General features: G+C 70.5%; 102 protein-coding genes (2 of these 102 only partly in view). 50 read left to right on the top strand and 52 right to left on the bottom strand.

Translation table 11 applies throughout. From position 1 onward, the window contains the following. On the top strand, positions 1-415 hold the end of the coding sequence (locus tag ACE3QP_RS01820) for a sterol desaturase family protein (protein WP_374433097.1). The gene continues 722 nt to the left of window position 1, outside the view; only the last 415 of its 1,137 coding nucleotides appear in the window; the start codon falls outside the window, past its left edge; it ends in the stop codon at positions 413-415. 2 nt (positions 416-417) lie between these two features. Here ACE3QP_RS01820 and arfB read toward each other — a convergent pair whose 3' ends face one another. Together arfB and alr are read right to left on the bottom strand one after the other, a co-directional pair. After that, entirely contained in the window at positions 418-822 is a 405-nt protein-coding gene (gene arfB, locus ACE3QP_RS01815; RefSeq protein WP_374433096.1) for an alternative ribosome rescue aminoacyl-tRNA hydrolase ArfB, read from the bottom strand. Next, the gene (gene alr / locus ACE3QP_RS01810; RefSeq protein ID WP_374433095.1) at positions 822-1,967 is read right to left on the bottom strand and encodes an alanine racemase; all 1,146 of its coding nucleotides are present in this window, start codon (positions 1,965-1,967) and stop codon (positions 822-824) included. The genes arfB and alr overlap by 1 nt, the downstream gene beginning before the upstream one ends. A gap of 112 nt (positions 1,968-2,079) precedes the next feature. On the opposite strand from alr, the gene lplT reads away from it, so the two are divergent. Both lplT and ACE3QP_RS01800 read left to right on the top strand, forming a co-directional pair. After that, positions 2,080-3,345 (top strand): lysophospholipid transporter LplT, encoded by a 1,266-nt coding sequence (gene lplT, locus ACE3QP_RS01805; protein WP_374433094.1) that lies wholly within the window; start codon positions 2,080-2,082, stop codon positions 3,343-3,345. A 204-nt stretch (positions 3,346-3,549) separates the two neighbouring features. Then, a complete protein-coding gene (locus ACE3QP_RS01800) occupies positions 3,550-5,259 on the top strand; it encodes a methyl-accepting chemotaxis protein (protein WP_374433093.1) in 1,710 nt (569 codons plus the stop codon). A 38-nt stretch (positions 5,260-5,297) separates the two neighbouring features. On the opposite strand, the gene ACE3QP_RS01795 is transcribed toward ACE3QP_RS01800, so the two are convergent. Then, positions 5,298-6,044, bottom strand: coding sequence for an NUDIX domain-containing protein (locus ACE3QP_RS01795; protein ID WP_374433092.1), 747 nt, complete (start codon positions 6,042-6,044; stop codon positions 5,298-5,300). A 107-nt stretch (positions 6,045-6,151) separates the two neighbouring features. On the opposite strand from ACE3QP_RS01795, the gene ACE3QP_RS01790 reads away from it, so the two are divergent. Next, positions 6,152-6,802, top strand: a complete 651-nt coding sequence (locus ACE3QP_RS01790) for a hypothetical protein (RefSeq protein WP_374433091.1) — start codon at positions 6,152-6,154, stop codon at positions 6,800-6,802. 64 nt (positions 6,803-6,866) lie between these two features. Here ACE3QP_RS01790 and ACE3QP_RS01785 read toward each other — a convergent pair whose 3' ends face one another. Next, positions 6,867-7,808, bottom strand: coding sequence for a hypothetical protein (locus ACE3QP_RS01785; protein WP_374433090.1), 942 nt, complete (start codon positions 7,806-7,808; stop codon positions 6,867-6,869). A gap of 195 nt (positions 7,809-8,003) precedes the next feature. Here ACE3QP_RS01785 and ACE3QP_RS01780 point away from each other — a divergent pair, with 195 nt between their 5' ends. The 3 genes from ACE3QP_RS01780 to ACE3QP_RS01770 are packed head-to-tail and all read left to right on the top strand — an operon-like array spanning position 8,004 to position 10,109. After that, complete coding sequence (locus ACE3QP_RS01780) at positions 8,004-8,681, top strand: substrate-binding periplasmic protein (protein WP_374433089.1); 678 nt, start codon at positions 8,004-8,006, stop codon at positions 8,679-8,681. Positions 8,682-8,709: 28 nt separating this feature from the next. After that, positions 8,710-9,195, top strand: coding sequence for a glutathione peroxidase (locus ACE3QP_RS01775; protein ID WP_374433088.1), 486 nt, complete (start codon positions 8,710-8,712; stop codon positions 9,193-9,195). Then, positions 9,195-10,109 (top strand): 2-hydroxyacid dehydrogenase, encoded by a 915-nt coding sequence (locus ACE3QP_RS01770; RefSeq protein ID WP_374433087.1) that lies wholly within the window; start codon positions 9,195-9,197, stop codon positions 10,107-10,109. Before ACE3QP_RS01775 ends, ACE3QP_RS01770 begins: the two co-directional genes overlap by 1 nt. Here the strand turns inward: ACE3QP_RS01770 and ACE3QP_RS01765 are convergent. Continuing rightward, the gene (locus tag ACE3QP_RS01765; RefSeq protein ID WP_374433086.1) at positions 10,103-10,753 is read right to left on the bottom strand and encodes a Crp/Fnr family transcriptional regulator; all 651 of its coding nucleotides are present in this window, start codon (positions 10,751-10,753) and stop codon (positions 10,103-10,105) included. The genes ACE3QP_RS01770 and ACE3QP_RS01765 overlap by 7 nt on opposite strands. A gap of 41 nt (positions 10,754-10,794) precedes the next feature. Between ACE3QP_RS01765 and ACE3QP_RS01760 the strand changes: the two genes are divergently transcribed. The 6 genes from ACE3QP_RS01760 to ACE3QP_RS01735 all read left to right on the top strand — a co-directional run bounded on the left by ACE3QP_RS01760 (position 10,795) and on the right by ACE3QP_RS01735 (position 15,888). Next, positions 10,795-11,853: a DUF2332 domain-containing protein gene (locus ACE3QP_RS01760; protein WP_374433085.1), complete on the top strand. Its 1,059-nt coding sequence runs from the start codon at positions 10,795-10,797 to the stop codon at positions 11,851-11,853. Between the two features lie 125 nt (positions 11,854-11,978). Next, the gene (locus ACE3QP_RS01755; RefSeq protein ID WP_374433084.1) at positions 11,979-13,163 is read left to right on the top strand and encodes an aromatic amino acid transaminase; all 1,185 of its coding nucleotides are present in this window, start codon (positions 11,979-11,981) and stop codon (positions 13,161-13,163) included. Between the two features lie 298 nt (positions 13,164-13,461). Continuing rightward, the gene (locus ACE3QP_RS01750; RefSeq protein ID WP_374433083.1) at positions 13,462-13,722 is read left to right on the top strand and encodes a hypothetical protein; all 261 of its coding nucleotides are present in this window, start codon (positions 13,462-13,464) and stop codon (positions 13,720-13,722) included. 115 nt (positions 13,723-13,837) lie between these two features. Next, positions 13,838-14,674, top strand: a complete 837-nt coding sequence (locus ACE3QP_RS01745) for a DUF692 domain-containing protein (protein WP_374433082.1) — start codon at positions 13,838-13,840, stop codon at positions 14,672-14,674. Then, positions 14,671-15,411, top strand: a complete 741-nt coding sequence (locus ACE3QP_RS01740; protein ID WP_374433081.1) for a putative DNA-binding domain-containing protein — start codon at positions 14,671-14,673, stop codon at positions 15,409-15,411. Before ACE3QP_RS01745 ends, ACE3QP_RS01740 begins: the two co-directional genes overlap by 4 nt. A gap of 96 nt (positions 15,412-15,507) precedes the next feature. Beyond that, on the top strand, positions 15,508-15,888 hold the full coding sequence (locus ACE3QP_RS01735; protein ID WP_374433079.1) for a hypothetical protein: 381 nt from the start codon (positions 15,508-15,510) through the stop codon (positions 15,886-15,888). Positions 15,889-15,900: 12 nt separating this feature from the next. Here the strand turns inward: ACE3QP_RS01735 and ACE3QP_RS01730 are convergent, their stop codons facing one another. Continuing rightward, positions 15,901-16,857: a glycosyltransferase family 9 protein gene (locus ACE3QP_RS01730; RefSeq protein ID WP_374433078.1), complete on the bottom strand. Its 957-nt coding sequence runs from the start codon at positions 16,855-16,857 to the stop codon at positions 15,901-15,903. A 61-nt stretch (positions 16,858-16,918) separates the two neighbouring features. On the opposite strand from ACE3QP_RS01730, the gene ACE3QP_RS01725 reads away from it, so the two are divergent. Beyond that, on the top strand, positions 16,919-17,560 hold the full coding sequence (locus ACE3QP_RS01725; RefSeq protein WP_374433076.1) for a DUF4254 domain-containing protein: 642 nt from the start codon (positions 16,919-16,921) through the stop codon (positions 17,558-17,560). Here the strand turns inward: ACE3QP_RS01725 and ACE3QP_RS01720 are convergent. From ACE3QP_RS01720 to gshA, 3 genes are all read right to left on the bottom strand, one after another. Then, entirely contained in the window at positions 17,548-18,930 is a 1,383-nt protein-coding gene (locus ACE3QP_RS01720; RefSeq protein WP_374433075.1) for a DUF1501 domain-containing protein, read from the bottom strand. The genes ACE3QP_RS01725 and ACE3QP_RS01720 overlap by 13 nt on opposite strands. Positions 18,931-18,940: 10 nt before the next feature. Continuing rightward, complete coding sequence (locus tag ACE3QP_RS01715) at positions 18,941-20,932, bottom strand: DUF1800 family protein (RefSeq protein WP_374433073.1); 1,992 nt, start codon at positions 20,930-20,932, stop codon at positions 18,941-18,943. 109 nt (positions 20,933-21,041) lie between these two features. Beyond that, the gene (gshA, locus tag ACE3QP_RS01710) at positions 21,042-22,550 is read right to left on the bottom strand and encodes a glutamate--cysteine ligase (RefSeq protein ID WP_374433071.1); all 1,509 of its coding nucleotides are present in this window, start codon (positions 22,548-22,550) and stop codon (positions 21,042-21,044) included. A gap of 105 nt (positions 22,551-22,655) precedes the next feature. Here gshA and ACE3QP_RS01705 point away from each other — a divergent pair, with 105 nt between their 5' ends. Further along, positions 22,656-23,582, top strand: coding sequence for an MBL fold metallo-hydrolase (locus tag ACE3QP_RS01705; RefSeq protein WP_374433069.1), 927 nt, complete (start codon positions 22,656-22,658; stop codon positions 23,580-23,582). Here the strand turns inward: ACE3QP_RS01705 and ACE3QP_RS01700 are convergent, their stop codons facing one another. Next, positions 23,583-27,092, bottom strand: coding sequence for an L-glutamate gamma-semialdehyde dehydrogenase (locus tag ACE3QP_RS01700; RefSeq protein WP_374433068.1), 3,510 nt, complete (start codon positions 27,090-27,092; stop codon positions 23,583-23,585). It abuts the gene before it with no gap. Between the two features lie 59 nt (positions 27,093-27,151). Here ACE3QP_RS01700 and ACE3QP_RS01695 point away from each other — a divergent pair, with 59 nt between their 5' ends. The 5 genes from ACE3QP_RS01695 to ACE3QP_RS01675 are packed head-to-tail and all read left to right on the top strand — an operon-like array spanning position 27,152 to position 29,967. Next, positions 27,152-27,664: an Lrp/AsnC ligand binding domain-containing protein gene (locus tag ACE3QP_RS01695; protein ID WP_374433067.1), complete on the top strand. Its 513-nt coding sequence runs from the start codon at positions 27,152-27,154 to the stop codon at positions 27,662-27,664. Continuing rightward, entirely contained in the window at positions 27,661-28,119 is a 459-nt protein-coding gene (locus ACE3QP_RS01690) for an NUDIX hydrolase (RefSeq protein ID WP_374433065.1), read from the top strand. The genes ACE3QP_RS01695 and ACE3QP_RS01690 overlap by 4 nt, the downstream gene beginning before the upstream one ends. After that, positions 28,106-28,726 carry an N-methyl-D-aspartate receptor NMDAR2C subunit gene (locus ACE3QP_RS01685; protein ID WP_374433063.1) on the top strand — a complete coding sequence of 207 codons (621 nt, stop codon included), beginning with the start codon at positions 28,106-28,108 and terminating at the stop codon, positions 28,724-28,726. Before ACE3QP_RS01690 ends, ACE3QP_RS01685 begins: the two co-directional genes overlap by 14 nt. Beyond that, positions 28,723-29,304 (top strand): nucleotidyltransferase family protein, encoded by a 582-nt coding sequence (locus tag ACE3QP_RS01680; RefSeq protein ID WP_374433062.1) that lies wholly within the window; start codon positions 28,723-28,725, stop codon positions 29,302-29,304. Before ACE3QP_RS01685 ends, ACE3QP_RS01680 begins: the two co-directional genes overlap by 4 nt. Positions 29,305-29,334: 30 nt before the next feature. Then, the gene (locus ACE3QP_RS01675; RefSeq protein WP_374433060.1) at positions 29,335-29,967 is read left to right on the top strand and encodes a class I SAM-dependent methyltransferase; all 633 of its coding nucleotides are present in this window, start codon (positions 29,335-29,337) and stop codon (positions 29,965-29,967) included. Positions 29,968-30,053: 86 nt separating this feature from the next. On the opposite strand, the gene ACE3QP_RS01670 is transcribed toward ACE3QP_RS01675, so the two are convergent. The 3 genes from ACE3QP_RS01670 to lepB all read right to left on the bottom strand — a co-directional run bounded on the left by ACE3QP_RS01670 (position 30,054) and on the right by lepB (position 32,026). After that, on the bottom strand, positions 30,054-30,617 hold the full coding sequence (locus ACE3QP_RS01670) for a PEP-CTERM sorting domain-containing protein (protein WP_374433058.1): 564 nt from the start codon (positions 30,615-30,617) through the stop codon (positions 30,054-30,056). 148 nt (positions 30,618-30,765) lie between these two features. Continuing rightward, entirely contained in the window at positions 30,766-31,362 is a 597-nt protein-coding gene (locus tag ACE3QP_RS01665) for a DUF938 domain-containing protein (protein WP_374433055.1), read from the bottom strand. Positions 31,363-31,372: 10 nt separating this feature from the next. Beyond that, a complete protein-coding gene (gene lepB / locus ACE3QP_RS01660; RefSeq protein WP_374433054.1) occupies positions 31,373-32,026 on the bottom strand; it encodes a signal peptidase I in 654 nt (217 codons plus the stop codon). 151 nt (positions 32,027-32,177) lie between these two features. Between lepB and ACE3QP_RS01655 the strand changes: the two genes are divergently transcribed. Together ACE3QP_RS01655 and ACE3QP_RS01650 are read left to right on the top strand one after the other, a co-directional pair. After that, on the top strand, positions 32,178-34,406 hold the full coding sequence (locus ACE3QP_RS01655) for a two-component regulator propeller domain-containing protein (RefSeq protein ID WP_374433052.1): 2,229 nt from the start codon (positions 32,178-32,180) through the stop codon (positions 34,404-34,406). Beyond that, on the top strand, positions 34,288-35,232 hold the full coding sequence (locus tag ACE3QP_RS01650; protein ID WP_374433175.1) for a diguanylate cyclase: 945 nt from the start codon (positions 34,288-34,290) through the stop codon (positions 35,230-35,232). The genes ACE3QP_RS01655 and ACE3QP_RS01650 overlap by 119 nt, the downstream gene beginning before the upstream one ends. On the opposite strand, the gene ACE3QP_RS01645 is transcribed toward ACE3QP_RS01650, so the two are convergent. Then, a complete protein-coding gene (locus ACE3QP_RS01645) occupies positions 35,229-37,280 on the bottom strand; it encodes an FAD-dependent oxidoreductase (protein ID WP_374433050.1) in 2,052 nt (683 codons plus the stop codon). The genes ACE3QP_RS01650 and ACE3QP_RS01645 overlap by 4 nt on opposite strands. Positions 37,281-37,395: 115 nt before the next feature. Between ACE3QP_RS01645 and ACE3QP_RS01640 the strand changes: the two genes are divergently transcribed. Then, complete coding sequence (locus ACE3QP_RS01640; RefSeq protein WP_374433048.1) at positions 37,396-37,956, top strand: DinB family protein; 561 nt, start codon at positions 37,396-37,398, stop codon at positions 37,954-37,956. A gap of 4 nt (positions 37,957-37,960) precedes the next feature. Continuing rightward, positions 37,961-40,735, top strand: a complete 2,775-nt coding sequence (locus ACE3QP_RS01635) for a site-2 protease family protein (RefSeq protein ID WP_374433047.1) — start codon at positions 37,961-37,963, stop codon at positions 40,733-40,735. 13 nt (positions 40,736-40,748) lie between these two features. Here the strand turns inward: ACE3QP_RS01635 and ACE3QP_RS01630 are convergent, their stop codons facing one another. Both ACE3QP_RS01630 and ACE3QP_RS01625 read right to left on the bottom strand, forming a co-directional pair. After that, positions 40,749-41,711 (bottom strand): GNAT family N-acetyltransferase, encoded by a 963-nt coding sequence (locus ACE3QP_RS01630; protein WP_374433045.1) that lies wholly within the window; start codon positions 41,709-41,711, stop codon positions 40,749-40,751. After that, positions 41,708-42,301, bottom strand: coding sequence for a helix-turn-helix domain-containing protein (locus tag ACE3QP_RS01625; protein WP_374433043.1), 594 nt, complete (start codon positions 42,299-42,301; stop codon positions 41,708-41,710). Before ACE3QP_RS01625 ends, ACE3QP_RS01630 begins: the two co-directional genes overlap by 4 nt. A gap of 55 nt (positions 42,302-42,356) precedes the next feature. On the opposite strand from ACE3QP_RS01625, the gene ACE3QP_RS01620 reads away from it, so the two are divergent. The 6 genes from ACE3QP_RS01620 to ACE3QP_RS01595 are packed head-to-tail and all read left to right on the top strand — an operon-like array spanning position 42,357 to position 50,506. Continuing rightward, a complete protein-coding gene (locus ACE3QP_RS01620; protein WP_374433042.1) occupies positions 42,357-43,274 on the top strand; it encodes a DMT family transporter in 918 nt (305 codons plus the stop codon). Continuing rightward, positions 43,271-44,047, top strand: a complete 777-nt coding sequence (locus ACE3QP_RS01615; RefSeq protein ID WP_374433040.1) for a hypothetical protein — start codon at positions 43,271-43,273, stop codon at positions 44,045-44,047. The genes ACE3QP_RS01620 and ACE3QP_RS01615 overlap by 4 nt, the downstream gene beginning before the upstream one ends. Continuing rightward, positions 44,044-44,424 carry a DUF6394 family protein gene (locus ACE3QP_RS01610; protein WP_374433039.1) on the top strand — a complete coding sequence of 127 codons (381 nt, stop codon included), beginning with the start codon at positions 44,044-44,046 and terminating at the stop codon, positions 44,422-44,424. Before ACE3QP_RS01615 ends, ACE3QP_RS01610 begins: the two co-directional genes overlap by 4 nt. Positions 44,425-44,438: 14 nt before the next feature. Continuing rightward, a complete protein-coding gene (locus tag ACE3QP_RS01605; RefSeq protein WP_374433037.1) occupies positions 44,439-46,064 on the top strand; it encodes a TrkA family potassium uptake protein in 1,626 nt (541 codons plus the stop codon). 16 nt (positions 46,065-46,080) lie between these two features. Continuing rightward, on the top strand, positions 46,081-48,234 hold the full coding sequence (locus ACE3QP_RS01600) for a hypothetical protein (RefSeq protein ID WP_374433034.1): 2,154 nt from the start codon (positions 46,081-46,083) through the stop codon (positions 48,232-48,234). 25 nt (positions 48,235-48,259) lie between these two features. Beyond that, a complete protein-coding gene (locus tag ACE3QP_RS01595) occupies positions 48,260-50,506 on the top strand; it encodes a hypothetical protein (RefSeq protein ID WP_374433033.1) in 2,247 nt (748 codons plus the stop codon). A 7-nt stretch (positions 50,507-50,513) separates the two neighbouring features. On the opposite strand, the gene ACE3QP_RS01590 is transcribed toward ACE3QP_RS01595, so the two are convergent. Next, a complete protein-coding gene (locus tag ACE3QP_RS01590; protein WP_374433031.1) occupies positions 50,514-51,659 on the bottom strand; it encodes a glycoside hydrolase family 18 protein in 1,146 nt (381 codons plus the stop codon). 288 nt (positions 51,660-51,947) lie between these two features. Here ACE3QP_RS01590 and ACE3QP_RS01585 point away from each other — a divergent pair, with 288 nt between their 5' ends. Together ACE3QP_RS01585 and ACE3QP_RS01580 are read left to right on the top strand one after the other, a co-directional pair. Continuing rightward, entirely contained in the window at positions 51,948-54,575 is a 2,628-nt protein-coding gene (locus ACE3QP_RS01585; protein WP_374433030.1) for a TonB-dependent receptor, read from the top strand. 154 nt (positions 54,576-54,729) lie between these two features. Beyond that, a complete protein-coding gene (locus ACE3QP_RS01580) occupies positions 54,730-55,266 on the top strand; it encodes a GNAT family N-acetyltransferase (RefSeq protein ID WP_374433028.1) in 537 nt (178 codons plus the stop codon). On the opposite strand, the gene ACE3QP_RS01575 is transcribed toward ACE3QP_RS01580, so the two are convergent. Together ACE3QP_RS01575 and ACE3QP_RS01570 are read right to left on the bottom strand one after the other, a co-directional pair. After that, positions 55,254-55,958, bottom strand: coding sequence for a DUF6445 family protein (locus tag ACE3QP_RS01575; protein WP_374433026.1), 705 nt, complete (start codon positions 55,956-55,958; stop codon positions 55,254-55,256). The two genes, ACE3QP_RS01580 and ACE3QP_RS01575, sit on opposite strands and share 13 nt — an antisense overlap. 4 nt (positions 55,959-55,962) lie before the next feature. After that, a complete protein-coding gene (locus ACE3QP_RS01570; RefSeq protein ID WP_374433024.1) occupies positions 55,963-57,033 on the bottom strand; it encodes an acyltransferase family protein in 1,071 nt (356 codons plus the stop codon). Positions 57,034-57,134: 101 nt separating this feature from the next. On the opposite strand from ACE3QP_RS01570, the gene ACE3QP_RS01565 reads away from it, so the two are divergent. Beyond that, the gene (locus ACE3QP_RS01565; RefSeq protein ID WP_374433023.1) at positions 57,135-58,013 is read left to right on the top strand and encodes a septal ring lytic transglycosylase RlpA family protein; all 879 of its coding nucleotides are present in this window, start codon (positions 57,135-57,137) and stop codon (positions 58,011-58,013) included. Beyond that, entirely contained in the window at positions 58,010-58,930 is a 921-nt protein-coding gene (locus ACE3QP_RS01560; RefSeq protein WP_374433021.1) for a hypothetical protein, read from the top strand. The genes ACE3QP_RS01565 and ACE3QP_RS01560 overlap by 4 nt, the downstream gene beginning before the upstream one ends. Here the strand turns inward: ACE3QP_RS01560 and ACE3QP_RS01555 are convergent. From ACE3QP_RS01555 to ACE3QP_RS01530, 6 genes are all read right to left on the bottom strand, one after another. Beyond that, on the bottom strand, positions 58,927-59,787 hold the full coding sequence (locus ACE3QP_RS01555; protein ID WP_374433019.1) for a hypothetical protein: 861 nt from the start codon (positions 59,785-59,787) through the stop codon (positions 58,927-58,929). The two genes, ACE3QP_RS01560 and ACE3QP_RS01555, sit on opposite strands and share 4 nt — an antisense overlap. Continuing rightward, positions 59,784-60,542: a substrate-binding periplasmic protein gene (locus ACE3QP_RS01550; protein WP_374433017.1), complete on the bottom strand. Its 759-nt coding sequence runs from the start codon at positions 60,540-60,542 to the stop codon at positions 59,784-59,786. Before ACE3QP_RS01550 ends, ACE3QP_RS01555 begins: the two co-directional genes overlap by 4 nt. 60 nt (positions 60,543-60,602) lie before the next feature. Continuing rightward, positions 60,603-60,767 (bottom strand): hypothetical protein, encoded by a 165-nt coding sequence (locus tag ACE3QP_RS01545; RefSeq protein WP_374433015.1) that lies wholly within the window; start codon positions 60,765-60,767, stop codon positions 60,603-60,605. A gap of 108 nt (positions 60,768-60,875) precedes the next feature. After that, the gene (locus tag ACE3QP_RS01540; RefSeq protein WP_374433014.1) at positions 60,876-61,481 is read right to left on the bottom strand and encodes an outer membrane beta-barrel protein; all 606 of its coding nucleotides are present in this window, start codon (positions 61,479-61,481) and stop codon (positions 60,876-60,878) included. A 72-nt stretch (positions 61,482-61,553) separates the two neighbouring features. Beyond that, positions 61,554-62,291, bottom strand: coding sequence for a substrate-binding periplasmic protein (locus ACE3QP_RS01535; protein ID WP_374433012.1), 738 nt, complete (start codon positions 62,289-62,291; stop codon positions 61,554-61,556). Positions 62,292-62,340: 49 nt separating this feature from the next. Next, positions 62,341-65,688 carry a S41 family peptidase gene (locus ACE3QP_RS01530; RefSeq protein WP_374433010.1) on the bottom strand — a complete coding sequence of 1,116 codons (3,348 nt, stop codon included), beginning with the start codon at positions 65,686-65,688 and terminating at the stop codon, positions 62,341-62,343. A gap of 333 nt (positions 65,689-66,021) precedes the next feature. Between ACE3QP_RS01530 and ACE3QP_RS01525 the strand changes: the two genes are divergently transcribed. Both ACE3QP_RS01525 and ACE3QP_RS01520 read left to right on the top strand, forming a co-directional pair. Further along, a complete protein-coding gene (locus ACE3QP_RS01525) occupies positions 66,022-66,798 on the top strand; it encodes a hypothetical protein (RefSeq protein WP_374433008.1) in 777 nt (258 codons plus the stop codon). Further along, positions 66,782-67,495 carry a YecA family protein gene (locus ACE3QP_RS01520; protein ID WP_374433007.1) on the top strand — a complete coding sequence of 238 codons (714 nt, stop codon included), beginning with the start codon at positions 66,782-66,784 and terminating at the stop codon, positions 67,493-67,495. Before ACE3QP_RS01525 ends, ACE3QP_RS01520 begins: the two co-directional genes overlap by 17 nt. 7 nt (positions 67,496-67,502) lie before the next feature. On the opposite strand, the gene ACE3QP_RS01515 is transcribed toward ACE3QP_RS01520, so the two are convergent. The 11 genes from ACE3QP_RS01515 to ACE3QP_RS01465 all read right to left on the bottom strand — a co-directional run bounded on the left by ACE3QP_RS01515 (position 67,503) and on the right by ACE3QP_RS01465 (position 75,368). Next, positions 67,503-68,003, bottom strand: coding sequence for a hypothetical protein (locus tag ACE3QP_RS01515; protein ID WP_374433004.1), 501 nt, complete (start codon positions 68,001-68,003; stop codon positions 67,503-67,505). A gap of 158 nt (positions 68,004-68,161) precedes the next feature. Then, positions 68,162-69,475, bottom strand: a complete 1,314-nt coding sequence (locus ACE3QP_RS01510; RefSeq protein ID WP_374433002.1) for an Hsp70 family protein — start codon at positions 69,473-69,475, stop codon at positions 68,162-68,164. Positions 69,476-69,532: 57 nt separating this feature from the next. Then, a complete protein-coding gene (locus tag ACE3QP_RS01505; RefSeq protein WP_374433000.1) occupies positions 69,533-70,681 on the bottom strand; it encodes a methionine aminotransferase in 1,149 nt (382 codons plus the stop codon). An 80-nt stretch (positions 70,682-70,761) separates the two neighbouring features. Next, positions 70,762-71,304 carry a DUF4256 domain-containing protein gene (locus ACE3QP_RS01500; protein WP_374432999.1) on the bottom strand — a complete coding sequence of 181 codons (543 nt, stop codon included), beginning with the start codon at positions 71,302-71,304 and terminating at the stop codon, positions 70,762-70,764. A 35-nt stretch (positions 71,305-71,339) separates the two neighbouring features. After that, entirely contained in the window at positions 71,340-71,690 is a 351-nt protein-coding gene (locus tag ACE3QP_RS01495; protein ID WP_374432997.1) for a DUF2200 domain-containing protein, read from the bottom strand. A 56-nt stretch (positions 71,691-71,746) separates the two neighbouring features. Beyond that, positions 71,747-72,427, bottom strand: coding sequence for an ArsR/SmtB family transcription factor (locus ACE3QP_RS01490; RefSeq protein WP_374432995.1), 681 nt, complete (start codon positions 72,425-72,427; stop codon positions 71,747-71,749). Next, a complete protein-coding gene (locus tag ACE3QP_RS01485; protein ID WP_374432993.1) occupies positions 72,400-72,756 on the bottom strand; it encodes an antibiotic biosynthesis monooxygenase in 357 nt (118 codons plus the stop codon). Before ACE3QP_RS01485 ends, ACE3QP_RS01490 begins: the two co-directional genes overlap by 28 nt. Further along, positions 72,753-73,061 (bottom strand): NIPSNAP family protein, encoded by a 309-nt coding sequence (locus ACE3QP_RS01480; protein WP_374432991.1) that lies wholly within the window; start codon positions 73,059-73,061, stop codon positions 72,753-72,755. Before ACE3QP_RS01480 ends, ACE3QP_RS01485 begins: the two co-directional genes overlap by 4 nt. 81 nt (positions 73,062-73,142) lie before the next feature. After that, complete coding sequence (locus tag ACE3QP_RS01475; RefSeq protein WP_374432990.1) at positions 73,143-73,655, bottom strand: GNAT family N-acetyltransferase; 513 nt, start codon at positions 73,653-73,655, stop codon at positions 73,143-73,145. Next, a complete protein-coding gene (locus ACE3QP_RS01470) occupies positions 73,652-74,092 on the bottom strand; it encodes a hypothetical protein (RefSeq protein WP_374432988.1) in 441 nt (146 codons plus the stop codon). The genes ACE3QP_RS01475 and ACE3QP_RS01470 overlap by 4 nt, the downstream gene beginning before the upstream one ends. Before the next feature lie 4 nt (positions 74,093-74,096). Continuing rightward, a complete protein-coding gene (locus ACE3QP_RS01465) occupies positions 74,097-75,368 on the bottom strand; it encodes a D-amino acid dehydrogenase (protein ID WP_374432986.1) in 1,272 nt (423 codons plus the stop codon). A 327-nt stretch (positions 75,369-75,695) separates the two neighbouring features. Between ACE3QP_RS01465 and ACE3QP_RS01460 the strand changes: the two genes are divergently transcribed. Further along, positions 75,696-75,926, top strand: coding sequence for a hypothetical protein (locus ACE3QP_RS01460; RefSeq protein ID WP_374432984.1), 231 nt, complete (start codon positions 75,696-75,698; stop codon positions 75,924-75,926). On the opposite strand, the gene ACE3QP_RS01455 is transcribed toward ACE3QP_RS01460, so the two are convergent. The 4 genes from ACE3QP_RS01455 to ACE3QP_RS01440 all read right to left on the bottom strand — a co-directional run bounded on the left by ACE3QP_RS01455 (position 75,916) and on the right by ACE3QP_RS01440 (position 79,901). After that, positions 75,916-76,338 (bottom strand): universal stress protein, encoded by a 423-nt coding sequence (locus tag ACE3QP_RS01455; protein WP_198110484.1) that lies wholly within the window; start codon positions 76,336-76,338, stop codon positions 75,916-75,918. The genes ACE3QP_RS01460 and ACE3QP_RS01455 overlap by 11 nt on opposite strands. Before the next feature lie 90 nt (positions 76,339-76,428). Beyond that, positions 76,429-77,241 carry a metallophosphoesterase gene (locus tag ACE3QP_RS01450; protein ID WP_374432982.1) on the bottom strand — a complete coding sequence of 271 codons (813 nt, stop codon included), beginning with the start codon at positions 77,239-77,241 and terminating at the stop codon, positions 76,429-76,431. Next, complete coding sequence (locus ACE3QP_RS01445) at positions 77,238-77,969, bottom strand: UPF0149 family protein (protein WP_374432980.1); 732 nt, start codon at positions 77,967-77,969, stop codon at positions 77,238-77,240. The genes ACE3QP_RS01450 and ACE3QP_RS01445 overlap by 4 nt, the downstream gene beginning before the upstream one ends. 72 nt (positions 77,970-78,041) lie before the next feature. Next, entirely contained in the window at positions 78,042-79,901 is a 1,860-nt protein-coding gene (locus tag ACE3QP_RS01440; RefSeq protein WP_374432979.1) for a phosphoenolpyruvate carboxykinase (GTP), read from the bottom strand. Positions 79,902-80,104: 203 nt separating this feature from the next. Between ACE3QP_RS01440 and ACE3QP_RS01435 the strand changes: the two genes are divergently transcribed. After that, a complete protein-coding gene (locus tag ACE3QP_RS01435; RefSeq protein ID WP_374432976.1) occupies positions 80,105-80,662 on the top strand; it encodes an MOSC domain-containing protein in 558 nt (185 codons plus the stop codon). Here the strand turns inward: ACE3QP_RS01435 and ACE3QP_RS01430 are convergent. Next, a complete protein-coding gene (locus ACE3QP_RS01430; RefSeq protein WP_374432974.1) occupies positions 80,571-81,101 on the bottom strand; it encodes an Lrp/AsnC family transcriptional regulator in 531 nt (176 codons plus the stop codon). The two genes, ACE3QP_RS01435 and ACE3QP_RS01430, sit on opposite strands and share 92 nt — an antisense overlap. A 105-nt stretch (positions 81,102-81,206) precedes the next feature. On the opposite strand from ACE3QP_RS01430, the gene ACE3QP_RS01425 reads away from it, so the two are divergent. Beyond that, a complete protein-coding gene (locus ACE3QP_RS01425; RefSeq protein WP_374432973.1) occupies positions 81,207-82,100 on the top strand; it encodes an EamA family transporter in 894 nt (297 codons plus the stop codon). Here the strand turns inward: ACE3QP_RS01425 and ACE3QP_RS01420 are convergent, their stop codons facing one another. After that, positions 82,101-83,819: a methyl-accepting chemotaxis protein gene (locus tag ACE3QP_RS01420; protein ID WP_374432972.1), complete on the bottom strand. Its 1,719-nt coding sequence runs from the start codon at positions 83,817-83,819 to the stop codon at positions 82,101-82,103. Positions 83,820-84,051: 232 nt separating this feature from the next. On the opposite strand from ACE3QP_RS01420, the gene ACE3QP_RS01415 reads away from it, so the two are divergent. Continuing rightward, positions 84,052-84,225 carry a hypothetical protein gene (locus ACE3QP_RS01415; protein ID WP_374432970.1) on the top strand — a complete coding sequence of 58 codons (174 nt, stop codon included), beginning with the start codon at positions 84,052-84,054 and terminating at the stop codon, positions 84,223-84,225. A gap of 154 nt (positions 84,226-84,379) precedes the next feature. Here the strand turns inward: ACE3QP_RS01415 and ACE3QP_RS01410 are convergent, their stop codons facing one another. The 6 genes from ACE3QP_RS01410 to ACE3QP_RS01385 are packed head-to-tail and all read right to left on the bottom strand — an operon-like array spanning position 84,380 to position 91,838. After that, positions 84,380-86,071, bottom strand: a complete 1,692-nt coding sequence (locus ACE3QP_RS01410) for a SulP family inorganic anion transporter (protein ID WP_374432968.1) — start codon at positions 86,069-86,071, stop codon at positions 84,380-84,382. Beyond that, entirely contained in the window at positions 86,068-86,943 is an 876-nt protein-coding gene (locus ACE3QP_RS01405; protein WP_374432966.1) for an MBL fold metallo-hydrolase, read from the bottom strand. The genes ACE3QP_RS01410 and ACE3QP_RS01405 overlap by 4 nt, the downstream gene beginning before the upstream one ends. 8 nt (positions 86,944-86,951) lie before the next feature. Beyond that, entirely contained in the window at positions 86,952-87,380 is a 429-nt protein-coding gene (trxC, locus tag ACE3QP_RS01400) for a thioredoxin TrxC (protein ID WP_374432965.1), read from the bottom strand. Next, entirely contained in the window at positions 87,380-87,589 is a 210-nt protein-coding gene (locus ACE3QP_RS01395; RefSeq protein WP_374432963.1) for a DUF2892 domain-containing protein, read from the bottom strand. The genes trxC and ACE3QP_RS01395 overlap by 1 nt, the downstream gene beginning before the upstream one ends. Before the next feature lie 2 nt (positions 87,590-87,591). Beyond that, complete coding sequence (locus ACE3QP_RS01390; protein WP_374432961.1) at positions 87,592-90,801, bottom strand: efflux RND transporter permease subunit; 3,210 nt, start codon at positions 90,799-90,801, stop codon at positions 87,592-87,594. Continuing rightward, positions 90,801-91,838, bottom strand: coding sequence for an efflux RND transporter periplasmic adaptor subunit (locus tag ACE3QP_RS01385; RefSeq protein ID WP_374432960.1), 1,038 nt, complete (start codon positions 91,836-91,838; stop codon positions 90,801-90,803). Before ACE3QP_RS01385 ends, ACE3QP_RS01390 begins: the two co-directional genes overlap by 1 nt. A gap of 106 nt (positions 91,839-91,944) precedes the next feature. On the opposite strand from ACE3QP_RS01385, the gene ACE3QP_RS01380 reads away from it, so the two are divergent. Further along, entirely contained in the window at positions 91,945-92,301 is a 357-nt protein-coding gene (locus ACE3QP_RS01380; RefSeq protein WP_374432958.1) for an ArsR/SmtB family transcription factor, read from the top strand. Positions 92,302-92,418: 117 nt separating this feature from the next. Further along, a complete protein-coding gene (locus ACE3QP_RS01375) occupies positions 92,419-93,264 on the top strand; it encodes a hypothetical protein (protein WP_374432957.1) in 846 nt (281 codons plus the stop codon). 21 nt (positions 93,265-93,285) lie between these two features. Here the strand turns inward: ACE3QP_RS01375 and ACE3QP_RS01370 are convergent, their stop codons facing one another. Next, the gene (locus ACE3QP_RS01370; RefSeq protein WP_374432955.1) at positions 93,286-95,811 is read right to left on the bottom strand and encodes a bacteriohemerythrin; all 2,526 of its coding nucleotides are present in this window, start codon (positions 95,809-95,811) and stop codon (positions 93,286-93,288) included. A 178-nt stretch (positions 95,812-95,989) separates the two neighbouring features. Between ACE3QP_RS01370 and ACE3QP_RS01365 the strand changes: the two genes are divergently transcribed. Genes ACE3QP_RS01365 through ACE3QP_RS01355 form a run of 3 tightly spaced genes read left to right on the top strand, consistent with a single transcriptional unit; the run spans position 95,990 to position 99,031 of the window. Beyond that, entirely contained in the window at positions 95,990-97,519 is a 1,530-nt protein-coding gene (locus ACE3QP_RS01365) for a thioredoxin family protein (protein ID WP_374432953.1), read from the top strand. A 56-nt stretch (positions 97,520-97,575) separates the two neighbouring features. Continuing rightward, positions 97,576-97,965 carry a SirB2 family protein gene (locus ACE3QP_RS01360; RefSeq protein WP_374432952.1) on the top strand — a complete coding sequence of 130 codons (390 nt, stop codon included), beginning with the start codon at positions 97,576-97,578 and terminating at the stop codon, positions 97,963-97,965. Between the two features lie 22 nt (positions 97,966-97,987). Continuing rightward, on the top strand, positions 97,988-99,031 hold the full coding sequence (locus ACE3QP_RS01355; RefSeq protein WP_374432950.1) for a homocysteine S-methyltransferase family protein: 1,044 nt from the start codon (positions 97,988-97,990) through the stop codon (positions 99,029-99,031). A gap of 87 nt (positions 99,032-99,118) precedes the next feature. Here the strand turns inward: ACE3QP_RS01355 and ACE3QP_RS01350 are convergent, their stop codons facing one another. Genes ACE3QP_RS01350 through ACE3QP_RS01340 form a run of 3 tightly spaced genes read right to left on the bottom strand, consistent with a single transcriptional unit; the run spans position 99,119 to position 101,901 of the window. Continuing rightward, positions 99,119-99,919: a substrate-binding periplasmic protein gene (locus ACE3QP_RS01350; RefSeq protein WP_374432949.1), complete on the bottom strand. Its 801-nt coding sequence runs from the start codon at positions 99,917-99,919 to the stop codon at positions 99,119-99,121. 15 nt (positions 99,920-99,934) lie between these two features. Beyond that, the gene (locus ACE3QP_RS01345) at positions 99,935-100,705 is read right to left on the bottom strand and encodes a substrate-binding periplasmic protein (RefSeq protein ID WP_374432947.1); all 771 of its coding nucleotides are present in this window, start codon (positions 100,703-100,705) and stop codon (positions 99,935-99,937) included. Beyond that, positions 100,702-101,901, bottom strand: coding sequence for an HD-GYP domain-containing protein (locus ACE3QP_RS01340; protein ID WP_374432945.1), 1,200 nt, complete (start codon positions 101,899-101,901; stop codon positions 100,702-100,704). Before ACE3QP_RS01340 ends, ACE3QP_RS01345 begins: the two co-directional genes overlap by 4 nt. Before the next feature lie 120 nt (positions 101,902-102,021). On the opposite strand from ACE3QP_RS01340, the gene metH reads away from it, so the two are divergent. From metH to ACE3QP_RS01315, 5 genes are all read left to right on the top strand, one after another. Then, on the top strand, positions 102,022-104,727 hold the full coding sequence (gene metH, locus ACE3QP_RS01335) for a methionine synthase (RefSeq protein ID WP_374432944.1): 2,706 nt from the start codon (positions 102,022-102,024) through the stop codon (positions 104,725-104,727). Then, a complete protein-coding gene (locus ACE3QP_RS01330) occupies positions 104,728-105,891 on the top strand; it encodes a diguanylate cyclase (RefSeq protein WP_374432942.1) in 1,164 nt (387 codons plus the stop codon). Continuing rightward, complete coding sequence (locus tag ACE3QP_RS01325) at positions 105,891-106,505, top strand: FMN-binding negative transcriptional regulator (RefSeq protein WP_374432940.1); 615 nt, start codon at positions 105,891-105,893, stop codon at positions 106,503-106,505. The genes ACE3QP_RS01330 and ACE3QP_RS01325 overlap by 1 nt, the downstream gene beginning before the upstream one ends. A gap of 62 nt (positions 106,506-106,567) precedes the next feature. Continuing rightward, positions 106,568-109,480 carry a two-component regulator propeller domain-containing protein gene (locus ACE3QP_RS01320; RefSeq protein ID WP_374432938.1) on the top strand — a complete coding sequence of 971 codons (2,913 nt, stop codon included), beginning with the start codon at positions 106,568-106,570 and terminating at the stop codon, positions 109,478-109,480. A gap of 516 nt (positions 109,481-109,996) precedes the next feature. Beyond that, a protein-coding gene (locus ACE3QP_RS01315; RefSeq protein WP_374432936.1) for an NAD-glutamate dehydrogenase crosses the window boundary here: on the top strand, positions 109,997-111,135 show its beginning. Its footprint extends 3,664 nt past the window's final position; only the first 1,139 of its 4,803 coding nucleotides appear in the window; the start codon lies at positions 109,997-109,999; its stop codon lies beyond the right edge, outside the window.

The following is a 111,135-nucleotide window of genomic DNA, read 5'->3' as shown; positions in this document are numbered from 1 at the left end:
CAGCGTCAAGAGCATGGACTGGATGGCCGGCTCGCGTCAGCACATTCTTGAGCTCTTGATCACCCGGACGCTCGTGCTGGCGCCGATCTTCGTACTGGGCTTCAGCAAGGAGGTGATCGACGCCTACATCGTCGTCGTCGGCTTCCAGGCGGTGTTCAACCACGCCAATGTCGACGTGCGTCTGGGGCCGCTGCGCTATGTGATCGTCACGCCCAACTTCCACCACTGGCACCACAGCCAGGACGACGAGGCGATCGACAAGAACTACGCCGCCCATTTCGCCTTCCTCGACCATCTGTTCGGCACCGCGGTGCAGGCCGACCGCAAGTGGCCGAACGAGTACGGCGTGGTCGGAGATTACGTGCCGAACGGCTTCTGGCAGCAGTTCAAGTTCCCGTTCGTCTGGAAGGGTTGACGCTACTCGCTGACCTTCCCGCGCCCGGCCTTGATGCCCGCGCGCTGGGCCTTGCCCTGCAGGCGCCGCTGCTGCGAACCCCAGGTGGGCTTGGTGGCGCGGCGGGGCTTGGGCACGTGGGCCACGCTCTGCACCAGCGCCACCAGGCGGGCAATCGCCTCGGTGCGGTTCTGCTCCTGGCTGCGGTGCTCCTGGGCCTTGATGACGATCACGCCCTCGTTCGTCAGGCGTTGATCGTTCAGCGCCAGCAGGCGTTCCTTGATGGCCGCGGGAAGGCTGGAAGCGTGCACGTCAAAGCGCAAGTGCACGGCGCTGGAGACCTTGTTGACGGCCTGACCGCCAGCCCCCTGCGCACGCACGAAGCTGAGTTCGATCTCATCCTCGCGCGGTTGCCAGTGCAGGTGCATCAGCTGGGCTCGACGCGCACCGGCACCCGTGGCGCCAACGCGCACATCAGCTCGTAGCCGATGGTGCCGGCATGGCGCGCCACTTCGTCGATGTCCAGCAGCGCGTCGTTGGCGCCACTGCGGCCCCAGAGCGTGACTTCGCTGCCGAAGCCGGCCTGCGGCAGTTCCGTCAGGTCCACCGCCAGCATGTCCATCGAGACTCGGCCGAGCGTGCGGCTGCGCTGTCCATCCACCAGCACCGGCGTGCCGGTGGGGGCGTGGCGCGGGTAGCCATCGGCATAGCCGCAAGCCACATTGCCCACGCGCATCGGGCGCTCGGCCACGAAGACGCTGCCGTAACCCACGCTCTCGCCAGGCTGCACCTCCTGCACGCTCAGCACCTTGGCGCGCAGGCTCATGGCGGGTTGCAGGCCCCAGTGGGCGGCATCGTGCTCGGGGTAGTCGGGTACGCCGCCATAGCCCATCACGCCGGGGCGCACCCAGTCGGCGGCCACCGTCATGCCTTCGCCCTGGCCCTCGCTCAATGGCCGCTGCGCGTGGCGCAGCGTGGCGGCGCTGTTGGCCAGGCTGCGCTCGCCGGGCAAGTCGGCGGTGGCGGCTTCGAAGGCGGCCAGCTGAGCGGCAATGCCGTCCTGCCCCAAGCGCAGCGCATCGGCGTCGGAGAAATGCGTCATCAGCACCACGTCCTCCACCTGCGGCAGGCTGGCCAGGCGCTGCCAGGCGGCGCGGAAGGCCAGGGGCTTGAAGCCCAGCCGGTTCATGCCGCTGTTGAGCTTGAGGAAGACGCGCTGCGGCCACAGCACCTTGTGCGCGGCCAGCCATTCCAGCTGCTCTTCGCAGTGGATAGCGTGCCAGAGGTGCAGGCGCGAGCACAGCTCCAGGTCGCGCGGCTCGAACACGCCTTCGAGCAGCAGCACCGGGCCGCGCCAGCCCAGGGCGCGCACGCGCTCGGCCTCGTTCAGGTCAATGCAGGCGAAGCCGTCGGCCACCAGGCGCTGCGCCTCGAAGCAACGCTCGATGCCGTGGCCGTAGGCATTGGCCTTGACCACCGCCCAAACGCGCGCCCCACCGGCCAGTTCGCGCGCCCGACCCAGGTTGTGAGAGAGCGCAGCGGTGTGGATGAGGGCTTCGATCGGGCGGGGCATGCCGGCGATTCTGGCGTAAGGCTCTGTCAAGCGCGTCGGTTACGCTTCGCGCGTTTTTTGGCCGCCAAGGGGCGGCCGTTCTTGTTGTACAGGCGGCATCCAACCCGGCGCGATGAAAAAAGGCTTCTACACCATCATGTCGGCGCAGTTCTTCAGCTCGCTGGCTGACAACGCGCTGTTCATCGCCGCCGTCGAACTGCTCAAACCCCTGGACCCAAGCGGCGCGCAGCGCGCCGCGCTGGTGCCGATGTTTGCGCTCTTTTACGTGCTCTTGGCTCCCTTTGTGGGCGCTTTTGCCGATGCGCTGCCCAAGGGCCGCGTGATGTTCATCGCCAACGGCATCAAGGTGGTGGGCTGCTTGATGATGCTCGTGGGCGTGCACCCGCTGCTGGCCTTCGCGGTGGTGGGCCTGGGCGCGGCGGCCTACTCGCCGGCCAAGTACGGCATCCTGACCGAGCTGCTGCCGCCCTCGCAGCTGGTCAAGGCCAATGGCTGGATCGAGGGCCTGACGATCGCCTCCATCATCCTGGGCGTGGTGCTGGGCGGGCAGCTGATCGGCCCCACCCTCGCGCCGCTGCTGATGGGTCTGGGCCTGCCCGGCATCGCCAGCGCCGCCGAGGCCGCCATCACCGCCATGGTGGGCCTGTACGTGCTGGCCGCGCTGTTCAACCTGAAGATCCCACGCACCGAGGCCCCGCTGCGGCCGATGTGCGGCCCGCTGGACTTGGTGACGGACTTCATGCAGTGCAACCGCCGCCTGTGGCAGGACAAGCTGGGCCAGATCTCACTGGCCACCACCACGCTGTTCTGGGGCGTGAGCGGCAATCTGCGTTACATCGTGCTGGCCTGGGCCGGCGCGGCGTTGGGCTACACCACCACCCAGGCCTCCAGCCTGGTGGGCGTGGTGGCCATCGGCACGGCGCTCGGAGCGCTGGTGGCCTCCTGGACGATGAAGCTGGACCGCGCGGTCAAGGTCATTCCACTGGGCATCGCGCTCGGCCTGACCGTGATCCTGCTCGTCGGCATTCGCGACGTGAAGCTCGCCGCGCCCTTCTTGACCCTGCTGGGCGCGCTGGGCGGCTTCTTGGTGGTGCCGATGAATGCGCTGCTGCAGCACCGCGGCCACAACCTGATGGGCGCCGGCCGCTCCATCGCCGTGCAAAACTTCAACGAGCAGGCCTGCATCCTGGTGCTGGGTTTCCTCTACGTGGGGCTCACCGGCGTCGGTCTGCATGCCTTTGCCGCCATCACCGCCTTCGGCCTGCTGGTGGCCGGGGTGATGGAGCTGATCCGCCGCTGGCATCTGCGCAATCTGCGCAGGCATCCGCACGAACTCGAGCGGCTGCTGGAGATTGCGCGCTGCGACGACTGCCACTGAGCCCCCGAGCCACTGGGCGCGACACCGTTGCCGAGTGCTGACAGCGCCCCATCGATACCCACGCAGGGCCGCCCCCAGGGAACATACTGAGTCCCGTCACCCAACCGCACTCCGCGCCGGTTAAGGCGCTCCGGGGCCGTGATCCATTGCGTCTGCGCGGGAGGCATCGGGCCGCCTGCGGCAACCAACCACAGGGAGCTTCGTATGGCATGGATTGATGATCTGAAGATCGGACTGCGCCTGGGCCTGGCCTTCGGCGTACTCATCGTGGCGTTGCTTGTGGTGGCACTGACCGGTCGGTCCGCCATGAAGGGCATCGAGGATCGGCTGATCGAAGCCACCGAAGACCGCGTGCCCAAGGTGCTGATGGTCAACGAGGTGATCGACAACGTGAACCAGATCGCGCGCTCGATCCGCAATATTGCCCTGATGGATGTGCCCGAGCAGCGCGAGGCCGAGGCCAAGGTGATCCAGGAGACCTATGCGGCCAACACGAAGGTGCTGGACAAGCTCAATCAGATGATCGAGAGCCCGCGCGGCAAAGAGTTCCTGGAGAACATCGGGCGCCTGCGGGCCGAGTTCAACTCGCAGGTGCAAAAGGTGACCAAGACCGCCATGCTGGGCGAGCGCGAAACCACCCGCGACCTGCTGCTGGGCGACATGCGCAAGTCGCAAATGGAGTACATGAAGGCCCTATCCGCCTTCGAGGACTTTCAGGTCGAGCTGATGACGGCGTCCAAGATCGAGGCCAAGAACCAGGCGCAGCGCGCCGAGTGGCTGCTGATGGCGGTGGGCCTGGTAGCCGCCCTGGTCAGCGGCGGGCTGGCGGTGCTGATCACCCGCTCGGTGACAGCCCCCATCAACCAGGCGGTGGAGATCGCCGGCACCGTGGCCGACGGTGACCTGCGCACGCGCATCCGCGTGGACCGCAAGGACGAAGCCGGTCAGTTGCTGGCCGCGTTGCAGCGCATGAACGACAGCCTGGTCGGCATCGTCAGCAGCGTGCGCGGCAATGCCGACAGCGTGGCCACCGCCAGTGGCCAGATCGCCCAGGGCAATGCCGACCTGAGCCAGCGCACCGAAGAGCAAGCCAGCAATCTGCAGCAAACGGCAGCCTCGATGGAACAGCTCACGGCCACCGTGAACCAGAACACCGACACCGCCCGCCAGGCCGCCCAGATGGCCAACACCGCCTCTACCGTGGCCGTGCAGGGCGGCGAGGTGGTGAGCCGCGTGGTCAACACCATGGATGAGATCAGCGCCAGCTCGCGCAAGATCAGCGACATCATTGGCGTCATCGACGGCATCGCCTTCCAGACCAACATCCTGGCGCTGAACGCGGCGGTTGAGGCCGCCCGCGCCGGCGAGCAGGGCCGCGGCTTTGCCGTGGTGGCCGGCGAGGTGCGCGCCCTAGCCAGCCGCAGTGCCGAAGCAGCACGCGAGATCAAGAGCCTGATCCACGCCAGCGTGGAGCGGGTGGATGCCGGCAGCCAGCAGGTCAACGACGCCGGCCGCACCATGCAGGAAGTGGTGAACCAGGTGCGGCGCGTGTCGGACATGCTGTCCGAGATCAGCGCCGCCAGCAACGAGCAGAGCAAGGGTATCGGCCAGATCGGCGATGCCGTCTCGCAGCTTGATCAGGTGACGCAGCAGAACGCCGCGCTGGTGGAAGAAAGCGCCGCTGCTGCCGACAGCCTGCAGCAGCAGGCCAGCGAGCTCGCCAACACCGTGGCGGTGTTCAAGCTGGAGGACGACCGCGCGAGCAAGCCCGGCCTGGCCGCCAAGCCGCCCGCGCGCAAGCCGATGGCGTCCGCCGCCGCACCGGCCAGGCCGGCGCCCGCACGCACGGCCGCCGCCGCCCGCCCTGCGGCGGCCACGGCCGCAGCAGACGACGGCGACTGGACCAGCTTCTAGGGCCGGCTGGCTGTCACCGGACCCGCCTGCACCGCGGCTCAGGCCGCGGGCAGCACCCGCAGCAGCAACCGCGCCGCATCCAGCGTGAACTCGCCGCGCGCAATGCCGGCGCGCACCTCGTCGGGCGTCCACAGCGCGAAGGCCTGGACCTCGCCGTCCTGGTTCTGCGGCGCCAGGCCCGCCGGCACGGTGACCTGGGCCGTCAGCAGGCGCTCCTGCAGATAGCCCAGGCCCTGCGCGTCAGACACCGGGCGGCGGCTGAAGAGCTCGGGGCCGGGGCGCTGCGGGCCCAGCTCAGCCAGGTTCAGGCCGGCCTCCTCCCAGGTCTCGCGCACCAGGGCCTGGCGGGGCCGCTCGGCGGCGCTGACCATTCCGCCCACCAGGGTGTCCCACAGGTTCGGGTCCTCGGCCTTGCTGGCGGCGCGCTGCTGCAGCCACAGCCGGCCGTCGGGGCTCCAGCCGATCAGGTGCACGGCCAGCGTGGGAACGCCCAGCACGCGCGCGCAGCCGCGCTCGATGACCGTGGGGCCGGCCGGGTGGGCCACACGCACGGCCTCGTCGCGCCAGCGCCCGCACAGGCCCAGGGCGCGCAGGCGTGCGGCCAGCTCGGTCAGATGGGCGGCAGGGTCGAGCGCGGCGGGCTGCAGCGCCAGGCCGCTGGCGGCCAGCTGCTCCAGCACCTCGGGCGGAGCGCTGCCCCAGGGGGTTTCGGCGCCAGCCCAGTGCAGCGGGCTGCGCGCCTGGGCGGGCGCCTGGTCGGCGCGGGCATCCAATTCCTTCAGCATGGCGTGCATCTTCGCTGCCGCGGCGCGGCCTCTGCGGGTTGCCACCAGCAGCCATGACGAAAGCCATGGTTCATGCTGGGCGCGTCATCACCCTGGGAGGACCCACCATGCAATTCGCATCCACACCGCAAGCCAGCAGCTCGCGCCTGAGCGGCCTGGGTTTCGTCATCGTGCTGCACCTGCTGATGATCTGGGCCTTGGCCAACGGCCTGGTGCAGAGGATCGTCAAGCCGGTTCCGCACGAAACCGAGGTCACCGTGGTGCCGCAGAAGGAGCTCCCCAAGGAGCTGCCCAAGCCGGTGGTGCGCGAGTTCGAACCACCCAAGGCGCCCCTGCCCTGGATGCCGCCGACCGAGTCCTTCGAAATCACCGCCCCACAGGACAAGGCGATCAGCACCAACCCCGCCGCCGAGCCTCCCGCCCCCAGCGGGCCGACAACGGGCGGCACGCAGGCGGCGGCCGAGCCCACTCTGCTGGCCACTGCGCCGGCCGTCCAGTCCGCCGGCATGCTCTGCCCGCAGATGGGCCGCCCCGAATTGCCCGCGCTGGGCGTCGAGGGCCTGGCCAGCTTCCGCGTGCTGGGCACGGTGCGCAATGGCCGCGTGGTGGCGGTGGAGCTGACCGCTCTGCGCGCCCTGGGCGACCGCCGCGCCATGCGCCAGCTGGCCCAGGTGCTGGAGCGCACGGTGCGCGAGACCTACCAGTGCGGCAGCAGCAACGGCCAGTTCACGCAGGACTTCGATTTCCGCATCGACTGAGGGCTTGAGCCCCAAGCAAAAGGGCCACCTCGCGGTGGCCCTTTTCTTTTCATGCCCTGGCGGCTCAGGAACCGCGCCTGCCGCGTCCACCCGTCGGCGCCGCCGCGACGAGCGGCTTGCCGCTCAGCACCGCCTCGATGTGCAGGCTCCAGGCCCGGGCGATCTTGAAGCAGCCGCTGTGGTTCAGATGGATCTCGTTGTGCCAGTCGCCGCTGATGCCGCTGCTTCCCAAGGCCGCCGGGGCGATCGGCACCTGGGTCGAATCGAACACATGCAGCTGCGGGTAGGTTTCCTTGTCGGCCGCGCAGGCCTTCAGCAGGGTGGCCAGCTTGGAGAGCATCAGCCGGCTCATGGCGGCCCAATCGGCCTGCGGGATGGCATAGGCCTTGAGCGCCGGGTAGAGCCAGGGGCCGGAGGCGTCCTCGGCACCGGCCGGGCGGGGTGTCGGCACGGCATAGCAGTGCATGAAGACCGGCTTGCCCTTGTTGGGGCCGTCGTCGCGCAGGCTCAGCACATGCTTGAGGTTGGCGCGCAGGTACTCGCAGTAGGTGGCCCAGCCCTCTTCCGAGAAGTAGCGGCTCACGCCGGCGCTGGGGGGGCCCCATTCGGTCTGCTTGCGCAGCAGGCGCAGCGTGAGCGGGGTGATCTCGCCGCTGGGCAGACTGGCCGGCACCTGGGCCGCGGCCACCAGGTCGTTGCCGCCCACGCTGAGCAGGATGCCGTCCCAGACTGCCTCGCCGTCGAGCAGGCGCACGAAGTCGGGTGCGCCTTCCAGATCCACCATGCGGCGCAGCGCGTTGTGGTGGCCCGCGCAGCTCACGGCAAAGGTGGGCTGGCTGAACACCAGCTCTTCGAGCAGGTTGGCATGGGCATCGACGCGTTGGGCCGCGAAGGAGAACCAGGAGTCCCCATGCGCCAGCAGCTTCCAGCGGAAGTTGGACAACTCGCTGCGACGCTTGAACTCGTCGGGCGTCAGGCAGACCAGGTGTTCGAACCGAGACTCCATCGGGCGCTCCCCCATTGACCCCAGGCAGGGCGGCGCGATTGTGGGGCCAAAAGAAGGGGGGTTCGGATCACCCGGGTGCGGGGCTTCCCGTAGTGGCTACCATCACCCGTCCACAAGGGAGGACAGATCACGATGCCAACAACGCGTCGGTACTGGCTGGGTGGTGCTGCGCTCTGTCTAGCGATGGGCCGTGTCATGGGCACGACCTCCGCGCCCCCGGTGCAACTGCATGTGGTGGGCAGCGAGGACCCACCCTTTCGCATCTTCGAAGGCGGCCGCGCCCGCGGCTTGTACTTCGACCTGCTGCGCGCCGCCGCCGAACGCGCCGGCTGGGTGGTGAAGATCGAGGCCGTGCCGCCGGCGCGCGCCCTGCAGATGCTGGAGCGCGGCGCTGCCGACGCCATGGTGGGCCCGCTGCGCACGCCCGAGCGCGAACGCTTCCTGCACTACAGCCGCATCACCCTGCCGCCCGAAGACAAGGCCTTCTACACGCGCCGCAATGCGGCGCCGCTGGACAGCCTGGACGATCTGCAGGGCCTCCTGATCGGCGTGCAGCGCGGCAAGCGCTACGGCCGCAGCTTCGACGAGGAGCGCCAGCTGCGCCGCGTCGAGGTCTCCGAGTACCGCAGCGCACTCACGATGGTCGAGCTGAACCGTCTGGACGTGGCCGTGGTGCCCGAGCGCCAAGGGGATCGCATCGTCGGCAGCCTGGGTCTCAAGCTCGTCAAGCAGCCGCTGCGCCTGCCCGGCGAGACGCCCTACCTGGTGCTGTCGCGCCAGTCGCCCTGGCTGAGCCGCCTGCCCGAACTGGAGCGCGCCTTCGACCAGCTGCACCGCGACGGCAGCTGGGATGAGATCCTGCAGCGGTACTAGCATCAACGCCCCCCAACCGGAGCCCCCCATGAGCAGCATCTACGAATTCCAGGCTACCTCCATCCAGGGCAAGCCGGTGGCGCTGAAGGACTACAAGGGCCGCGTGCTGCTGATCGTCAACACCGCCAGCGCCTGCGGCTTCACGCCCCAGTTCGGCGGGCTGGAACAGCTCTGGAAGGACTACGAGGCGCGTGGCCTGGTGGTGCTGGGCTTCCCCAGCAACGAGTTCGGCGGCCAGGACCCGGGCTCGAACGACGAGATCGCCAGCTTCTGTCAGATGAACTACGGCGTCAGCTTCCCGATGATGGCCAAGGTGGAGGTGAACGGTGGCAACGCCCACCCGCTCTGGCAGTGGCTGAAGAAGGAAAAGAAGGGCCTGCTGGGCACCGAGGGCATCAAGTGGAACTTCACGAAATTCCTGATCGGCCGTGACGGCACGGTGCTGGAGCGCTACGCCCCCACCGACACGCCCGAGAAGCTGCGCGCCGACATCGAAAAAGCGCTCGAAGCCTGATGCGCGTCACCGTCTGCCTGCCCGAGGGCGCGGCGCGCTGGGCTGCCGATCTGCAGCGGGCCCTGGGGCCACAGGCCACGGTGGAGCCCTGGCAGGCCGGCCAGGCCCCGGCGGATTACGCCGTGCTGTGGAAGCCCCCGGCCGAATTTCTGACGGCACAGCCCAAGCTCAAGGCCCTGTTCGCCGCCGGTGCCGGCGTGGACGCGCTGCGCGCCCTGCCCCTGCCGCCCGGCGTGCCCCTGGTGCGCCTGGAAGACGCCGGCATGGGCGTGCAGATGGCCGAGTACGTACTGCACGCGCTCTTGCGCTGGTACCGCGGCTTCGACCGCTACGCCAACCAGGCCGCCGCGGCGGCCTGGTGGCCCCAGCCACCGCAGCGCAAAGCCGACTGGACGGTGGGCTTGCTGGGCTACGGCCAGCTGGCCCAGCCGGTGGCGCAGGCGCTGCGCGGCCTGGGCTTTCCGGTGCAGGCCTGGGCGCGCACTCAGCGCGAAGCCGATCTGCCCCTGTTCGCCGGCCCCGCGGGCCTGGCGCCCTTCCTGCGCAGCAGCCGCGTGCTGGTGGCCCTGCTGCCGCTGACCGAAGCCACGCGCGGCTTGATCAACGCCGAGCGGCTGGGCCAATTGCCCGATCAGGCCTATCTGATCAATGTGGCGCGCGGCGGCCTGGTAGTGGAAGCCGATCTGCTGGCCGCCCTCGACAGCGGCCGCCTGGCCGGCGCGGCACTGGACGTGTGCACGCCCGAGCCCGCCCCGCCCAACCACCCCTTCTGGCGCCACCCGCGTATCCAGCTCACGCCGCACATCGCGGCGGCCACCTTGCTTGAGGAAGCGGTGGTGCAGATCGCCGCCAAGATCCGCGCACTCGAAGCCGGCCAGCCCATCAGCGGCGTGGTGGGCGCGGACGGCTACTGAACCAGCAAGCAGCCATATCGGCTGCGCAGGCCCTGCGCGCGCAGCCACTCGTTGGCCGTCTGCCGCGTCACCCCCGCCAGCGCCGCCAATTCGGCCTGGGTGGCGCGCACCCGCAGGCCCTCGGCACAGGGCTCGCCGCGTTCGCGCTGCAACTGCTCCAGCGCCAGCCTCAGGCGCTCGGGCGCGCGGCGGTGGCGTGCGGCTTCGAGCTGGTGCAGGGTGCCGTCGAAGCGGCGCGCGAACTCGGCCAGCAGCGCACGGGCAAAGCCGGGGTGCTCGTCCATCAGGAGCCGGTAGGCGGCAGAGCCGATCACCAGCACCCGGCTGGGGCGTGCGGCCACCGCCTCGTATCGGCTGGGCAGCCCGGCCACGAAGGCGCCCAGGCCGAACAGCAGCGGCGGCTGCACATGCTCCAGCACCGAAACCTGGCCATCGGGCGCGGTGAAGCGGCTCTCGATCTCGCCGCTGAGCAGCGCATAGAAGGCCTGCACCGGCGCGCCCTGCGCGAACAGGGTGCGGCCAGCGCGCAGGCTGCGGATCGTCAGCAGCGGCGCCAGTTCGGCGCGCAGTTGCAGCGGCAGGTCGGGGAAGTTGCCCACCAGCACCTGCTGCAGGGCCTCCAGCACGTCGATCTGTGTCGGCATGCCGACATTCTCGAGCACCGCCCGCCGCGCACACTGCCGCCATGCACCTGCTGACCCCCGAAGCCTGGGCTGCGCACTACCGCCAGTTCGCCGCCGTCGATTGCCCCAACCAGCCCACCTATGTGGCGATCTGTCACGCGGTGGCGGCCGACCCCGAACTGCTGGCCCTGCACGCGCCCATCCCGCCTGAGCAGGCGCGCGCCAACCTCTTTCTGGCCGCCGTGCATGAGCGCCTGCTGGCCGGTGTGGCGCACCCGCTGGCGGCCTATTTCCCCAGCCTGGGCGGCCCACGCGCCCCCGACGCCGAACTGCCCGCGCGGCTGCGCGACTTCGTACTCGGCCCCGAGCGCGAGCGCATCGAAGCCCATCTGCGCCAGCGCGCCACGCAGACCAACGAGGCCGGCCGCAGCGCCATGCTGCGCCTGGCCCTGGATGCCCTCGGAGCCGATCACCGCCGCCTGGCCCTGTTCGAGATCGGCGCCAGCGCCGGCCTGAACCTGGGCGTGGACGAAGACCAGATCGATTACGGCGCCTTCCAGCGCGGCCCCGGCACACGCCTGCAGCTGCGCTGCGACTGGCTGGATGGCACCCCACCGCCTGCCAGCGCCTGGCAGCTGGTGGCCCGCGCCGGAATGGACCTGGCCCCGGTGGACGTGCACGACCCCGCGGCCCGCCGCTGGCTGGAAGCCTGCGTGTGGGCCGACGATGTGGAACGCCTGCAGCGCCTGCGCCAGGCCCTGGCCTGGGCGCAGGCGCGCGGGCCGCGCATCCAGGCCCATGCGGATGGCCTGCAGGCCCTGGACGACTGGCGGGCCACGCTGCCGGCCGAAGTGCAGCCGGTGCTGCTGACGAGCTGGGTGCTGGGCTATTTCCAGCCCGACGCGCGCCAGCGCTTCCATGCCGAGGCCTTGCGTCGCGTGCGGGAGCAGGGCCTGACCTGGATCTGCGCCGAAGCCCCGGCCCATCACCCCATGCCGGCCCCGAGCGCCCCACCCAGCCCCGATGGCCAGGCGCCGATGCTGATGAGCCTGCACACGCCAGCTGCCAGCCGGGCCCTGCTGTGGAGCCACCCGCACGGCAACTGGGCGCGCGCAGCCTGAACCCGGCGCAATGCCGCCAGCAGCCGACCCGCTGCCAAACCGGCATAGCGCGCTTGGGCAGGCGCGAAGCGCGGGGCGGCCGGACATCGGGATAATCCCGGACTCCTTCCAGCCCTGCTACCGCCATGTTTGCGCACATCCCTCCCTACGCCGGCGACCCCATCCTCAGCCTGAACGAGGCCTTCCAGAAGGACCCCCGTCAAGGCAAGGTCAACCTCTCGATCGGCATCTACTTCGACGAGAACGGCAAGATCCCGGCGCTGGAATCGGTGCGCAAGGCCGAGCATCTGGTGGTGAATGCCGCCGGCGCCCGCCCCTACCTGCCGATGGAAGGCGCGGCCAATTTCCGCAGCGCCGTGCAGAACCTGCTGTTCGGTGAGCACCCCACGCTGAAGGCCGGCCGCATCGCCACCATCCAGGGCGTGGGCAGCTCGGGCGGCCTGAAGGTCGCGGCCGATTTCATCAAGGCCCATTTCCCGGCCTCCAAGATCTACCTGAGCAGCCCGACCTGGGACAACCACCGCGCGGTGTTCGAGGGCTCGGGCGTCGAAACCACCACCTACCCCTACTACCAGGACGGCCAGGTCGACTTCGCCGGCATGCTGGACACCCTGCGCCAGGCCCCGGCCCGCTCGGTGGTGCTGCTGCACGCCTGCTGCCACAACCCCACCGGTGTGGACCTGAGCGCCGCGCAGTGGACGGAACTCGTCAAGCTGCTCAATGAGCGCGAGCTGCTGCCCTTCCTGGACCTGGCCTACCAAGGCTATGGCGACGGCCTGGAAGAAGACCTGTTCGCCGTGCGCGAACTGCTCAACGCCGGCGGCCCCTTCCTGCTGGCCAACAGCTTCAGCAAGAACATGAGCGTGTACGGCGAGCGCTGCGGCGCCCTCAGCGTGGTCTGCCCCACGGCCGAGCAGGCCGAAAAGGTGCTGGGCCAGCTGAAGTTCATGATCCGCCGCAACTACAGCAACCCGCCCACCTTTGGCGGCCAGGTGGTGGCCACGGTGCTGAACACGCCCGAGCTGAACCAGATGTGGCGCAACGAAGTGGACGCCATGCGCACCCGCATCAAGGCCATGCGCAAGGCCCTGCACGAGGTGCTGAGCGCCAAGGTGCCGGGCCGCAACTTCGACTACTTCCTGACCCAGCGCGGCATGTTCAGCTACACCGGCCTGAGCGGTGAGCAGGTAGACACGCTGAAGGACGTGCACGGCGTCTACCTGGTGCGCAGCGGCCGCATGTGCGTGGCCGGACTGAACAGCAAGAACGTCGAAGTGGTGGCCAACGCCATGGCCGCGGTGCTGGCTTGACCCACCCCCGAAGCGCCTCCGGCGCCTCCCCCTCAAGGGGGCGCCGCCAGCAGCCCGGCAACGCCGGTTCTGCGGCGGCACTTGATCGCTAAGTCGCGCACCGCAGATTTCGGCGCATCTGGTGGCAAGACGATGACGGGCCCGCTTCGGCGGGCCCTTTTTCTTGGTGTTTTCCCTCGAATCCGCGCCCCCCGCCGCCAACGGAGTAAGTTCGCCGCCGCCTCATCGACCACTGGTGGCGCCGCCTGGTGGGAGCCTCCCGCTACGGCGTTTCTTCTACCCATTAGGAGTGAGCGAAATGCAATCCAAGATGAAGTCGGGCCTCGCCCTGGCCGCCACTGCAGCCGCCCTGTTCGCCGCCGGCACCTTCAGCACCGCCGCCAGCGCGGCCGAAGACGCCAAGGTCAAGTGTTCGGGAGCGAATGGCTGCAAAGGCTCGAGCGAGTGCAAGACGGCCAAGAGCGGCTGCAAGGGCCAGAACAGCTGCAAGGGCCAGGGCTGGGTGCACAAGAAGAGCGCCGAGGAGTGCACCAAGGCCGGTGGAAAAGTGGAGAAGTGATCCCCCGAAGCGGCCCAATGGGCCGCCTCCCCCCAAGGGGGCGCCGCGAGTGGCCCGGCAAAGCCGGTTCCACCGCGGCCGCTTGAGGGCGCTGTGCCACCTTCAGATTCGCTTCATGAGCACTGTTTTGAACGGCTTTGGCCTCGGCGCCCGCGTCGAGCATTACGAGGACCTGAAGTGCGCGGCCGATGAGGGCTGGGCGAACCGGCCGGAGTGGCTGGAGTTCATCAGCGAGAACTTCATGGTCGGCGGTGGGGCGCCGCTGGTGCATCTGGACGCGCTGCGCGCGCGCTACCCGGCGGTGCTGCATGGCGTCAGCCTGAACCTGGGTTCGACCGACCCGCTGCGGCCCGATTACCTGGACGCGCTCGCCGCCCTGGTCGAGCGCGTGCAGCCGGCCTGGGTCAGCGACCATCTGTGCTGGACCGGCACGGCCCACGGGCAACTGCACGACCTGCTGCCCCTGCCCTACGCGCAGGCCACGCTGGACCATTTGTGCGGCCGCATCCAGCAGGTGCAGGATCGCCTGCGCCGGCCGCTGGTGATCGAGAACGTCAGCAGCTATGTCCAGTTCGCGGCCGACGAGATGGGCGAGGCCGAGTTCATCGCCGCGCTGGTGCGGCGCAGCGGCTGCCAGCTGCTGCTGGACGTGAACAACATCTATGTGAGCCACCGCAACCATGGTTTCGATGCGCGCTCCTTCATCGATGCGATTCCGGCCGAGGCGGTGGTGCAAATCCATCTGGCCGGGCATGAAGACGAGGGCGGCCTGGTGATCGACACGCACGACCACCCGATCCGCTCCGAGGTCTGGGAGCTGTACGCCTACGCGCTGCAGCGCCTGGGCGCGCGGCCCACCATGATCGAGCGCGACGACCACATCCCCCCGCTGCCGGAGCTGCTGGCCGAACTGGACCAGGCACGCGCGGTGGCACGGGCGGTGCTTGCATGACGCTGGACCAGATCCAGGCCGCGCTGCAGCAGGCCGTGCGCGCTGGCGAGCCGGCTCCGCACGGCCTGCTGCGCGGCAGCGCGCAGGGGCTGGCGATCTACCAGCACGCCTACCGCGCCCGGCTGAGCGAGGCCCTGGCCGACAACCACCCGGCCTTGGCCCAGGCCTTGGGGGACGAAGGCTTTGCCGCACTGGCCGCCGCCTACCTGGCAGCGCACCCACCCACCGAGCCCTCGATCCGCTGGTACGGCCATCGGCTGGCCGCCTTCATGGATGAATGGGCCGAGCTGCCGCACCCGGCCCTGGCCGATCTGGCGCGCCTGGACTGGGCCTTGCGCCACGCCTTCGACGCCGCGGCCTGCCCCGCGCTGGAGTTGGCGGCGCTGCAGCCCGAGGACTGGGCCACGCTGCGCCCGCAACTTCAACCCAGCGTGCAGTTGCTGGCCCTGCACTGGGCCGTGGGGCCGGCCTGGCATGCACTGAACGCCGCGCGCGCGGCCGGCCAGGAGGCCGAGCTGCCCGAGCCTGCTCCGCTGGTGCACACCCTGCTGGTGTGGCGCAGCGGCCTGCAGCCGCATTGGCGCAGCGTGGGCGACGCCGAGGCCACGGCCCTGCAGGCGCTGGCCGCGGCGGCCAGCCTGGCGCCGTGGCTGGAGGAGCAGGGCGAGGCCGCGCTGCCGCAGGCCGTGGGCTGGCTACAGGCCTGGAGCGCGGAGGGCTTGCTCGCGGCGGCTTGAGCAGGGTCAAACCGGCGCTGCGTCGCGCTTGATGGCGCGCAAACCCGTCGCCTGTGCGTGGGCCGAGCATGGAGGCATTCCAACCCGGAGGTCTTCATGTCCCTGTTCCACGCCGTTCTCTGGCTCGACCACCACGAAGCCAAGCTGCTGCAGTTCGATGCCGACCATGTCGAGGCCGAGCGCCTGCGCGCGCACAGCCACCACACCAAACAGCATGGCAGCGCGGTGCGCAGCGAGCACGAGTTCTTTGCCGAGGTCTGCGCCGCCCTGCAGGGCATCACCGAGGTGCTGGTGACCGGCTCGCGCACCGCGCAGGCCGACTTCCGCCACTACCTGGAAAAGCACCGCCCGCAGCAGGTCGGCCAAGTGGTGGGCTATGAGTCGGTGGACCAGCTCAGCGACAAGCAGCTGGTGGCGCTGGCGCGCCAGTACTTCGTCAAGCACGACCGCATGAACGGCGTGCCGACCCCGACCTGACCCGCGACCTGATCAGCGGCTCAACAGCTCCGCGGCCTTGGCGCGCACCGCCGCGCGCGCCGGCCACACCTGGCCGGGCCCCTGCACGATGTGCACCGTGGGCCCCCAGGCGCGCCACAGCGCAGGGTCGGTGGGGCCCAGCACCGACAGCAGCGGTGCTTCCACCGCCGCGGCCAGATGGCCGGGGCCGGTGTCGTTGCTGACCAGCAGCGCCGCGCGCTGCAGCAGCGCCGCCAGCACACCCAGGTTCACGCGCTCCAGGCACAGGGCCTGGGGGTAGTGGGTGCGCGCTTCCTCTTCCTCGCCCGGGCCGGGGCAGATCACCACCGGCAGGCCCAGGCCGCGCAACTCGTCGGCCGCAAAGGCCGGGAAGTCCGGCCAGACCTTGTTCTGGCCCGCAAAGGTGCCGCCGGCAAAGGGGCAGATGACGATGAAACCGCCGTGTGCCAGCCCATGCTGCGCGCACAGGGCCTCGGCGGCTTCCTGGTGGCGCGGCGTCACTCGCAGGCCCAGGCGCTCGGGCAGCGGGGCGTCCTGTTCGAGCAGGGCGCTGGCCAGATGCCAGTAGACCTCCAGCTCGTGCTTGTCCGGCCGCGGCACCGAGCGACCGAGCAGCCAGCCGCGCGCCTCGCGGTTGTGGCCGATGGCACGCAGGCCGGCCAGGCGCATGTCCAGCGCGCTGCCAAAGGAATAGGGGAAGGCGACGGCGTTGATGCGGCGGTCAAAGCCCGGGTCGCGCTGGCGCAACTCGGATCGCAGGCGGCGCAGCAGGGCCACGCGCTCGCGCAGGCTCTTGGGCTGCTTGTGCACCGGCCAGCCATGGCCGGCCAGCAGCTCGGCGGCCCAGGGCTTGCCCACCAGATGGAGTTCGTAGCCGGCCGCCTGCAGGCGCTCCAGCGCGGGCAGGCCCAACAGCACATCGCCCACCCAGTTGCGCAGGCGCACGATCAAGGGGCGAGGGGAGGACATCCGGGGCCGTTCGACAATGCAAGGCGCGCGATTCTGGCACCCCGCCCCCGAAAGACTTCCGATGACGCTCCCTACTTCCGCCCAGATCCTGGCCTTGCACGACGAAGCCCTGGCCCGCGCCGACTGGCCCGCCCAGGCCGGCCCGGAGCTGGCTGACCCGCTGCTGCACTGGGTTCGAACCAACCACCGCTTCAACTGCCTGCTCTGGGCGGAAGAGGATCTGGCGCGTCGCACCCAGGTGGCGGATGCCGAGATCGCCGCCAACAAGCGCGCCATCGACGGCTTCAACCAGGCGCGCAACGACGCCACCGAGCGGGTGGACGAGCTGCTGCTGCTGGCCTTAAGCCTGGTGGACCCGGCCACTGTGGGCAGCGACACCCCGCGCAGCCAGGTGCCGGCCGGCGCACGCCTGAACAGCGAGACCGCCGGCAGCATGCTGGACCGGCTGTCCATCATGGCGTTGAAGTGCCGCGCCATGCGCCAGCAGACCGAGCGCCAGGACGTGGACGAGGCCCACCGCGCCAGCTGCCGCGCCCGCCTGGCACGCCTTGAAGAGCAGCGCCAGGACCTGGCCGCCTGCTTCGACGCCCTGCTGGCCGATGCCCAGGCCGGGCGCGCCTACTTCAAGGTCTACCGCCAGTTCAAGATGTACAACGATGCGCGCTTCAACCCGGCACTGGTCAAAGAAGCTCAGGTGAAGTAACCGAGATCGCGCTGGCTGAACGCGGCGATGTTCGGCACCACCAGGGGTAGATCGGTGGCGCTCACGCCCAGCCAGCTCGCCAGCGTGCCGGCCAGCTGATCGACCGAGGTCGAGGGCAGCAGCCGGCCCTGGCCCACGTCGTCCGGACCGTTGACCGCCACCGCCGGCGCGGTGCCGAAGAAGCGCCCGCCCTTGACGGCGCCGCCCATGACGAAGTGATGCCCGCCCCAGCCGTGGTCGGAGCCGTCGCCGTTGATGGAGAGCGTGCGGCCGAAGTCCGAGGCCGTGAAGGCGGTGACCTGATTCGCCACGCCGAGCTCCTGCATCGCCGCCTGGAAGCTCACCAGGCCGTTGGCCACCTGGGTCAGCAGGCCGGGGTGGTTCTCGCTCAGGTTGTCGTGCAGGTCGAAGCCGCCCAGCGACACCATGAAAACCTGGCGCGAGACGCCGAAGCTGGCGCGCGCGGCAATCATGCGCGCCACCATCTTGAGCTGGTTGGACAGCGAGCTGTTGGCGTCGAAAGTGGTGGCCAGATCGGGCAGGCCGGCCAGCGCGCTGCTGACCTGCGCCTCGGCATCGATCGAGCGCTTGGTGACCTTGCTGTACTCGGCCTCGAACAGATGGCTGCTTTGCGCGGTAATCAGGCTGCGCAGGGCGGACTGCGCGGTGCTGGAGCCGAACAGGCTGCGCGCGATGCCGTTGATGGCCACCGCGCCATTCGTGCCCATCTGGTACTGCACCGCCTGCTGGCCGCTCAGGAACACCGAGTTGCCGGTGATGGAGATACAGCTGAACACCGAGCCGCCATTGCCACTGAGCATCAGGTCGCCGACACGCCCGCCCCAACCGGAGAGCGCCCCCTCGGGCAGATCGGACTGCCAGATCGACTGCTGGTCGTTGTGCGAGAACAGCTTGGGCGGCAGCGGCACCGAGCGGGCGTTGTACTGCGCCAAGGTGGTGGGCTGCAGCAGCGGGCCGACGTTCAGCTGCGCGGCCAGGCGGCCCTGGTCCCACAGGGTCTTGAGCGGACTCAGTGCCGGGTGCAGGGCCAGCTGCATGCCGCCGGGCAGGGCCGTGGCGGGCGTCAGCGTGGTGGCCGCCAGTTCGGACTGCGCCACCGCCAGATTGCTGCGGATGCTGGCGTACTTGGCGTAGTTCGTGCCGTCGGCCGGGATCAGGGTGTTGCCATGGTCGTTGCCGCCGTACAGGAAGACGCAGACCAGGGCCTTGTAGTCATTCGGGTTGGTAGCTGCCGCGGCCTCGCCGATCAGCGAGAGGTTCAGTGCCCAGGGCGCGGCGGCGCCGGCCACGCCGGTCAGTGCCGCACGGCGCAGGAAGGCGCGGCGCGCCAGGTCGATGGAGTTGCTCATGGCCGGCTCCTTATTTCTGGATGAGGTAGTCGAGGCTGGCCATGACGAGCATGACGGCGGCGTAGACGCGGTTGGCCTTGCCGGTGTCGGTGCTGGCCGAGATGCTGTTCACCGCGTTCTGGATGGTCGTGCGCGTCCCGGCGGTGAGCTGCCCGGCGCAGAGCAGCAGGTTCAGCCGGTCCAGCAGCGCGCTGGCATCACTGGCCAGCGCCAGCTCGCTCACATAGTTGGGCTTCACATCCCGGTGGCCGTTTCCCACGATGGTCTGCAGCGCGTTCAGGTAGCCAGCCACGCTGGTCTCGTTGGTGAGCTGGAACTCCGGCGCCACCAGGCCGGCCGTGGCGACGGCCGTGCCGGCCGGCACATAGCCAGGGCGGAAATAGTTGAAGACCGAGGGGCTGCGCAGGGGGCTCTGGCCGAGCGAGCGCGAGGGGTCCGAGGTATTCCCCAGATCCCAGTTGCCGCTGGTGGAGCTGGCCTTGAAGCTGCGTGCCCACTGGATGGCGCGCAGCATGGGCTCGCGCTGCTTGCCCCAACCGGGGTCGCTGAGCTTGGCAGGGTCGCGCGCCTCGTCGTCCAGCAGCAGGGCGCGCAGGGTGGCGCCCAGATCGCCGCGCACGCCGCTGCCGTTGTTGTTGAACACGGTGGCCACGCGCGCCACATAGGCCGGGCTGGGGTTGCTGGTGACCAGGCGCTGGATCAGCTGCTTGGCCATGAAGGGCCCCACGTTCGGATGGGCGGCAATCACGTCCAGCGCTTGCGTGAGCGCAGTGCGGCCCGGGGTGCCGGCCGGCACCGTGGCGCCCAGGAAGCTGGCGGCGAGCGTGCTGTGCAGCGATTCCGTCAGCACCATGGGCTTGCGCGCGAATTCTGGGCTCGTGTCGCCGCGCGGCAGGTCCAGGTTCCAGCCGGTGAACACGCGCGCCAGCTGGGTCACCATGTCCTGCGTGTAGGTCTCGATCGGCTGGCCCTGGGCGTTGAGCTTGTTCGTGCCGTCCAGGTTCAGCTCGTACAGACCGATGGAAAACAGCTGCAGCACCTCGCGGGCGTAGTTCTCGTCGGGCAGGCGGCCGGTGGCGGCGTTCTCCTTCTGGTTGCCGGCCGTGTTCAGGTAGCGGCCCATGGCGGCGTTCAGCGTCACGCCCTCCAGCAAGGTGCGGAAGTTGCCAAAGGCGTTCGAGGCCAGCAGGTCCCACCAGGCGGCCAGCTGGAACTGCTTCCAGGGGCCGGTAACGCCATCAAAGCCCACCACCAGGATTTCCGACAGCGCCAGCGCCATGCGCTGGCGCAGCCCGTCGGGGGCCGTCATCAGGCGTTGCCAGATCTGCGAATCGACGCCGGTGGCGAGGTTGCGGTCGCCCTTGTCGTAGCCCTTGCCAATCAGCCAGTCCCAGTTGCTGCTGGAGGGCACCTTGGCCATCTCGGTCGACAGCCAGGCGGCGTAGCCGGTGGCGCGCAGGGTGGCGATGTCCGTCTCCGTGTAGCCCAGCGTGGCCTGGGCCAGGAAGCGCGCGGCGTCGAAGTCCGAATAGGGCGCCGTGCTGGCGAAGACGCGGGCGCCGAAGTCGCTCAAGGGCCCCACATCACCCAGCCCCCCACCGGACACCGGCCCGAGGATGTAAACGCGCCCGCCCTTCACGCCCAGGTAGTTCTGCGTGCTGGCGTAGTAGCGGTAGGTGTAGCCGTCCCAGTTCAGGTCGGCCTGGTGCGGCGGGAAGTAGGTACCGTAGACGCGCTCGGCCCAGTCCATCAGCTGGGTAGCCGTGGGGGTGGGTGGGGTGCTGGCCGCGGCCGCCCCACCGCCGCTGAAGCTGCCCTCGCCGGTGACGGGGGCGCCGAGGATCTGGCGGCGGTCCTGCGCCTGCGCGGTGTTCAGCAGTTCGGCGGGGGGCTCGGTCTCGCTGCCGCCGCCGCAGGCGCTCAGCAGGGCGGCGCTGCCGGCCAGCCAGGCCCAGTTCTCGGGGGCCGGCGCGGCCGGCTTGCGCATCGTGGTCGTGTCCATGGCAGCTCCTTGTCGGGGCTGAGTATGGCCATGACGAGCGGCACGGGCCAGCACTTTGGCAGAGCTTTGCCCTGCTTCACGAAGCGCTTACATGGTCAGCAAATGTGACTCAGGCGCCAAGCGTGGTCGGATCCAGATAGCGCTGGCGGAAGGTCTCGAAAGGCTCGTGGTCGGCCGCTTCGATACGGCACTGCTCGGCCACCGAATCAGCCGCCTGCTGCAGCAGGCGCTGCTGCACCGCCGGGTCCATCGGCAGGGCCAGCACCTGCTGGCGGGCGCGCTCGCTGCAGGCGCTGGTGAAGCGGGTGAAGGAGCCATGCTCGCGCGCACCAGCCAGGGCGCGTGCCGAGGGCAGGCTCTCGGGGGCCTGCAGCGCGGCCTGGGCCTGGGCCATGGCCTCGGTGTAGGCGCTGCCACCCAACGCGGCATCCATCTGGCGGGCGATCGGCGCGCAGGATTCGAGCACCTCGGCCGCCCACTCCGTCAGCTTCACACGGCCACCGGCGCGCTCCAGTTCCAACCCGGGCTCACGCCCGCGCGAGGCGGTGAGCTGCTGGTTGCGCGCCAGCGCGGCAATCTCCTCGGGCGTGTCGGCGGGGCTGTCGCTCTGCAGGCAGTGCAGCAGGAAGACGTCGATGACGCGCATCGTGGCCGCAGCGATGCCCACGTCCTCAAAGGGATCCAGGTCCATCAGCCGCACCTCGACGTACTCGACGCCGCGCTCGCGCAGCGCATGCAACGGGCGCTCGCCGGGGCGGATGACGCGCTTGGGCCGGATCGAGCTGTAGAACTCGTTCTCGATCTGCAGCAAGCTGGTGCCGAGCTGGTTGTATTCGCCGCCCAGATTGCGCACGCCGATGCGCTCGTACGGCGCATAGGGCTGCGTCAGCGCGCCTTGCAGTGAGCCGGCGTAGCTGTCCAGGCAGTTGTAGCTGACCGCCAGGCTGGCCTGGGCATCGCTCTGGTAACCCAGGCGCCCCATGCGCAGCGAGGTGGCGTAGGGCAGGTGCAGGGTGTGCGGGTGCTCTGGAGACAAAGGCTGCAGGCCATGCTCGCGCCCTTCCACAAAGCTGCCGCAAACGGCCGGCGAGGCCCCGAACAGCAGCAGCAGCACGAAGCTCTCGCGGCGGAAGTTGCGGATCAGCGCGAAGTACTCGGCGCTGCTGAGGCCGGGCAGCGACCAGTTGTAGTGGATGCCCGAGATCGTCTGCATGCGCTTGCCATAGCGGTGGCCCAGGCCGGCGCGATAGACCGACTTGGCGCGCCCGATGTTGGAGGTGCCGTAGCGGCCGATCGGGATGGTTTCATCGGTGGGCAGGCCGCAGGGCATGCTGGAGACCCACAGGCGCTCCTCGCCGATGGCGCGGTAAACGAATTGGTGCAGCTCGGTCAGCTCGCGCAGACAGGACTCGGCATCGGCATGCACGCCGGTGATGAGCTCCAGCTGCGACTCGCTGAAGTCGGTGGTGATGTACGGATGCGTCAGCGCCGAGCCCAGCGCGATCGGGTGCGGCGTCAGCGCCAGGCCATTGCCGGCCAGCACGCGCAGGCTTTCTTTCTCGATGCCGCGGCGCATGCCACGCAGGCGCTCGGGCGCGAGCAGGTTGTCGTTCGTCATGGGGGGATCCTGAAGCGGGGAGCGGAGCGAGCCGCTGATTGCGGGGTTCTACCACCCGGGTGGGTGGCCCTGCCAGCACAAGTGCTTGGGTTTTATGCTGGCCCGATGACGTACCGATTGCTGCTCGTCCTCGGCCTCCTGCTGTCTCACTTGGCGGTTCGGGCCCAGCCCGCCCCGCCCGCGTTCGAACTGCAGCAGCTGGCGCCCGGCGTCTATGCCGCCATCGACCAGGGCGGCCGCGCGGGCTCCAACGCCGGCATCGTCATCGGCAACCGCGCCGTGCTGGTGGTGGACAGCCTTTACCGCGAAACGGCCAGCCGCGCCCTGCTGGAGGCCGTGCGCAAGCTCACCGACCTGCCGATCCGCTACCTCGTCAACACCCACCACCACATCGACCACGTGGCCGGCAACCGCCTGTTTGCCGAGGCCGGTGCCACCGTGCTGGCGCAGCGCAATGTGCCCGCCTGGGTGCAACCGGAGAACCTGCGTCTGCTGGGGGGCGAGCAGGCCAGCGCCGAACAGAAGGAGCAGGTGGCGCAGCTGCTGCAGCCGCAGCTCACCTTCAACGAACGCATGAGCCTGGACCTGGGCGGCCGGCGCGTGGAACTGCAGCACCGCCTGGGCCATACCGGCGGCGACACCGCGGTCTGGGTGCCCGACGCCCAGGTGATGTTTCTGGGCGACCTGCTGTGGCGGCGCTCGATCCCCAACCTCGTTGACGCCAACCTGGTGCAGTGGCGCGCCACGCTGGAGACCCTGGGCCTGACAGGCGAGGACACCCGCTTCGTGCCCGGGCACGGCGGCGTGGCCAGCGCACAAGACCTGCGCGAGTTCGCCGGCTACCTGGACGCCCTGGACCAGGCTGTGGCGGATGCCCAGGGGCCGGAGGAGACGCGCAGCGCCGCCGCGCTGGAGGCCTTGCGTGCGCGCTACGCCGCCTGGGCCTACTTCAAGGGCCTGGGGGCCGCGAATGTGCGCGATGCGCTGGCGGAGCGCGAAGGGCGCAAGCGGGTGCCGGCGCCCCGCCCCTGATCAGCTCAGGCCCGCCAGCAGCGCCGCGTTGCCCCCCGCCGCCGCGGTGTTGACGGTCAGCGTCTGCTCGGCGGCGAAGCGGTAGACCTGCTGGGCCTGCTGGGCCTCCTGGGGTGTGACCAGGGGCACGATGGCGCCTTGGCGGGCGGCCAGTGCGGCCAGCAGGGCGGCGGTCTGGGCGCTGTCCAGGCCCGCAGTGAAGGTGGCGTCGAAGGCGGCCGTCCTGGCCCATTGCGCCCACTCGGTGGGCTCGTGCTCCTGGCAGGCCAGCCAGTCACCCACGCCCTGGCTTTGCAGCTGCTGGCGCAGCGCGCAGGCGCTCTTGAGCTGGGCGGCGGCACCCACCAGGGTCACCTCGTTGCCGGCCAGCAGGGCCAGGGCCAGCGCGGGGCGCCAGCCGTCGCCATTGACAAAGCCGACGACATGGCCGCGCGCGTGCAGGCGCAGCTCGTTGCGCTCGCCCGTGGGGCCGGGCAGGGCCAGGGTGAGCAGGCGCGGCGCGGCCTGGGCCAGCAGGGCGGCTTGGTCGGGCAGCGCGGCCTGCAGGGTGCGCAGGCGCTGGGCCAGGGCCTCGGGCAGGGCCGAAGCGGCCGCGGCGCGCGTGGGCACGAAGCTGGGGCGCACAAAGCGCCACAGGTAGTTCGGGCCGCCGGCCTTGGGGCCGGTACCGCTGAGGCCCTCGCCACCGAAAGGCTGCACGCCCACCACCGCACCAATGATGTTGCGGTTCACATAGACGTTGCCGATGCGCGCGGCCTCGGCCAGCTTTTCGGCGCGGGTGTCGATGCGGGTCTGGATGCCCATGGTCAGGCCATAGCCCAGGCCGTTGATCTTCTCGATCACCGCCTCGGGCGCGCCGCCCCAGCGAAGCACATGCAGCACGGGGCCGAAGATCTCGGTCTTCAGGTCGGCGATGTCCTTCACCTCGAAAGCGATGGGCGCGACCAGATTGGCCACGTGGGCATCGTGCTTGCCGCCTTCGGCGATCAGCTTGGCTTCGCGGCGCAGGCGCTCGATGTTGGCGCTGATGCCGGCAAAGGCCTCGGCGTCGATCAGCGGGCCGACATCGGTTTCGAGCTTGCTCGGGTCGCCCACGCGCAGCTCGGCCAGGGCGCCCTTGATCATCTCGATCACGCCATCGGCCACCGATTCATGCACGCACAGCAAGCGCAACGCCGAGCAGCGCTGGCCGGCGGAGCGGAAGGCGCTCTGCACCACCGCGTCCACCACCTGCTCGGGCAGGGCCGTGCTGTCCACCAGCATGGCGTTCAGGCCGCCGGTCTCGGCGATCAGCACCTTGGGCTCGTTCGATTGGGCCAGGGTCTTCTGGATGATCTTGGCGACTTGCGTGCTGCCGGTGAAGCACACGCCGGCCGTGGCCGGGTGCGCCACCAGCGCGGCGCCCACGGTTTCGCCGGTGCCGTTCAGCAGCTGCAGGGCGTCCGCCGGCACGCCAGCGGCGTGCAGGATGCGCACGCACTCCACCGCCACCGCCGGGGTCTGCTCGGCCGGCTTGGCGGCCACGGTGTTGCCCGCCACCAGGGCGGCCACCACCTGGCCGGCAAAGATGGCGAGCGGGAAGTTCCAGGGCGAGATGCAGACGAACACGCCGCGGCCCTGCATGGCGGCGTCGCCGGCCAGTTCGGCCTCGTCGGCGTAGTAGCGCAGGAAGTCCACCGCCTCGCGCACCTCGGCAATGCAGTCGGCCAGGGTCTTGTGGGCCTCCTTGACCAGCAGGCCGCACAGCGGGGCCAGCTCGGCTTCCATCGCATCGGCCGCGCGGCGCAGCACCGCGGCGCGCTGGGCCACCGGGGTGCGGGACCAACCCGTGAAGCCGGCCTGCAGGCGGGTCATCGCGGCCTGCACGTCTTCGCCCGTGGCCACCGGCACGGCCGGCACCTGGCAGGCCTGCGCCGCCGCCGTGAACGGCGCGCGCTGCGTGGGCGAGGCCAGGTCGGCGCCGCGGCTGTTGACGCGGCTTTCGCCCGCGGCCTTGTAGAGGTTCAGCGGCAACGGCTGCGTGGGCGCAGGGCGCAGGTCTTCGAGCGGGCAGCCCAGCAGCTCGGGCACGGCCACTTGCGGGTCGGCCAGCTGGTGCACGAAGCTGGAGTTGGCGCCGTTTTCCAGCAGGCGGCGCACCAGATAGGCCAGCAGGTCGCGGTGCTCGCCCACCGGGGCGTAGACGCGGCAGGGCGTGTTCTTGTCCTTCAGCACCTCGCGGTAGATACCCTCGCCCATGCCGTGCAGGCGCTGCATCTCGTAGGGCGCACCGGCCGCCTTGGCCATCTGCAGGATGGCGGCGATGGTGCCGGCGTTGTGGCTGGCGAACTGCGGGTAGATGAATTCCTTGTAGGCCAACAGCGCCTGGGCGCAGGCCAGGTAGCTCACATCGGTGTGTGCCTTGTGCGTGAACACCGGGTAGTGCTCCAGGCCGAGTTCCTGGGCGCGCTTGATCTCGCCGTCCCAGTAGGCGCCCTTGACCAGGCGCACCATGAACTTCAGCTGGTACTTGCGGGCGATGTCGGCCACCGCATCGATGACGGCGCGGGCGCGCGTCTGGTAGGCCTGCACGGCCAGGCCAAAGCCCTGCCACTGCGGGTGCTTGGCGGCGATGTGCTGGGCCAGGGACTCGAACACGTCCAGGCTCAGCTCCAGGCGGTCGACCTCTTCGGCGTCGATCGTCAGGTTCATGTTGGCAGCCGCCGCGGCATCCACCAGGCCACGCACGCGCGGCACCAGGGTTTCAAACACGCGCTCGCGCTGCAGCACCTCGTAGCGGGTGAACAGGGCACTGAGCTTGATCGAGATGCCGTCGCTGCCCATCGGGCTGGGCGCGCGGCCACCGGGGAAGCGCGCGGCGATGCGGGCGATGGCGTTGCGGTAGCTGGCCAGGTAGCGCTCGGCGTCGTGCTCGGTGCGGGCGCCCTCGCCCAGCATGTCGTAGCTGAAGGTCAGCTGCGGCAGCTCCTTGCGCGCGCTCGCGGCCTCGCCCTGGGCTTCGTCGATGTTGCGGCCGAGCACGAACTGGCGACCCAGCAGCTGGATGGCGCGCACGGTGGCGGCCACCACCGTCTTGCTGCCCATGCGGCCCAGCAAGCCGCCACTGTCCTCACCCGGCAGGAACTTCTTTGAGAGGCTGATGGCTGCGGCCGACAGGCTGCTGAGCATCTTGTGCGGGCCGTCACCCGCGGCGTCGAAGTCAGCCCGGCCGAGCTGGTCGGCCGTCAACGCGATCGCCGTTTCGGCATCGGGCACGCGCAGCAGGGCTTCGGCCAGGCGCATCAGGGCCAGGCCCTCGGGGCGGGTGATCGGGTACTCGCGCAGCAGCGATTCCATCGCCCAGAAGGGGGCCGGGTTGTCGCGCACCTGCTCGACCCAGGGGCCGGCCTGCCCAATCACCTTCGCCCAGCCGGCCTGGGTGCCGGCCAGCTCGGCCACCAGGGCGGCCACGGCAGCGTTCTCATCGCGATACGGTTCCGGCAGGCGCTGGATTTCGGGCAGGGTGCTCATGGGTGTCTCCTGAAGATCCTGGCACTGTAGGCCGGGCAGTTCCGGAAAGGTTGCGGAGAATGCAGCGATCCGCCGAATGGAATTCAGCCATGGACCTGGACGCCACCCCGCCCGAAGGCCTTGACCGCATCGACCTGCGCATCCTGCGCGTGCTGCAGGAAGACGCCCGCATCACCCACCAGAAGCTGGCCGAGGCCGTGCACCTGAGCGCCAGCAGCGTGCACGAGCGCGTCAAGCGCCTGCAGCGCGACGGCTTCATCCTCGGCTACCGCGCCCAGCTCAACCCCGAGAAGCTGGGTGCCGCGCTGATGGTGTTCGTGGAGGTGCTGCTCGACCGCACCGTGCACGACGTGATGGACACCTTCAAGGCCGCCGTGCAGGCCCGCCCCGAGATCCTCGAATGCCACCTGGTGGCCGGCGGCTTCGACTACCTGCTCAAGACCCGCGTGGCGGACATGGCGGCCTACCGCAGCTTCATCGGCACCGGCATCTGGAGCCTGCCGGGGGTGCGGGAGACGCGGACCTATGTGGTGATGGAGGAGGTGAAGTGTGAGCTGGGGGTGCGGGTTTGAGCACGGCGCCGCTGGATCTGAACCTCGCCCTGCCGCCGGGCCGCCTGAACCTGCGTGTAGGTCTTTGGCTCGAACGCGGCGATGCGCTGCTGCTACAGCGCGAGCACAGCGACCCTTTCTGGACCGTGCCCGGCGGCCGGCTGCGCCTCGGCGAAACCCTGGAGCAAGGCCTGCGCCGCGAGATGCGGGAGGAGCTGGGCTTGGAACTGGGGCCCCTGCGCCTGTGCGGCTTGGTCGAGAACTTCTACGCGTGGAAGGGCCAGGCGGTGCATGAGTGGCTGTGGCTGATGAAGGACAGCTGCCCGGGCGCCGCCGAGTTGCAGAGCCGCGAACCCCAGCTGGAGTTCAGCTGGTGGCCGCTGAACGAGCTGCCCGACCTGCGCCCGCTGGCACTCAAGGAGTGGCGCGGCAAGACCGACTTCCTGCATGCAGTACAAGGCCATGACACCACCTGACGCCCTCCTGGATTCCTGGCAGTCGGCCTGGCATGGCTTGGGCGCGCAAGGCGATGGCCAGGCGCTGCGCGAGGCGCTGTGGGCCGCCTACGCCGAACCCCAGCGCCGCTACCACTCCCAGCAGCATCTGCTGGAGTGCCTGCAGCTGCTGGAGTCGGTGCGCCATCTGACACCCGAGCCCGCGGCCATCACCATCGCGCTGTGGTTCCACGACGCCATCTACGAACTCCTGGGCAAGGACAACGAAACCCGCAGCGCCGCTTGGGCTGCGCAGGCGCTGCGCGATGCCGGCGCACCCAGCCATCGTGCCGAGCAGGTCCAGCGCCTGGTGCTGGCCACGCGTCACCAGGCCAGCCCGCAGGCCGAGGACGAAGCCTGGCTGGTGGACATCGACCTCGCCATCCTGGGCGCTGAACCGGCACGCTTTGCCGAGTACGAGGCGCAGATCCGCGCCGAGTACGGCTTCGTGCCCGAAACCCTGTTCCGCACCAAGCGCGCAGAGGTGCTGCGCGCCTTCCTGGAGCGGCCCTTCATCTACAGCAGCGCACATTTCCGCGCCCAGCTGGAAGAGCAAGCGCGGGCCAACTTGCGCCGGGCGCTGGCATGAGCACGGAGGCGACGCTGGAACAGCGTCTGCTCGACTTGGTACAGCGCGCGCCCTGGCTGATGGAGGCATTGCGCTGCGCGCGCAGCCTGGGTCTGCCCGATTGGTGTCTCGGTGCCGGGGTGTTGCGCAACTTGGTCTGGGACCATTTGCATGGGCATCCTCAGCCCACGCCAGCGGGCGATCTGGACCTGTGCTTTTTTGACTCACTGGACCAGAGCGCCGAACGCGACGCCGCGCTACAGCGGCGCCTTCAGCAGTTGCGCCCGCAGATCCCTTGGGAGGTCACCAACCAGGCCGGCGTGCACCTGTGGTTTGAGGCCCATTTCGGTCATGCCGTGGCGCCGCTGCGCTCGCTGGAGCAGGCGATCGCCACCTGGCCAGGAACCGCCACCGCCGTGGGGGTACGACTGGAGACCGACGACCGCCTCACGCTGCTAGCGCCACTCGGCTTGGAAGACCTGTTCGCCGGCGTGGTACGCCGCAACCCAGCGCGGGTCAGCGTGGCCACTTACCTGCAGCGCATCGCCAGCAAGCGCTATGCGCAGAGCTGGCCGGGCCTGCAGATCCTGCCGCCCTGACGCGCAGAATGCGCCCGCCCTGGAGACCCCATGCACGCCTACTACGCCAGCCGCGCTCCGTATTACGACGCTGTCTACGCCAAGCCCGAACGCGCGGCCGACATCGCCTGGCTGCAGCAGCGTCTGCCCGAGGTGTTTGCCGGCCGCGAGGTGCTGGAGCTCGCCTGCGGCACCGGCTTCTGGACGCCCTGGATCGCGCGCAGCGCGCGGCGGCTGGTGGCCACCGATGGCACGGCCGAACCCTTGAGCCTGGCGCGCACCCGCCCCGGCTGCGAAACGGTCCACTTCCAGCAGGCCGATGCCTACGCGCTGCCGGCCGAGCTGCAGGGCTTTGATGCGGCCTTTGCCGGGCTGTGGTTCTCGCATGTGCCGCGCGAACGGCAGGCCGGGTTTCTCGCTGGCCTGCACGCCTGCCTGCAGCCGGGCGCCTGCGTGGTGATGATCGACAACAACGAAGTGCAGCTGCGGGACTTTCCGATCGCCGAAACCGATGCCCAAGGCAACACCTGGCAGCACCGCGCCACCCGCGATGGCGTCACGCACCGGGTGCTGAAGAACTTCCCGAGCGAGGCCGAGTGGCGCGCGCTGCTGGCCGGCCGCGCCACCGACATCGAGTGGCGGATGCTGGAGAACTTCTGGTGGGTCAGCTACCGGCTCAGCTGAATTTCAGCTGTAGTCGATCCACCGGCAAGCCCTCAAAGCAACAAGCCCGCCGGAAGGCGGGCTTGTTGCTTGCAGTGAATTCGAGCTCAGCTGCGGCGGCGCAGTCGGCTGGCGCCCAGCAGGCCCAGGCCCAGCAGGGCCAGCCCGGCGGGTTCCGGCACTTGACCGCCGGTATTGCTCACGCGCACCACCAGCTGGTCCGCAAAGGAGAAGGCGCCCGGCAGGCCCGCCCAAGGGGCATAAACCTGGCCATTGCCGTCCTGCCAGTCGCAGTGCGAAAAGGAGTTGCTGAAGTAAGGCGTGGCGCAGGCGGCGGCGCCGGTCAGGGCGCTGTTGACGGCCGAGAAGAAGGCGCCCGTCAGCGGGTCACTGCCGCCCAGGGGCACGTTGGCGCCGCTGAAGATGAAATCCACGGCGCTGGGCGCACCCGTCAGTTCGGCGGCCGTGGGCAGGCGCCAGCCGAAGGCGCTCTGGTAGCTCAGGTCCAGACCGGCATCGGCGGGCAGCGGAAAGGCCCAGGCCCAATCCAGACCGCCGAGGCTGATGTAGGCATTGGAGGCCACCGGCTGGTTGACCAGGGCCGCCTGGGCGCTCAGCGAGCTCAAGCCGATGGCTGCAGACAGCAGCAGGGTGCGCAAACGGTTCGTCATGCAGTTCTCCAAGGTGTTGCAACAGGGACCCAGCAGCTATAGCAAGACCCTCGCCCGCTACAGGCTTTCTGAGTGCCTTCAACCACTTGCGAAAGCGACGAATGTTTCCTTTTGTAATGGCGTCAGGGACATCGACAGGCCGAGCCGCTCAGGCATCGCGTGCCCAGACCAGCAGCAGGTTGTTCGCCGGCATCACCACCCGCTCCCTGAGCCGCAGGCCCGCACGGGCGGCCTCGGCCCCCACATCGGCCAGGGCACGCAGACCCCAGGCGGGGTTGCGGGCGCGCAGGTCGGCGTCAAAGGCCAGGTTGCTCGGCGCGGTCTCCACGCCTTCTTCCAGATAGGGCCCGTAGGTAATGAGCCGGCCCTGCGGCGCCAGGTGGCGGGCCGCACCCTGCATCAGGCCGGCGCAGCAGGCCCAGGGGGCGATGTGCAGCAGGTTGGCGCAGTAGACGAGGTTGAATCGGGCCTCGCCCAGGCCCCAGTCGGGCTGGGCGACGTCGAGCGCCAGCGGCGGGCGCCAGCGCGCCGGCAGCGGGGGCTGGCGCAGCCAGTGCAGCAGCTCGGGGTCGGCCTCGGTGGGCTGCCACAACCAGCCCGGCAGGCCGGCCACGAAATGGCGGGCGTGCTGGCCGGTGCCGGAGGCGATCTCTAGCGCCTGACCCTGCGCGAGCAGCAGGCGCTGCAGTTGTTCGAGGATGGGCTGCTGGTTGCGTTCGGCGGCGGGGGAATGGGGTGCAGGCATGCCGCCGGTTTTACTCCAGCGCCTGCCCCAGGCGCGCCAGGCGCGGCAGGTAATGGCGTTCGGGGTCGAAGGAGGCCAACAGGCGGCTGACGCGGCCGATCAGCAGCGCGCGCGGCACCGGGCCGAAGTAGCGCGAGTCGTGGCTGTTGTCGCGGTTGTCGCCCAGCATGAAGTAGTGGCCGGGCGGCACCTGCCATTCGCCATCGCGCCGCGCCGGCACGGCCGGCAGCGCCTGCAACGCGTGGCGGCGCGCGCCCAGCTGCTCAAAGCCGCGCAGGGCCGGGCCCAGCGCCTCCTCGGCCCACTCGGGTTCGCTCAGCGGCACCGGCACGTCGTTGATGGAGAGCCGGCCGGCGCGCAGCGTCACGCGGTCGCCCGGCAGGCCGACGACGCGCTTGAGCAGGCGCGTGCCATCGGCGGGCGAGCCGAAGGTGACGATGTCGCCGCGCGCCGGCTCCTGCCACTGCGCCAGCACCACGTCGCTGAGCGGCAGCTTGAGTTGGTAGGCCAGGCGGTTGACGAGCACCACGTCGCCTTCAATGACAGTGGGCCGCATTGAGGCCGTGGGCACCGGGTTCCAGTCCGCTACGGCGGTGCGGAACAGGCCGAACAGGGCCAGGAAGAGCAGAACGCCGCGCTGTTCGCGCCACCAGGAACGGATCATTGAAGTCTCCCCAAAAGCCCACAGGCTAGGCGGCACGGCCGCAGCTCAGGGCAAGGGCGAGACGGGTGCACCAACGGCCGGGCGAATGGCGGGCAGGAATGCACGGATGGCGTGCCAGGGGGGTCATGGCCTCTCGCTAGGATGCGCGCCCATGCGCTGTGCTGTCCCTCGTCTGGCCTGGACCTTGGCCCTGCTGACAGGGGCCTGGGGCAGCGCACAGGCGCACCACGAGCCGGGCGCACTGGATGTGCAATTCCGCAGCGTGCCGGTACCGCAGAACCAGGTACCCAGCCTGGCGCAGGATCGCCGCGGCTTTCTGTGGGTGGCCACCAGCGAAGGCCTGATGCGCTTTGACGGCTACCGCCTGCGCCCGATCGAACAGGGCAGCGGTTCTGCGCTGCGGCGCAATCTGGGCTGGATCCGCGCGCTCAGCCCGGGGCGCGATGGCCGCATGTGGATCGGCAGCGACTCGCAGGGTCTGCTCAGCTACGACCCGGCGCGCGACCGCGTCGAAAGCCATTCGCCCAGCGGCACGGTGCGCGCCGTCATCCGGGCGCTGCTGGAAGACGACGAGGGACAGGTCTGGATCGCCACCGTGGGCCAGGGCCTGCAGCGCTTCCGCCCCGCCACCGGGCAGCTCGACACCGAGGCCATCCCCTGGCGCGAGCAGACCGAAAACCGCGTGATGGCCCTGCACCGCAGCCCGAGCGGCCAGCTTTGGGCCGCGCACTGGCGCGGCCTGGCGCAGCGGGTGAACGGCCGCTGGCAGGACCTGCCATTGCCCGAAGCCCCCGAGGGCGCCACCGTGCTGAGCCTGCTGGAGGACGAGGACGGCCGGCTCTGGTTCGGCACCCAGGACGGCCGCCTGGGCGTGGTGGAGCGCGGCCGCGCGCGCTGGGTACTGACGCAGCTGCAGGTGGCCGTGCACGCGCTGGCGCAGGCGCGCGACGGCATGCTTTGGGTGGGCACCAAGAGCGGCCTGCTGTGGGTGGACCCGGTGAGCGGTGCCATCCGCCAGCGCCTGCGCCCGGACGCCCGCCGCCCTCTTGGTCTGGCAGGCAGCGACATCAGCCAGCTGCTGCGCGACCAGGACGGCGCGATGTGGGTGGCCGGCTTCGGCGTGGGCCTGCAGCGCCACCAGCACCACCCCGCCTTCACGGTGCGCGGGGCCGACCTGGAACCCAACGCCCCGCTGGCCGAAGCCGATGTGCGCTCGGTGCTGGGCCTGCGCAATGGTCGCGTGCTCGTCACCACGCAGACCGGCCTGGTCGTCGAACTGGACGGCCGCCCCGAGCAGGGCCTGGCCACGCGCGGCATCTGGCCGCGCGAGCGCCGCACCATCGTCGAGTTCATGGCCGAGGGCCCGGACGGCAATCTGTGGATGGCCAGCGCCGGCCGGCTCGAGCAACGCACGCCCGCGGGCCGGCTGCTGCACGACTGGCCGCTCGACGGCGGCCGCGCCCAGCAGATCCTGCCGCGCGCCAACGGCGAGGTGTGGCTGGGCATGCAGGAGGGCCTGTACCGCCTGCGCAGCGCCCAGTCCGCGGCACTGGAGCGCGTGCAGCCGGCGGGCGGCCAGCCGCTGACCGGCGCCGTGCACGCGCTGATCGAGGACCCGCGCGACCAGAGCGTGTGGGTGGGGGGCCAGCTCGGCCTCTACCGCTGGCAGCAGGACGCGCTTCGCCCGGTGGCTGAAGCACCCGGCGAGGGCCTGGGCTCCCCCATCGTCATGGCCCTGCTGGTGGGGCGCAACGGCACGCTGTGGGTGGACACCGCGGTGAGCGGCCTGCACCGCCTGCGCGGCTTCGACAGCACGCAGCGCGCGCGCTTCGAGCGCATCAGCGAGTCCCTCGGCGTGGACGGCCGCTTCGGCGGCAATCTGCGCGAAGACAGCCTGGGCCGCATCTGGAGCCAGATGCTGGTCTACGACCCGCGCCAGCACCGCATCGACCGCTTCGGCCCCGCCGAGGGCGCGGCCTTCGGCACCTACTGGTTCTTCAGCAACACCGCCCTGCCCGACGGCCGTCTGCTGTTCGGCGGCAGCGCCGGCATCCTGCAAGTGGCGCCGCTGGCGTACCACAGCCCGCCGCTCCACCCCGGTGGTGCTGAGCAGCCTGCGCATCAACGGCCAACCCGTACCGGCCAGCGTGCCGATCGCCGGCCTGCCCCTGCCGCCCGGCACGCGCAGCCTGGGCGTGGAATTCGCGGGGCTGGATTACGCCGACCCCGGCCGCCTGCGCTACCAGTACCGCCTGCGCGGCCTGGACGAAGCCTGGACCGAGGTGGATGCCGGCCAGCGCAACCCCAGCTTCGGCCCGCTGCAGCCGGGCCACTACACCCTGCAGGTACGCGCCTCGGCTCTGCCCGGCCAGTGGGGTGACCAGCTGCTGGAACTGCAGTTCGACCTGCGGCCGGCCTGGTGGCAGACCGGGGGGGCCCTGCCCGCCCTGCCGTGGCTGGCGCGGGGCGCGCTGGGGGGCTGGGTGCGCGGGCGCGCCCAGCGCCTGCGCCAGCGCGAGGCCGAGCTGCGCGCCGAGGTGGAAGCGCGCACCGCCGAGCTGCGCGAGGCCAGCCTGACGGACGCGCTGACCGGCCTGCGCAACCGCCGCTACCTGGACCTGCGCCTGCCCGACGACCTGCGCCTGTGCCTGCGCCGCCACGCCAGCCAGCCCCCGCCGAGCGACAGCGACCTGCTGGTGATGCTGCTCGACCTGGACCACTTCAAGCACGTCAACGACGTGCACGGCCACGCCGCCGGCGACGCCGTGCTGGTGCAGCTGGCCGAGCGCCTGCGCGGCGTGTTCCGCGCCAGCGATTCCCTGGTGCGCTGGGGCGGCGAAGAGGTGCTGGCCCTGGTGCGCGAGACCGCCCGCGACGACGCCGCCGAGCTGGCCGCGCGCGTCTGCGAGGCCGTGCGCAGCGCGCCCTTCGTGCTGGAGGGCGGGCAGACGGTGCGGGTCACCGCCTCGATCGGCTTCGTGGCCTTCCCGCTCGACCCCACACGCCCCGAGGCCTGGGGCTGGGCCGCCACGCTGCAGATGGCCGACGCCGCGCTTTACGCCGCCAAGGCCCAGGGCCGCGACGGCTACTTGGGCGCCGTGCGCGCCAACGGCCTGGCGCCGCAGGACGTGCCGCAGCAGCTGGGCCGCTGGCTCAGCGACCCGCGCCTGGAGGTGCGGCGCGGACAGAGTGGCATGGCGCCCTAAAGCGCCGCCGCCAGCTCCGTACCCTGGCGGATGGCGCGCTTGGCGTCCAGCTCGCCCGCTTCCAGCGCGCCGCCGATCAGGTGCACCGGAATGCCCAGCGCCTGCAGCGGCGCCTGCAGCTCGCGCAGCGGCTCCTGGCCGGCGCAGATGACGATGCTGTCGGCCTCGATCAGCTGGCCGTTCTCGCGCTTTTCACCCCAGGTGACGAACAGGCCCTCGGGCGTGATGCGCTCGTAGTTGGCGCCACCGAGCATCTCCACATTGGCCATCTTCAGCATGGCGCGGTGGATCCAGCCCGTCGTCTTGCCCAAGGTGCCGCCGGGCTTGCCGGCCTTGCGCTGCAGCAGGGTGATCTGGCGGCTGGGCTTGCCGGGTTGCGGCTTGAGGTAGCCGCCCGGGGTCTCGGCCGGATCGCCCACGCCCCAGTGCTTGTTCCAGGCCGGCAGGTCCAGGGTCAGGCTGTGGCCGGCTTCGAGCAGGAACTCGCTGACATCAAAGCCGATGCCGCCCGCGCCCACCACCACCACCTTCTGGCCCACCGGTTTCGTGCCCTTGAGCACGTCGATGTAGCCCAGCACCTTGTGCGCCAGCGCCGGGTCGTCCTGGCCGGGAATGCGCGGGTTGCGCGGCGTCACGCCGGTGGCCAGCAGCACCACGTCGAAGCCCTTCAGATCCTCGGCGCTGACGCGGGTGTTGAGGCGCAGGTCCACGCCGGTCTTCTGCAGGCGCGTGCCGAAGTAGCGCAGGGTTTCAAAGAACTCTTCCTTGCCGGGGATGCGCTTGGCGAGGTTGAACTGGCCGCCGATCTCGGCCGCACCGTCGAACAAGGTGACGGCATGGCCGCGCTCGGCCGCCGTGGTGGCCGCGGCCAAGCCGGCCGGGCCGGCGCCCACCACCGCCACCTTCTTCTTGGCCGGCACCGGGGTGATGCGCAGCAGGGTCTCGTGCGCAGCGCGCGGGTTCACCAGGCAGCTGGCGATCTGGTTCTTGAAGGTGTGGTCCAGGCAGGCCTGGTTGCAGGCGATGCAGGTGTTGATCTCGTCGCGCCGGCCTTCCCGCGCCTTCTTGACGAACTCGGCATCGGCCAGAAAGGGGCGGGCCATGCTGACCATGTCGGCGCTGCCTTCGCTCAGCACCTGCTCGGCCACCTCGGGCATGTTGATGCGGTTGGTGGCCACCACCGGCGTGCTGAGGCCCTGCGCGCGCAGGCCCTCGCGCAGCTTCTTGGTCACCCAGGCGAAGCCGGCGCGCGGCACGCTGGTGGCGATGGTGGGCACGCGCGCTTCGTGCCAGCCGATGCCGCTGTTGAGGATGGTGGCGCCAGCCTGGATGACGCCCTGCGCCAGCTGCATCACCTCGTCCCAGCGCTGGCCCTGCGGCAGCAGGTCCAGCAGGCTGATGCGGTAGATGATGATGAAGTCCGGCCCGCAGGCCTCGCGGATGCGGCGCACGATCTCCACCGGCAGGCGCATGCGGTTCTCGTACGCGCCACCCCAGGCATCCGTGCGCTGGTTGGTGTGCGGGCTGAGGAACTCGTTGATGAAGTAGCCCTCGGAGCCCATCACCTCGACGCCGTCGTAGCCGGCCTCGCGTGCCAATTTGGCGCAGCGCACGAAGGCGCGGATCTGCCGCTCGATGCCACGCTCGCTCAAGGCAAAAGGCTTGAAGGGCGTGATGGGCGACTGGATGCGCGAGGGCGCGACGATGAAGGGGTGGTAGCCGTAGCGCCCGGCATGCAGGATCTGCAGCGCGATCTTGCCGCCCTCGGCGTGCACCGCGTTCGTGATCACCTTGTGGCGCTGCGCCGCGCCGCTGGTTGTGAGCATGCCGGCGAAGGGCTTGACCCAGCCCGCCACATTGGGCGCGAAGCCACCGGTGACGATCAGCCCCACCTCGCCCCGCGCGCGCTCGGCGAAATAGGCGGCCGCGCGATCGAAATGCTTGCGGCCGTCTTCCAGGCCGGTGTGCATCGAACCCATCAGCACGCGGTTGCGCAGGGTGGTGAAACCCAGGTCCAGGGGCTCAAGCAGGTGGGGGTAGGTGGTCATCTGCGGATGCTAGGCGCCGGCCCTCGTGCCGCTCTAGAGCGTGCTGCCGACCGCGGGCCTGGGTTTTCACCAGGGCGCGCTATCGTGCCCGGCTCCACTCCTGCCCCTGCCTCTCATGGACCTGAGCCATTACCTGCGCATCCAAGCCCACGCCAACCACCTGATGAACCAGCGCCTGGCCCGCGCGATGCAGGGTCTGACCGCACCCGAGTTCCAGGCCCCGCGCGTGGGCTTCTTCCCGAGCCTGGCCGCCACGCTGGGGCACATCCTGGAAGTCGACTTGTTCTACGTGGCGGTGCTCGAAGGCGATGCCAGCGCGCGCCGGGTGTTCGAAACCTTCCGCAACCCCGAGACCCTGGCCGACTGGGAGGCCGCCCAGCGCGCGGTGGATCTGCGGCTAATCGACTTCTGCGCCCGCCTGGACGCCGCCGGCTGCGACGCGGCGGTGCACATCCCGCGCGCCGACCATGTGCAGGTGGACCGAGTGGCGCATCTGCTGGCCCATCTGTTCATGCACCAGACGCACCACCGCGGCCAGGTGCACGCCATGCTCAGCAGCACCGGGGTGGCGCCGCCGCAGCTGGATGAATTCATGATGCCCAGCGAGGCCCATCTGCGCGAGCCCGACATGGCGGCGCTGGGCTGGCGCGAGGCCCAGGTCTACGGTCAGGCCTGAGGCCATGGATTTGGCCTTGACTCTGCTGCTGGTGGCCGGCGCCGCGCTGCTGCTGTTCGGGCTGGCGGCCAGTGCCATGACGCTGACGGCCATCCGCCGGTTGCGCCTGCTGCCGCCTGAGACCCAGGCCCTGGCCGAGCTGCCGGCCGAGGCCAGCAGCGCCTTGGCGCCGGCCCGGGCCCTGGTCGAGGCGCTGGGCTTTGGCGCGCCGCAGGCCTTGCGCGTGGTGGCGCTCAGCAGCGCCGGGCGCCCGCTGCCGCAGCATGCGCTGGTGCTGACGCATGCCGACGGCGCCGCCGCCTACCTGCTGCAGCTGGCGGTGCCGGATCGGGGGCGCGTTTTCGCGCTGTATTTCGTCAGCCGCACGGCGGATGGCCAGACCCTGGTGACCCGCAACCGCGCCAGCATCGCCGGCGCACTGGACCTGCCCGACACCGAGACCCAGGACCTGTGGCTGCCGAGCTGGGCCGCCGTCTGGCAGGCCCACCGGGCCCGCATGCAGGCGCTGCGCGCCGATGCCGCGGCCTGGTTGCGCTGGCCGGCCGAGCACTGGGTGGCGGCCGGTGCGCAGGCCGAGCGCCAGGCCTTCGAGCAGCGCGTCCAGCGCGGCGACTACCTGCCCGTGGGTGATGGCAGCTACCGCGTCGGCGCGCGGGCCGCCTTGCGCATGCTGGGGCGCGCCTGGGCCGTGTTCGGGCCCTCGCAGCGGGGTATGGCGGACGACGTCGCCCTGCCGCCCGCGAGCCTGGAGGACCAGATCGAGCGCTTCGAGCGCGAGCAGCAGGCCGCGCGCAGCACGACGCGCAGCGGCGCCGCCAAATGGGGGCTGTTCCTGGTCACCGCCGCGGCGGCCGCGCTGTCCTTTGGCCTGAGCCTGGACTGGGCGGTGCTGCCGGCGCTGCTGGGCGTGCTGCTTTTTCATGAGCTGGGCCATCTGGCGGCGATGCGCCTGTGCGGCTACCGCGACTTGCAGGTCTTCTTCCTGCCCTTCATGGGCGCGGCCGTCAGCGGCCGGGCCGAGCGGCCCACGGCGGGGCGCGAGCTCTTCGTGCTGCTGGCCGGGCCGCTGCCCGGGCTGCTGCTGGGCCTGGCCGGCCTGCTGTGGTTACCCATGGAAGCCAGCTGGCTGCGCAACACCGCCTGGTTTGCCGGGCTGCTGAACGCCTTCAACCTGCTGCCCTTTCACCCGCTGGATGGCGGCAAGGTGTTCGAGCTGCTCTTGCTGGGCCGCTGGCCCTGGGCCGCCTTCACCGGCCGCGTGCTCGGCCTGCTGGCCCTGGCCGCCTGGGTGCTGGATGGGGAGGCGGGCATCGGCCGCACGGTCTTTCTGGGCGCGCTGCTGTTGATGGCCCTGGGCCTGCAGCACCAGGCCCGGCAGGCGCGCCTGGCCCGCCATCTGCAGACGCAAGGCCATTGGGGCGGCCTGAGCCCGGCTGCGGCGCTGCGGGCCTTGTTCCAGGGCCTGCAAGCGCTCGGCCATGGCCGGCTGCCGTGGGCCGAGCAGAAGCTATTGGTGCAGGCCCTGCTGCCGCTGGCCCAGCAGCCGCGGCTGGGCTGGACGGCGCGCAGCGCCGGCTTGCTGCTGTACGCCTTCTGCTTGGCCCTGCCGCTGCTGGCGGCGGGCCTGCACTTCGGGCGGCTGCGCGCGCCGGAGCCGCTGGCGCAGGTGTCGGCCGGCGAACCGGATGCCCAGGCCCAGGCCGCCGGCATGGCGGCCTACCTGGCGCAGCGCAACCAGGAGCTGCAGGCGCTGCGCGAACGCCTGGCCACGCTGGGCGACCCGGCCGCGCAATGGCGCCTGCTGGAGGACGAGCTGGACGCGGTGAGTGCCGAGCTCGCGACCCACCCGCCCGGCCGCCTGCCCGCCGCCGAGGCCCTGCTGAACGAGGCCGCGCGGCTGGCCCCGGGCCTGCCCGACGCGCTGGCCCGGCAGACCCAGCTGGCGCTGTGGCAAGCGCAGGCGCGCGCCGAGCCCGCCGAGCGCCAGGCGCTGCTGGAGCAGGCCCTGGCGCGCTACGAGCAGCCCGAGGCCGCGTACGCCGACCCCGCGCCGCTGTACCGCGCCACCGCGCGCTGGCTGGAGCTGCCGCTGGCCCGCGACCCCGCGCAACGCCAGGCCCATCTGGCCCGGGCGCTGGCGCGTGGCGCCGGGGCGGCCGGCGGGCCGGATGCGGCGGCACTGCGCCGCCACCACCTGGACGCGCTGCATGCGCGCGGCGACAGCGCCGCCCTGTTCGAACAGCTGCGCGCCTGGCAAGAGACCGCCGGGCCGGACGCGGACCTGCAGGAGGATCTGGCCCAGCTGCAGCTCGATGCCAGTGTGGCCCGCGGTGGCGCGGCCGCCGGCTTGGCGCTGCTGGAACGCCTGCTGCCCGCGCTGCAGGCTGCGCCCGGGGCCGGCCCGCACACCGGCGAGTCGCTGCGCCGCCAGGGCCTGTGGCTGGCCGAGACCGTGGGCCGCAGCGATTGGCAGCGCGCCCAGGTGTCCAAGTTGCCCGCGCCCGCTGCCGCACCCACCCCAGGGCTGATGGTGCGAGTGCTGCTTTGGGTCAGCGGTGCGCCCTCAGGCGCTCCGATCGCCCTGCGCGAGGTCGAGGAAGCGCATTGGCGGGGCGACAGCGCCGCCGCCCAGGCCGCTGCGCAACGCTGGCGGGCCAAGACCGGCCGCACCGTCCCTCCTCTGCCCGATCTGGAAGGCATCGAAGGCCTGGCGGCGCGGCGCATGCAGCTGACCCAGCAGGGCCGGCGCGCGCTGCTGGCGCGCTATGGCTTGCAGTGATCAGCGACCCTGATCAGCCCAAGCGCTTGTGCAGACAGATTGAATCAGCCCGCCCGACGTAAGGGCCATAGGGCGGGCATTCGCTGAAGCCCGCGCCGGCATAGAAGGCCAGGGCCTCGTGGTTGGCGCGGCGCGTGCTTAGCCTGAGTTCGCGCCAGCCCTGCTGCCAGGCCTCCTGTTCCAGATAGTTCAGCAGCAAGCGGCCCACGCCGTGGCGCGGCGCCTGCGCATGCATGCGCTTGAGTTCGCCCACGCCGGCGAATTCGGCCAGCGGGCGCAGGGCGCCGCAGCCCAGGGGCTGCCCATCGGCGGCACGGGCCAGCGCGAAGACGGCGCCTGCGGGCATGCCGCTGGCCTGGAAATTGGCGCGGCCATCGCTGCCGAATCGCTGCATCAGCAGGGCCGAGAGCGCGTCCTGCAGCGCCAGGGCCTCGGGGTGATCGGTGGCCACCGGCTGCACCCATTCGCCCTGCGCGCCCAGGCGCTTGAACATCACCTGCGTGGGCTCCAGCGCGCCGGCGGTGCTCATGGCGTAGGCGGGAATGTGGCCGCAAACCTGATAACCCAGGCGCCGGTACAGGCGCTCGGCCGGGCTGGCGCGCACGGTGTCCAGCACCAGCAGGCGGCGGCCCTGCTGCACGGCGGCCGCCTCGGCGGCCTGCATCAGCTGCGCGCCCAGGCCGCGCTGGCGCGCGGCCGGCGCCACCATGACCTTGCAGACCTCGGCGCGGTGCGCGCCGTTGTCCGGCGTGTCCAGCACCAGCTGGGCACTGCCCAGCACCTGCTCGCCCTCCACGGCCACGAAGCCCTGGCGCTCACCACGGCGGCAACTGTCCTGGCAGCGCTGCCAGAAGGCGCGCGCAGCGTCCTCACTCGGGGTGGCCGTCCAGCCAATGCTGGCGCCAAGCTGCACGGTGTCGCGCAGCAGCGGCACCAGGGCGTCAGGGTTCAGGTCTTGCAGGGGAACGAGCTTCATCGGGGGTTCGTGATGGCAATCAGGTAGCGGGCTTCGGCGGCGCCGGGCACCTCGAAGGCGGAGGGGCCCCAGAGCTTGAAGCTGAGCGAATCGCCGGCACGCAGCTCGTGCACGGTCTCGCCCAAGTGCAGGTTCAGCCGCCCGGCGATCAGCCAGAGGTGCTGCTCCAGGCCCGGCAGCGGCGGGTGTTCGTAGGCGATGCGCGCGCCGGGCTTGAGCCGGCCCTCGATCAGCTCGGTGGCAAAGCCGGCCAACGGCGGCGCCAGCATGCGGCGCGTGAAGCCGCTGGCTTCGTCCTGCCACAGCGGCTGCTGGGCGGCGGGCAGGTGCCGGGCCGGTGCGCTCTCCACATCGGCCAGCAGGCGCGACATGGTGAGCCCATGCGCCGCGCACAGGCGGTTCAGCAGGCTGGCGGTAGGGCTGGTCTCGGCACGCTCCAGGCGCGAGAGCGTGGCACGGCTGATGCCGCTGCGCGTGGCCAGCTCGTCCAGGCTCCAGCCGGCGGCGGCCCGCAGCGCGGCCAGGCGCTGCGCCAGGCGCTGCTCCAGCGCGGGGTCTTCGGGGGCTTCGGTGTCGGTTGTATTTCTCATATTTGAGACAATGCTAGCCAATTTTGAGAAATGCCGTCAAGGCATGATGAGCCCCATGCCCTCGCTTCCCCTGCTCGCGGCCCTGGCCACCATCCTGGTCTGGGGCCTGAACTTCCCCTTGCAGAAGGCCCTGTTCGGCCTGATGGGCCCGGTGGCCTTCGTAGGCCTGCGCTACCTGATCGCGCCGGTCTGCTCGGTGCTGCTGCTCTGGGTCTACTTCCGCTGGAACTGGCCGCGCCTGGCGCGTGCGGAGTGGTGGAAGCTGCTGCCGGTGGCCCTGTTCGGCCAGGCCCTGCACCTGGTGCTGGCCGCCGTGGGCCTGCAAGGTTCCACGCCCTTTTCGGCCAGCGTGCTGCTGGCCTGCGGGCCGGTATTCACGCTGCTGATCCTCCGCAGCCTGGGGGTGGAACGCCTGGCCTGGGCGCAGTGGCTGGGCGTGGCGGTGGCCGCGGCCGGTGCGCTGGCCTACACGGCGGACAAGCTGCTCGGCGGCCAGCCCGGAGCCTGGGCCGCGAGCGCCGGCGATGGCGTGCTGCTGCTGGCCGCCGCGCTGTTCAGCTACTACTCGGTGGCCAGCAAGCCGCTCATTCAGGCGCATGGCGGCGTGGCCGTGCTGGCCTACGGCACGCTGCTGGGCACCCTGCCCACGCTGGCTTATTGCGCACCCAGCATGGCCGCCGTGCCCTGGGGCCAGCTGCCGGCCTGGGCCTGGGCCGGCACGCTGTGGAGCGTGATCGGAGGCGGCTTCATCGGCTGGCTGGCCTGGGGCTACGCTGGCGCGCAGCGCGGCGTGGGCCGCACCGCGCCGCTGATCTACCTGATGCCGGTGGTGGCCGGGCTGTCGTCCTGGTTCTTCGTGGACGAGGCCTTCAGCCTGCACAAGCTGGGCAGCGCGGTGCTGATCCTGGCCGGCGTGGCGCTCGCCCAGTTCGGCAGCCGCAAGCCCCCGATCGACAGCCCGCCCGGCGAATGAAACCCACGCCCGCCCAGACGCGCCGCCTGCGCGAGCTCTACCGCAGCGCCGGCTGGCCCTGCCAGGACAGCCTGGAGCTGGAACTGCTGGCCGCCGGCTGGCTGGAGCGCTTGCGCGAGCCCGACGGCCGCGAGCGCCTGCGGCTGACCGACGCCGGCATCCAGGCCGCCGTGCAGGGCCTGCAGGGCAACCGTGCGCGCCGCAGTGCGCATGAAGCCCTGGTGGAGCGCACCGCGCGCGAGCTGCAGCGCGCCGGCCGCCTGGTGTGGACTTCCTTGAGCCTGCGCGCCGGGCTGCCGCGTGAGCGCGAGCCCTCGCCAGCGGCCGAGGGCGAACTGATCGAACCCGCCGCCGCCCCGCCCAAGCTGCGCTGGCTGATGTGCCAGCCGGACGTCTACTCGCTGCGCCCGAGCAGCAAGCCGGCCGGCCTGGAGGTGGCGATCCACGAGATCAAGGTCAGCCGCGCCGATCTGCTGGGCGAGCTGCGCCGCCCCGCCAAGAGCGCGGCCTACGCGGCGCTCTCGGGCCAGACCTGGTTCGTGCTGGCCGCGGGCATTGCCGAGGTGGACGAGGTGCCGCCCCAGTTCGGCGTGTGGATCGCGCACGCCACCCATTTCGAACTGGGCCGCCCGGCGCCGCAGCGGCCCCATCAACCGGACCACGCCACCTGGCTGGAGCTGGCCAAGGCCAGCCCGCTGCGCGCACCCGAGGAGCCGGCGCAGCAGGTGCTGAGGGAAGATGGCGCACCCACCCCCGAGGAACCCACCGCATGAGCCTGGACCGCGTCTTCTTTGCCTTCGTCATCGTGCTGGCGCTGACCCTGAACGTCGGCTTCGTCATCGGCGAGCTGGGCAACCCCGCGCACCACAACGTCGTCGAGCTCTTCTTCGCGCTGGTGGTCAGCCTGCTGGCCACGGTGATGAAGTTCGGGGATCGCTCGCCGCTCGGCTCGGCCATGCTGGCCACCAGCCTGGTGGCCGATGTGCAGCTCATCGCCGCCGCCGTGTGCTGGGGCTGGTACGGCGCCCACACCGCGGCCCTGAGCGAGCACCAGATGGCCACCGTGGTCTCGCTGGCCATCGGCGCGGCGGTGGCGAACGTGATCTCGGTGGTGCTGCTGATGATCGAGATGGCCAATCTGCGCCGCTGAGGTTCGCTGACGCCATGATCCAGCTCCCGCCCCGGCACGGCCTGTTCGTGCTGCTGCGGCGCATGCGCGCGCCGCTGATGGTGCTCATCTGCAGCTACGCCCTCGCCGTGCTCGGAATGACGCTGATGCCCGGCCAGACGCCCGACGGTCAGCCCTGGAAGATGAGCTTCTTCCACGCCTTCTACTTCGTCAGCTTCCTGGGCAACACCATCGGCCTGGGCGAGATTCCCTACCCCTTCAGCGACGCCCAGCGGCTCTGGGCCACCTTCTCGATCTACCTGACGGTGCTGGCCTGGCTGTACTCGGTCGGCAGCCTGCTCACCATCCTGCAGGACCCGCTGCTGCGCCGCCTGTGGCGCGAGCAGCGCTTCGAGTACCAGGTGCAGCGCCTGCGCGAACCCTTCTATCTGCTGTGCGGCTACGACCAGGCCGGCCGCCGCGTGACGCGTGAACTGACCGAGGACGGCCTGCGCGTGGTGGTGCTGGATGCCGACCCGCAGCAGGTGGCCACCACCGATGTGGACGACCACCTCAGCCCCGTGCCCGCGCTAGCCGGCGACGCCACCGACCCGCGCGTGCTGCGCCAGGCCGGCGTCACCCACCCGCACTGCCGCGGCCTGCTGGTGCTGACCGGCAGCGACGCCGCCAACGCCCGCATCACCCTGGCCGCGCGCCTGCTCAACCCCGGCCTGATGGTGCTGTGCGCCGCGCGCGACCACGCCTGGCACCCGCGCATCGCCGCCGCCGGCGCGCGCGCGCTGATCAACCCCTACGACCGCTTTGCCGCCCGCATGGGCGTGGCGCTGCGCAGCCCCAGCCTGCATGTGCTGTACGAGGCACTGACCGCACAGCGCCAGACCGCCATGGCCCCGGTGACCGAACTGCCGCGCGGCCGCTGGGTGGTGTGCGGCTGGGGCCGCTTTGCCAAGGCCCTGAAGCGCCGCCTGCTGGAAGAGGGGCTGGAGGTGCATGTGGTGGATGCCGACTTCCACGGCGACCCGCATTGCAGCGGCGAGCGCGCCAACCCCACCGACCCCGGCGTGCTGCGCCGCGCCGGCCTGGAGGATGCCGTGGCCCTGGTGGCCGGCCTGGGCGACGACATCGACAACCTGGCCGTGCTGCAGGCCGCGCGCCAGCTGCGCCCCGGCCTGTTCACCGTGGCGCGCCTGAGCCAGCGCCGCAACGCCTCGCTGTTCCGCGCCGCCGCGGTGGACCTGGTGATGGGCACCGGCTACATGGTGGCCACCGAGGTGCTGCGCCACACCCGCGCGCCGCTGCTGCACGGCTTTCTGAACCGCGCCGAGATTGAGGACGAGGCCTGGGCCGCCGCGCTGTTGGCGCGCGTGCGCCAGGTGGTGGGCGACGAGGTGCTGGAGAGCTGGAGCCTGCGCCTGGAGCCCGACAGCCTGCCGCAGGCCTGCGCCCGCCTGGCCGAGGGCCAGGCGCTCCATCTGGACCAGCTGCTGACCCGCGCCGATGGCAGCCCGCTGGGCGTGGTGCCCCTGCTGCTGGAGCGCAATGGCCGGCTGGAGCTGCTGCCCACCGGCCGGGAGCTGCTGTGGCCGGGCGACCATTTGCTGCTGTGCGGCAGCGCGGCCGAGCGCGCGCGCCTGCGGGCGCAGGCGCTGGCCTGGCGCTGAGGAGACTCCTGTGCCGATGCGACGCCCCCGCCCCTTCTACGCCCTGGCCCTGCTGCTGGCCTTGCTTTCCGGCGCCCAGGCGGCCGGCCCCACCGGCGAAGACCTGGCCCACGTGGCCCATGCGCACGCCCATCGGCCAGTCTGGGTCTCGGACGACGGCGCCTGGCGGCTCAGCCTGACGCCGCGCGGTGAGCTGCTGCGCGAAGCCCAGCAGGCCGGCGCGCCCGCCCAGCGCTTCCAGCTGCCCGCGGGCGTGCGCGCGCTGGCCAGCCACGGCAGCGGCCTGCAGGCCTGGGCGCTGCACGAAAGCGGCTGCCTGCTGCGGGTCGATTTCGGCACCGCCGCGCCAAAGCGCATGGCACTGCCCTGGAGCCCTTGCGCAGCGCAAGCTGAGGGCTCGGGCGAGGCCTTGCCCGTTTACACACCGGGCGCCCTGGCCGTGTCGGCCGACGGGCAATGGCTGGCGCACAGCGGGGAAAGTGGCAGCACCCAGGTCAGCGTGCTGAACCCGCGCAGCGGCAAGACCCTGCGCGTGCTGGAGCTGGCCCACCCGCCGCTCGCGCTGCGCTTTGAGGACGGCGGCGCGCGCCTGGCCGCGCTGACGCTGCAACGCGGCGAGCAATGGGAGGACATCGCCGGCCCGAGCAGCCTGCAATGGAGCCGCTGGGATCTGCAAAGTGGCGCCTTGTGGAACGAGGCCCAGCGGGACGGAGGCTTTCAGGAACCCGAGGGCTATCTGCAGGCCGCGAGCGCCGTGCGGCAGTTCTGGTTGAACCGGCAGGGCGCGCTGGAGGCCCTGGAGCTGCAATGCCCGGTGCGCCGACAGACCTGGGCCCTGCCCGAGCTGGCCGGCGTGCAGAGCCTGGCCGCCGACCCATTGGGGCGCTGGGTGGCGGTGCTGGAGGCGCGCCCTGAGGCCAAGGCCAAGGTCCAGCGCCTGCTCTGGCTGGATGCCAGCAACGGCCGCCTCGTGCACAGCGCCCGGTTGCCCATCGAAGGAGGCGTCGAGGCGGTGGCGCTTCAGGGGCATGCCCAGGGCCTGCTGCTGCGCCGTGGCTTGCGCGTGCCGCGCGAAGGGACCCAGTACGACCACAGCCCCTGGCGCCTGCAGCCCTGGCAGAACCTGAGCGTACCGGTCGATCTTGCCGCCCTGCCGGCGCGCAGCGCGGCGGCGGCCAGCCTGTGCCGCGAACCCCAGGAGGCCGCGCAGGCGCGCGAGTTGGAGCGCGTGGCCGCGCCGGCTGAGCCGCTCTGGCGCCTTCAGCTGCAAACCTGGTCGGAGGCGCAGCCCAAGCGCTGCCGGGGCACCGACTGGCCCGAAACGCGGCACCCCGACCGCGCGCCGCGCCGCTGGGGCCTCAGCCCCGCAGGCCAGCTCTGGCTGGATCAGGGCCAACAGATCCACCAGCTCGACCCCGCCAGCGGCCAGGTGCTGGCGCGCTGGCCCACACCGCGCCAACTCGGGCTTTGCAGCACGCCCTCGTTTGCCCGCGCCCAGTTCCTGAGCTGGCAGGGCGACACGCTCAGCCTGCGCCCCTTCGCCGAACAGCTCAACAGCCAGGCCCGCAGCACCGTCGAGCGCCGCCCGGGCTGGCAGCTGGAAACCGCCGTGTGGCTGGGCGACCAGGTGCTGGCCCGCTGGCTCAAGGCGGACCGCGCCGAGCTGCGCCTGTACCGCGCCGCTGCACAAGGCGGCTGGACCCTGGTGAAGGCGCGCAGCGGTGCGCTGCGCGAGGGTGCTAGCTGGATTGAGGAGGACGACGGCAACACCTCGGCCGTCGGCTGGCATGAACTGATGCCGGATGCGGCGGCCATCGCCGAGCTGGAGCGCGAGGAGCGCGGCGTGCGCGGCGCGGGGCCGCGCTGGCAGGCCAGCCGCTACCAAAGCGTGCGCGCCGAGGACGCCGGGCGCCTGCTGCTGTGGGACGGGGTGTCGGGCCGGCCGGCCGGCACGGGCCGCGTGATCGACCTGGGCGGCGGGCGTGCGGTGTTGCTGGAGGGCGTGCATCTGCACCACTACCGCCTGCGCGATGCGGCGCAGGCCGCGCTGAAGTGGCGGCGCCAGGGCGTGCCGGATCAGGATTCACGCTGGTCCGATGCCTGGTGGTGGGAGGCCGCTCAGCTGTTGCTGATGGAACGCGAAGGCGGCGAGCTGCTGGCGCTGCGTTGACCCCCTCATCGATCAGGAACCCGGTATGAAGCCCCTGCTGTTGGCCGCCCTGCTGCTGGCCCTGCCGCCGCTGCAGGCCGGCGAGATCTCGCGTGAGGGCATCGCCCAACAGGCGCACCAGGAGACCCGCCGCGCAATCGCCTTTTCCGACGACGGCGCCTGGCGTGTCTATCAGAACGAGGCGGGCGAGCTGTTGCGCGAACCGCAGGGCGGTGGCCCCGGCGTGGCACAGCGCCTGCAGCTCGGCCAGCCTCTGCTCGCCCTGGCCACCTGGGGCCGGGCGCAAGAGGTCTGGCTGAGCCTGGAAGCTCCCGAGCATGATGCCTGCCTGCTGCGGGTGCAGTTCAGCGACGCGGGCGCGGCAGCGCAACTCAGCACACCCTTCGAACCCACCTGCCTGACGCGCCTGCAGCGGGACGCGCCCCCGCAGCCGCCACCCCGCGCGCCACAGCCCATGGCCCTCTCGGCCGACGGCAGCCGCCTGGCGCGCGTGAGCGGCGGCCGCATCGAGGTCCTGGACCTGCAGCGCTTCGAGCGCGTCCGCCTGCTGCCGGCCGGGCCGGGCTTTGGCTACTACGAAGCGGTCGAGGCCCTGCGCTTTGAAGACGGTGGCGCGCGCCTGCGCGTGCTCACGGCCGTGCTCGGCATCAACGAAAACGGACCGGGCAGTGACAGCAGCCTGGTGATGACACGCTGGGACCTGGCGCGCGGCGCGCTCTGGCAGGAGGTCGAGCGACCGGGCCGGCTGGAGCGGCCCCTGGACTTCGCCGAGGCGGCCACGGCCAGCCGGCAGTTCTGGCTGGACGGGCCCGGCCGCGTGGTGGCGCAAAACCTGGAGACCTGCCCGGTGCAGGCGACGCGTTGGGCCCTGCCGGCAGGCTGGCGGGCCCTGGCACTGGGCGCCGACCCGCAGGGCCGCTGGCTGGCGGTGCTGGCCGGCCGCAAGGGGCAGACCGCCGTGCTGTGGCTGCACGCCCAGCAGGGCCAGCTGCTGGCACAGACCGCCCTGGCCGTGCCGCCAGGCACCCGCGCCGTCAGCCTGCAAGCCCATGCCCGGGGGCTGCTCTGGCGTCTGGCGCGGCCCGAGGGCGCAGGGCCCCAGGCCGCTCGACTGGAGCCTTGGCAAGCACTGAAGCTGCCGCAGCAGCTGGCGGCCTTGCCCGCCCCAAGCGCCAAGCCCGACACCGGCTTGTGCCGCACGCCCCGGGAAGCCCCGAACGCGCGCGGGCTGCAGATCACGCGCGCACCGGCCATCCCGCGCTGGCAGATCACGCTGGACGAGCGTGAGGCCTGGGAGCAGTCGCGTGGCGCCATCGAGATCACGGATGCCGGCGAACTCCCGGCCACGCGCTGCAACCGCAATGACTGGTCCTTCCAGAGCGGGCGCGACCCCGTGCCCCGGCGCTGGGGCTTTGACCCGCAAGGCCGGCTGTGGCTGGACCAGGGGGACGAGCTTCACCAGCTCGACCCCCAGGGCGGCGTGACCGCGCGCTGGCCCACGCCGCGCCAGCTGGGCATCTGCAGCGTGCCCTCGTTCGAGCGGGCCGAGTTCCTGAACTGGGAGGGCGACACGCTGAGCCTGCGGCCCTTTGCGCCGCAGCCCGCCAGCGCAGCTATGCAGCGGCTGGCGCGGCGAGCCGGCTGGCAGGTGGAGCAAGCGCGCTGGCTGGGTGAGCGGGTGCTGGTGCGCTGGCTGCGCGGCAAACAGGCCGAGATGCAGCTGTACCGGCAAGCGCCGGGCGGCGGCTGGCGCCTGGAAGCGCAGGGCCAGGGCCAGGCGGAGGGCGCGACCGGGCCCTCCCGGTTCGAGGGCGATGCGCCAGATGAGGATCCGCCCGCCTGGGAGCGTCTGCAGACCCCGCAGGGCGGGCCCGTCCGCTGGGCCCTGCCCGCACCCGACGCCCCGACCCTGCGCTGGCGCGTGGCGCGTTACGAATCGGTGCAGGCGCTGCAGGGCGAGCGGGTGCTGCTGTGGGCCGGCGTGGACGGGACCGAGCTGCTGGCTGCGGTGCCCCGGCCCTGGCCCCGGGCGCTGACGCCGCCCTGGCTGCAGAACCTGGGAGAAGGGCGCGCCTTCATGGGCCTGAGCGGGCGCCCTGAATGGACCCTCATCACCCACGAGCCCTCAGGGCCGCGGGCGGCCTGGGTCTGGGAGCCACCAGCTGCCGAAGGGGCCGCCGAGGTGGACGAGGTGCAGGCCTGGCCCGGGCGCCCGCTGCTGCTGCTGCGCCGGGGCCAGAGCCTGGAGCTGGTGGCGCTGCCGACGCACTGAGCCGGCCTCAGGGCCGCAGCGCCTGCAGCAGGCTGCCGTAGTCTTGCGTCCACTCCCAGGCAAACACGCCACCCAGGCCCTGTGCCTGCGCCCACTGCGCCTTGGCGCGCACGCTGGCTGGGCTCTCGTAGCTGATCCAGACCCGGCGCTGCGGGTGCCAGGCCCAGTCGCCGCCGCGCGCTGCGTCATGACCGCGCTGCCAGCCGCGCTCTTGCACCAGGGACTTGAGTTCGCGCCAGCCCACAGCGCCCTCGGCGTTCAGGCCTGGACCTGTGGCCGCCGCGCCGGCCTGCGCGCTGCGCACCCCGCGCCAGGCGCGGCCGTAGAAGGCGGCGCCGGCCACCAGCTTCTGCGCCGGCACGCCGGCAGCGCGCAGCGTGGTCACGCTTTCGGCCAGGCTGTCGTCCTGGCCCGCGCCCTGCAGCGCGGCGTGGTGGCCGGTGCGCGGATTCCAGGCGCCGTGGTAGTCGTAGCTCATCATGAACACATGGTCGAGCAGCGGCGCCATGGCGGGCCAGTGCATGCGCTGCAGCACCGGGCGCGTCACGTTCACCGCCACCGAAAGCCCGTAGCGCCGGCCCTGTTCTCGGCCCAGTTCGTCCAGCGCGGTGCGCAGTTCGCGCAGCAGGGCCAGGTAGTTGGCGCCGTCCTGCGGGCCACCCAGCGCCACGCCATTGGCGGCGCCGTTGCCGCCCGGGTGCTCCCAGTCCAGGTCGATGCCATCGGTGGCCTCGTGCGCCAGCAGGTAGCGCTTGACCTCGGCAATGAAGACGGCGCGCGTGGCGGCGCTGGCGGCCATGGGGAAGAAGCCGTCCGAGCCGCCCCAGCCGCCCACCGAGGCCCAGACCCGCAGCCCCGGCTCGCGCTGCTTGCGCTGGCGCAGCGCGTGGTTGAAGGCGGCCTCCACGGCGCCATCGCTCAGGCCATGCGCCGGCTTGCCCGCGCAGGCGGCGCGGTCCTTGGGCAGCTCGTGCGGGCCGCACAGGCGCAGGAAGGCCAACAGCAGGGTGTTGACGCGCCCCTCGGGCAGGCGCTCCAGGGCCTGCAGGCCTTCCCAGCTGGCCAGGTAGACGCCGCGCACCGGCTCGGCGGCACGGGCAGGCGGCAGGCTCAGAAGACTCAGCGCCAGGGCGCACAGGCTCAGGATTCGCATGGAATTGGTCTGCTGGTTTTAAGCAACAGACAAACGATACCACTTGCGTACCAAAATACCAGCGCCGTCCAGACCCATGGGCACCCAGCCTCTCACTCCTCTATGTGAAAGCGTGAATTCATGGGGCGCCGACGGGCGGTGATCCGGGTAATCCCCTGATGAAAAGTGGTAGCTAAGTGGATTGCTCGATGGTTATAGTGGACTGCACACGGTCTCAAACAGGCATGCCAGATGCACACCGGATGAGACCACCGCCCGACCCCCACCCCCGCCGATCCGGAGATTCCCATGAGCCCCCGTCTGACCCCTGCCGCCCTGGCCGTTGGCCTGCTGATCAGCCACAGCGCCCTGCTGGCCCAGAGCACGACCGAGAAGAAAGCCGACCAGCTGGACACCGTGGTCGTCACCGGCATCCGCGCCTCGCTGCAGACCGCCGTCAATGTGAAGCGCAATGCCAGCGCGGTGGTGGACGCCGTCTCGGCCGAGGACGTGGGCAAGCTGCCGGACAACGACGTCGGCCAGGCCCTGGGCCGCATCCCCGGCATCTCGGTGGGCAAGGATTTCGGCCAGGGCGCCTCGGTCTCGATCCGCGGCACCGACCCGCAGATGACCTACACCACCCTGAACGGCCAGACCGTGGCCTCGACCGGCTGGTATGACCAGAAGGACATCGACCGCAGCTTCAACTACTCGCTGCTGCCGCCCGAGCTGATCGGCGGCATGGAGGTCTACAAGAGCTCGCAGGCCGACCTCACCGAAGGCGGCATCGGCGGCACCGTGATCGTCAAGACCCGCAAGCCGCTCGACCTGCCGGCCGGCACCGGCTTCGCCAGCGTGCGCCTGGGCAAGGGCACGATCAGCGACGACCTGAACAAGGAAGTCTCGGGCCTGTTCAGCTGGCGCAACCCGGCCAAGAGCTTCGGCCTGATGGTGGCCGCCGCCATGGAAGACGGCAGCTACATCCGCCGCGGTGTGGAAGCCGACATGCGCTGGAGCGGCGATGTGGCGCCCACCACCTTCGTGCAGGACCGCCAGCGCAAGAGCCTGAATGTCAGTCTGCAGGCGCGCCCCGCCACCGGCGTGGAACTGGGCCTGAACTACCTGCGCCTGGAGCTGGATGCCGACAACAGCAACAGCAGCCACTACATCTTCACCGGCAACGCCGCCGCCGACTGCAAGGCCACCAATGCGGCCAACGGCCTGTGCGTGCAGTTCAACCGCCCCGCCGCCAACGAGAACCTGCACAACGTCTTCCTGCAGAACTGGGTGCGCTCGGCCTCGATGAACAGCGACAGCCTGGTGCTGGACGGCTCCTTCAAGGGCAATGGCTTCAAGCTCAGCGGCGTGGCCGGCAGCACCAAGGCCGAGGGCGGTACCAACCAGACCACCAACTTCGCCTACGGCCGCTGGAACGACGGCACGGGCGTGCGCACCCTGCCGATCTTCACCGGCACGATTGACGCCACCGGCAAGCAGATCAGCATCACGCCCTCGTCGAACCAGAACATCGGCGTGGGCAACCTGCCCGCCAACTCCACCCCGGAGAGCTGGGCCTCGGGCCGCGGCCCGAACGAGGACAAGGAAAACTTTGCCCAGGCCGACCTGACGATCGATCTGGGCGAGGGCTTCCTGACCGCCTTCAAGACCGGCCTGCGCGCCACCCAGCACACCTTCACCAAGAGCGGCTACCGCGGCGTGCACGCCGCCACCGCCGTGCCGGCCAGCAGCGCCAGCCTGTACGACGGCAGCCTGGAGCTGGTGGGCGGCTGGAGCGTGCCCAAGCCCAACATCGGCGCCGCCCTGGCCGCCGCCAGCGCCAACATCACGCGCTGGGTGGAGGACCGCTCGGCCTACGGCCAGCTGAAGGAAGACAACCAGGCCCTGTACGGCATGTTCGACTTCGAGGCCGACAAGTGGAAGGGCAACTTCGGCCTGCGCTACATCCGCACCGAAGCCACCGCCACCAGCTACGCCTTCGACGGCACGCCGCTGGCCGCGGGCGACGTCGGCCAGAACAACGGCTGGGGCCGCAGCAAGACCTCGCGCAAGAGCAGCTACAACGACTGGCTGCCCAGCCTGAACGCCGGCTACGAGCTCAGTAGCGACACGCTGCTGCGCGTTGCCGCCGCCAAGGCCATCACGCGTCCGAACTTCACCAATATGTTCAATTCGACGGTGGTGGGCTTTGACGACACCAACGCCAGCAACGACGCCTTCAACTACGGCAGCCCGGCACTGAAGCCGCAGTCCTCCAACCAGTTCGACATCGGCCTGGAGTACTACTACGGCAAGGGCAATCTGGTCTCGGCCAACTTCTTCTACAAGAAGATCAGCAACTTCATCACCACCCAGACCCTGGTGAACCAGAAGGTCGGCGTGGTCAGCCCGGACAGCGGCAAAGACAACTGGACCATCAACCAGTTCGTCAACGCCGGCGGCGGCAAGATCTCGGGCGTCGAGCTGCAGCTGAACCACGCCTTTGCCGGCGGCTTCGGTGTGGCGGCGAACTACACCTACTCCGACGCCACCGCCCCCGCCACCAGCTACCAGGACCAGCTGAACGTCTTCACGCTCTCGTCCAAGCACAACATGAACCTGGTGGGCTATTACGAGACCAAGGACTACTCGGCGCGCCTGGCCTACAACTACCGCTCCAAGTACATGGTGCGTGAGAGCGGCTGGTACGGCAACCGCATGCACGACGCCACCGGCAGCCTGGACCTGAGCCTGGGCTGGAACCTCACCGACACCCTGCGCCTGAGCTTCGACGCCGTGAACCTCTTGAAGAAGGACGACGTGCAGTACGGCGCCGCCGGCGCCAACACCACCCTGCGCCCCTCGCTCAAGTCCGGCTTCCCGACCTGGTACTTCGAAGGCGAGACCACCTACCGCGTGGGCCTGAGCGCGAAGTTCTGATCGAAGCCGAGACTGCCCACCATTGCGCCGGGGTCTGAGCCCGGCGCCGCCTGGGCTTGCGATCAACAGCCAGTCAGCGCGATCTGACTGGCTGTTTTTTTTGGGGCTGGTATCGCCGCGACACTTCAGGCCCCGCTCCGATGCCCCAAAGCCCATGCTCAGCCTGCACCCTCCGACCTTTGACGATCACGAGGAGTTGCACGACTTCGAGCACGGCAACCGGACCTTCTTCGGGCGCCACATCAACGCCCGGCCCGCGGAGTACTACGCGCCAGGCGGCGTGCGGGCCGCCATCGAAGCGGCCTTGCAGGACGCCGCGCAGGACAAGGCCTACCAGTTTCTGGCGCGGGACGCGGCCGGCCGCCTGGTCGCACGCGTCAACCTGCACCGTGTGCGGCGCGAGCACTTCCATTGCGCTGAACTGGGCTACCGCGTGGCCGAGTCCCAGGGCGGCAAGGGTTACGCAGGGGAAGCCGTTCGCCTGGTGTTGCTGCAGGCCTTCGGCCCGCTGCGCCTGCTGCGCGTCGAAGCCAATAGCAGGCCCGACAACCTGGCCTCCATCGCCGTGCTGCGCCGCAATGGCTTCGCCCAATACGGCCGCTCCAGCCGCAGCTTTGAACTCTCAGGCCAATGGCACGACATCTGCCACTTCGAGCGCCATGCAGACGCCGGGGCCGCTCAAAAGTCGTAGAAGGTATTCACCGTCAACCGCCCCTTGCGCGGGTCGGCACTGATGCTGATGGCCGGATTGATGCAAGCCGTGTGCAGCAAGCTCCCCGGGTAGACCACCAACCGGTTGAAGCGCGCCGGGATCATGCCGAGGAACTCGAATTGCTCGTTCCCTTCGGCGAAATAGCGCAGCGGCGGCGCCTGGCGGTTGATCTCGGCGAAGTACTGGTCCAAAAAGCCCTCGCGGTTCTCGGCCGTGACGCGCTGGATGCCCGTGGCACGGTGGCGGTAGAAGCCGGTGCCACCATGGCGCTCGTCGCACAGGTAGAGCAGCACCGCCATGTGGTGCGGGGTGCTGGCGTCGAAGTGCGGGGTGCGCTGCAGCGGGCCGAGCTGCGCGGCCGGCGTGGTGGTGAGCGAGAAGCTGTCGACGCTGGAGCGGATCGGCAGGTTTTCAGGGACGCCGAAGTTGATCTGGATGAGCGGCTCGGCCAGTTCGCGCAGGGCCTCGGCGTAGGCGGCCGGTGCGGGCGCGCGGATGCCGGGGTAGCCCTTGCCCTCGGCCGCGCCCGGGCAGGGCTCGTACTCCGCTGCGCAGGCGGCCTCCACCAGGGCCTGCGGGTCCTGCAGGAAGTTGTCGATGAAGACCAGCTGGTGCGCGCCGATCTGCACCGACTGGACATCGGGCGGCAGGCGCAGAGGGAAGTCCGTCATCGGATCAAACCTTGAAGTAAATGCGACGTTGATCGAGCAGGCCCACGATCAGCGCCCAGACGACCACGAAGGCGAGCGCAAAGCTTAGCGACGCGGCCTCGGGCCCGGCGGCGCGCTGCAGCCAGCCCAAGCCCGCCGCGTACAGCGGCTGCATCCAGCCCAGACCCTCCAGCAGCACGGTACAGACCCAGGCGCCGGCGTAGGCGGCGATGGCGTTGACGCCGAAGGCGCGGCCCAGCGGCGGCCAGCCCTGCCGGTCCACCAGTTGGTGCAGGGCGGCGAGGGTGAGCGCGGCCTGGCCGGCAGTGAAGAGCACGAAGCTGGGCGTCCAGAGGTTCTTGTTGATGGGCATCAGGCCGGCGGCGTCCAGCGCCCAGCCGGCCAATGCCAGGCCGGCGCCCAGGGCCAGCAGCGTGCGCAGGGCACCCTGGCGCAGGGCCTCGCCGCAGCGCCAGCCCAGCAGGGTGGTGGCCAGCGCGCCCAAGGTGGCCAGCAGGCCCTCGGGGTCGTGGCCGCGGCCGCTGGCGGCGTCCCATTGGTAGGCGTGCGGGCCGAACAGCCAGGCGTCCAGGCGGCTGGCGGGGTTGTGCTCGGGCGCCATGCCGCCCCAGAGCAGCAGCGCGCCATAGCCCAGCAGCAGGGCGGCGATCCAGGCCCATTGGCCGCGCGCGCGCCAGCCGATGACGAGGCTGCCGGCCAATGCAAAGCACAGGCCGATGCGCTGCAGCACGCCGGGCAGGCGCAGCGCGGGCTTGTCCATCAGCCACCAGGCCAGGGCGTGCAGGGCGAGGCCCAGCAGCAGGATGCGCAGGCCGCGCCCCCACACCGTGCGCAACAGCCCGGCGGTCTGGCCGCGCTCGATGCGCGCGCCCAGTGCCAGCGCGAGCGACACACCGACGAGGAAGAGGAAGAAGGGGAAGACGAGATCGGTCGGCGTCCAGCCCTGCCAGGCGGCGTGCTGCAGCGGCGCATAGACATGACCCCAGTCGCCCGGGTTGTTGACCAGCAACATGGCGGCCACGCACAGGCCGCGCAGCGCGTCCACCGAGGCCAGGCGGGAGGAAACAGCGTTCATGCCCAAAAGATACCAATCAAATACCTGCAGACGAACGACAGTTTTGGTATTCGAGTGGAATTAGTGATCGACCGAGCGCCCTTCGTCTACGCTGCGCCCCCATGCGACTGAACCTCTTGCTCGCCCTGCTGCTGCTGGCCCTGCTGCAGGCCTGCGCCACGCGCACGCCGGCGCTGGCCGAGCGCGATGGCCCCGAACTGCAGCCGCCGCCCGACCTGCAGCGCGTGCCCGACGCCGTGCCGCGCATCGAGCCCATCCGCCCCGGTGGGCCGAACAAGCCCTACGAGATCGACGGCGTGCGCTACGTGCCGCTGCTGGAAGACCTGCCCTACGAAGAGGGCGGCCTGGCCAGCTGGTACGGGCGCAAGTTCCACGGCCGCCAGACGGCCAGCGGCGAGACCTACAACATGTACGCCATGACGGCCGCCCACCCGCGCTGGCCGCTGCCCAGCTATGCCCGCGTGCGCAACCCGGCCAACGGGCGCGAGGTGATCGTGCGCGTGAACGACCGCGGGCCCTTCAGCAAGGGCCGGGTGATCGACCTCAGCTACACCGCCGCGCTGAAGCTGGACCTGCTGCGCGGCGTGGCGCCGGTGCAAATCCAGCGCCTGAGCTTCGAGGACATCCGCACCGGGCGCTGGCGCCGGGCGGACGATCCGGCCGAGGACACCCAGCTCGCCCAGGCCAGCCCGGCCACCACGCCCAGCCCGCCGCTGCCCGAGCCCGTGACCGATGTGCGCGCCGCCAGCCCGGGGTTGTGGCTGCAGATCGGCGCTTTCCGCGCCCTGGACGGCGCGGTGGCGCTGAAGCAGCGCGTGACCGACGGCCTGGGCGAATTGGGCCCGCTGCTGACCCTGCTGCGCGACCGCGGCCTGCACCGCGTGCAGCTCGGCCCCTTCGAGACCGAGGCCCAGGCCCAGGACGTGGCCGCGCGCCTGCGCAGCGCGCTCGATCTGCCGGCCCTGCTGCTGCGCCGATGACGCCGCTGCAGACCCGGCATGTCGCCGATCTGCAGGTGCTGGACCCGCAGGGCCGGGGCCAGCCCTGGTGCGCGGCCAGCGCCCTGGTGCTGCTGGGCGAACGCCTGTTCTCGGTGGCCGACGACGAGCTCGGCCTGGCCGGCTTCGAGCTGGCCCGCCCCGCGCAGGCCGGGCGCTGCTGGCCCCTGCTGGCGGCGCCCGCGCTGCCCGAGCAGGCCGCCGCCCGCAAGGCCCGCAAGCCCGATCTGGAGGCGCTGTGCAGCCTGCCCGCCGCCGCGGCCTGGCCGCACGGCGCGCTGCTGGCCCTGGGCTCGGGCTCCACGCCCCAGCGCTGCAACTGGGCCTTGCAGCCCCTGGATGCCGCTGGGCTGCCCACCGGCACCGCCCTGCCCTTCGATACCAGCGCGCTCTATGCCGCGCTGCGCCCTGCGCACCCGCTGCTGAACATCGAGGGCGCCTGCGTGGCCGGCGAGCGCTTCTGGCTGGCCCAGCGCGGCCAACCCGGTGGCCAGCCCAACCGCCTGCTGGGCTGGCCGCTGGCAGCGCTGCTGGATTGGCTGGCCGGGCGCTCGGCCCCCACCCCGCCGGCGCAGGCCCTGGATTGCCCGCTGGGCGCACTCGACGGCGTGCCGCTCGGCCTGACGGATCTGTGCGCCCTGGCCGATGGGCGCCTGCTGTTCAGCGCCGCCGCCGAGGACAGCGACAACCCGGTGGCCGATGGCGCCGTCAGCGGTTCGGTACTGGGCTGCCTGGACCCGGCCGGCGGCCTGCAGCTGCTGGGTCGGCTACCGGGTGCGCTCAAGGTTGAGGGCCTGGCGACGCGGCCCGCAGGCGCGGGCCTGGAGGCTTGGTTGGTCACCGATGCCGACCAGCGCGGCCTGGCCGCGCAATTGCTCCACCTGCGGCTGCCGATCTAGATCCGCTTCCAGCCCGCCACCGCCGGGTGGTGGAAGCCCGACTGCTGGTAGGCGCGCAGCACCGCCCCCTGCGACTGCAGCTGCTGCAGGCCTTTGTCCAGCGCGGCCAGCCAGGCCGCACCTTCCGGGTGGCGGCGCGACACCAGGTAGTGGCGCGTGCCACGCAGCCCGAGCTTGAGGCCGGGGATGGGCACCAGGCGCACGCCGTCCACGTCCAGCGCCAGGTCGGGCGTGGGCTGGAAGGGCGCCAGCACCACGTCGGCACGGCCGGCGGCCAGCATGCGCGGCATAGCCTCCCAGGTGTCGGCATGGGCCAGGCGCTCGATGCCCAGGCCCAGCAGCGTGGCCCAGTCGACGCGCCAGTGGCGGTTGGAGACGAAGCGCAGGCGGCGCAGCTCGTCCAGGCTCTGCATCGCCAGCACGTCGGCGCGCGCGGGCCGGGTATAGAGGCCGGCCACGAACTCGCCGTCCGCCACCATGGTGCGGCTGAACAGGAAGTCCTCGGGCGAGGGCACGTCCTCCTTCCAGTAGGTGGTGCCGCTGCACACGCCCTGGGCCTGGGCCAGTTCGCGCACCAGCCGCGCCACGCTGGGCATGGCCACGCGCTCCGGGCGTTCGGTGATGCCGCCCAGCGCCAGCGCCTGCAGCAGCAGCACCAGCTCGGCCACATCGCGGCGCGCGTGCGGGCCGCCGTACTGCTGCAGCTGCAGCGGGTCGCGGCCGGCCAGGAAGCGCTCGAAGTCCTGGCGCACGTCCACCGGCACCAGCACGCGCTGGGGGCCGTTGGCGGCGATGGCGCCCAGCGGCAGCAGCGCGGCGGCGCTGGCCAAGCAGTGGCGGCGTGTGCAGGGGCTCATGGGGTGCCGAGCAAGTGCAGGTTGACGATGCGCTGGTAGCTGCCATCGGCGCGCAGGGCGGCCAGCGCCTCGTTGAAGCGGTCGCGCAGCGCGGCGTCGCGAAAGCCGACGAACCAATCCAGCCCAGCCTGGCCGGGCACGGGCAGGGAGCGCAGGGTCTCGGGGCGCGGCTGGGCCAGCTGCGGCTCGCTACGCACCAGCTCGCGCAAATGCCAGAGCAGCAGATCGCGGTCGATCACCAGCGCCTCGCAGCGGCCCAGCAGCCACAGTCGCACCTGGTCGCGCTGGTTGCCGAACTCGTGGTACTGGGCAAAGCGGGGCCGGGCGGCGGCGAACTGCGGGCCCAGGCTGGCCTCGGCCAGCTGCCAGGCGCAGACGCGCAGGCCCGCCAAATCAGCCCAGTCGCGCACCGGCGCCTCATGCCCGGGCGGCAGCAGCAGCACATTGCGGTAGCTGAGGAAGGGCGTGGAGAAGTGCAGGCCGGCCTCGCCCTGCTGCACTTCCACCGCCACGTCCACCACGCCCTGGCGCAGCAGGCTGAGCATGCGCTTGTTGGGTGCGTGCTGGATCTCGTAGCGCCAGCCCAGGCGGCGCGCGGCCTCGGCGAACAGGTCCAGCGCGATGCCGCTGCGGCTGCGTTCGTCCACGAAGGGCGGACGCGAGACGCCGAACACCACGCGCAGCGCGGGCGCTGGCGCGGCCGAGAGCGCCGCGGCGGGCAGGGCCAGGATCGGGAACAGGGCTCGGCGCCGCAATGCGCACTCCACCAAAAGAAGGAGGAGCCAGGATAGACCCGGCGGCTGACGCCGGGCTTGTCAGCGCGCTCCGGGAAATACGAAGGCGGCGATGAGCGCCTGCGCAGCCTCCAGATCGGGCACGCGCAGGCCGCGCCCGTCCACCAGCAGGGCCTCGGAAACCGCCATGCCGCGCTGCCTGGCCGAGCCGAAGGTGGCGCCCGCCAGGCCTGCACGCGCACGCACAGTTCGGCACCGCGTGCGCAGAGCGAACGCGCCACGCTGCTGCGGCCCACGAAGCCCAAGCCCGCCACCTCGGGGTGTCAGGTCAGGGCCCCAGGGGGGCCGCGGGCCTCAGTAGTTGAAGCCCAGGCCCAGCGCCAGGGTGGCCGCATCCGCGTCCTCGCTCCTGCCGTTGTCATGGCGCAGCGGCACGCGCTGGTAGTCGGCCTGCAGTTGCAGGCTGAGCACGCGGTTCAGGCGCCACACCAGGCTCATGCCGCCGTAGGGACGCCACTCGCGGCGGCGCTCGCTGTCCGAGCTGGGCCAATAGCCGGCATCGGTCTGGCTGCTGACGCGGCCCAGGCCCAGGCGCGGCACCAGCAGCCATTGCGGCGTCAGCTCGATGTGCTGCGCCACACCGACCTGCCAGGCCTCGACCTCAATGTCGCGGTGGCTGTCGTCGGCACGGCGCTTGTAGTCGAAGTTGGCGAGGCCCTGGCGACCGAACTCGATCGCCCAGCCGCCGCCCACGCGCAGGCCCGCCCCCAGACGGGCCGAGACGCCGCTGCTGCCGCAGGCGGCCTGGCCGCTGCAGTCCGCACTGAGGTGCGCGCGCCCGAAGGCGAGCTGGCCATAGACGCCGGGCTGGTTGCTGACGAGCAGCTGGGCATGGCTGGGCAGGCTGGCCACGGCCAGCGCCAGGGCGGCCAAGGCGCCGCCCCTCTTCTTGAGTTGCATGGGTTCTCCCTGTTGTGCTTTTTTAAGCGGGCGCACTGTAGGCGCCCCGCCTGAAGATTTTCTAAAGCCGGCTCAGCGCGCCAGCTCGCGCTGCGTCAACTGCGCCCAGGCGGCGCTGTCGCGGCGCGCCCGGATGACCGGGTTCAGCGCCGCCAGGGCCTTGGCAAAGGGCTCACCGCGCGGGCACATCAGGTGCGTGCCGTTGCGCGAGAGCTCGGCCAGCTGCTTGACGGGCTCGCGCAGCGCGCGCGACTCGTGGCGCACGCTGTCGCCATCGGTCAGCACCACGTCCACCTTGCCGGATTCGAGCGCCAGGAACAGGCGGTTGCCGAAGGTCAGACGGGTGACCCGCAGCGCCGGGTCCTCCAGGGCGGCGTCCAGCTCCTCGCCATAGCTCCAGCCGCGGTGCAGGCCCACGCGCAGGCCGCGCAGGTCGCTGGCCTGCTGCAGTGCGGGCAGCGGGTTGCGCGCCAGCGCCACGGCCACCACGGTTTCCTCGCGGATCGATTCGCTGAACAGGTAGCGCGCCGCCCGCTCGGCATTGCGGTAGGCACCGCCCACGCAATGCTCGCCGCGCGCCAGGCCTTCCATGGCGCGCGGCCAGGGCATGCCGCTCATGCGCAGCGTCAGCCCGGCCTCCTGCGCGGCCGCGGCGATCAGCGCCGGTTGTACGCCCCGCACCGCCTTGCCCTGGCCCCACATGGCCGGCGGGTTGCCGGCGTCAAAGGCTATGGGCAGGGGTTCGGCGGCCCGTGCCGCGCCGAGGCCGAGCAGCAGGCACAACACGGTCGGGCACAGGTTCCAGCGCATCGCGGCCTCAAGGGATGGAGACCGCGAGTATCGCCAGCGCCCCGGCGCCTCAGCCGCGCGGCCGCGGGTAGGCCTTGACGCGCGGCAAACGTTCGTCCGCCGCCGGCGCGCGCGCCGGCAGCTGCTTGAGCAGCTGCTGCACGGCGGCCTCCAGCTGGGCATCCTGCCCCTGTGCGGTGGCACGCGGCGGGTTCTCCACCTCAAGGTCCGGCACCACGCCCTTGCCCTCGATCAGCACCTGACCGTCCGGGCTCATCTGGGCCATCTCGGCGGCGCGCAGGATGCCGTTGTCCAGCAGGCGGTTGCGGTCGCTCAGCCACACGCCCGCGCCGCTGGTGGTCTTACCGATCAGCGGGCCCAGGCCCAGGCGCTTGAAGCCCTCGGCCACGGTTTCGCCGTCGCTGTAGCTGTTCTCGTTGATCAGCATGGCCAGCTTGCCGGCAAAGCTCTGCTGCATGTTGGCGAAGCGCGGGCCGCCTTCGGGGTGGCGCGGCTGCCAGTAGGCCCAGCTCTTGCGCAGCAGCCTGTCCAGCACCCAGGAATCGATGTTGCCGCCGTTGTTGAAGCGCACGTCCAGCACGATGGCTTCCTTGTCCAGCTGGGCGTAGAACTCGCGGGCGAAGTCGGCAATGTCCTGCCCGCCCATGGCGCGCAGGTGCAGGTAGCCGATGCGGCCGCCCGAGAGCTTGGTCACCGCCTCGGCACGGGTGGTGCGCCAATCCTGGTAGCGCAGCGCCATCTCGCGGCGCGGGTCCACGGCGGTGACGATCAGGCTGCGCGCGCCGCTGCCGTCGGCCTTCTGAATTTCCAGGCGCAGCTGCTTGCCGGCCTGGCCTTCCAGCAGTTCGGCACCCTGCGGCCAGCGCAGCGCCTGGCCGTTGATGGCGGTGATGACCTCGCCCTCGCTCACATGCAGGCCCGGCTGCTGCAGCGGCCCGCGCTCGCTCACCAGCTCGGCTTCGTTGCGGTAGATGCGGGCAATGCGAGCGCCCTTGTCGTGCGGCTCCAGGCGCGCGCCCAGGCCGGCCACGGCCGGGGCCTCTTCGGCCAGCGGGGGCAGGTCGCCATAGCCCACCTGGCTGTGCAGCAGGCTCAGGTCGGAGGCCATCATGCCCATCAGCTCGCCGAGCTCGATGCGGTCGCCCACGCGCGGCAGCAGGGCTTCGTGGCGGGCGCGGCTGGCGTTCCAGTCGATGCCGTGCATCTGCGCGTCGTAGAAGAAGTCGCGCTGCATGCGCCAGGCATCGGCAAACATCTGCCGCCATTCCTGGCGCGGGTTCACGGCGATCTGCCAATCGGCCCAGCGCACGGCGAATTTGCCCGTGTCGGCCGGCGGCTTGGGCGCGGCGTCAAGCAGCAGCAGTTCGGTGGGCTGACCGGGCGCGGCGTCGCGCTGCACCAGCAGCGTCTTGCCGTTGCCGCTGAGCTGGAACTGGCGCACCTTGTCGCTGTGGGTGTCGGGGTTGGCGCCCGGCTCCAGGCTCAGGCTCTTGAGCGCGCCGGCGCCGAAGTCGGACTCGATCCACCACAGGCGCTTGGCTTCAGCCTGCAGGCCGCGGTAGCGGCCGGCGGGCGCGGGCAACTCGTGCAGGCGCTCGGCCAGGCCGGCGCGCTCGATGCGCGGCAGTGCCGGCTTACTTTCCTTCTTGTCGTCCTTCTTCTCGTCTTTCTTGTCATCCGGCTTGGCGGCGGCCTTGTCGTCCTTCTTCCCCTCGGTCTTGGCCGGCGGCGGCAGTTCGTCCTTGGCGGCGAAGGGCGAGCGCAGGCCGCTTTGCAGCGCCAGCGCATAGAGCTTGGTGCCGGGCTCGAAGGCCGGGCCCATATTGCGCTCGGCCCAGACGCTGGATCCCTGCTGCAGCTGGAAATGGCGGCGCGAGGCGAAGTACAGCCATTGGCCATCCGGGCTGAAGGCCGGGCCCGCGCTGTTGTACTTGGCGCTGGTCAGCGCGCGCTTGTCGCCATCGGCCAGGGTGTAGAGCCAGACCTGGCTGCGCGCGCCGCCGCCATCGGGCCGGCGCACATAGGCCAGGGCCTGGGCGTCGGGGTGCCAGGCGAATTCGATGCCGTTGTCGTCCGGCAGCTGGTCGATCTTCTTGGTCTGCGCGCCGCCCTCGGCCTTGAGGTCGGTCAGGTAGAGGGCGCCGGACATGTCGGCATGCACCAAATGGCGGCCATCCGGCGCCACGCTCAGGTCGGTGCGCAACACCTTGGCGCCGCGGGTAATCTGCTTGGGGGCGCTCAGGCCCAGGGCATCGAATTGCCAGACCTCCATCTCGCCGCTCATGTCACAGATGGCGAACACGGACTGGCTGTCGCTGCTGAAGGCGGCCTCGCGGCAGCGTGCGCCCTCGGGCATCTGCAGCACCGCACGGCGCAGGGCCTGCGTGCCCTGCGTGGCCAGGCGGCCGCGCACACCGATGACCGCGCGCTCGCCATTGGGCGCCACCGCCACGTCGGTCAGGAAGTTCTGCGGCTTTTGAATCCAGCGCGCCGTGCTGGCGGGCTGGTCTCCCGCCAGGGTGATGGGCAGCACCGGGGCCTCGGCGCCGGCGGCGTTCAGGTCCACGCGCTGCAGATCGGCGCCACGCGCCAGCACCACGGTGCTGCCGCTCAGCGAGGCCTGGCGCGCATCGAAGTCCTTGAAGCGCGTGTGCTGGCGGGCATCGCGGCCATCGGCAGCCACCGACCAGACGTTGAAGAAGCCGTCACGGTCGCTCAAGAAGGCGATGCGCTCGCGGCCCTGGGCGTCGCGGTAGGGCATGGGGCGGCGGTTGTTGGCGCGCGGAAAGTCCGCGCCCAGCAGCGGGCGGGCCTCGGCGCTGCTGGCCAGGTCCAGCACCCACAGCACGGAGAGGCCACCGCCCCGGTAGTTCTTCGCGTGGTCGCCGCGCAGGCCGTTGCGGGTGAAGAGCAGGCGCTGGCCGTCGAGCGAGAAGGCCGCGTCGCTGGCGTCGCTGACCGGCAGGGCCTGCAGCTGCTCGCCCTTGAGCAGATAGGGCTGGGTCTGCGGCCGACCGTCCTCGGCCGCGGCGGTGATCAGCAGGCCGCCCTTGCCGTCGTGGCCCCACACGCGCACCGAGGGGCTGCCCAGCCAGGTGCGACGCTGCGGCACGCCCCCGTCCAGGCTGAGCGTGTAGACGTCGCCTGCACTTTCGTACTGCGCCACGAAGGCCACCGTCTTGCCGTCCGGCAGGAGCACGGGCGAGATCTCCTGCCCCGCGTGCGAGCTGATGCGCTGCGCCGCGCCACCCGCCAGGCTGCTGCGCCACAAATCGCCCTGGCTGACGAACACCACCGTGTCGCCCTGCACAGCGGGCTGGCGGTAGAAACCTTGCGGGTTGGCCTGGGCCAGGCCGGCGGCAGACAGTGCGGCCAGCAGGGGAAGAAGACGAGACATGGTGCGGTCCGTGAAGTCGGAAATGGGCGCGATTCTGGCGGCGCCCCGTCGGGCGGGTCGTCCGTCACAGCGGGTTGACCCGGAGGCGAGGCCGGCTCGGACCGCGATGCCCACAATGGCGGCATGCGTGACCTTGACCGATCCCCCCGTTCACGGCCGTCCGGGTGCTGGCCCTGCGTCCGCTGGTTGGGGGCCCTGCTGATGGCCGCGTGCTCGCCCCTCTGGGCCGCCGAGCCGGACGCCGATGAGCCAGAAGACTTTCCCTTCCCGACCTTGCAGCAGGAGCTTCGGAACGCCCTCTCAAGCTGTGCCGATCCGTACACCTGGCCCGTGGTGCAACGTCCGGCTCCCAGCCAGACGCGTGAACGAAGGCTCTGGGACGCCCGCAAGTCCTACACACCCCTGCATTGGGAGTTCAACGCAAGCGCGCAGGGGCTCTGCGCGCGCCCGCTCACGCACCCGCTTGAAACCCCGCTTCCCTTTGCACCGCCTGACGGTACCGCCGCCGTCACCAGCACCACGGCCACACTGAAGGTGGCCGACGGCTGGCTCTACGGGCGCTTGATGCACTACTTTGGCGGCGGGCTCTACTGGGCCGATGCGCAGGGTGGCCAGACGCGGCGCCTCGTCGATGAACCCGCACTCGGTCTGCTGCACCAACCCCAGGGTGGCGTGCTGGCGCTGACCGGCTTCGCCCATCTGGGAAGCGGCGAAGGAGGGCTGTGGAAGCTCCACAAGGCTGACGCTGGCTGGCAGGTCGAGCGCCTGATCCGCTGGCCCGAGCGGCCCTGCGCATGGACACAGGCGCGCGACGGCACGCTCTTTGTCTCCTTCCCCACCCGGCTCGTGGTGGGCCCTCCGCAGGGCCCGTTTCGCATGCTGTGGGAAGGCGATGAGGGCATGGGCTGTCGCCTCCGGCAATTGCATCTGGACGAAGGTCGTCAAACGCTTTGGTGGAGCGCGGGGCCCTATGTGGGCGCACTGGACCTGCAGAACCTGGCGCTGCGCCACCACCTTCGCTCGGTGGCGCTGCTGCAGGCCTACAGCCCCGCCTGGGAGCGCGCCGTGCTGCGCGAAGCCCACAATCCGGCGCATGAGCACCACCCCTAAGCAGCCCGCCCCCCCCATCGACCTCGACCACCTGCAAGACCTGCTGGACGCCGTGCCAGCCCCGCTGGAGCCGCTGGACGTCGCGATGCTCGACGGCTACCTCACCGCCATCGCCCTGCAGCCCAAGGCGCCGGCGCCGGGCGAGTGGCTGCGCTGGGTGCTGGACAGCGAGGAAGGCCGCTCACCCCCCGCCGGCTTTGACGCCGAACCGATTCGCGCCCTGGCCATGCGCCGACTGCAGCAGCTCGACACCGCCATCCGCGGCCGCCAATGGTGGGACCCCTGGGTGTTTGCCCCGGCCGATGAGGACGGCGAGGACGCCGACCCCGAGGACTGGGAAACCGTGCTGGCCGCCGTCTACCCCTGGGTGGCCGGCTTCGCGCTCGGCGCCGACAGCTTCCCGCGCGGCCTGATGGGCTGCAAGGAGGCCGATCTGCTCGAAGGCCTGGCCGGCATCTACCAGTTCCTCGACCCCGAAGACCTGGAGGATGCCGACGAGTTGCTCGAAGCGATCGAAGGCATCGAGCCGGCCGCCAATCTGGAAGAGGCGATCGAGCACCTGGTGGCGCACAGCCTGTTGCTCGCGGATGTGAGCCGCCCGCAGAAGGCCGCCGCCGCGCCCCGGCCGGGTGGCCATGGGGGCGCGCGCAAGCCCCCGCGCCGCCCGCCACCGCGGGGCGGTGGTTACTCGCGCTGAGCGCCGCCTACTGGCCGAAGTGCATCTGGTAGCGCGCCCCGTCTGAGAACAGACAGGCGCCCACCCCCTGGTTGACGCCGGTGAGGATGTATTCGCACTGGGCGTTCACGCCGGTGCCAGCGGCATTGGCAATGCCGCGCCGGCCGCTGCTGCGCTGTGCGGCCTCGCCAAAGTGCTGGCTGAGCAGGGCCCCAAAGCCCGGGTAGTCGGGCGTCACGCGCGTGGCCTCGCCCTGCAGATTGCGGCCCTGGTAGGCGATGCTGAAGCTGCCCTTGCCGTTCTGGTTGTCCATCACCACGGCGCTCAAGGGGCCGGCGCCGGTGGCCTCGGCATTCAAGGGGTAGAGGCGCACCTGCAGCACCTGCGGACCCAGCGGCGTGGCCTGCAGCATCACGGCCGGTGCGGGCGCCGGTTGGCGCAGGTGGTGGGGCTCCAGCGGCACCACCATGCAGGCGCTCAGGCTGGTGATCAAGGCGGTGGATGCCAGCCACGCGCGGCGGCGTGGCATTCGGAACGGGGCAGTCAAGGGGCGAGCGTTCATGCGTCACCTGATGGGTTCGCGGCACATGCCGCGGCGCGCATGCTGCAAAGCCCGCCCGCGTTTGACCAGCGCGCCTGCCAAGGTATTGCGGCATGCACCCGGCGGGCGCATGCCGCGCGCCGGGTTCAGCTGCCGAACACCCGCCGCGCATGAATACCCAGACCCTGCGCCACCGAGGCCAACGGGTCGCCCTGCACGCGCTGCGCCTGCGGGAAGGGCGCGGCAATTGCCTCCACCAGATGGACCAGGCCGGTAGAGCCGCCGGTGAAGTAGAGCGCGTCGACCGCCGCCAGGCCGGCGCGGTGCACGGTCTCCTGTGCGGCGGCAGCGATCGCGGCCACGTCCTCCGCCAGGGCTGCCTGGGATTCACGTCGCAACATGGGCCAGTGCAGACCGGTCTCGATGAGGCCGAGGTCGAAGTCGTGCTGGTCTTCGGGCGCGCGCCGGCCATCCGAGCCGCTCAGGTCGATCTTGCCCTGCTCGGCCAGGTCCGCCAGGTGGTGGCCCAGGTGGTCTTCCAGCACCGTCATCAGGCGGCGGTGCTCGGCGGGGTCGGCATAGTCGGCCTTGCGCAAGCGCATCTCGGCCACCACGGCGGGCGTGTAGCAGGTGTTGATGAGGTGCCAGGTGGCGAGGTCGAAGGTGATGCCAGTGGGCACCTCGCGCGGCGGGCCATCGGCGCGCGACGGCCCCAGGCTGCCATGGCCGAGCGCGCGCATCGGGCCGGCCAGGGCGATGCGGCGGTCGAAGTCCGTGCCGGCGATGTGGATGCCGTGGTGGGCCAGGATGTCCTCGCGGCGGTCCTCGCGCAGCATGCGCGCGGGGCCCACGCGCACCACGGAAAAGTCCGAGGTGCCGCCGCCGATGTCGGCCACCAGCACGGTCTGCTCGCGCGTGGCCTGGCGCTCGTAATCGAAGGCCGCCGCAATCGGCTCGAACTGGAAGGCCAGTTCGGTGAATCCCACCGCGCGCGCACAGGCTTCCAGCGCGGCCTGGGCCTGGGCGTCGCGCGCGGCGTCGTCGTCCACAAAGTACACGGGGCGGCCCAGCACGGCATGCGTCAGCGCACGGCCGCCTTGCTGGGCTTCGGCCACGCGCTTGAGCCGCTTCAGGTAGCCGGACACCACGTCGGCGTACTTCACCGAGCGGCCACCGCCCACATCGGTGTGGCGCTCCAGCAGGTCGCTGCCGAGGATGGATTTCATCGAGCGCATCAGGCGCCCGTCGTGCCCGTCCACGTACGCCGCCAGCGCGGCACGGCCGAAGGCGCGCGGCGGGCCATCGGCATCGTGCGCGCCTTCAGCGTAGTAGTAGACGGCCGTGGGCATGGTGCGCGCCGCACCTTCCAGCGGCACCAGGGCCATCGCATCACCTTGGGGAAGGGCGACGGCGGAATTGGAGGTGCCGAAGTCGATGGCGCAGAACGAAGGAATGGCCATGACCGGGCTCCAGCTTTCAAAAAGGGGCGGGATTGTGCCCGTACCGCCCCAGGCTGCTCAGGGCCGTAGCGCCTGCAAGCGCACCAGCGCCACCTCCAGCGTGGCCGCCTTCTTGGCGAAGCAGAAGCGCACCTGGCGGCGTTCCTGCGGCTTGGAATAGAAGACCGAGAGCGGAATCGCCGCCACGCCGATCTGCGTGGTCAGCCACTCGGCGAATTCCAGTTCGGGGGCATCCGACACGGCGCTGTAGTCCACGGTCTGGAAGTAGGTGCCCTCGCAGGGCAGCAGCTTCAAGGGTGTGGCGGCCAGGCCCCTGCGGAAGCTGTCGCGCTTGGCTTGGTAGAAATCCGCCAGGCCCTGCCAGGGGGCGGGGTCGGCCATGTACTCGGCCAGGCCCCACTGCGCCGGCGTGTTCACCGTGAACACCGTGTACTGGTGCAGCTTGCGAAAGGCCGCGCTCAAGGCCGCGGGGGCGGCCACGAAGCCGACCTTCCAGCCGGTGACGTGGAAGGTCTTACCGAAGGACGAGATCAGGAAGCTGCGCGCCGCCAGCTGCGGGTGCCGGGCCACCGACTGATGCGCCTGACCATCGAACACCATGTGCTCGTAGACCTCGTCGCTGATGACGATCAGGTCATGCTGCTCGGCCAGCGCGGCCAGGGTGTGCAGGTCCTCTTCCGACGCCACCGTGCCGCTGGGGTTGTGCGGGGTGTTGAGGATCAGCGCGCGGGTGCGCGGCGTCACCGCGGCCCGCACCGCGTCCCAATCGATGCGGTAGTCCGCCGTCATCGGCACGCCCACCGGCGTCGCGCCGGCCAGGCGGATGGCCGGGATATAGCTGTCGTAAGCCGGCTCGATCAGGATCACTTCATCGCCCGCACCCACGCTGCACTGGATGGCGGTGAACAGCGCCTGCGTGGCGCCTGCGGTGATGGTGATCTCGGTGTCCGCGTCGTAGGCCCGGCCATGCGTGCCCAGCAGCTGCGCGGCCACACGCTGGCGCAGCATCGGGATGCCAGGCATGGGTGGGTATTGGTTGTGGCCGGCATGCAGCGCGCGGTTCACGGCTTCGAGCAGCGCGGGGTCGCAGTCGAAATCCGGAAAGCCCTGGCCCAGATTGATGGCGCCATGCTGGGCCGCCAGCTGGGACATGCGGGAAAAGATGGTGGCGCCGATGGCCGGCAGCTTGTCGGGGAGCGTGGGCATGGCGGGATTCTGGTGCGGGGCGGCGGCGATCAGGGAGCGCGCTTCAGCGCTCACGGAGGCTGGCTTGCCCAGCACCGGGTTCAGAGCCCCACCCAGACCCGAAACCCCCGCGCCGCGTAGTACGAGGCCGCGCCGTTGTGGTACGAGAACACGCGGCCATAGCGGCGATCGCCAAACAGCGCGCCGCCCTGGGCGCGCAGCTCGGGCGGGGTCAGTAGCCAGCTGGATGTCTTGCGGTCGAACTCGCCCAGCTGCTGCAACACGCGGTACTGCGCCTCGTCCAGCAAGGTGGCACCCATGGCTTGCGCCTGCTCCAGCGCACTGCCGGCGGGCGGGTGCTCCTTGCGGCCGTCGAGCGCAGCGCGGTCGTAGCAGAGCGAACGGCGCCCGGCCGGGCTCTCGGGGGCGCAGTCGCAAAAGACCAGGGCCTCGCCGTCGAGGCACAGCACATCCGGCTCGCCGCCACTGGCTTCCATTTGGTGCAGGGTCGGCAGCAGCGCGGGCCGCGCCTGCAGGCGCTGAGCCACCTCTGCCCAGGCCAGGCCGGGGTGGCGCTGCGGGTGCTTGCCGAAGCGGGTCTGCAGGGTGCCCAGCAGGGCGTCCTCGTCTTCAGGCAGTGCCATGGTCATCTCCTCGCTTGAATGAGGCCGGCAGACCCTCATGACCGCATGATCTTGTCCAGCGTCTTGCCCTTGGCCAGCTCATCGATCAGCTTGTCCAGATACCGGATCTTTCGCATCAGCGGGTGCGCCACTTCCTCCACCCGCACCCCGCACACCACGCCCTTGATCAGCGCGGCATTCGGGTTGAAGGCAGGCGCCTGGGCGAAGAAAGTTTCCAGATCGTGGTCCGAGCCGATCTGTTCCCGCAGCCCTTCCGGGCTGTAGCCCGTCAGCCAGCAAATCACCTGATCGACTTCATCCTGCGAGCGCTGCTTCGAGACCGCCTTCTTGACATAGAGCGGGTACAGGCTGCCGATCTTGATGGCGAAGACCTTTTCCAGGCGCATGAAGAGTCCTTGGGAGCCGCGGCGCGGGGAGTCAAGGCTACCGCGCCCGACCGGGCTCAGCTCGTGGGCAGCGGCCCCAGCACGGCCCCCAGCGCCTGCAGACCCGGAGGGCTGAGCTGCAACACGCGCGGCTGCGCGCCCGCGCGCACCCAGCCTTGTGCCAACGCATGCTGCAGCAGCGCACGCGGCCAGGGGCCGGCGAGGTGGTCGCGGCGCTCACTCCAGTCCAGGCAGGGGTGGGCCACGGCGGCGCGCAGGCTGCGGCGCTGCCAGGGCTGGGCATCCATGCCCAAGGCCTGCGTGCCGGCCAGGCCCCGTTCACTCAGGCCCAGGCCGCCCTCCACAGGTTGAAGCCAGCCCAGCTCCTGGCAGCGCTGCGCCAGGCACACGCCCAGGCGCCCGGCCAGATGGCCGTAGCAGCGGCGGGCATAACGCAGCTCGGCCTGGCGGCTCCAGCTGCGTTCGGCGCTGCCGCGTTCGGCCACCAGCTGCAGGGCCTGCAGGGCTTGCGCCACCTCGGCATCGGCCAGGCGGTAGTAGCGGTGGCGGCCGCGCGGTTCGCAGGCCAGCCAGCCGGCATCGAGCAGCTTGCGCAAATGCGCGCTGGCGGTGGCCGCGCCCACGCCGGCTGCGCGCGCCAGCTCGCTCGCGCTGGCCAGCTCGCCACTCAGCAAATGGCTGAGCATGGCGGCGCGGCTGGGGTCGGCGATCAGGCTGGCAAGGGCGGCGAGTTGCATGGGGTGGAAGCAGGAACCTGGGCCCGATCATGCAGCCCGTAATCGCGCAGCACGCTGGCCACGCGCAGCCGGTAGTCGGCAAACAGGCCGGCGCGGCCGGCGGCCTGGGCCAGGCGGTGCTCGCCCTGCTCGCGCCAGGCCTGCACGGCGGCTTCGTCCTGCCAGAAGCTCAGCGAGAGCAGCTTGCCCGGCTGGCTGAGGCTCTCGAAGCGCTCGATCGACAGGAAGCCCGGCACGCGTTCGAGCTCGCTGCGCAGCGCGGTGGCGCGTGCCAGGTAGTCGGCCTGTGCGCCGGCTGCAGGCTCGACCTCGAAGATCACCGCGATCACGGCTGCACCGGCTCAGGGAAAGTTCGCCACTCGGCGCGGATGAAGCGCTCACGCGCTGCAAACGCGAAATTGGCTTGCGCCTCGGGGTCGGCCTTGAGGCGCGCCCGGTAGGCCTCGTAGGTGGCCAGGGAATCGAAGCCGATGAGGCCCCAGGCCTCGGTGCTCGTGCCCTCGTGCGGCAGCCAGTAGCCCAGCAGCTGGCCGCCCAAGCGCGGAATGATGTGCAGCCAGGCCTGGGCGTAGCGGCGGAAGTCGTCCTTGCGGAAGGGCTCGATCTCGTATCGGATGAAGCAGGTGATGGCCATGCGGCGCTCCTTTCGTGAGGCACCACTGTCGGGCCGACAGCGGCCCGCACACTTCGTTGCGCAACGAAGCGTGGCGGTGCTTCAGTCGCGCGCCTCAAAGCCCGAGTGATAAGCCACCACCCCTTGCGGCACCGGCCCCTTCCAGGCCAGGGCCATGAACAGCTCGGGCGGCGGGCCCGGGTAGACCAAGCCGGGCACCGCCCGAAAGCCGAAGCGCCCGTAGTACGCCGGATCACCCAACACCACGCAGCCGGCGGCACCGCGCTCCTGCAATTGCTGCAGGCCATGGCGCACCAGTTCGGCGCCCACCCCCTGGCGCTGGCAGGGCGGCGCCACCGCCAGCGGGCCCAGGCCGAACCAGGCGCCGGCGCGGCCCTCCACCGTGATCGGTGAGAAGGCGATGTGGCCGATCAGGCGTTCATCACACTCCGCAACCAAACTGAGCGACAGCGCCCCGGCCGCGCGCAGCGCCCGCACGATGGCGGCCTCGGTGCCTGCACTGTGCGGATGGCCCAGGAAGGCCGCAGAAACCAGGGCGCCGATGGCCTCGGCCTCGCCCGCCCGCTCGGCGCGCACCCGCGCCACCGCCTTCATGCGAGCGCGGCCGGCGCTGGTGACTGCAGGCGCTGCGCCGTGCGCCACGCCGCCACGCCCGGCGCCAGCCACAGTGAGAGCCAGGCGCCGGCCAGCAGGGCCAGGGCGGCGGCGTTCAGCGGCGAGCGCGTGACCCAGACCACCAGGCACCAGCCGATCAGCGTCAACAGCGTGGCGCAGACCAAATAGGCGCCCAGCAGCTGCCACAGGAAGCCGTGCAGCAGCGGCGCCCAGGCCACGCCCTGCACCCGCATGCGGCCACCACGAAAAGCCAGCGCGCAGATCACTGCCGCCAGACCCACGGTGCCCAGCAGCAGCAGGCCCCAATTCAGATCGTCCTGCGGCGCGCGGCCGCGCAGGAAGAGCATCAGGATCAGGGAGCAGGCCAGCGCACTGGCGGCGAACACGACCCGCAGAAGCTGGCTCGGCACCGGCATCGGCTCAGACCCCGTAGAAGTGGAACTCGGTCGGCGGCCGACGGCCGCTGATCAGTTCGGCCAGCGCGTGGCCGCTGCCAGCGCCGTGCGTCCAACCCAGGGTGCCATGGCCGCAGTTGAACCACAGCTTGTCGACCTTCTTGCTGCGCCCGATGTAGGGGATGTTGGTGGGCGTGCTGGGGCGCAGGCCGGTCCAGTAGTTCGGCTCGCTCAGATCGGCCACGCCGGGGAAGAGCTCTTCGTAGCGCTTGACCAGGGCCTCGCAGCGAGTGCGGCTGGTGGCGGAGTTCAGGCTGGTATCCAGGCCCACCAGCTCGGCCGTGCCGGCGATGCGGATGCGATCGCCCAGGCGGCTGATGGCGATCTTGCGGGTGTCGTCCAGCAGGCTCACCGTGCTGGCCTGATCGGGCTTCTTCAAGCGCAGCGTGGCCGAGTAGCCCTTGGCCGGGTAGATGTTCAGGCAGTCGGCCACCGGGTTGACCAGGGCCGGCGCGTAGCTGGCCAGCGCCACCACATAGGCGTCGCCGGTGATCGTCTCGGTCTGGCCCTGGGCGTTCTTCACCCGCACGCCGCTGATGGCCTGGCCCTGCTTTTCCAGCGCCAGGATGTGGGTGTTGAAACGCTTCTCGGCGCCGCGCTCGAAGCATTTCTGCGCCAGCTTCTGCGTGAACACCAGGGCGTCGCCCGATTCGTCGCTGGGCGTGTAGGTGCCGCCGAAGATGCGCGGGCCGAAGGTGGCGAGCGCGGGTTCGACCTTCAGCACTTCGTCGCGGCTGAGCACACGGCGGTCCACGCCGTGGCGGCGCATCACCTCGGCGCCGGCCACGCCGTTGTCGAAGTCCTGCTGGCTGCTGAAGAAGTGCAGGATGCCCTTCTCCAGGCGGTTGTATTCGATGCCGGTGGCCGGCACCAGTTCCTTGAGGCGCGCATGGCTGTAGCGGCCCAGCTGCACCAGCTCCTCGACGTTGCGCTCGAAGCTGGCGGTGGTGCACTGCATCAGGAAGGCCAGGCCGTAGCGCATCTGGGCGATTTCCAGGCGCGGGCGGAACAGCAGCGGCGAGTCGTCCTTCAGCAGCCACTTGGCCACCTTGATGGGCACCCAGGCATTGGCCCAGGGCTCGCAGAAGCTGACCGAGATCTGCGCGCCATTGGCGTAGCTGGTTTCGAGTGCGGCATCGGGCTGGCGATCGACCAGCACCACTTCATGGCCGGCCTCCAGCAGATACCAGGCCGTGCTGACGCCGACGATGCCGGCGCCCAGAACCACCACCTTCATGGCGTGTACTCCGTGAACAGGTTGCCGGGCGCGCGGGTAAGCCGCCCAGGGGGAAGCCGGCACGTTAGCCCATTCGGCCGGCGCTCGCCTGCGCGTGGGCGCAAGCGCGGCTTGCTGACGATTTCATGACGCTAAGCGGGCGGCGTGAATTGCTGTGCGCTTTTGCCAACGCGGCTGTTGCTCTCACCCGAAAGGGGGGTGGTGTTGCCAAGCCAGCGGCGCACACTGGGTTGCAGAGCAGGCGGCAGGGCCGGGGGGTGTCAACCGGGCCGGTGCCGCCAACGCTTCAGTGCCACGTTGTAGAGCTCCCGCAAGAAGAGGTACCCCATGCGATTCGCTCCCGCACTGCATTTCCTGCGCCGCCGCAGCGGCCCCGCACCCGTGGCGCAGACCGACCCGGCGGACCTGGGCACCGCCTTCGGCATGGAAGCCAGCCTGGAGGGCGATGGCGACTTTGAAAAGCGCAGCCGCAGCTACGGGCAGCTGGAAAGCCAGCGCGAACACCCGCCGGTGGAAAGCCCGATGGACTGGGTGCGCGCCCGCCGCATCAGCGGATAAGCAGAACCGGCACCTCGGACTGCGCCAGCACCTTGGCACTGACCGAGCCCATCACCAGATTGGCCAGGGCGCCGTGGCCGTGGCTGCCCATCATGATGAGATCGTGCTTGCCCTTGGCCGCAATGGCCGCGATCACATCGGCCGCATGGCCCACCTTGTAGACAAATTCAGCGGCGACGCCCTGCTTGGCAAAGAAGGCGCGCACCGGCTTGAAGACCTTCTCGGCCTCGTCCTCGTAATAGGACTGCAGCGTCGCCTTGTCGATCACCGCGGCGGCGCGCGGCGGCACGGCGGGCACCACGGTCAGCAGGGTGTACTTGTGGGCCGCACCCAGCCATTCGTCGTGCGCGGTCAGGTAAGCCAGGGCCCGCTTGGTGTAGGGGCTGCCGTCGATGGCGACCAGAATCTTCATGGGGAGCTCCGAGGGGTTGAACCGGGAAAGCGGGCGCGAGTGTCGCGCGCGTGCCAGTGCCCTGGCTTGCGGATGGTCAAAGCCTGACGGTCAGAGCGTGAGGGTCAGGGCCTCGCGGTAGCCCTCCTGCTCGCCCTTCCTGACGTAGCCCCGGCCATTGGCCACCACGCGGCAGCGGCCCACCCGATAGTCGTGCCGGCAATGCAGATGCCCGTGCAGCCACAGATCGGCCTGCGGCAGCAGCTCGTCCAGCGCGTTGCAGAAGCCCGCCGTGCCGGGGTTCAGGCCGTAGCGCGGGTCGGCACTCAGGCCGCTGGGGGCGAAGTGCGTCACCACCACGGTGCGGCCCTCGAAGGGCTGGGCCAGTGCGGCGCGCAGCCAGGCCTGGTCGGCAAGAGCCAGCTCGCGCAGGCGTTCGGCCAGCATGGGCTGGTCGTTCTCCAGCGCGCTGTATTTGCGCAGGTAGAAGTTGGCGGCCCGGTAGGCCTTGTCACGCGACTTGAGCTGGACGCTCATGTCGGCGCGCGGGTCCACCAGCAGGTCGAAGTCGGCCCAGAGCGTGCAGCCCAGGAAGCGCACGCCGCCCTGCACCAGCACCTCGCGGTCCAGCCAGTGGATGCCCAGGCGCTCGCAGCAGGCGCGCAGCTGCGCGCGCCCGGCCTCGAAGGGCAGGCCGTCGTATTCGTGGTTGCCGGGCACGAACAGCACCGGCCGCCCCACGCGCGCCGGCGCGAAGCGGGCAAGGCCCCAATCGGCCTCCGGCCCAAAGGGCAGCAGGTGCGAACCGGCCTGGTAGGAGCCGATGTCACCGGCCAGCACCAGCAGTTCGGCCTCGGGGGCGATCAGCGGCTGGTGCTGCGGCTCGCGCTCCAGGTGCAGATCGCTCAGCAGTTGGAGAATCAAGTGGCGCCGTGACAGCTCTTGAACTTCTTGCCCGAACCGCAGGGGCAGGGGTCGTTGCGGCCCACCTTGGGCGCCTCGTGCTTGCGCACGTCCACCTTGTAGCGGTAGGGCTCGGTCAAGGCGTCCAGCTCACCCACGGCCAGCACCAGGTCCTCGACAGCTTCGTCCACGCTCTTCAGCGGCAGCGCGGCATCGATCTCGGCATTGATGGCGCGCTCCTCGTCGTTCTCGGGCGGCAGGTGACGCAGGATGCGGGCGATGGCCTCGTGGGCCTCGTCTTCCACGAAGCTGGCCAAATCGTTCGGGAAGGCGCCCAGCGCGGTGGCAAAGCCGCCGGCAAAGGGCAGCAGCGCGCGCGAATAGGCCGGCAGCGCCTTGAGCGCGGGCTCCTCCTCGTTGGCCAGGGCCTCTTCATCCAGCTGCAGCACGATGGGGTCGAAGGCGCCCACATCCACCAGATCCCGGCGCAACTGGGCCAGGCGGCGTTCGATCAGGCCGCGCAGCTTGGCCAGCCAGGCCGGGTCGTGCTCGGCCGGCAGCGGGCGGTTCTCGCTGTCGAAGATGAAGGGCAGGGCTTCGTCCAGCGGGATCAGGCGCGGCTGCACCAGCAGGCCGGCCAGAAAGCCGTCGAGCATGGCCACATCCATGGGGTCCAGCCCGCCGGGGGCCTGTTCGAGAAGGTGGTCGAGTTCGTCGAACTCGGCGTCGGTGAGGTCTTGGGTACTCATGGGCTGGATTGTCGGCGGGCGAAATGAAAAAAGGCCCGCTTGCGCGGGCCTGGGTGGGGCATTGCCAGTCGATCAGAGCGCCGCGAGGCGCTGCTCGATCGCCGCCTTGGTGGCCGGCAACTCGGCCGGCAGGCGCAGCGCCAGTTGGTCGAACAGCTCCTGGTGCAGCTTCATCTCGGCCAGCCAGTCGGCCTTGTGGATCTCGGTGACGGTCTCGTAGTGGGCGCGGGTGAAGGGCAGGCCGGTCCAGTTGATCTCGTCGTACTTGGGGCTGACGCCGAAGGGGTTCTCATGGCCCTCGGCCTTGCCGTCGATACGGTCGAGCATCCAGCCCAGCACGCGCATGTTGTCGCCATAGCCGGGCCAGACGAACTTGCCGTTCTCGCCCTTGCGGAACCAGTTGACGCAGAAGATCGCCGGGGCCTTTTCGCCGAGCTTCGCGCCCATTTGCAGCCAATGGGCGAAGTAATCGCTCATGTTGTAGCCCATGAAGGGCAGCATGGCGAAGGGGTCGCGGCGCACCACGCCCTGCTGGCCGGCGGCGGCGGCGGTGGTCTCGCTGCCCATGGTGGCGGCCATGTAGACGCCCTCGGTCCAGTTGCGCGCCTGGGTCACCAGCGGCACGGTGGTGCTGCGGCGGCCGCCGAAGATGAAGGCGTCGATCGTCACGCCGGCCGGGTTGTCCCACTCGGCGTCCAGCGCCGGGTTGTTGGTGGCGGCGATGGTGAAGCGCGCGTTCGGGTGCGCGGCCTTGCGGCCCTGGATCTTGCCGTCGGCCGGCGTCCAGTCCTTGCCCTGCCAGTCGATCAGGTGCGCGGGCGGCTCGTCCGTCATGCCTTCCCACCACACATCACCGTCATCGGTCAGCGCCACGTTCGTGAAGATCACGTCGCGCTCCAGCGAGGCCATGCAGTTCGGGTTGGTCAGGGTGTTGGTGCCGGGGGCCACGCCGAAGTAGCCGGCCTCGGGGTTGATGGCGCGCAGGCGGCCGTCCGGGCCCGGCTTGATCCAGGCGATGTCATCGCCGATGGTGGTGACCTTCCAGCCCTCGAAGCCCTGGGGCGGGATCAGCATGGCGAAATTGGTCTTGCCGCAGGCGCTCGGGAAGGCCGCCGCCACATGGCGCTTGACGCCTTCAGGGTTGGTCACGCCCAGGATCAGCATGTGCTCGGCCAGCCAGCCCTGCTCACGCCCCATGGTGGAAGCGATGCGCAGCGCAAAGCACTTCTTGCCCAGCAGGGCGTTGCCGCCGTAGCCCGAGCCATAGCTCCAGATCTCGCGCGTTTCGGGGTAATGGACGATGTACTTGGTCTGGTTGCAGGGCCAGGTCACATCCTGCTGGCCGGGCTGCAGCGGGGCGCCCACGGTGTGCACGCAGGGCACGAACTCGCCGTCCTCGCCCAGCACGTCCAGCGCGCCACGGCCCATGCGGGTCATCAGCCGCTGGTTGACGGCCACATAGGCGGAATCGGTCAACTCGACGCCGATATGGGCGATCGGGCTGCCCAGCGGGCCCATGCTGAAGGGCACCACATACAGCGTGCGGCCCTTCATAGCGCCACGGAACAGGGCCTTGTCACCGGTCTGCAGCAGCGCGCGCATCTCGGCCGGAGCCATCCAGTTGTTGGTCGGGCCGGCCTGGTCTTTCTGCTCGGAGCAGATGAAGGTGCGGTCTTCGACGCGCGCCACATCGCTGGGGTCGCTCCAGGCCAGGAAACTGCCCGGGCGCTTGGCCTCGTTCAGCTTCTTGAAGGTGCCCTTGGCCACCAGCTGCGCGCACAGGCGGTCGTACTCCTCCTTCGAGCCGTCGCACCAGTAGACCTCGGCGGCCTCGGTCAGGGCGGCGATCTCGGCCACCCAGGCAATCAGGCGGGCATGTTTGACGTAGGCCGGCACATTCAAGCGCAGCCCCTCCAGCACGGGTCGGTTCATGACAGAAGGTTCCATGGAAGTGAAGAAACGGGATTGGGTCAGCCCCTGCAACTGCCTGAGGGGGGTTCACCGAATCCCGCGCCGGAGCGGGGTGGCGGATTGTCCGGCGGCCGTAACCACGCTGTAACTCCCCCGGGGCGTGGGGTTATGCACGTGGCGCATGCTGCAATGCGAGTTCCCGGCCCCCTTCGTGATTTGTTGACATGCGTCTCCTCAGCCTGAACCGTTCCCCCGTGAAACCCCTGATCACCCTGGAAGGGGAAACAGTGCCCAGCGGCATTGCCAAGCAGGCGGTGGCTGAGCCTGTGGCGGTGCTGGAACTGGGGCTGGAAGGCGATGCCCAGGCCGACCTGAGCGTGCACGGCGGCCCCAAGCGGGCGTTGTACGCCTACCCGGGCGAGCACTACGCCTTCTGGCGCACCGTGCGCGCCCAGGCCGGCGTGGCCGGCTGGCAGGACGCGCTGCCCTGGGGGGCGATGGGCGAGAACCTCAGCCTGGAGGGCCTGCAGGAAGGCCAGGTCTGGCAGGGCGATCGCCTGCGCTTCACAAACTGCGAACTGGTGGTGACCGAACCGCGCCAGCCCTGCTTCAAGTTCAACGCCGTGATGGGCTTCAAGCACGCCGTCAAGCTGATGCGGCAAAGCGGCTACTGCGGCTTCTACTTGGCCGTCAGCCAGCCGGGGACGCTGTGCGCCGGCGAGCCCTTCGAGCTGCTGCCGGGGCCGCGGGAGCTGTCGGTGCGCGAGCTGTTCCGGATGTGAGCGCGCCCGGCGAGCGCACCTCGCCGCGCTCGCGCAGCACTTTCAGGATCACCGAGGTCGCCGTCGGCCCCTCGGCGCAGAAGCGGCCCAGCACTTCATCCAGGTGCACCACATCACGCACCGCCAGCAGCAGGATCCAGCTGTCCTCGCCGGTGACATTGAAGGCATCGCTGATCTCGGGCGTGGTCTCGATCAGGCTGCGCATGCGCTCGAAGTCCACGCGGCCCACCCGCACCACGGCGCGGATGGCATGGCCCAGGGCCAGCGGGTTGATGACCGCCCGGTAACCGGTGATCACCCCGGCGTCCTCCAGGCGCTTGACGCGCTCGCTCACCGCCGGCTGGCTCAGGTGCACGCGCCGGCCCAACTCGGCCAGGGTCAGGCGCGCGTCGCGCTGCAGTTCGACCAGGATGCGGTCGTCTTTGGCATCAAATTCCATATCCAAGGTGATTCGTTGATTTCAGCTTCACTCTAAAAGTCATTCGGCCTGAATGCCAGCACTTTGGTATTCAATGGTGGCAACGGCTTTCTTAGCATGAGGCCCATGAACACCGCCGCCCTGCCCTTGCCCGCCGCCGCCCGTCTGAACCCCCTGGTGCTGGCCTGCCTGGCCGCCACCTGGCTGGTCTGGGGCTCCACCTACCTGGCCATCAAGTTCGCGCTGGTGAGCTTCCCGCCCTTCCTGCAGATGGGCTCGCGCTTCCTGGTGGCCGGCGCCCTCCTGCTGGCCTGGATGCGCTGGGTGCGTCAGACCCCCTGGCCGACGGCCCGCGAGTGGCGCAACGCCCTGCTGGTAGGCAGCCTGATGCTGGGTGGCGGCATGGGCGGCACCGCCTATGCCGAGCAGACCGTGGGCTCGGGCCTGGTGGTGGCCTTCATCGCCGTGGTGCCGGTGCTGATGGCACTGGGCGGCCTGCTGCTGGGCGAGCGCCCGGCGCCACGCGAGGCGGCCGGCATCGGCCTCGGGCTGGTGGGCGTGCTGCTGCTGACGCAAGGGGCGAGCTTCCAGGCCTCGCCCGCCGGCCTGGCGGCGATTGCGATTGCCTGCGCGGCCTGGACGGCCGGCAGCCTACTGAGCCGCCGCCACTTCCCGCTCGCCCCCGGAGCGATGGGCTTTGCTTCCGAGATGCTGGCCGGCGGCGCGGTGCTGATGGTTCTCTCCGCTCTGCGCGGCGAAGCCCTGCTACCGCTGCAGCCCCTGGCCGTGGGCGCCTGGCTCTATCTGATCGTGTTCGGCTCGCTGGTGGCCTTCAATGCCTACATGGTGCTGCTGGCGCGCGCCAGCACCGCCCTGGCCAGCAGCTACTGCTTCGTCAACCCGGTCATCGCCCTGCTGCTGGGTGTGGGCCTGGGCGGCGAGGTGGTCAGCGGCTTCGAGTGGGCGGCGGCCGGCGTGGTGCTGGGCGGGGTGGTGTTGCTGCTCAGCGCCAGGCGTTGATCAGAAGGTTTCCCAGTCGCCGTCGCTGGCCGGCGCCGGGCTCGGCGCAGCGGGGCGCGGGGTGGGCGCAGACTTGGGCGCCGGCTTGGTTACCGGCTTGGGTGCCGCGGCCGGCCGGGCGGGGGACTGCACCGGCGCCTTGACGGGCGCGCGGGCAGCCGGCTGGCTGCGCGCGGCGCCCTGCACCTTGAAGGCCGCCACCACCTCGGCCAGGCGCTGAGCCTGTTCGCGCAGCGACTGCGCGGCCGCCGCGCTCTGCTCCACCAGGGCGGCGTTCTGCTGCGTGGCCTGGTCCAGCTGCACCACCTGGTCGTTCACCGAACCGATGCCGCTGCTCTGCTCGCCGGCGGCGGCGCTGATCTCGCCAATGATGTCGCTCACGCGCTGCACATTGGCCACGATCTCCTGCATGGACTGGCCGGCGTCGGCCACCAGCTTGCTGCCCACCTCCACCGATTCGACGCTGCTGGTGATCAGGGTCTTGATCTCGCGCGCGGCCTCGGCGCTGCGCCCGGCCAGCAGGCGCACTTCGCCCGCCACCACCGCAAAGCCGCGGCCCTGCTCGCCGGCCCGGGCCGCTTCCACGGCGGCGTTCAGCGCCAGGATGTTGGTCTGGAAGGCGATGCCGTCGATGGTGCCGATGATGTCGGCGATGCGCCGGCTGCCCTGGTTGATGCGCTCCATGGTGCTGACCACCTCGCCCACCACCGCGCCGCCGCGCTCGGCCGAGGCGCTGGCCTGGCTGGCCAGCTGGTTGGCGGTGCGGGCCGAGTCGGCCGTCTGGTTCACCGTGGCGGTGAGCTCGTTCATGGCGCTGGCAGCCTGCTGCAGGCTGGCCGCCGTCTGTTCGGTGCGGTGGGAGAGGTCGGCATTGCCGCTGGCGACCTCGGAGCTGGCGACCTGGATGCTGTCGGCCGCCGTGCGCACCTCGCTGACGATACGGTTCAGCGAGGTCTGCATGTCCAGCAGAGCCTGCGCGAGCTGGGCGGGTTCGTCGCGCCCGTGGGTGGGGATGTCGCCGGTCAGGTCGCCATCGCGCACGGCGCCGGAAAACTCCTTGGCGTTGCGCAGCGGGCCTACCACGCTGGCGGTGACGGCCATTCCCATCCAGATCATGAAACCGAGGGCACCGGCGGCCAGCACCATGGTCCAGATGAAGACCGCGCGGGCGCCATCGTCGAACTTCTGCTTGATCTCCCCGGTGGCCTTGGCCACCCGCTGCATGGTCTCGGCAAAGATCTTCTCGGCGCCCACAAAGCCGTCACGTCCGGCGCGCACGGCCTTGTTGGCGGCCGCCACATCCGCCCCCTCCAGCTTGCCGAGCGCTGCCGCGACGGCGTCGTGATAGCTCTTCAGGCTCTGCTGGGCCTCCTCCACCCGCTTGGCCACGGCCGGGTCGCGCAGGCGCGGCTTGAGTTCACCGAAGGCCTCCTGGATGAACTCATAAGTTGCCGTCCACTGGCCCTGGTACTCCTTGACCTTGGCCGGGTCAGCCACATTGATGACCATGTCCTTCTCGAAGCGCCGCAAGTTGATCATCTCGGCGCGGATGTTGCCGGCGTGCTGGCCCGCCTCCACGACATGGAAGACGTACTGGTCGAAGGACTTGATGAAGGTGTAGGTCGAGTACACCCCGAAGCCACCCAAGAGCGTCAGCAGCAAAGCACAGATCAGAAACACGCCGCCGAGTCGGCGGCCGATATTGAAGTTGCGCAGCATGGGGTGAACCTGGGTTGGGCGGGTCGCTCGACTCTAGACCTGGGCGCCCCTGCCTGACTGTGGCGCGCTGGCACGGACCGGGAAGGTCCCGATGCCGCCGCCCCCTCACCACCCCCTGTTTGCGGGCCGCCGCACAAACCGGGGGGCGGAAGTGATCGCCATCACATGCCCGAAACGCTTGACTCGGAACAATGCAAAGCATTCCAGTCCGCAGTCCCCCCGGGAGAAGCACATGAACAGCCAAAACACCCCCTCCATCAGCTCCGCCAGCAGCGTCCTGTCCTTCCTGTCCGGCAGCTTTGTCGAACCCGCTCCGCTGAATGACGTGAGCGAGGACTGGGGTGTCGAGGTGCCTTACCTGTTCTTCATGCAAGAGCAGGCCGCCGCCGAGGCCGTGGCCGCCTAAGTCGGCCTGCATCGGACTCGACGCGGACTCCCCGGCGCGCCTTGCGGGCGCGCCACCCAGAACGGCCCGGCCTTGCCCGGGCCGTTCTGCTTTCCGACCGACCGGTCGGCCGGCAGATCTCGCTGACAAACACCGCCGGTGAATCCCCGCCCGCTCAGGGCGAGACCCAATGGCTCGCCGGCTCGCCGGGCGCGGCCATCAGCGCATGCCAGGCGTCCATCTGGGTGCGGAACACCCGGCCGGGCAGCCAATCTTCCAGACCCGCGGCGATCAGCCGGTCGGCCACCGGGCCCTTGAGCTCGCTCAGGTGCAGCTGCCGCCCCTGGCTGCGCAGCTCCAGCGCCAACTGCTGCAGGGCCTCCAGGCCGCTGAGGTCGATCTCGTTCACGCCACTCATCATCAGCACCAGGTGGCGCAGCTCGGGCCGGCCGGCCGCCTCCTCGCACAGCAGGTCGCGCACCCAGTGGGCGTTGGTGAAGCGCAGGCCCTCGTCGATGCGGATGGCCAGCACGCCCGGCAGCAGCTCCACCGCGAAGCGCTTGGTGTTGCGGAACAGCTCGGTGCCCGGAATGCGCCCCACCTCGGCCCAATGTGGGCGCGCGGTGCGCTGCAGCAGCAGGGCCACCGAACCCAGCACGCCAAGGCCGAGCGCCATTTCCACGCCGAGCAGCGGCACCGCCAGGGTGACGCCCCCCATCAACAGCCCCTCGGCGCGCGAGTAGCGCCAGGCGCGCCGCAGCGGCTGCCACTCGGCCATGGGCAGCACGGCCACGATGATGGTGGCGGCCAGCACCGCCTGCGGCAGCAGGGCCAGCCAGCGCGCGCCCAGGCTGATCCAGAACGCGAAAGCCAGGGCCATGAAGATGCCGGTCCAGCGTGTGCGCGCCCCGGCCTCGGCCACCAGGCCGCTGCGCGAGAAGCTGCCGGCAATCGGCATGCCGCCACTCAGCGCCGCCACGCCATTGGCCGCCGCCAGGCCGAGCAGCTCGCGGCGCGGCAGCACCCGCTCCTGCCGCCGCGCACCCAGGCCCTGGGCCACGCCCAGGCTGGACACGTACCCCACCAGCGCCACCATCAGGGCGGTGGGCAGGGCCGCGCGCCACAGCGCCAGCGGCGCCACCGCCAAGGAGGCCGGGCCGTGCACCTCGTCCAGCGCAATCCGGCCGGCCAGCGGCAGCGCGCCGGCCTGGCCACGGCCCTGCAGCCAGGCCACCACCGCAATGGCCAGCCCGACCAGCAGCAGCGGCACCATGCGCGCCAGCATCTGGGCGCGCGCGGGCCCCAGCCCCAGGGCGCGCAACCCGCGCGCGCCGAACTGGCGCGCCAGCACCAGCAGCAGCAGGGCGGCCAGCCCGAAGCCGGCGGTCAAGGCGTCCAGTTGCGGCCAGGGCGAGGACGGGGCCCACTGCAGGCCGAGCAGCGGCACCAATTGACCGAAAGCGATCGCCAGCGCCGAGCCGCTGACGAAGCCCTGCATCAGCGGACTGGAAAGCAGCGCACCCAGCGCGTCCAGGCGCAGCAGCGCCGCCAGCAGCAGCAGCAGGCCGACCTCCGCAGCCAGTACCAGGGCCACCGTCATTGGCCCCACGGCATGGGCCGGGCCCAGGCGGCCGACGGCCTCGCCGATCATCAGCGCCAGCACCGCCACCGGGCCCACCGCCAGGGTGGTGGAGCTGCCGACCAGCGCATAGGCCAGCAGCGGCAGCAGGCTGGCCATCACCCCGGCCAGCGGCGGCAGGCCGGCCAGCAGGGCGTAGGCCAGGCTTTGCGGCAGTAGCAGGGCGCTGACCAACAGGCCGGCCAGCGCGTCGTCGAACGTCGGGCGGCCGAGGTCCAGCGCCTTCATTCGGACAGGCCCAGCGGGATCCTCAGAAAGCGTCGGCCCTGCGCATCCGGCTCGGGCAGGCGGCCGCCGCGCAGGTTCACCTGCAGCGAGGGCCAGAGCAGGGCGGGCACGGCCAGCTGGCGGTCGCGCGCCTGGCGGCGCGCCACGAAGTCGGCTTCGGAGACGCCGCCGCCCACTTGCACATTGGTGGCGCGCTGCAGCGCCACCGTCGTTTCCAGGCAGGGTGCGCGGCCGGCGGGCGGGTAGTCGTGGCAGAGCATCACGCGCGTGGCGTCGGGCAGGGCAAACAGGCGCTGGATGGAGCGGTAAAGCTGCACCGCGTCACCGCCGGGAAAGTCGGCGCGGGCGCAGCCGTAGTCGGGGCTGAACAGGGTGTCACCCACGAACACGCAACCCGGCTCGCCGGGCAGGTAGTAGCTGATGCAGGCCGGTGTGTGGCCGGGGGTGTGCAGCACCTGCAGGCGCAGATCGCCCACCGGCACTTTGTCGTCCTCGGCAAAGAGCTGGTCAAAGGCGCGCGCGTCGCAGGGTTCGCCCAAGCCCAGCACGGGCTGGAAATGGGCCTGCACGGCGTCGATGCCGGCGCCGATGGCGATGCGCCCACCCACTTCGCGCTGCAGCCACACCGCGGCGCTCAGGTGGTCGGCGTGGGCATGGGTTTCGAGCAGCCAGTCCACGCTCAGTTCTAGTGCGCGCACGCGCTCCACCAGGCGCTGGGCACTGGTGGTGTGCACCTTGCCGCTGTTGGCCTGAAAGTCCAGCACCGGGTCGATCAGCGCCGCGCGGCGCGTGCGCGCGCAGGCCAGCAAGTGGCTGACGGTGCCGGTGGCGGGGTCGTGGAAGGATTCGAGCAGGTAAGGCGAGGCGGACATGGCCGCCATCATCCCGCCGAAAGCGCGCCCTGCACCCAGCGCTGCAGCTCCGCCGCCGGCATGGCACCGCTGCGCCGCGCGATTTCCGCGCCGCCGCGGTAGAGCACCAGGGTGGGGATGGAGCGGATGCGGTTCTTCACGCTGGCCTGCGGGTTGCTGTCGGTCTCCACCTTGGCAAAGCGCACGCCCGGCAAGGCCGCCGCGGCGGCCTGGAAGTGCGGCGCCATGGCATGGCAGGGTCCGCACCACTCGGCCCAGAAGTCCACCAGCACCGGCTGCTCGGTCTTGGCGATGTAGTCGAAGAAGCGCGCGTCATTCAGCGCGACCGGGTGCGCGGGCGCCAGCTCGGTCTTGCACTTGGCACAGACCGGGCCGTCACCCAGGCGCTCCTCGGGCACGCGGTTGACCGCGCCACATTGGGCGCAGACGAGATGCATCAGCAGCCTCCTTTCGCTCCCAGCTTGCGCAGGATGGTTTCCATCAGGCACCAGCGCGTCAAACCGGACTGCAGCAGGTTCAGGCCGACGAAGGCGGTGAAGGCCAGCCACCACTGCGAGTGGAAGACGGGGCTGCCGGGGATGCCGAGCAGCAGGGACAGCAGGATGAAGCTGCCGGCGACGACACGGACGATTTGCCAAGAGCTCATGGTCACTCTCCTTTCAAGAGGTGCAGGCGGTGGCGATAGGCCACGTAGTAGAGAACCGGAATCACGACCAGGGTCAGCACGGTCGAGACCGCGATACCGAAGATCAGGCTGATAGCCAGCCCGTTGAAGATCGGGTCGTCAAGGATGAAGAAGGCGCCCAGCATGGCGGCCAGGCCGGTCAGCAAGATGGGCTGGGCGCGGGTGATGGCCGAGCGCTGAATAGCCCGCTCGAAGGCCATGCCGGTACGCACCTGCAGGTTGATGAAGTCCACCAGCAGGATGGAGTTGCGCACGATGATGCCGGCCAGGGCAATCATGCCGATCATGCTGGTGGCCGTGAACGGTGCGTGCAGCAGGGCGTGGCCGGGCATCACGCCGATGACCGTGAGCGGGATCGGCGCCATGATGATCAGCGGCGTCAGGTAGCTGCCGAACTGCGCCACCACCAGCAGGTAGATCAGCACCAGGCCGACGGCGTAGGCCAGGCCCATGTCGCGGAAGGTCTCGTAGGTGATCTGCCACTCGCCGTCCCACTTCAGGCTGTAGCCGCGGTAGGGGTCGCTGGGCGGGCGGATGAAGAACTCCTGCAGGCGGCCGCCGTCGGGCGTCTCGATTTGCTGCAAGGCCGAGCGTGCGCTGAACAGGCCGTAGAGCGGGCTGTCGATGCGGCCGGCCATGTCGGCCACCACGTAGTGCACGGCCAGGCCGTCCTTGCGGTAGATCGGCTGCTCGCGCTGCGCATCCACCACGGTCACCAGCTCGCGCAGCGGAATCAGCGCGCCGCTGGCGGACTTGACGCCCAGCGACAGCAGCGCGTCCAATTCACCCGCGCGCTCGGGCGGCAGCATCAGCGTGGCCGGCACCGCGCGGTGCGAGCCGTCGTGCAGCCAGATCGCGGCGTCGCCGCTCTGCGCCGCGCGCAGCGTGGCCACCACCTGGGCCGGGGCCACCCCCAGACCCATGGCCTTGCGGCGGTCGACCTGCAGCAGCTGGCGCGGCGCGGCGGCGATGCCGGAGTCATCCACGTCCACCACGCCCTCTTGCCCGCTCAGCACCTTGCGCACGGCGGCCGCCACCTGGGCGCGGCCTTCCTGCTCGGGGCCATAGATTTCGGCCACGATGGGGGCGAGCACCGGCGGGCCGGGCGGCACTTCCACCACCTTCACATTGGCACCAAAGCGCTGACCGATCTTCTGCAGCTCGGGGCGCCAGCGGGTGGCGATGGCATGGCTCTGCTCCTTGCGCTCGCCCTTTGGGGCAAGGGTCACCGCCAGGTCGCCCTGGTGCGGGTCGGCCCGCAGGAAGTACTGGCGCACCAGACCGTTGAAGTTGATGGGGGCTGAAGCGCCGGCATAGGCCTGCAAGTGGCGCACTTCGGGCTGCTCGTCCAGCCACGATCCAAGAGCCTGCAGGGTGGCGGCGGTTTGCTCCAGCGGCGTGCCGGCGGGCATGTCCACCACCACCTGCAGCTCCGACTTGTTGTCGAAGGGCAGCATCTTCAGCATCACCAGGCCCACGGCCGGCAGGGCGACCGAAAGCGCGATCAGCCCCGCCACACCCGCGCCGAGCAGCTTGCGGTTGCGGCCGCCGCGCTGCGCGTGCAGCAGCGGGCCGAACAGACGCTCGAAGCGCGGGGCCAGCCATTTGGACAGGCCATGCAGGGCCTCGGGGTCGTGGCCCGCGCCGGCCGGCACGGCCTTCATCAAGAGACGCGCCAGCCAGGGCGTGACGACGAAGGCGATGGCCAGCGACAGCAGCATGCCCATGCTGGCATTGATGGGAATGGGCGCCATGTAGGGGCCCATCAGGCCGGAGACGAAGGCCATCGGCAGCAGGGCGGCGATGACCGTCAGTGTCGCCAGGATGGTCGGGCCGCCCACTTCGTCCACCGCGCCCGGGATCAGCTCGCGCAGGGATTTGCCGGGGAACAGCTGCTGGTGGCGGTGGATGTTCTCCACCACCACGATGGCGTCATCCACCAGGATGCCGATGGAGAAGATCAGCGCAAACAGCGACACCCGGTTCAGGGTGAAGCCCCAGGCCCAGGAAGCGAACAGGGTGACGGTGAGGGTCAGGATCACCGCCGCGCCGACGATCGCGGCCTCGCGCTTACCCAAGGCGAAGAACACCAGGGCCACGACGGAGGCGGTGGCGAACAGCAGCTTCTGGATCAGCTGATTCGCCTTGTCGTTGGCGGTGCTGCCGTAGTTGCGCGTCTCTTCCAGGTCCACCTGGGCTGGCAGCACGGTGCCGCGCAGCTCGGCCACGCGGGCGCTCAAGGCGCGCGCCACGTCGATGGCGTTCTCGCCGGCCTTCTTGGTCACGGCCAGGGTCAGGGCGGGGTAGTCCTGGCCGTCCACGCGGTGCCACACCAGGCGGGTGTCGGGCAGCGGGCCGTCGCTCACCTGGGCCAGATCGCGCAGCTGCACCGGTTTGCCCTGGTGCACGCCGACCACCAACTCCTCCACCTCGCGGGCATCGCGCAGGAAAGGGCCGGCTTCGAGCTGGATGGTCTGGTTGCCCAGCACCCGCTCGCCCACCTGGGCCCCCTGGTGGGCGCCCTGCAGGGCCTGGCGCAGTTCACCCATCGACAGGCCGACGCGGTTCAGCTTGGCCGGGTCCACCTCCACGCGGACGGCGCGACCGGGGCCGCCAATCGTCGTGATGTCCCGCGTGCCAGGCACGCGCTTCAGCTCGGCCTCCAGGCTGTGTGCCACGCGTTCCAGGTCGTAGCGGCCGAAGTTCGCATCGCGGCTGAACAGGGTGAAGCTGACGATGGGCACGTCATCGATGCCCAGGGGCTTGACCAGCGGGGGCGAAGCCCCCAAACCGGGCGGCAGCCAGTCGGCATTGCTCTGAATGGTGTCGTGCAGGCGCACCAGGGCCTCGGTGCGCGGCACACCCACCTTGAACTGCACGGTGATGACCGCCATGCCGGGGCGCGAGACCGACATCACATGCTCGACGCCCGGCATGCGCGACAGCACCTGCTCGCCCGGCACCGCCAGCAGCGATTCGACATCCGTCACCGCCGCACCAGGCAGCGCCACCATCACATTGGCCATGGTGACGTTGATCTGCGGCTCCTCCTCGCGCGGCGTCACCGCCACGGCGAAGACGCCCAGCAGCAGCGCCACGATTGCGAGCAGCGGCGTGATCTGCGCACTCTGGAAGAAGGCCGCGATGCGGCCGGACACGCCCAGCTTGGCCATCACTGGGCTCCCTTGGCCGCGCGCTGCGGCTCCAGCACCACGCGCTCACCGGCGCTCAAGCCGGCCAGCACTTCCACTTGGTCGCCCTGCACCGGGCCCAGGCGCAACTGACGCAGCTGCGGCTGGCCCTTGGGGTCGAGCACGTAGACGGCGCGCAGTTCGGCGCGGCGCACCACCGCCGCCTGCGGCACCCACAGGCGGGTGGGCGCACCGGCCTGCTCTTGCGGCACCAGCAGGCGGGCGAACTGGCCCGGCTGGGCGGCGGAGTCGGGCAGTTCCAGGCGCACCTGCTGGGTTTGCGAGCCGGCATCGGCCAGCGGCAGGCGCTGCACGCGGGTCGGGTTCAGGCGCTGGCCCAGGGCGGGGATCTCCACCTGCAGCACGGTCGCGTCCGGCAGCTTGAGCTGCTGCGGCACGCTGGCCGTGACGCGCAGGGCGCGCGGGTCGAACACCGTCACCAGGGCGCGGCCCGGCATCGCCAGGTCGCCCAGCGACACGGGCACTTCGGCCACCACGCCGTCATACGGCGCCGTCACGCGGTGGAAGCCCGTCTGCGTGCGCGCGGCCTCCAGCGCGGCGGCCTGGGCTTGCAGCTGCGCGCTGCTGGCTTTGAACTGCGCTTCGGCCTGGTCCAGCGCGCCCTGGCTGATGAAGCCCTGGGCACGCAGCTGCTGCTGGCGCTCGAAGTCCCGCTGCGCCAGGGCAAGCTGCGCCTTGACGGCCTGGGCCTGCGCGGCGCTGGCCTGGGCGCCCTGCTCGGCGGCACGGGCATCGAGGCGGATCAACAGCTGGCCGGCCTTGACGCGGTCGCCCACCTTGACGGCGATCTCGACGATGGCTCCGGAGACCTGCGCCGCCAGCACGGTCTGGCGCTGCGCCTCCACCACGCCCTCGAAGCCGCGCAGGCCGGCCTGACTGCCGGCTTGCAGGGTCAGGGTGCGGTACGGAGCGGCCGCATCGGCCGCGTGCGCTGGCAGGCTCGCCATCAGGGCCAGGGTCAAGGCCAGGGGCAGGGCGCGAAGCAGGGTGGGTTTCATGGCGCGATGGAAGGGTGGCTGTCTGTCTTGGGCTCAAGTATTTACGCATTTGCTCAAATAGTCAATCAAGTACAGAATGCGGCCCGTGAACCCGTCAGGAATGCCCATGCCCGCCATCGCGCCCTCGATGCACGAACTGCCCGACCCCGCCCTAGACGAGGTGGCTTCCTTCTTCCAGGCCCTGGCCGAACCCAACCGGCTGCGCCTCTTGAACCTGCTGCGCAATGGCGAGCAGCGCGTCGGCGATCTGGCCGAGCAGACCGGCATGACCACGGCCAATGTCTCCCGCCACCTCAGCCTGCTGCAGCAGCGCGGCTTGGTGCGACGCGAGAGCCGTGGCACGAGTGCCTATTACTGCGTGGCAGATGCAGGCATCTACCAGCTCTGCGACTTGGTGTGCGGCACGGTGGCGCGCAAGAGCGAGGCGGCGGCGAAGGAGCGGTTGGGCTTGTTCAAGCGTTGAGCCCCGCAAGCCGGGGGTCGCTTGCAGACTGTTTCAACGCTCCCCTCTGTGATCGCTCCTGACCTTGGCAGGATGCCCGCCGCCGCAAATGGACGGCGCCAGTTCAGGGATACGACCATGAGAAAGAAGAGCGAAATCAGTCGGGTGTTTGCCGCAACCAGCTGCGCGGTCATGCTGGCTGCGTTGGCGGCATGCGGGGGCGGCAGCCAGGAGCTTGACTCCGTCGCGTTGCGCGCGGAGCAGATCGAGGCGCGGCATCTCGCCCAGGGCGCCGGCCCAAACTCCAAGGCCAAGGCAGCTGTGCCCGGCGTGGATGCCACGGATGCAGCCAATCAGCTGTTTGCGTTTGCCGAGGCAAACCTCAAGAACTACTTCCCTTCAGCTCAGACCACCCGGCAGCTGCACGGCTGGACGTATCGCTACTACCCCGAAACCGGCGCCTACTTGGCAGTCATCGATTGGCGCGTTTATGTGATGGGCGGTCCGTTTGGCCCAGAGGTGATCGATGCAGGTGAGTTGACCAAATACGTCAACGTCGGCCAGGGTGCTGGGGCATCTGTTCTCACTGCGGGCAAGCTGGCTCAATGCCCAGATGCCTCTGGCAGCAGCGCCAAGAACTACTACACGTGCATGGTTGGAACCTTGGTCGGCGCTCAGACCTTTGACAAGAACAAGACCTGCACGTTCACAGTTGCCTCCGACGGAGAGCTTTCGCTTTCCTCGGACGGGACGCGATTCGCCCTGCCAGCCAATGAACAGTCTCAAGTCATCTACTCCAAGGCACAGGCCTCGGGCACCTTTGACCTGCTTGTTGTTGCCGGTTCGGGCTCATTCCTAACTTTTGACGTAGACGCGCGGCGATTGGACGGCTTGTTCTTCTCCGCGGGGGGCGACTTCCAGGTTGACGCGAAGCAAAACATCAACGGGAACAGCCTCAGCTGCAAGTTCAACGTCTCGCCCTGAGCGTCCGCGCTGCGTCACGCTTCAACCCGCCACCGCCACCAAACCCTGCAGCCCCTCCACCAACTGCTCACCCAGGGCCTGCAGGGCCTCTTCTGAAGGTCCCCAGGCCAGCGCCTGCAGCTCCGTCAGGCCTTGCTGCAAAGGCAGCGGCAAGCGGACGCTCAGGGTCTGCAGCGAAGCCGGCAGCGGCGGCGCGCTGCCCTGGCGCCGTGCCCTCAGCCAAGCACGCAACTCCACCACCGCACTCAGCAGCGGCAGCTCGCTGCGCGGTAGGCGTTTGCAGCCGTCCCATTGCGGTGGCGGGCGCCAGTTCTGCACCCAGCCGGGCAGGGCGGCAGCGGGCATCGGGCGGGCGATGGCGTAGCCCTGGGCCTGTTCGCAGCCCATGCGCAGCAGCATCTCGCCATGGGCCTCGGATTCCACGCCCTCGGCAATCACCTCGCGCCGGAAGGCCGCCGCCAGGCCCAGCACGCCTTCCAGGATGGCGAGGTCGTCGGGGTCGTCCAGCATGTCGCGCACAAAGCTCTGGTCGATCTTGAGCCGGTCGGCGGCCAGCTGCTTCAGGTAGGCCAGCGAGGAGTAGCCGGTGCCGAAGTCGTCGAGCGCAAAGCCCACGCCCAAGCTCTTGCAATCGCGAATGATGTCGGCCACACGCAGCATGTCGTCCAGGGCGCTGGTTTCCAGCACCTCGATCTCCAGATCACCGGGTTGCACGGCCGGGTGGCGGGCCAGCGCGGCCTGCAGGCGCGGCAGGAAATCGGCCTGACCGAGTTGGTGGGCACCGACGTTGATGCTGAGCGGCAGCACCAGATCGATGGCGCGCCAGGCCTCGATCTGGCTGAGCGCGGTTTCCAGCACCCATTCGCCCACTGCCAGCTCCAGCGGCTGGTCTTCGATCAGGGGCAAAAACTCGGCCGGCGCCACCAGGCCGCGCTGCGGGTGCTGCCAGCGGATCAAGGCCTCGGCCCCAAGCACCTGGCCACTGCGCATCTGCACCTTGGGCTGGAAGTGCAGCACGAACTCCTGGCGCTCCAGGGCCTGGCGCAGGCGCTCGGTCTGCTCCTGGCGGTCGCGCTGCACGCGCTCACCGGCGGCGTCGAACACCTGCAGGCGGTTGCGTCCGGCCTGCTTGGCCTGGAACATGGCCTGGCCTGCCTGGCGCAGCAGTTGGTCGGCATCGGCGCCGGGCTCGGCCTGATGCAAGTAGCTCAGACCCAGGCTGGCGGAAAGCTGCAGGCTCTCGCCTTCCAGCTCGATGGGCTGATTGATCTGCTGGCGCAGCCGACTCAGCACAGGCTCGGCGGCTTCGGCGCTGGCCAGTTCGGGCAGCACAGCCACGAACTCGTCGCCGCCCAGTCGGGCCAGGGTGTCGGCGCTGCGCAGCACCGGGCGCATGCGCTCGGCCAGCTGCACCAGCAGGCGGTCGCCGGCCACGCTGCCGAAGCGTTCGTTGACCTGCTTGAAGTCGTCCAGATCCAGATAGGCCACGGCCACCGTCTGGCCATGGCGGCGCGCCTGGGCCAGGGCCTGCTGGAGGCGGTCGGTCAGCAGGGCGCGGTTGGGCAGATGGGTCAACGGGTCGTGGGTGGCCACTAGGTCGAGCTGCTGCTGCTGGTGCTTGACGGTGGTGATGTCGGTGAACAGGGCGACGTAGCGCAGCACCTGGCCCTGCGGGTCGCGCACGGCGCTGATGGTCTGCTGCATGGCAGACAGCTCGCCGTTGTGCCTCCGGCCCCAGATCTCGCCGCTCCAGCTGCCCTGCTCGCGCAGCGCGGCCCACATCGCGGCATAGAACTCCGGCCCATGGCGGCCGGACTTGAGCAGGCGCGCGTTCTGCCCCAGGGCCTCGGCGCGGCTGTAGCCGGTGATGCGGCTGAAGGCGGTGTTGACGTCGAGGATGCAGCCCTCGGGGTCGGTGATCATGATGCCCTCGTTGGCATGCTCGAACACGCTGGCGGCCAGGCGCAGGCCGCGTTCGGCCGCGTCGCGCGCGGCCAGCTCGTGCATCAGGCGCAAGGTGTTGCGTGACAGCGCGCTGCAGATGCCGAGCGCGATGTCGATCATCGACAGCGCCGTCTCGCTCAGCTCGGCCTCGGCGCCCTGCAGGGCCTGCGCCAGGGGCACGCCCCGGCGCAGGTCCAGCACCACGCGAGCGAAGTGGCGGTCACATTCCAGGATGTGCGAAGCCAGCCAGTGCACCAGAAAGGCCTGCAGCTCGTCGATCACCGCCGCCACCGGCTGCGGCGCGCCGGCCGGCAGCAGGCGCTGCACGCGCTGCACGAAGTCGCGGTGCATCTGCTGGTGCGCGCGTTCGTCCTCGCGCCCGCCCAGGTACTGGGCCCACAGCGCCTCTTCGGTGCGGAAGTGGTAGTCGGTGTAGTCCAGCAGTTCCTGCAGCACCTGGCGCAGCGCCGCCTCGTCGGCGCCGAAGGCGGCCTGGCGCGCCACCCGGTTCAGCAACTCCACCAGGCGGGCGTGCTGCTGGTCGATCTCGACCAGCCCGGTGTTGAAGCGGTCACTCCAGACAAAGATATCGATGGCGGACATGCAGGTCGGCGCGGGCCGGCGTGGGCGCGAGGGATGGGGCAGTGTGCCACCCGCCGGGGGTGACGTCACGCAAAGCCCCCACGGCCCCCGCCTGACTTCCGACACCCGCGCAACCCTGCACAGACAGCACCGGGGCAAGCGGCCGACAATCGCCGGCTTGACTCCCGGAGCCCGTCGCATGCGTCCCGTCCTTCGCGCCCTTGCCCTGTCTGTGACCCTGGCCCTCGGTGCCGCCGCCCAGGCCGCCGTGGACATGCCGCCCGGCATCGCCTGGCGCGCGGCGGCGCAGGACAGCGACATCGAGGCCGCCTTCGCCGCGGCCAAGGGCGAGAACAAGCCGGTGCTGCTGTACTGGGGCGCCAAGTGGTGCCCGCCCTGCAACCAGCTCAAGGCCACGCTGTTCAACCGCGCCGATTTCATCGAGCAAAGCCGTGCCGTGGTGCCGGTGCAGATCGACGGCGACCTGCCGGGCGCGCAAAAGCTCGGTACCCGCTTCAAGGTGCGCGGCTACCCCACGCTGATCCTCTTCAGCCCCAGCGGCCAGGAGCTGACCCGCCTGCCCGGCGAGGCCGATGCCGAGCGCGTCGTCAAGCTGCTCCAGATGGGTCTGTCGGGCGGCCGACCCATGAAGACCGTGCTGGCTGAGGCTCGTGCCGGCAAGGCGCTGAAGGCCGGCGAGTGGCAACTGCTGAGCTACTACAGCTGGGACACCGATGAGCAGCAGCTCGTGCCCGCCAAGGAGCGCGGCGCCCTGCTGCAGCGCCTGGCCACCGCCAAGGGTGTGCCGACCGACGCCCGCACCCGCCTGAGCCTCAAAGCCCTGGGCGCCGGAGCCGCCCCCGCCAAGGGCGATGCCGAGCTGCTGGCCAGCGTGCTGAAGGACGCCAAGCAGGTGCGCACCCACCTGGACGTGCTGAGCAACTTCGCCGACGACCTGGTGCGCGCCCTGCAGCCGCAGCCCGGCGCCGCGCGCAGCGCGCTGGTGGCGCAGCTGAACCAGGCCCTGGCCGCCCAGCAGGCCGACGCCCAGCTCTCACGCGCCGACCGCGTGAACTGCCTGATCGCCCGCGTGCAGCTGGCCCGCATCGACCTGCCCGAGGGCGAGGTCAACCCCAAGCTGGACGCCGCCCTGCTGAATGAGGTGCGCGGCCTGTCCAACCTGATGGACCGCGAAATCAAGGACGGCTACGAGCGCCAGGCCGTGATGACGGCCGTGGGCCATGTGCTGGGCCTGGCCGGCCTGTGGGCCGAGAGCGATGCCATGCTCAAGGCCAATCTGGCCAAGAGCCACTCGCCCTACTACCTGATGAACCAGCTGGGCGCGAATGCGCGCAAGACCGGCCGCAAGGACGAGGCGCTGAGCTGGTACGAGCAGGCCTTCAACAAGAGCGAGGGCCCGGCCACGCGCCTGCAATGGGGCTCGACCTATTTCGAGAACCTGATCAAGCTCAGCCCGCAGGACGGGGCGCGCATCGAGAAGCTCGCCGCCCAGCTGATCGCCGAGGCCGAGAAGGACAAGGGCGCCTTCTACGAGCGCAGCGCGCGCTCGCTGCAGAAGGTCAGCGACCAGCTGGTGCCCTGGGCCAAGGGCGCCAACGCCCCGGTGCTGCAGCGCCTGCAGGCCCAGCTGGGTGGGGTGTGCGCCAAGTTGGACACGGCCGACGCGCAGCGCAGCACCTGCGAAGCCTTGCTGAAACAGAAGGGCTGACATAGCTTTCTGATCCGGTTCACGCTCAGCGGCCGCTGACCCGGCCACCGCCGGCCATGCCCTACGACTACCCGCAGATCCAGGAACTGCACCTGCTGCTGGCGGTGGTGAGCATGGCCATGATCGCGGTGCGCGGCCTGGGCCTGCTGCTGGGTGCGCGCTGGCCGCTGGACAGCCGGCTGCGCACCATCAATGGCGGCGTGGACATCCTGCTCACCGTCACCGGCCTGAGCCTCTGGGGCTTGCTCAACATCAGCCCCGTTCACCATGGTTGGCTGATGGCCAAGCTGATCCTGCTGCCGATTTATGCGCTGCTCGGTGCGCTGGCCTTTGACGCCGAACGCAGCATCGAACTCAGGGCCTCCTGCTACGTCGGTGCGCTGCTTTGCATGGGCCTGATCGTCGGGGTTTCCCAGACACGAGACCCCTGGCTGGGCCTGTTGTGAGAGCGGCCGCGACAATCGCGGCATGAAACCGATCGCCTACACCCGTGCCGCCCGCCTGCCCGAACTGATGCAAGAGCGCATCCTGGTGCTGGACGGCGCCATGGGCACCATGATCCAGCGCTGCAAGCTGAGCGAGGCCGATTACCGCGGCACGCGCTTTGCCGACCATGGCAAGGACCTGAAGGGCAATAACGAGCTGCTGCAGTTCACCCGGCCCGAGGTGATCTCGGAAATTCACGAGCAGTACCTGGCCGCCGGGGCCGACATCATCGAGACCAATACCTTCGGGGCCACCTCGGTGGCGCAGGAGGACTACGACCTCGCCCCGCTGGCCTACGAGATGAATGTGGCCGCCGCCCGCCTGGCACGCGCCGCCTGCGACAAGTACTCGACGCCGGACAGGCCCCGCTTCGCCGCTGGCGCCCTGGGCCCGACGCCGCGCACCGCCTCCATCAGCCCGGACGTGAACGACCCCGGCGCGCGCAACATCGATTTCGAGCAGCTGCGCGCCGCCTATTACGAGCAGGCCAAGGGCCTGCTGGACGGCGGCTGCGACCTCTTCCTGGTCGAAACCATCTTCGACACCCTGAACGCCAAGGCCGCGCTGTTCGCGCTGGACGAGCTGATGGAGGACACCGGCGAGCGCCTGCCCGTCATCATCTCGGGCACGGTGACGGACGCCTCGGGCCGCATCCTCAGCGGCCAGACGGTGACGGCCTTCTGGCATTCGGTGCGCCACGCGCACCCGATCGCCGTGGGCCTGAACTGCGCGCTCGGTGCCAGCCTGATGCGACCGTATCTGGAGGAGCTGGCCCAGGCCGCGGGCGACACGCCGATCAGCTGCTACCCGAATGCCGGCCTGCCCAACCCGATGAGCGACACCGGCTTTGACGAGACCCCCGAGATCACCGGCCGGCTGGTAGGCGAATTTGCCGCGCGCGGCCTGCTGAACATCGCCGGCGGCTGCTGCGGCACCACGCCTGGACATGTGGCGGCCATTGCCGCCGAAGTGGGCCGCTATCGCCCGCGCCCGGCCGGGTTGTTCAGCGCCCTGCTCGCTGCCTGACTCCGCTCCCCCCGAAGCGCCTGCGGCGCCTCCCCCATGGGGGCGCCATCAGCGGCCCGGCAAGGCCGGTTCCGCGATGGCACTTGATCAGGGTGACGCCGTGCGTCGCAATTGCCGCTGCGGCGCGGACGCAGCTGGCGAGCCGTCCACCGGCAGCGGGGGAAGCAACTCCTGCTCCAGCTGCGCCACCACGCCGCGGCGGCGCAGTTCGGTCAGGGCCTTGTTGAAGGCCGCGGCGCGCTCGGCCGAGCGCGGCTCGACGCGCGGCCACACGAGGTGCAGCAGGCCAAGCGAGAGCGGTGCCCCCACGCGCTTGAAGCCCTCCGGCCCGGCCGTGGCCTGGCGCGCTGCCGCCCAGCCGCCGTAGTCGCTCAGCGCCACGAAATCGACGCGGCCGCGCGTCAGCATCTCGAAACACTGGGCCATCTGCGCAACGCGCTCGACCTTGACGCTGCCGCCTTCCACCAGGCGCTGCACGGGCTCGGGCTGGTTGGAATCTTGCAGATGACAGCTGCGCCGGCCGGGCAGGTCGGCCAAGCCGCTGATGGGGCTGTCGGCGCGCACGAACAGATAGGAGCGCACCAGCAGCAGGGGCTCGGAAAACAGGAACTCACGCTCGCGTTCGGGCGTGCGCAGCATCGGGAAGGCGGCATCCACCTGGCCGGCCGCCGCCGAGGCATGGGCGCGCGCCGGGGGCTGGAACTGCAGCTCCAGCTGCACGCCCTGCTCGGCCAGCACCTGGCGCACCAGGGCGGCATAGAAGCCCTGCTGTGGCGGCTCCTTGCCCACGTAGGGCGGGAACTCGTTGCTGACCATGCGCAGCACCGCCGGCTGGGCCCATGCAGCATTGCCCAGCAGCAGGAAGGCGAACACCCGCAAGCGGCACATGGGCCGCAGTGTGCGTCAAGGCCGGTAGCCCGAGCCCTGGGGCAGCACCTGATGCTCCAGCTTGTGCATCACGCCCTCGGCGCGCAGCCGGCGCAGCGCCTGGTTGAAGGCCTCGGCGCGTTGCACATTGCCCTTCACCTGGCGCGAGAACATCAGGAACACCGGTTGCAGCGCCAGTTGCTCGGCCGCCATGCGGAACTTGCGCGCGCCGTCGGGCACCGCGGCCATGCCTTCGAAGCCGGTGTTCTCGCCCGTCACCACGAAGCGCACCCGGCCTAGCGCCAGCATGCGGAAGCAGGCGCCGATCTCGGGTACGCGCTGCATCTGCAGCCAGCCCGCGGCCAGCGCGGCTTCCAGCTCGGGGTAGAGGCGCGCGCCCTGGATGTTGCACAGAGGATGGCCGCGCATGGCCTCCAACCCGCCGCCGGACCAGGGGTCGTCGCGGCGCACGAACACGCGCACCTTGACGTGAAAGATCGGCTCACTGGGGATCAGCTCGCGTTCGCGCTCGGGCGTGCGCGAGAGCGGAAAGACCGCCGTGTAGCGGCCGGCCATGGTTTGCTGGATCGCCCGGTCCGGCGGCAGGAAGTGCAATTGGGCATCGACATCGAGCTCCTGCAGCACGCGGCGCACCAGCACGGCGTAGTAGCCGTTGTCGGCCTGCTTGGCGGTGATGGCCGGCGGCAGCTCGGCCGTGGCCAACTGCCAGGTCTCGCGTGCCTGCGCCGGAAGCTGGGCCAGCAGACCTGACAGGCCCAGCAGCGCCGCCCAAGCCCGGCGCCTCATACCGCCAGACGCATCAGCTTTTCAATCGACAGGCGCAGACGCAGTTCATGCGGGGCCAGGCTCTGGCTGATGGCCTGGCTGGCCAACCGGGTGTCGCGTGGCACCGGCTCGGTCAGCGGATTGCCGCTCTTGCCGATCAGCGCCGCCACCAGGGGCTCGGTGGCCGAGGCGCCGCGTTTGATGACCACGCCCTCCTCGCCATTGGCCAGGCGCACCAGGGTGCCCGGCGGGTACAGGCCGACCGCCTTGATCAGTGCCGCGCCGGCCTCGTCCTGCTGCTTGCGTTCGTCCAGAAAGATGGCGCGCGAGGCCTGGGCGCCGGCCTGGGCCTTGCGCGCGATGCGCGGCGACAGGCGCGCGGCGAACACGTCGATGCGCTGCAGCAGACGCGCCAGGCGCTCGGGCCAGGCACGCTCGGTCAGCGGGCCGGGGCCGGTGTCGTGGTGCAAGCGCACGGAGTTCAGCCAGTTCAGGTCGCTCACGCCCATGCTCTGCAGCAGCGCCGCGGCACGGTCGCCATGGCCGGCGAGCTGGCGCGCCTGTTCGGGGCTCAGGCCCTCGCGCTGCTGGGCCAGCCGGTCTTGCAGCAGACCCAGAGCCAGGTTCATCGACAAGGCCGCGCGCGTGAGCGCGCCGATCATCTCCATCGGCCAGTCCATGCGCTCGGCCGCCAGCTGGCATAGCACCGTGCACAGCAGGGCGTGGCGGGCGGTGTACTGGGCCAGCTCCTGGCTGGCGTCGTGCACCAGCAGCAGCAGGGTCTGGTCGGGGTGACGCTGCAGGCGCTCCAGCGCTTCCTGGTGCAGGGCCTCGAAGCGGCCCAAAAAGTCCTCGGCCTTGGGGTCCTTGAGCAGGTTGTGCACGCGCAACTGCAGGTCCAGCCACTGGGCGTAGTCGCTCGTGACGACGGCGGCGCGCTGGCGCTCGTGCTGGAAATCGGGCGCCACACGGGCGATTTCCTTCAGAGAGGCGTTCTGGTGCAGCAAGGTGTTGGCCTTGGCCGTCATCTCGCGCTGGTAGGCCTCGGTCTCGTGCACCTGGGTGTAGGCGCCGCGCGCCAGCAGTTCGCGCACCACCTCGCTGCCCGGCAGCACGGTGCCGGCCGAGAACAGCAGCTTGCCGCTGGCGTCGCGCAGCGAAAAGCTCAGGCGCTGGCCGGGCTTGAGGGCGTTTGGGGGCAGTCGAACGAGATCCACCCTTCGATTGTCGGCATGGCTCGCCCGGGCTGGAGAGGGGGGTTCCTAGAATCCGGCACGCTTTTCCCGCGTATTTCTGCGCTTTTGGCGTCCTTTGTGGCGCCGCCTGGATCCCCGTCAATGAATCCTCCGCCCCTGAAGCTGTCCGGCCTTGAACCCATGACCATCGGCATGGGCAGCCTGTTCGTCAATGTGGGCGAACGCACCAACGTCACCGGATCCAAGGCCTTCGCCCGCATGATCCTGGCCGGCCAGTACGAAGAGGCCGTGGCCGTGGCGCGCCAGCAGGTCGAGAACGGCGCCCAGATCATCGACGTCAACATGGACGAGGCGATGCTGGACAGCCAGGCCGCCATGGTGCGCTTCCTGAACCTGCTGGCCAGCGAGCCCGATGTGGCGCGCGTGCCGGTGATGGTGGACTCCAGCAAGTGGAGCGTCATCGAGGCCGGCCTGCGCTGCCTGCAGGGCAAGGGCATCGTCAACTCGATCTCGCTGAAAGAGGGTGAGGCCGAGTTCCTGCGCCAAGCCAAGCTGGTCAAGCGCTACGGCGCCGCCGCGGTGGTGATGGCCTTCGACGAGCAGGGGCAGGCCGACAGCCTGCAGCGCCGCAAGGAGATCTGCCAGCGCGCCTACGACGCCCTGCTCGGCATCGGCTTCCCGCCCGAAGACATCATCTTCGACCCCAACATCTTCGCCATCGCCACCGGCATCGAGGAGCACGCGAACTACGCGGTGGACTTCATCGAGGCGACGCGCTGGATCAAGCAGAACCTGCCCGGCGCCAAGGTCAGCGGCGGGGTGTCGAACGTCTCGTTCAGCTTCCGGGGCAACGAGCCGGTGCGCGAGGCCATCCACACCGTCTTCCTGTACCACGCCATCCAGGCTGGCATGGACATGGGCATCGTCAACGCCGGCATGATCGGCGTGTACGACGAGATCCCCGCCGACCTGCGCGAACGCGTGGAGGACGTGGTGCTGAACCGCCGCCCTGACGCCACCGAGCGCCTGCTGGAGGTGGCCGACGCCGTCAAGGGCGCCGCCAAGGACGACAGCGCCAAGCTGGCCTGGCGCAGCGGCGATGTGAACGAGCGCCTGAAGCACGCGCTGGTGCATGGCATCACCGACTTCATCACCGAGGACACCGAAGAAGCCTGGCAGGCCATCAAGGCCGGCGGCGGCCGCCCGCTGCACGTCATCGAAGGCCCGCTGATGGCCGGCATGAACGTGGTGGGCGATCTGTTCGGCGCCGGCAAGATGTTCCTGCCCCAGGTGGTGAAGAGCGCGCGCGTGATGAAGTCCGCCGTCGCTCACCTGATCCCCTACATCGAAGAGGAAAAACGCCAGCTCGAAGCGGCCGGCGCCGACGTGCGCGCCAAGGGCAAGATCGTCATCGCCACCGTGAAGGGCGATGTGCACGACATCGGCAAGAACATCGTCACCGTGGTTCTGCAGTGCAACAACTACGAGGTCATCAACATGGGCGTGATGGTCCCGGCCCATGAGATCCTGGCGCGCGCCAAGGCGGAAGGGGCGGACATCATTGGCCTCAGCGGCCTGATCACCCCGAGCCTGGAGGAGATGCAGCATGTGGCCGCCGAGATGCAGAGCGACCCGCATTTCCGCGACGCCGGCATCCCGCTCTTGATCGGCGGCGCCACCACCAGCCGCGTGCACACCGCCGTCAAGATCGCCCCCAAGTACGAAGGCCCGGTGGTCTACGTGCCCGATGCCTCGCGCTCGGTGTCAGTGTGCTCGGAACTGCTGAGCCCCGAGCGCCGTGGCGCCTACCTGGCCGAGATCCAGGCGGACTACCAAAAGGTGCGCACCCTGCACGCCAACAAGAAGCAGACCCCGCTGGTCACGCTAAATGCTGCACGCGCCAACAAGGCCATCGTGGACTTCCGCAGCCTGCCGGTGCCGCGCTTCGTGGGCGTGCGCCGGCTGGAGAACTACCCGCTGCAGGAGCTCGTGGCCTGCATCGACTGGGGCCCCTTCTTCCAGACCTGGGACCTGGCCGGCCCCTACCCGGCCATCCTGCAGGATGAGGTGGTGGGCGAGCAGGCGCGCAAGGTGTTTGCGGACGCCCAGGCCATGCTGAACCAGCTGGTGGCCGGCCGCTGGCTGCGTGCCGACGGTGCCTTCGCCCTGCTACCCGCCGGCCAGGTGGAAGACGACGACATCGCCGTCTTCGACGCCCACGGCACCCCGCTGATGACCTGGCATGGCCTGCGCATGCAGACCGAGCGCCCGGTGGTGGACGGCCAGCGCCGCCCGAACCGCTGCTTGGCCGATTTCGTGGCCCCACTGCGCGACGGCCAGGCGCAAGACCATGTCGGCCTGTTCGCGGTGACGGTGCATGGCGTCGAGGCCAAGGAAGCCGAGTTCCTGGCCCACCACGACGACTACTCCGCCATCCTGCTCAAGGCCCTCGCCGACCGTCTGGCCGAGGCCTTTGCCGAGCACCTGCACCAGCGCGTGCGCACCGAGTTCTGGGCCTACGCCCCCGACGAGCAGCTGAGCAACGAGGCGCTGATTGCCGAGCAGTACCGCGGCATCCGCCCCGCGCCCGGCTACCCGGCCTGCCCGGACCATCTGGTGAAGAAGGACCTGCTGCGCGTGCTGCAGGCGCAGGGCTTTGGCATGACGCTGACCGAATCCATGGCCATGCACCCGGCCAGCTCAGTCAGTGGCTTCTACCTGGCCCACCCGGAGGCGGTCTACTTCAATGTCGGCCGCATCGGCGAAGACCAGCTGAAGGACTGGGCGCGCCGCTGCGGCCTGGACGAAGCTGCGGCGCGCCGCGCGCTCGCACCCTTGCTCGACTAAGTGCAGCTGCACCTCCAGACCGTCCTGCTGTTCGCCGCGCTGACCACGGCCGGCGTGACGGTCGGCATCGCGCTGCTGGCCTGGCGCGACCGCAGCGCCTACCTGCGCGACTGGGCCGCCGCCCTGGTGCTGGTCTGCGTGGGCATGGCCCTGTACGGCCTGCGCGACGGCCTGTCGGCCTGGCTGGGTGTCATCGTGGCCAATCTGCTGCTGCTCTCCAACCAGGTGTTCAGCTGGAGCGGCTATGCGCGCCTCTTCGGCGTGCGCCGGCCCTGGCCCTGGATCCTCGCGGGCTACCTGGCCGTCGCCGGCGTCTATGCGCTGCTGACCTACGTCTGGGATTCGTACACGCTGCGGGTGCTGTTCTTCAACGCCCTGCTCTGCCTGCTCTCGGCCGCCTGCGCGCTGCTGCTGTGGGACCACCGCCGGCGCATCGGCGGGGCGGTGCTGGCGCTGCCCTTGGGCGTGCACCTGCTGCAGGTGTTCCTGGGTTTGCTGCGCATTGGCATCACGCTGAAGGATGGCGGGGTGTCGCACCAGTCGATGTTCGTCAGCCAGGGACAGATCTTCATCATCATGCTCAACAGCCTGGGCGTGATGGCGATGGCCTTCGGCTTCATGAGCCTGCACGCCGGTCGCCTGCTCGACACCGTGGAGGCCCAGGCCGCCACCGACCCGCTGACCGGCTTGCTGAACCGACGCGGCTTCGACGTCGCACTGCAGCGCGAGTGGCGCCGCCACCAGCGCCTGGAGCAAGGCCTGGCGGCCTTGATGATCGACATCGACCACTTCAAGCAGATCAACGACAAGCAAGGCCACCCGATCGGGGACGCCGCGCTGCGCCACCTGGCCGACACCCTGCGCCAGCAATTGCGCCCCTACGACCTGCTGGGCCGCCTGGGCGGCGAGGAGTTCTGCGTGGTGCTGCCGGGCGTGTCCCCGGCCCTGGCGGCCCAAACCGCCGAGCGCCTGTGCCGGGCGCCGCTCAGCTTCGTGCCCGAAGGCGAGTCCATCCCGTTGAGCATGACCGTGTCGATTGGCGTGGCGAGCTGCAGGCCGGACGATGCGCACCCCGACGCCCTGCTGGCCCGCGCCGACCGCGCGCTGTACCAGGCCAAGCAGCAGGGCCGTGACCGTGTCGTGCTCTCCGAACCCAGCGCCTGATGTACATCCCCCCGCTGCATGCTGCCCCGTCCGACTCCGCCTGCATCGAATTGCTGCGCGCCCACCCGCTGGGCACGGTGGTATGGCAACAGGCCGGCCGCCTGGAGGCCACGCCTCTGCCCTGGCTGTTGCGCCAGCGCACCGGCCTGCAGCTGGCCGGTCACCTGGCCCGCGCCAACCCGCTGCTGAAGGCGCTGGCGGCCGGCCCGTTGCCGGTGCTGGTGATCTTTCAGGGGCCGCAGGGCTACATCTCGCCCAACTGGTACCCCAGCAAGCCCGAGACCGAGCGCGTGGTGCCGACCTGGAACTACAGCACCGTGCACGCCCATGGCCAGCTGCGCGCGGTGGCTGAACCCGGCTGGGTGCGCAGCCTGCTGCAGGAGCTGACCGCCCACCACGAGGCCGGCCAGCCCAAGCCCTGGCGCCTGGACGATGCCGCACCCGGTTTCATCGATGCGCTGCAGCGCGCCGTCGTCGGTGTCGAGCTGGCGGTCGAGCGCCTGGAGGGCAAGTTCAAGCACGGCCAGGACGAAGAGCCGCGCGACCAGCAGGGCAGCGCGGACGCCCTGCGCGCACGCGGCCAGCAGGCGTTGGCCGACGCGATGCAGCGCTGATCCTGGCTTCCCCGGCCCGGCCGGAGGCACCGGCTGGGCTAACCTGGGCCTCTTCGACCGCGATGCGCCTGCCCTTCCTCACCCCCCTGCTGCTCTGTCTGGCCCTGCTGACCGGCACGGCACACGCGTTGCCGCCTGAACTCAGCGATGCCGTGCTCAGCCAGTACCGCATCGACAGCTGGCAGGCCGAACAGGGCCTGCCGGTGAGCGCGGTGCAGACCCTGCACCAGACGCGTGACGGCACGCTCTGGGTCGGCACCGGCAGCGGCCTGGCGCGCTTTGACGGCATCGGCTTCACGCTGGTGCAGCCCGAGAAGGTGCCGGCGCTGGGCCGCCGCCCCATCTTCGGCCTGCTGGAAGACCGTGAGGGCCGCCTCTGGGTGGGCCATGCGGGTGGCGCCGCACGCCTGCGCGAGGGCGTGTGGGAACCGGCCATCGATCCCGCGCTTCTGAACGGCCGACGCGTGTGGGCCTTTGCACAGGCACCCGACGGCAGCGTCTGGGGTGCCACCGAGGGCGGGCTGGTGCATTGGCAGGGTCAGCAGATCACGGTCTACCGCGGCACCGATGGTCTGCCCGGCGAGCGCCTGCGCACCCTGGTGTTCGACCGCGAGGGCGTGCTGTGGATCGGCAGCACCGGCGCCGGCCTGTTCCGCCTGCGCCCGGGTCAGGCGCAGTTCGAGCCCGTGGCCGGCTTTCCGCACACCGAGGTGCGCCACCTGCTGGCCGACCCGGAAGGCGGCGTCTGGGCCGCCACGCCCGGCGCCGGCCTGGTGCGCGTGCACGCCAACGGCAGCCTGCAGCGCTACGGCGTGGCCCAGGGCCTGCCCACCGATCAGCTGACCTACCTGGTGCGCGATACCGAAGGCGCACTGTGGATCGGCACCTGGGGCGCCGGTGTGAGCCGCTGGCGCGATGGCCGCTTCAGCAGCGTGAACAGCGCCTCCGGCCTGGGCGGCGACCAAATCTGGACCGTCTACGCCGACCGCGAGGGCAGCCTGTGGGCCGGCAGCTGGAATGGCGGCCTGAACCGGCTGCGCAAGCGCGGCTTCCCGGTCGTCGGCAAGCCCGAGGGCCTGGCGGCCGACAACGTGCGCGCCGTGCTGCAGGCTCGCGACGGCACGCTCTGGGTCAGCACCGCCGGCGGCGGAGTCAACCGCATCCTCGGCGACCGGATGCAGACCCTGGGCCTGCGCGAGGGCCTGGCCACGCTGGAGATGTCGGCCCTGTACGAGGACCAGGACGGCGCCATCTGGCTGGGCAGCTACACCGCCGGCCTGGCGCGCTGGCAGAACGGCCGCATCGAGCGCTTCGGCACCGCCCAGGGCCTGCCGCATGTGGACGTGCGCAGCCTGCTGCGCGACCGCGAAGGCCGCCTGTGGGTGGGCACGCGCAGCGGGCTGGCGCGCCAGCAGGGCCGCGGCTTCGTCGCCGTGGACGAACCCGGCGCGCCCAAGGAGGGCGTGGTGGCCATGCTGGAGGACCGCCAGGGTCGCCTCTGGTTCGCCACCACCGGTGACGGCCTGGTGCGCTACGAGAACGGTCGCTTCAGCACGCTGACGCGTCAGGATGGGCTGCCCTCCAACTGGATCCTGGCCCTGCACGAGGACGCCGACGGCACGCTCTGGATCGGCACCAATGGCGAGGGCATCAGCCGGCTGCGCGACGGCCAGATCCGCACCGTGCGGCCCGGCGACGGGCTGTGGGACGGCCTGACCCAGGTCTTCATCGCCGACGACCAGGACCGCCTGTGGATGAGCTGCAACCGCGGCTTCTACTGGGTGGCGCGGCGCGAGCTCAACGATTTCCTGGACGGCCGCCTGGCACGCGTGCAAACCACCGGCTACGGCGTGGGCGAGGCGCTGCGCTCCCCCACTTTCTCCGGCGGCCTGCAGCCGGTGGCGGCGCGCGACCCCAAGGGCCGCATCTGGCTGCCCTCGCTCAAGGGCCTGGTGCAGGTGGACCCACGCCGCCTGCCGCAGTTGGGCAGCCCACCGGCAGTGCGCATCGAGTCCATCAGCCTCGGCGGCCAGGCCGTGCCCCTGGAGACCGAGCTGCTGCTGCCCCCGGACTCGGTGCCGCCGCTGACCCTGCGCTACGCCGCCGCCACCGTGCAGCACGCCGAGCGCGTGCGCTTTCGCTACCGCATGGAGGGCATGACGCCGGACTGGATCGAGGTCGGTGGCAGCCGTGAGGTCAGTTTCCCGGCGCTGCCGCATGGCCAGTACCGCTTCCACCTGGCCAGCAGCCTGGACGGCCAGCATTGGCTGGAGAGCGCCCAACTCGCCGTGACCGTGCAACCGCGCCTGCACGAACGCCGTGGCGTGCAGGTGCTGGCTGCGCTGGCGGCGCTGCTGGCCGTCATCGGCCTGTACCAGTGGCGCACCCGCCAGCTGCGCCTGCGCCAGACTGAGATGGAGCGCCTGGTGGCCGCCAAGACCGAGGAGCTGCGCCGCGCCAACGAGCACCTGGCCGAGCTGTCGTTCTCCGACGCCCTCACCGGCCTGGCCAACCGCCGCCGCTTCGACGAGCGCCTGCAGCAGGAATGGCGCCGCTGCGCTCGCCAAGGCCAGAGCCTGGCCCTGGTGCTGGCCGACATCGACGCCTTCAAGGCCTACAACGACAGCCTGGGCCACGCGGCGGGCGACACCGCGTTGCGCGAGGTGGCCGAAGTGATCCGCCACACCAGCGGCCGCGCCAGCGACTGCGCCGCCCGCTACGGCGGCGAGGAATTCGTGCTGCTGCTGCCCGGCCTGGACCTGGATGCCGCCCGAACCCTGGCCGAACGCCTGCGCGCCGCCTGCGAAGCCCGCGCCCTGCCCCACCCCGCTTCCCCCGCCGCCGCCGTGGTCACGCTCAGCCTGGGCGTGGCAGCCTGCGTGCCCGACGCCAGCGCGGACCCAATGAGCCTGTTCACGGCGGCGGACGCGGCCTTGTACCGGGCCAAGCAGGGTGGGCGGAATCGGGTGGGGTGAGCGGCTAGGCTGCTGGCCCTTGCGCTTGAGTTGGCTGTTGGCTGTTGGCTGTTGGCTGTTGGCTGTTGGCTGTTGGCTGTTGGCTGTTGGCTGTTGGCTGTTGGCTGTTGGCTGCTTGGAGCCTCCCCTATGCCAAGCCGAGGAGCACAGAAGAGTGGGCCCGCGCGCGTCAGCGCGCTTCAAGTTCTGACTCGGCCCAACTGTCTGAGCGGAGCGACCGTAGGAAGCGCAGTGCGTTTTGGGCCGGGGCCCGCTCTTCGCGCACCGCAGGGAACCCCTCGCCGCAGGCGAGGGGCGCAGGCATCGGGGTCGCCTTTCTTGGCCTACCTTCTTTGGCGAAGCAAAGAAGGTAGGTCGGCTGCCAGGCCGAGACCCGGCGGGCTCTCGCCTTGTGCAGCCAGACGAGGCACCAACAAGGACGGCGAATCACCCGACGCATCACCTGTTTCGCCACTGGCATGGCCGCCCGGCCCACCCCGCACTAGGATGCCTGCCACCCCGAGACGGAGACCTCCCATGGAAGCAGCCAGCGACAGCCTGCGTGCCGAACGCCTGTCCCAGATCGACGCCATTGCCACCGCCAGACTGAGTGCCGAGCGGCGCGCGGCGTTCAGCTTGTTTGCGCAGGATTGCCTGAGCCAGTTCGATGCCGACGACCTTGCGCAAGAGAGCGCCGACGACCTGGCGGGTGCGCTCTTGTCGCATTGGCAGTTCGCTCAGCAACGCAGCGCAGGCAGCCCCAAGGTGCGCCTAATCAATCCGAACGTGGGCGAAGACGGCTGGGCGGCACGCCACTCGGTGCTGGAGATCGTCAATGACGACATGCCCTTCCTGGTGGACTCCACCACGGTCGAGATCAACCGCCAGGGCCTGACGCTGCACTTCATCGTGCACCCGCTCTTTGCCGTGGCGCGCGACGGCGCCGGCAACCTGACCCAGCTCGCCCGCCCCGCGGACGCCGGCGATCTGCCGCGCGAGAGCTGGATGCAGATTCAGGTGGATCGCATCGTGGAAGTGGAACGCCGCCAGGCCTTGGTGCAGGGCATCGAGGCCGTGCTGGCCGATGTGCGCGCCTCGGTGAGCGACTGGCGAGCCATGCTGGCGCGGCTGACCGACGCGATTGCCGAGCTGGATCAGGTGCCGGCCTCCGTCGACCCGGCCGTGGTGGCCGAGAGCCGCGACTTCCTCAACTGGCTGGCCGACGACCACTTCACCCTGCTGGGCTACCGCCAGCATGAACTGCGCAGCGAAAACGACGAGGAAGTCCTGCACCTGGTGCCCGGCTCCGGCCTGGGCGTGCTGCGCGAAACCGCCGAGGAACAGCGCTCGGCCAGCTTTGCCGTGCTGCCGCGCGAGGCCAAGGCGCTCGCGCGTGCGCCGCTGCCGGTCCTTGTCGTCACCAAGGCCAACAAGCGCAGCACCGTTCACCGCCCCGGCTACACCGATTACGTGGGCGTGAAGCGCTACAACGCCGCCGGCGAGGTGGTGGGGGAGCACCGCTTCCTGGGCCTGTACACCTCCACCGCCTACATGGCGCGAGTGGCCGAGACGCCGCTGATCCGCGGCAAGGTGGAGGCGATTGCGCGCCGCGCCGGCTACCCGAAAGGCTCGCACCGCGCCAAGGCCCTGGCACACACGCTGGAAACCTACCCGCG

The sequence above is a fragment of the Inhella sp. genome (assembly GCF_041912635.1).
GTDB lineage: Bacteria > Pseudomonadota > Gammaproteobacteria > Burkholderiales > Burkholderiaceae_C > Inhella.
This window is presented reverse-complemented; position numbering and strand designations above follow the sequence as displayed.

Coding starts and splice junctions, on each gene's coding strand:
- ACE3QP_RS01370 (WP_374432955.1), bottom strand. CDS start 95,811: ATGTCCGCCATCGATATCTTTGTCTGGAGTGACCGCTTCAACACCGGG.
- ACE3QP_RS01380 (WP_374432958.1), top strand. CDS start 91,945: ATGCCCGCCATCGCGCCCTCGATGCACGAACTGCCCGACCCCGCCCTA.
- ACE3QP_RS01530 (WP_374433010.1), bottom strand. CDS start 65,688: ATGTCTCGTCTTCTTCCCCTGCTGGCCGCACTGTCTGCCGCCGGCCTG.
- ACE3QP_RS01420 (WP_374432972.1), bottom strand. CDS start 83,819: ATGCTGCGCAACTTCAATATCGGCCGCCGACTCGGCGGCGTGTTTCTG.
- alr (WP_374433095.1), bottom strand. CDS start 1,967: ATGCCCCGCCCGATCGAAGCCCTCATCCACACCGCTGCGCTCTCTCAC.
- ACE3QP_RS01375 (WP_374432957.1), top strand. CDS start 92,419: ATGAGAAAGAAGAGCGAAATCAGTCGGGTGTTTGCCGCAACCAGCTGC.
- ACE3QP_RS01610 (WP_374433039.1), top strand. CDS start 44,044: ATGAGCCTGGACCGCGTCTTCTTTGCCTTCGTCATCGTGCTGGCGCTG.
- ACE3QP_RS01445 (WP_374432980.1), bottom strand. CDS start 77,969: ATGAGTACCCAAGACCTCACCGACGCCGAGTTCGACGAACTCGACCAC.
- ACE3QP_RS01365 (WP_374432953.1), top strand. CDS start 95,990: ATGCGTCCCGTCCTTCGCGCCCTTGCCCTGTCTGTGACCCTGGCCCTC.
- ACE3QP_RS01665 (WP_374433055.1), bottom strand. CDS start 31,362: ATGCCTGCACCCCATTCCCCCGCCGCCGAACGCAACCAGCAGCCCATC.
- ACE3QP_RS01605 (WP_374433037.1), top strand. CDS start 44,439: ATGATCCAGCTCCCGCCCCGGCACGGCCTGTTCGTGCTGCTGCGGCGC.
- ACE3QP_RS01740 (WP_374433081.1), top strand. CDS start 14,671: ATGACGCTGGACCAGATCCAGGCCGCGCTGCAGCAGGCCGTGCGCGCT.
- ACE3QP_RS01540 (WP_374433014.1), bottom strand. CDS start 61,481: ATGCAACTCAAGAAGAGGGGCGGCGCCTTGGCCGCCCTGGCGCTGGCC.
- ACE3QP_RS01500 (WP_374432999.1), bottom strand. CDS start 71,304: ATGGCACTGCCTGAAGACGAGGACGCCCTGCTGGGCACCCTGCAGACC.
- ACE3QP_RS01395 (WP_374432963.1), bottom strand. CDS start 87,589: ATGAGCTCTTGGCAAATCGTCCGTGTCGTCGCCGGCAGCTTCATCCTG.
- metH (WP_374432944.1), top strand. CDS start 102,022: ATGAATCCTCCGCCCCTGAAGCTGTCCGGCCTTGAACCCATGACCATC.
- ACE3QP_RS01625 (WP_374433043.1), bottom strand. CDS start 42,301: ATGAGAAATACAACCGACACCGAAGCCCCCGAAGACCCCGCGCTGGAG.
- ACE3QP_RS01800 (WP_374433093.1), top strand. CDS start 3,550: ATGGCATGGATTGATGATCTGAAGATCGGACTGCGCCTGGGCCTGGCC.
- ACE3QP_RS01435 (WP_374432976.1), top strand. CDS start 80,105: ATGCGTCTCCTCAGCCTGAACCGTTCCCCCGTGAAACCCCTGATCACC.
- ACE3QP_RS01635 (WP_374433047.1), top strand. CDS start 37,961: ATGGATTTGGCCTTGACTCTGCTGCTGGTGGCCGGCGCCGCGCTGCTG.
- ACE3QP_RS01385 (WP_374432960.1), bottom strand. CDS start 91,838: ATGAAACCCACCCTGCTTCGCGCCCTGCCCCTGGCCTTGACCCTGGCC.
- ACE3QP_RS01490 (WP_374432995.1), bottom strand. CDS start 72,427: ATGCAACTCGCCGCCCTTGCCAGCCTGATCGCCGACCCCAGCCGCGCC.
- ACE3QP_RS01595 (WP_374433033.1), top strand. CDS start 48,260: ATGAAGCCCCTGCTGTTGGCCGCCCTGCTGCTGGCCCTGCCGCCGCTG.
- ACE3QP_RS01515 (WP_374433004.1), bottom strand. CDS start 68,003: ATGCCACGCCGCCGCGCGTGGCTGGCATCCACCGCCTTGATCACCAGC.
- ACE3QP_RS01700 (WP_374433068.1), bottom strand. CDS start 27,092: ATGAGCACCCTGCCCGAAATCCAGCGCCTGCCGGAACCGTATCGCGAT.
- ACE3QP_RS01735 (WP_374433079.1), top strand. CDS start 15,508: ATGTCCCTGTTCCACGCCGTTCTCTGGCTCGACCACCACGAAGCCAAG.
- ACE3QP_RS01780 (WP_374433089.1), top strand. CDS start 8,004: ATGGGCACGACCTCCGCGCCCCCGGTGCAACTGCATGTGGTGGGCAGC.
- ACE3QP_RS01495 (WP_374432997.1), bottom strand. CDS start 71,690: ATGCGCCTGGAAAAGGTCTTCGCCATCAAGATCGGCAGCCTGTACCCG.
- ACE3QP_RS01670 (WP_374433058.1), bottom strand. CDS start 30,617: ATGACGAACCGTTTGCGCACCCTGCTGCTGTCTGCAGCCATCGGCTTG.
- ACE3QP_RS01760 (WP_374433085.1), top strand. CDS start 10,795: ATGCACCTGCTGACCCCCGAAGCCTGGGCTGCGCACTACCGCCAGTTC.
- trxC (WP_374432965.1), bottom strand. CDS start 87,380: ATGCATCTCGTCTGCGCCCAATGTGGCGCGGTCAACCGCGTGCCCGAG.
- ACE3QP_RS01720 (WP_374433075.1), bottom strand. CDS start 18,930: ATGAGCAACTCCATCGACCTGGCGCGCCGCGCCTTCCTGCGCCGTGCG.
- ACE3QP_RS01475 (WP_374432990.1), bottom strand. CDS start 73,655: ATGAAGGCGGTGGCGCGGGTGCGCGCCGAGCGGGCGGGCGAGGCCGAG.
- ACE3QP_RS01345 (WP_374432947.1), bottom strand. CDS start 100,705: ATGAGGCGCCGGGCTTGGGCGGCGCTGCTGGGCCTGTCAGGTCTGCTG.
- ACE3QP_RS01775 (WP_374433088.1), top strand. CDS start 8,710: ATGAGCAGCATCTACGAATTCCAGGCTACCTCCATCCAGGGCAAGCCG.
- ACE3QP_RS01535 (WP_374433012.1), bottom strand. CDS start 62,291: ATGCGCTGGAACCTGTGCCCGACCGTGTTGTGCCTGCTGCTCGGCCTC.
- ACE3QP_RS01425 (WP_374432973.1), top strand. CDS start 81,207: ATGAACACCGCCGCCCTGCCCTTGCCCGCCGCCGCCCGTCTGAACCCC.
- ACE3QP_RS01555 (WP_374433019.1), bottom strand. CDS start 59,787: ATGAGCCCCTGCACACGCCGCCACTGCTTGGCCAGCGCCGCCGCGCTG.
- ACE3QP_RS01430 (WP_374432974.1), bottom strand. CDS start 81,101: ATGGAATTTGATGCCAAAGACGACCGCATCCTGGTCGAACTGCAGCGC.
- ACE3QP_RS01715 (WP_374433073.1), bottom strand. CDS start 20,932: ATGGACACGACCACGATGCGCAAGCCGGCCGCGCCGGCCCCCGAGAAC.
- ACE3QP_RS01505 (WP_374433000.1), bottom strand. CDS start 70,681: ATGCCCACGCTCCCCGACAAGCTGCCGGCCATCGGCGCCACCATCTTT.
- ACE3QP_RS01655 (WP_374433052.1), top strand. CDS start 32,178: ATGCGCTGTGCTGTCCCTCGTCTGGCCTGGACCTTGGCCCTGCTGACA.
- lepB (WP_374433054.1), bottom strand. CDS start 32,026: ATGATCCGTTCCTGGTGGCGCGAACAGCGCGGCGTTCTGCTCTTCCTG.
- ACE3QP_RS01730 (WP_374433078.1), bottom strand. CDS start 16,857: ATGTCCTCCCCTCGCCCCTTGATCGTGCGCCTGCGCAACTGGGTGGGC.
- ACE3QP_RS01795 (WP_374433092.1), bottom strand. CDS start 6,044: ATGCTGAAGGAATTGGATGCCCGCGCCGACCAGGCGCCCGCCCAGGCG.
- ACE3QP_RS01615 (WP_374433040.1), top strand. CDS start 43,271: ATGAAACCCACGCCCGCCCAGACGCGCCGCCTGCGCGAGCTCTACCGC.
- ACE3QP_RS01755 (WP_374433084.1), top strand. CDS start 11,979: ATGTTTGCGCACATCCCTCCCTACGCCGGCGACCCCATCCTCAGCCTG.
- ACE3QP_RS01320 (WP_374432938.1), top strand. CDS start 106,568: ATGCGCCTGCCCTTCCTCACCCCCCTGCTGCTCTGTCTGGCCCTGCTG.
- ACE3QP_RS01770 (WP_374433087.1), top strand. CDS start 9,195: ATGCGCGTCACCGTCTGCCTGCCCGAGGGCGCGGCGCGCTGGGCTGCC.
- ACE3QP_RS01750 (WP_374433083.1), top strand. CDS start 13,462: ATGCAATCCAAGATGAAGTCGGGCCTCGCCCTGGCCGCCACTGCAGCC.
- ACE3QP_RS01580 (WP_374433028.1), top strand. CDS start 54,730: ATGCTCAGCCTGCACCCTCCGACCTTTGACGATCACGAGGAGTTGCAC.
- ACE3QP_RS01790 (WP_374433091.1), top strand. CDS start 6,152: ATGCAATTCGCATCCACACCGCAAGCCAGCAGCTCGCGCCTGAGCGGC.
- ACE3QP_RS01630 (WP_374433045.1), bottom strand. CDS start 41,711: ATGAAGCTCGTTCCCCTGCAAGACCTGAACCCTGACGCCCTGGTGCCG.
- ACE3QP_RS01405 (WP_374432966.1), bottom strand. CDS start 86,943: ATGTCCGCCTCGCCTTACCTGCTCGAATCCTTCCACGACCCCGCCACC.
- ACE3QP_RS01350 (WP_374432949.1), bottom strand. CDS start 99,919: ATGTGCCGCTTGCGGGTGTTCGCCTTCCTGCTGCTGGGCAATGCTGCA.
- ACE3QP_RS01645 (WP_374433050.1), bottom strand. CDS start 37,280: ATGACCACCTACCCCCACCTGCTTGAGCCCCTGGACCTGGGTTTCACC.
- ACE3QP_RS01565 (WP_374433023.1), top strand. CDS start 57,135: ATGCGACTGAACCTCTTGCTCGCCCTGCTGCTGCTGGCCCTGCTGCAG.
- ACE3QP_RS01675 (WP_374433060.1), top strand. CDS start 29,335: ATGCACGCCTACTACGCCAGCCGCGCTCCGTATTACGACGCTGTCTAC.
- ACE3QP_RS01725 (WP_374433076.1), top strand. CDS start 16,919: ATGACGCTCCCTACTTCCGCCCAGATCCTGGCCTTGCACGACGAAGCC.
- ACE3QP_RS01410 (WP_374432968.1), bottom strand. CDS start 86,071: ATGAAGGCGCTGGACCTCGGCCGCCCGACGTTCGACGACGCGCTGGCC.
- arfB (WP_374433096.1), bottom strand. CDS start 822: ATGCACCTGCACTGGCAACCGCGCGAGGATGAGATCGAACTCAGCTTC.
- ACE3QP_RS01390 (WP_374432961.1), bottom strand. CDS start 90,801: ATGGCCAAGCTGGGCGTGTCCGGCCGCATCGCGGCCTTCTTCCAGAGT.
- ACE3QP_RS01440 (WP_374432979.1), bottom strand. CDS start 79,901: ATGAACCGACCCGTGCTGGAGGGGCTGCGCTTGAATGTGCCGGCCTAC.
- ACE3QP_RS01765 (WP_374433086.1), bottom strand. CDS start 10,753: ATGCCGACACAGATCGACGTGCTGGAGGCCCTGCAGCAGGTGCTGGTG.
- ACE3QP_RS01460 (WP_374432984.1), top strand. CDS start 75,696: ATGCGATTCGCTCCCGCACTGCATTTCCTGCGCCGCCGCAGCGGCCCC.
- ACE3QP_RS01585 (WP_374433030.1), top strand. CDS start 51,948: ATGAGCCCCCGTCTGACCCCTGCCGCCCTGGCCGTTGGCCTGCTGATC.
- ACE3QP_RS01510 (WP_374433002.1), bottom strand. CDS start 69,475: ATGGCCATTCCTTCGTTCTGCGCCATCGACTTCGGCACCTCCAATTCC.
- ACE3QP_RS01560 (WP_374433021.1), top strand. CDS start 58,010: ATGACGCCGCTGCAGACCCGGCATGTCGCCGATCTGCAGGTGCTGGAC.
- ACE3QP_RS01695 (WP_374433067.1), top strand. CDS start 27,152: ATGCAGCGATCCGCCGAATGGAATTCAGCCATGGACCTGGACGCCACC.
- lplT (WP_374433094.1), top strand. CDS start 2,080: ATGAAAAAAGGCTTCTACACCATCATGTCGGCGCAGTTCTTCAGCTCG.
- ACE3QP_RS01640 (WP_374433048.1), top strand. CDS start 37,396: ATGGACCTGAGCCATTACCTGCGCATCCAAGCCCACGCCAACCACCTG.
- ACE3QP_RS01680 (WP_374433062.1), top strand. CDS start 28,723: ATGAGCACGGAGGCGACGCTGGAACAGCGTCTGCTCGACTTGGTACAG.
- ACE3QP_RS01570 (WP_374433024.1), bottom strand. CDS start 57,033: ATGAACGCTGTTTCCTCCCGCCTGGCCTCGGTGGACGCGCTGCGCGGC.
- ACE3QP_RS01355 (WP_374432950.1), top strand. CDS start 97,988: ATGAAACCGATCGCCTACACCCGTGCCGCCCGCCTGCCCGAACTGATG.
- ACE3QP_RS01480 (WP_374432991.1), bottom strand. CDS start 73,061: ATGGCCATCACCTGCTTCATCCGATACGAGATCGAGCCCTTCCGCAAG.
- ACE3QP_RS01620 (WP_374433042.1), top strand. CDS start 42,357: ATGCCCTCGCTTCCCCTGCTCGCGGCCCTGGCCACCATCCTGGTCTGG.
- ACE3QP_RS01600 (WP_374433034.1), top strand. CDS start 46,081: ATGCGACGCCCCCGCCCCTTCTACGCCCTGGCCCTGCTGCTGGCCTTG.
- ACE3QP_RS01465 (WP_374432986.1), bottom strand. CDS start 75,368: ATGAAGGTGGTGGTTCTGGGCGCCGGCATCGTCGGCGTCAGCACGGCC.
- ACE3QP_RS01705 (WP_374433069.1), top strand. CDS start 22,656: ATGACGTACCGATTGCTGCTCGTCCTCGGCCTCCTGCTGTCTCACTTG.
- ACE3QP_RS01415 (WP_374432970.1), top strand. CDS start 84,052: ATGAACAGCCAAAACACCCCCTCCATCAGCTCCGCCAGCAGCGTCCTG.
- ACE3QP_RS01685 (WP_374433063.1), top strand. CDS start 28,106: ATGACACCACCTGACGCCCTCCTGGATTCCTGGCAGTCGGCCTGGCAT.
- ACE3QP_RS01520 (WP_374433007.1), top strand. CDS start 66,782: ATGAGCACCACCCCTAAGCAGCCCGCCCCCCCCATCGACCTCGACCAC.
- ACE3QP_RS01455 (WP_198110484.1), bottom strand. CDS start 76,338: ATGAAGATTCTGGTCGCCATCGACGGCAGCCCCTACACCAAGCGGGCC.
- ACE3QP_RS01745 (WP_374433082.1), top strand. CDS start 13,838: ATGAGCACTGTTTTGAACGGCTTTGGCCTCGGCGCCCGCGTCGAGCAT.
- ACE3QP_RS01325 (WP_374432940.1), top strand. CDS start 105,891: ATGTACATCCCCCCGCTGCATGCTGCCCCGTCCGACTCCGCCTGCATC.
- ACE3QP_RS01575 (WP_374433026.1), bottom strand. CDS start 55,958: ATGACGGACTTCCCTCTGCGCCTGCCGCCCGATGTCCAGTCGGTGCAG.
- ACE3QP_RS01470 (WP_374432988.1), bottom strand. CDS start 74,092: ATGCCGGTGCCGAGCCAGCTTCTGCGGGTCGTGTTCGCCGCCAGTGCG.
- ACE3QP_RS01785 (WP_374433090.1), bottom strand. CDS start 7,808: ATGGAGTCTCGGTTCGAACACCTGGTCTGCCTGACGCCCGACGAGTTC.
- gshA (WP_374433071.1), bottom strand. CDS start 22,550: ATGACGAACGACAACCTGCTCGCGCCCGAGCGCCTGCGTGGCATGCGC.
- ACE3QP_RS01590 (WP_374433031.1), bottom strand. CDS start 51,659: ATGCGAATCCTGAGCCTGTGCGCCCTGGCGCTGAGTCTTCTGAGCCTG.
- ACE3QP_RS01360 (WP_374432952.1), top strand. CDS start 97,576: ATGCCCTACGACTACCCGCAGATCCAGGAACTGCACCTGCTGCTGGCG.